Origin of the sequence: Bacteroides sp. AM44-19 (genome assembly GCF_003603395.1) — a bacterium.
Classification (GTDB): Bacteria; Bacteroidota; Bacteroidia; order Bacteroidales; family Bacteroidaceae; genus Bacteroides; species Bacteroides uniformis.
Genome location: NZ_QTNB01000014.1, coordinates 1 through 106,857, shown reverse-complemented (window position 1 = coordinate 106,857; position 106,857 = coordinate 1). Strand labels below are relative to the sequence as shown.

At 45.9% G+C, this 106,857-nt stretch carries 78 protein-coding genes and 1 tRNA gene; 49 read left to right on the top strand and 30 right to left on the bottom strand.

Annotation, left to right across the window (positions count from 1 at the left end; translation table 11 throughout):
- The first annotated feature begins 485 nt into the window (after positions 1-485).
- The 5 genes from DW947_RS17140 (at position 486) to DW947_RS17120 (ending at position 8,000) form a co-directional block, all read left to right on the top strand.
- Positions 486-1,265, top strand: coding sequence for a DnaJ domain-containing protein (locus DW947_RS17140; protein WP_009037189.1), 780 nt, complete (start codon positions 486-488; stop codon positions 1,263-1,265).
- 77 nt (positions 1,266-1,342) lie between these two features.
- The gene (locus tag DW947_RS17135) at positions 1,343-4,615 is read left to right on the top strand and encodes a S41 family peptidase (RefSeq protein ID WP_117963605.1); all 3,273 of its coding nucleotides are present in this window, start codon (positions 1,343-1,345) and stop codon (positions 4,613-4,615) included.
- Between the two features lie 180 nt (positions 4,616-4,795).
- Positions 4,796-6,394, top strand: coding sequence for an aspartate:alanine exchanger family transporter (locus DW947_RS17130; RefSeq protein ID WP_117963604.1), 1,599 nt, complete (start codon positions 4,796-4,798; stop codon positions 6,392-6,394).
- A gap of 3 nt (positions 6,395-6,397) precedes the next feature.
- Positions 6,398-7,405 (top strand): aminodeoxychorismate synthase component I, encoded by a 1,008-nt coding sequence (locus DW947_RS17125; protein ID WP_117963603.1) that lies wholly within the window; start codon positions 6,398-6,400, stop codon positions 7,403-7,405.
- Entirely contained in the window at positions 7,389-8,000 is a 612-nt protein-coding gene (locus DW947_RS17120; RefSeq protein WP_005824168.1) for an aminotransferase class IV family protein, read from the top strand. The genes DW947_RS17125 and DW947_RS17120 overlap by 17 nt, the downstream gene beginning before the upstream one ends.
- 5 nt (positions 8,001-8,005) lie before the next feature.
- Here the strand turns inward: DW947_RS17120 and DW947_RS17115 are convergent, their stop codons facing one another.
- Positions 8,006-8,395: a DUF2721 domain-containing protein gene (locus tag DW947_RS17115; protein WP_005824170.1), complete on the bottom strand. Its 390-nt coding sequence runs from the start codon at positions 8,393-8,395 to the stop codon at positions 8,006-8,008.
- 177 nt (positions 8,396-8,572) lie between these two features.
- Between DW947_RS17115 and DW947_RS17110 the strand changes: the two genes are divergently transcribed.
- The 5 genes from DW947_RS17110 (at position 8,573) to DW947_RS17090 (ending at position 12,146) form a co-directional block, all read left to right on the top strand.
- Positions 8,573-9,895 (top strand): 3-phosphoshikimate 1-carboxyvinyltransferase, encoded by a 1,323-nt coding sequence (locus DW947_RS17110; RefSeq protein WP_117963602.1) that lies wholly within the window; start codon positions 8,573-8,575, stop codon positions 9,893-9,895.
- Positions 9,896-10,149: 254 nt separating this feature from the next.
- Entirely contained in the window at positions 10,150-10,578 is a 429-nt protein-coding gene (locus DW947_RS17105) for a hypothetical protein (protein WP_008665724.1), read from the top strand.
- 50 nt (positions 10,579-10,628) lie between these two features.
- Positions 10,629-11,441 carry a metal ABC transporter permease gene (locus DW947_RS17100; RefSeq protein WP_005824182.1) on the top strand — a complete coding sequence of 271 codons (813 nt, stop codon included), beginning with the start codon at positions 10,629-10,631 and terminating at the stop codon, positions 11,439-11,441.
- A gap of 13 nt (positions 11,442-11,454) precedes the next feature.
- Positions 11,455-11,880 carry a tRNA (adenosine(37)-N6)-threonylcarbamoyltransferase complex ATPase subunit type 1 TsaE gene (gene tsaE / locus DW947_RS17095; protein ID WP_005824185.1) on the top strand — a complete coding sequence of 142 codons (426 nt, stop codon included), beginning with the start codon at positions 11,455-11,457 and terminating at the stop codon, positions 11,878-11,880.
- 47 nt (positions 11,881-11,927) lie between these two features.
- Complete coding sequence (locus DW947_RS17090) at positions 11,928-12,146, top strand: immunity 17 family protein (protein ID WP_008665728.1); 219 nt, start codon at positions 11,928-11,930, stop codon at positions 12,144-12,146.
- 61 nt (positions 12,147-12,207) lie between these two features.
- Here DW947_RS17090 and DW947_RS17085 read toward each other — a convergent pair whose 3' ends face one another.
- From DW947_RS17085 to dnaE, 3 genes are all read right to left on the bottom strand, one after another.
- A complete protein-coding gene (locus DW947_RS17085) occupies positions 12,208-12,540 on the bottom strand; it encodes a hypothetical protein (protein ID WP_005824189.1) in 333 nt (110 codons plus the stop codon).
- 118 nt (positions 12,541-12,658) lie between these two features.
- Positions 12,659-12,973 (bottom strand): thioredoxin, encoded by a 315-nt coding sequence (gene trxA / locus DW947_RS17080; RefSeq protein WP_005824191.1) that lies wholly within the window; start codon positions 12,971-12,973, stop codon positions 12,659-12,661.
- A gap of 166 nt (positions 12,974-13,139) precedes the next feature.
- Complete coding sequence (dnaE, locus tag DW947_RS17070; RefSeq protein ID WP_009037192.1) at positions 13,140-16,937, bottom strand: DNA polymerase III subunit alpha; 3,798 nt, start codon at positions 16,935-16,937, stop codon at positions 13,140-13,142.
- A gap of 170 nt (positions 16,938-17,107) precedes the next feature.
- Here dnaE and DW947_RS17065 point away from each other — a divergent pair, with 170 nt between their 5' ends.
- The 3 genes from DW947_RS17065 to DW947_RS17055 all read left to right on the top strand — a co-directional run bounded on the left by DW947_RS17065 (position 17,108) and on the right by DW947_RS17055 (position 18,882).
- Positions 17,108-17,794 carry a phosphatidylserine decarboxylase family protein gene (locus DW947_RS17065; RefSeq protein WP_005835112.1) on the top strand — a complete coding sequence of 229 codons (687 nt, stop codon included), beginning with the start codon at positions 17,108-17,110 and terminating at the stop codon, positions 17,792-17,794.
- A gap of 13 nt (positions 17,795-17,807) precedes the next feature.
- Positions 17,808-18,515 (top strand): CDP-diacylglycerol--serine O-phosphatidyltransferase, encoded by a 708-nt coding sequence (gene pssA / locus DW947_RS17060; RefSeq protein WP_005835110.1) that lies wholly within the window; start codon positions 17,808-17,810, stop codon positions 18,513-18,515.
- A 67-nt stretch (positions 18,516-18,582) separates the two neighbouring features.
- Positions 18,583-18,882, top strand: coding sequence for a DUF4834 family protein (locus DW947_RS17055; protein WP_005824202.1), 300 nt, complete (start codon positions 18,583-18,585; stop codon positions 18,880-18,882).
- 24 nt (positions 18,883-18,906) lie between these two features.
- On the opposite strand, the gene DW947_RS17050 is transcribed toward DW947_RS17055, so the two are convergent.
- Together DW947_RS17050 and DW947_RS17045 are read right to left on the bottom strand one after the other, a co-directional pair.
- Positions 18,907-19,341, bottom strand: a complete 435-nt coding sequence (locus DW947_RS17050; RefSeq protein ID WP_009037193.1) for a nucleoside deaminase — start codon at positions 19,339-19,341, stop codon at positions 18,907-18,909.
- 25 nt (positions 19,342-19,366) lie between these two features.
- Positions 19,367-19,600, bottom strand: coding sequence for a hypothetical protein (locus DW947_RS17045; protein ID WP_005824205.1), 234 nt, complete (start codon positions 19,598-19,600; stop codon positions 19,367-19,369).
- Positions 19,601-19,780: 180 nt separating this feature from the next.
- Here DW947_RS17045 and DW947_RS17040 point away from each other — a divergent pair, with 180 nt between their 5' ends.
- The 4 genes from DW947_RS17040 to DW947_RS17025 all read left to right on the top strand — a co-directional run bounded on the left by DW947_RS17040 (position 19,781) and on the right by DW947_RS17025 (position 23,131).
- A complete protein-coding gene (locus DW947_RS17040) occupies positions 19,781-21,583 on the top strand; it encodes a S41 family peptidase (protein ID WP_008665734.1) in 1,803 nt (600 codons plus the stop codon).
- Positions 21,583-21,948 carry a YraN family protein gene (locus tag DW947_RS17035; RefSeq protein WP_117681224.1) on the top strand — a complete coding sequence of 122 codons (366 nt, stop codon included), beginning with the start codon at positions 21,583-21,585 and terminating at the stop codon, positions 21,946-21,948. Before DW947_RS17040 ends, DW947_RS17035 begins: the two co-directional genes overlap by 1 nt.
- 69 nt (positions 21,949-22,017) lie before the next feature.
- Positions 22,018-22,374 carry an MmcQ/YjbR family DNA-binding protein gene (locus DW947_RS17030; RefSeq protein WP_005824210.1) on the top strand — a complete coding sequence of 119 codons (357 nt, stop codon included), beginning with the start codon at positions 22,018-22,020 and terminating at the stop codon, positions 22,372-22,374.
- Positions 22,358-23,131, top strand: a complete 774-nt coding sequence (locus DW947_RS17025; protein ID WP_005835105.1) for a biotin--[acetyl-CoA-carboxylase] ligase — start codon at positions 22,358-22,360, stop codon at positions 23,129-23,131. The genes DW947_RS17030 and DW947_RS17025 overlap by 17 nt, the downstream gene beginning before the upstream one ends.
- A 121-nt stretch (positions 23,132-23,252) precedes the next feature.
- Here the strand turns inward: DW947_RS17025 and DW947_RS17020 are convergent, their stop codons facing one another.
- From DW947_RS17020 to DW947_RS17000, 5 genes are all read right to left on the bottom strand, one after another.
- On the bottom strand, positions 23,253-25,694 hold the full coding sequence (locus tag DW947_RS17020; protein WP_117963601.1) for a sugar-binding domain-containing protein: 2,442 nt from the start codon (positions 25,692-25,694) through the stop codon (positions 23,253-23,255).
- A gap of 36 nt (positions 25,695-25,730) precedes the next feature.
- The gene (locus DW947_RS17015) at positions 25,731-27,338 is read right to left on the bottom strand and encodes a glycoside hydrolase (RefSeq protein WP_117963600.1); all 1,608 of its coding nucleotides are present in this window, start codon (positions 27,336-27,338) and stop codon (positions 25,731-25,733) included.
- Positions 27,339-27,456: 118 nt separating this feature from the next.
- Positions 27,457-29,118 carry a RagB/SusD family nutrient uptake outer membrane protein gene (locus DW947_RS17010; RefSeq protein ID WP_117887484.1) on the bottom strand — a complete coding sequence of 554 codons (1,662 nt, stop codon included), beginning with the start codon at positions 29,116-29,118 and terminating at the stop codon, positions 27,457-27,459.
- A 13-nt stretch (positions 29,119-29,131) separates the two neighbouring features.
- Positions 29,132-32,182 carry a SusC/RagA family TonB-linked outer membrane protein gene (locus DW947_RS17005; RefSeq protein WP_117963599.1) on the bottom strand — a complete coding sequence of 1,017 codons (3,051 nt, stop codon included), beginning with the start codon at positions 32,180-32,182 and terminating at the stop codon, positions 29,132-29,134.
- A gap of 22 nt (positions 32,183-32,204) precedes the next feature.
- A complete protein-coding gene (locus DW947_RS17000; RefSeq protein ID WP_117963598.1) occupies positions 32,205-33,725 on the bottom strand; it encodes a hypothetical protein in 1,521 nt (506 codons plus the stop codon).
- 203 nt (positions 33,726-33,928) lie between these two features.
- Here DW947_RS17000 and DW947_RS16995 point away from each other — a divergent pair, with 203 nt between their 5' ends.
- Positions 33,929-37,984: a hybrid sensor histidine kinase/response regulator transcription factor gene (locus DW947_RS16995; protein ID WP_117963597.1), complete on the top strand. Its 4,056-nt coding sequence runs from the start codon at positions 33,929-33,931 to the stop codon at positions 37,982-37,984.
- Between the two features lie 40 nt (positions 37,985-38,024).
- On the opposite strand, the gene DW947_RS16990 is transcribed toward DW947_RS16995, so the two are convergent.
- Positions 38,025-38,705 (bottom strand): tetratricopeptide repeat protein, encoded by a 681-nt coding sequence (locus tag DW947_RS16990; protein WP_034523335.1) that lies wholly within the window; start codon positions 38,703-38,705, stop codon positions 38,025-38,027.
- Positions 38,706-38,848: 143 nt separating this feature from the next.
- On the opposite strand from DW947_RS16990, the gene DW947_RS16985 reads away from it, so the two are divergent.
- From DW947_RS16985 to DW947_RS16935, 11 genes are all read left to right on the top strand, one after another.
- Complete coding sequence (locus tag DW947_RS16985) at positions 38,849-40,216, top strand: MATE family efflux transporter (protein ID WP_009037201.1); 1,368 nt, start codon at positions 38,849-38,851, stop codon at positions 40,214-40,216.
- A 269-nt stretch (positions 40,217-40,485) separates the two neighbouring features.
- On the top strand, positions 40,486-43,008 hold the full coding sequence (locus DW947_RS16980) for a heavy metal translocating P-type ATPase (protein WP_057087090.1): 2,523 nt from the start codon (positions 40,486-40,488) through the stop codon (positions 43,006-43,008).
- A gap of 88 nt (positions 43,009-43,096) precedes the next feature.
- Positions 43,097-44,035 carry a DMT family transporter gene (locus DW947_RS16975; RefSeq protein ID WP_005824237.1) on the top strand — a complete coding sequence of 313 codons (939 nt, stop codon included), beginning with the start codon at positions 43,097-43,099 and terminating at the stop codon, positions 44,033-44,035.
- A gap of 22 nt (positions 44,036-44,057) precedes the next feature.
- Entirely contained in the window at positions 44,058-44,573 is a 516-nt protein-coding gene (locus DW947_RS16970; RefSeq protein ID WP_005824239.1) for a nucleoside 2-deoxyribosyltransferase domain-containing protein, read from the top strand.
- Positions 44,574-44,656: 83 nt separating this feature from the next.
- Positions 44,657-45,367, top strand: coding sequence for a UMP kinase (gene pyrH, locus DW947_RS16965; protein ID WP_005835090.1), 711 nt, complete (start codon positions 44,657-44,659; stop codon positions 45,365-45,367).
- A gap of 113 nt (positions 45,368-45,480) precedes the next feature.
- Positions 45,481-46,041, top strand: a complete 561-nt coding sequence (frr, locus tag DW947_RS16960; protein ID WP_005824243.1) for a ribosome recycling factor — start codon at positions 45,481-45,483, stop codon at positions 46,039-46,041.
- Between the two features lie 106 nt (positions 46,042-46,147).
- Positions 46,148-47,080 carry a ribosome small subunit-dependent GTPase A gene (gene rsgA, locus DW947_RS16955; protein ID WP_005824247.1) on the top strand — a complete coding sequence of 311 codons (933 nt, stop codon included), beginning with the start codon at positions 46,148-46,150 and terminating at the stop codon, positions 47,078-47,080.
- A gap of 121 nt (positions 47,081-47,201) precedes the next feature.
- Positions 47,202-48,284: an efflux RND transporter periplasmic adaptor subunit gene (locus tag DW947_RS16950; protein ID WP_005824248.1), complete on the top strand. Its 1,083-nt coding sequence runs from the start codon at positions 47,202-47,204 to the stop codon at positions 48,282-48,284.
- Positions 48,285-48,324: 40 nt separating this feature from the next.
- Positions 48,325-51,357 carry an efflux RND transporter permease subunit gene (locus DW947_RS16945; RefSeq protein WP_016274175.1) on the top strand — a complete coding sequence of 1,011 codons (3,033 nt, stop codon included), beginning with the start codon at positions 48,325-48,327 and terminating at the stop codon, positions 51,355-51,357.
- Positions 51,354-52,679 (top strand): TolC family protein, encoded by a 1,326-nt coding sequence (locus tag DW947_RS16940; RefSeq protein WP_005824250.1) that lies wholly within the window; start codon positions 51,354-51,356, stop codon positions 52,677-52,679. Before DW947_RS16945 ends, DW947_RS16940 begins: the two co-directional genes overlap by 4 nt.
- A gap of 48 nt (positions 52,680-52,727) precedes the next feature.
- The gene (locus DW947_RS16935; protein WP_044467866.1) at positions 52,728-54,368 is read left to right on the top strand and encodes an amino acid permease; all 1,641 of its coding nucleotides are present in this window, start codon (positions 52,728-52,730) and stop codon (positions 54,366-54,368) included.
- 47 nt (positions 54,369-54,415) lie between these two features.
- Here DW947_RS16935 and DW947_RS16930 read toward each other — a convergent pair whose 3' ends face one another.
- From DW947_RS16930 to DW947_RS16895, 7 genes are all read right to left on the bottom strand, one after another.
- Positions 54,416-55,573 carry an acyltransferase gene (locus tag DW947_RS16930; protein WP_009037205.1) on the bottom strand — a complete coding sequence of 386 codons (1,158 nt, stop codon included), beginning with the start codon at positions 55,571-55,573 and terminating at the stop codon, positions 54,416-54,418.
- Between the two features lie 371 nt (positions 55,574-55,944).
- Complete coding sequence (locus DW947_RS16920; protein ID WP_005824254.1) at positions 55,945-57,585, bottom strand: fumarate hydratase; 1,641 nt, start codon at positions 57,583-57,585, stop codon at positions 55,945-55,947.
- 132 nt (positions 57,586-57,717) lie between these two features.
- The gene (locus tag DW947_RS16915) at positions 57,718-59,709 is read right to left on the bottom strand and encodes a DUF4954 family protein (RefSeq protein ID WP_005824256.1); all 1,992 of its coding nucleotides are present in this window, start codon (positions 59,707-59,709) and stop codon (positions 57,718-57,720) included.
- Between the two features lie 108 nt (positions 59,710-59,817).
- The gene (gene hflX / locus DW947_RS16910; RefSeq protein ID WP_009037207.1) at positions 59,818-61,074 is read right to left on the bottom strand and encodes a GTPase HflX; all 1,257 of its coding nucleotides are present in this window, start codon (positions 61,072-61,074) and stop codon (positions 59,818-59,820) included.
- A gap of 187 nt (positions 61,075-61,261) precedes the next feature.
- A complete protein-coding gene (locus DW947_RS16905; protein WP_009037208.1) occupies positions 61,262-62,038 on the bottom strand; it encodes a hypothetical protein in 777 nt (258 codons plus the stop codon).
- A gap of 31 nt (positions 62,039-62,069) precedes the next feature.
- Positions 62,070-63,698, bottom strand: coding sequence for a RagB/SusD family nutrient uptake outer membrane protein (locus tag DW947_RS16900; protein ID WP_225982625.1), 1,629 nt, complete (start codon positions 63,696-63,698; stop codon positions 62,070-62,072).
- 25 nt (positions 63,699-63,723) lie between these two features.
- Positions 63,724-66,936 carry a SusC/RagA family TonB-linked outer membrane protein gene (locus tag DW947_RS16895; RefSeq protein WP_016274178.1) on the bottom strand — a complete coding sequence of 1,071 codons (3,213 nt, stop codon included), beginning with the start codon at positions 66,934-66,936 and terminating at the stop codon, positions 63,724-63,726.
- Positions 66,937-67,389: 453 nt separating this feature from the next.
- Between DW947_RS16895 and DW947_RS16890 the strand changes: the two genes are divergently transcribed.
- The 7 genes from DW947_RS16890 to DW947_RS16860 all read left to right on the top strand — a co-directional run bounded on the left by DW947_RS16890 (position 67,390) and on the right by DW947_RS16860 (position 80,640).
- Positions 67,390-68,580: a site-specific integrase gene (locus DW947_RS16890; RefSeq protein ID WP_008665770.1), complete on the top strand. Its 1,191-nt coding sequence runs from the start codon at positions 67,390-67,392 to the stop codon at positions 68,578-68,580.
- Positions 68,581-69,439: 859 nt separating this feature from the next.
- Positions 69,440-72,427: a SusC/RagA family TonB-linked outer membrane protein gene (locus DW947_RS16885; RefSeq protein WP_259018163.1), complete on the top strand. Its 2,988-nt coding sequence runs from the start codon at positions 69,440-69,442 to the stop codon at positions 72,425-72,427.
- Positions 72,428-72,455: 28 nt separating this feature from the next.
- Positions 72,456-74,102, top strand: a complete 1,647-nt coding sequence (locus tag DW947_RS16880) for a RagB/SusD family nutrient uptake outer membrane protein (protein WP_005835044.1) — start codon at positions 72,456-72,458, stop codon at positions 74,100-74,102.
- 409 nt (positions 74,103-74,511) lie between these two features.
- Positions 74,512-75,096 (top strand): zeta toxin family protein, encoded by a 585-nt coding sequence (locus tag DW947_RS16875; protein ID WP_034523328.1) that lies wholly within the window; start codon positions 74,512-74,514, stop codon positions 75,094-75,096.
- Positions 75,083-75,274 carry a hypothetical protein gene (locus tag DW947_RS16870; RefSeq protein ID WP_005835040.1) on the top strand — a complete coding sequence of 64 codons (192 nt, stop codon included), beginning with the start codon at positions 75,083-75,085 and terminating at the stop codon, positions 75,272-75,274. Before DW947_RS16875 ends, DW947_RS16870 begins: the two co-directional genes overlap by 14 nt.
- 804 nt (positions 75,275-76,078) lie before the next feature.
- Positions 76,079-79,021 (top strand): SusC/RagA family TonB-linked outer membrane protein, encoded by a 2,943-nt coding sequence (locus DW947_RS16865; protein ID WP_119958571.1) that lies wholly within the window; start codon positions 76,079-76,081, stop codon positions 79,019-79,021.
- A 20-nt stretch (positions 79,022-79,041) separates the two neighbouring features.
- Positions 79,042-80,640 (top strand): RagB/SusD family nutrient uptake outer membrane protein, encoded by a 1,599-nt coding sequence (locus tag DW947_RS16860; RefSeq protein WP_034533057.1) that lies wholly within the window; start codon positions 79,042-79,044, stop codon positions 80,638-80,640.
- 324 nt (positions 80,641-80,964) lie between these two features.
- Here DW947_RS16860 and DW947_RS16855 read toward each other — a convergent pair whose 3' ends face one another.
- Positions 80,965-82,284, bottom strand: coding sequence for an ATP-binding protein (locus DW947_RS16855; RefSeq protein WP_005835055.1), 1,320 nt, complete (start codon positions 82,282-82,284; stop codon positions 80,965-80,967).
- Positions 82,285-82,911: 627 nt separating this feature from the next.
- Here DW947_RS16855 and DW947_RS16850 point away from each other — a divergent pair.
- Together DW947_RS16850 and DW947_RS16845 are read left to right on the top strand one after the other, a co-directional pair.
- Positions 82,912-85,983: a SusC/RagA family TonB-linked outer membrane protein gene (locus tag DW947_RS16850; protein WP_080650807.1), complete on the top strand. Its 3,072-nt coding sequence runs from the start codon at positions 82,912-82,914 to the stop codon at positions 85,981-85,983.
- A gap of 17 nt (positions 85,984-86,000) precedes the next feature.
- Positions 86,001-87,506, top strand: coding sequence for a RagB/SusD family nutrient uptake outer membrane protein (locus DW947_RS16845; protein WP_016274180.1), 1,506 nt, complete (start codon positions 86,001-86,003; stop codon positions 87,504-87,506).
- Between the two features lie 222 nt (positions 87,507-87,728).
- Here the strand turns inward: DW947_RS16845 and DW947_RS16840 are convergent, their stop codons facing one another.
- The gene (locus DW947_RS16840; protein ID WP_016274181.1) at positions 87,729-88,949 is read right to left on the bottom strand and encodes an ATP-binding protein; all 1,221 of its coding nucleotides are present in this window, start codon (positions 88,947-88,949) and stop codon (positions 87,729-87,731) included.
- Between the two features lie 417 nt (positions 88,950-89,366).
- On the opposite strand from DW947_RS16840, the gene DW947_RS16835 reads away from it, so the two are divergent.
- The gene (locus tag DW947_RS16835; protein WP_309295779.1) at positions 89,367-92,216 is read left to right on the top strand and encodes a SusC/RagA family TonB-linked outer membrane protein; all 2,850 of its coding nucleotides are present in this window, start codon (positions 89,367-89,369) and stop codon (positions 92,214-92,216) included.
- Positions 92,217-92,233: 17 nt separating this feature from the next.
- Entirely contained in the window at positions 92,234-93,751 is a 1,518-nt protein-coding gene (locus DW947_RS16830) for a RagB/SusD family nutrient uptake outer membrane protein (protein WP_117866703.1), read from the top strand.
- A gap of 59 nt (positions 93,752-93,810) precedes the next feature.
- Here DW947_RS16830 and DW947_RS16825 read toward each other — a convergent pair whose 3' ends face one another.
- The 5 genes from DW947_RS16825 to DW947_RS16805 all read right to left on the bottom strand — a co-directional run bounded on the left by DW947_RS16825 (position 93,811) and on the right by DW947_RS16805 (position 97,457).
- Positions 93,811-94,476 carry a MarC family protein gene (locus DW947_RS16825; protein WP_008665785.1) on the bottom strand — a complete coding sequence of 222 codons (666 nt, stop codon included), beginning with the start codon at positions 94,474-94,476 and terminating at the stop codon, positions 93,811-93,813.
- 52 nt (positions 94,477-94,528) lie between these two features.
- Positions 94,529-95,227, bottom strand: coding sequence for a YjjG family noncanonical pyrimidine nucleotidase (locus DW947_RS16820; protein ID WP_044467256.1), 699 nt, complete (start codon positions 95,225-95,227; stop codon positions 94,529-94,531).
- Positions 95,228-95,313: 86 nt separating this feature from the next.
- Entirely contained in the window at positions 95,314-96,192 is an 879-nt protein-coding gene (locus DW947_RS16815) for a hypothetical protein (RefSeq protein WP_005835026.1), read from the bottom strand.
- 34 nt (positions 96,193-96,226) lie between these two features.
- Complete coding sequence (gene rsmI / locus DW947_RS16810; RefSeq protein WP_008665787.1) at positions 96,227-96,901, bottom strand: 16S rRNA (cytidine(1402)-2'-O)-methyltransferase; 675 nt, start codon at positions 96,899-96,901, stop codon at positions 96,227-96,229.
- A 13-nt stretch (positions 96,902-96,914) separates the two neighbouring features.
- Positions 96,915-97,457, bottom strand: coding sequence for a hypothetical protein (locus DW947_RS16805; protein WP_009037212.1), 543 nt, complete (start codon positions 97,455-97,457; stop codon positions 96,915-96,917).
- Between the two features lie 110 nt (positions 97,458-97,567).
- Between DW947_RS16805 and DW947_RS16800 the strand changes: the two genes are divergently transcribed.
- From DW947_RS16800 to DW947_RS16785, 4 genes are all read left to right on the top strand, one after another.
- Complete coding sequence (locus DW947_RS16800; protein WP_005828444.1) at positions 97,568-98,173, top strand: thymidine kinase; 606 nt, start codon at positions 97,568-97,570, stop codon at positions 98,171-98,173.
- Between the two features lie 22 nt (positions 98,174-98,195).
- Positions 98,196-99,311 (top strand): AI-2E family transporter, encoded by a 1,116-nt coding sequence (locus tag DW947_RS16795; RefSeq protein WP_009037213.1) that lies wholly within the window; start codon positions 98,196-98,198, stop codon positions 99,309-99,311.
- A gap of 94 nt (positions 99,312-99,405) precedes the next feature.
- Positions 99,406-99,478 (top strand) — tRNA-Lys (locus tag DW947_RS16790).
- Between the two features lie 243 nt (positions 99,479-99,721).
- Positions 99,722-100,942 (top strand): site-specific integrase, encoded by a 1,221-nt coding sequence (locus DW947_RS16785; RefSeq protein ID WP_009037214.1) that lies wholly within the window; start codon positions 99,722-99,724, stop codon positions 100,940-100,942.
- A gap of 280 nt (positions 100,943-101,222) precedes the next feature.
- On the opposite strand, the gene DW947_RS16780 is transcribed toward DW947_RS16785, so the two are convergent.
- From DW947_RS16780 to DW947_RS16765, 4 genes are all read right to left on the bottom strand, one after another.
- The gene (locus tag DW947_RS16780; RefSeq protein ID WP_009037215.1) at positions 101,223-101,516 is read right to left on the bottom strand and encodes a helix-turn-helix domain-containing protein; all 294 of its coding nucleotides are present in this window, start codon (positions 101,514-101,516) and stop codon (positions 101,223-101,225) included.
- A 49-nt stretch (positions 101,517-101,565) separates the two neighbouring features.
- On the bottom strand, positions 101,566-101,859 hold the full coding sequence (locus tag DW947_RS16775; RefSeq protein ID WP_034528874.1) for a DUF3876 domain-containing protein: 294 nt from the start codon (positions 101,857-101,859) through the stop codon (positions 101,566-101,568).
- The gene (locus DW947_RS16770; RefSeq protein ID WP_009037217.1) at positions 101,846-102,160 is read right to left on the bottom strand and encodes a helix-turn-helix domain-containing protein; all 315 of its coding nucleotides are present in this window, start codon (positions 102,158-102,160) and stop codon (positions 101,846-101,848) included. Before DW947_RS16770 ends, DW947_RS16775 begins: the two co-directional genes overlap by 14 nt.
- A 316-nt stretch (positions 102,161-102,476) precedes the next feature.
- Positions 102,477-103,262: a LuxR C-terminal-related transcriptional regulator gene (locus tag DW947_RS16765; protein ID WP_009037218.1), complete on the bottom strand. Its 786-nt coding sequence runs from the start codon at positions 103,260-103,262 to the stop codon at positions 102,477-102,479.
- Between the two features lie 167 nt (positions 103,263-103,429).
- Between DW947_RS16765 and DW947_RS16760 the strand changes: the two genes are divergently transcribed.
- From DW947_RS16760 to DW947_RS16735, 5 genes are all read left to right on the top strand, one after another.
- Positions 103,430-103,921, top strand: coding sequence for a hypothetical protein (locus tag DW947_RS16760; RefSeq protein WP_009037219.1), 492 nt, complete (start codon positions 103,430-103,432; stop codon positions 103,919-103,921).
- Between the two features lie 30 nt (positions 103,922-103,951).
- The gene (locus tag DW947_RS16755) at positions 103,952-104,593 is read left to right on the top strand and encodes an RteC domain-containing protein (RefSeq protein ID WP_009037220.1); all 642 of its coding nucleotides are present in this window, start codon (positions 103,952-103,954) and stop codon (positions 104,591-104,593) included.
- A 146-nt stretch (positions 104,594-104,739) separates the two neighbouring features.
- Complete coding sequence (locus DW947_RS16750) at positions 104,740-105,072, top strand: helix-turn-helix domain-containing protein (RefSeq protein WP_004293690.1); 333 nt, start codon at positions 104,740-104,742, stop codon at positions 105,070-105,072.
- Between the two features lie 284 nt (positions 105,073-105,356).
- The gene (locus DW947_RS16740; RefSeq protein WP_009037221.1) at positions 105,357-105,941 is read left to right on the top strand and encodes a BfmA/BtgA family mobilization protein; all 585 of its coding nucleotides are present in this window, start codon (positions 105,357-105,359) and stop codon (positions 105,939-105,941) included.
- 4 nt (positions 105,942-105,945) lie between these two features.
- A complete protein-coding gene (locus DW947_RS16735) occupies positions 105,946-106,803 on the top strand; it encodes a DUF5712 family protein (RefSeq protein WP_220392994.1) in 858 nt (285 codons plus the stop codon).
- Positions 106,804-106,857 lie beyond the last annotated feature (54 nt).

Here is a 106,857-nt window from a genome sequence, read left to right as displayed (position 1 = left end):
GTGGGGCACTTTTTAAATGTTGTTCCGGGTCCCTTTTCAAGTGTTAGCTACATAATAAAAGTATTATTTTTGCAAATGAGAATTAGACATATAGGAATTAACTAATTAGCAATAATTCCAAATAAAGATTTAGTATTAACAAGCAGCATTATACTATAGGTAAACCATAGTGTAAACCGAAAGAGATGCAATAGAGTATATACAATTGATAATCAGCCGTTATCAGTTTATCTCTCGCGAAGTCTGGGGGGCGTGTGGTCGCAAGTTCGAATCTTGTCATCCCGACTGTTGAGCATTAAGGAGTTAAGTCTAAGACTTAACTCCTTAATTTTTATAGTATTTCTTAATGACAGACTTGCTGCCATAAATATGCTGAATATGTACAAAAAGAAGACGGTGCCTATTCGCTTCAGCGGGAATAGCTCATCAAATTACTGGAATTCTCGTAAGAAATCTCTATTTTTGCACTTTAAACAAGAAAAATTATGGGAGCAGCTAAATGGATAGGCGGCATCATCGGCTTCATGGCCGGAGGACCGCTGGGAGCCTTGGCAGGTTTTGTATTCGGTTCACTGTTCGACACCGATTCAAGTGACGCAGGCAGTTATTATGGAGAAGAACCAACGCACGGCACTACCTATACCGGGCAACGGAACAGTTTCCTCTTCTCCATGCTCGTGATGGCTTCGTACATTATCCGTGCAGACGGGCGCATCATGCATAGTGAAATGGAATTCGTCCGCCGCTTTCTGAGAAGCACATTCGGTGAGGCTGCCGTGGGCGAGGGAGAACGGATATTACTCAACCTCTTCGAACAGCGCAAGCAGATGGACAGACAAAACCCACTGGCATTTAAAAACACCATCCGTGACTGCGGAACGCAGATTGCCGCCAACCTGACATACGAGGAACGCTTGCAACTGCTGGTATTCTTGGTAGAAATTGCCAAAAGCGACGGACACGTCTGCAACGAAGAGATAGAAGCCTTGAAAGAAGTGGCCATGTACATGGGACTATCCGTCAAGGAAGTGGAATCCATGCTCAACCTGGGCGGTAGCTCACTGAACGAGGCCTACAAAGTACTTGAACTTGAACCCACTGCCACCAATGACGAAGTGCGTGCCGCTTACCGCCGCCTAGCCTTGAAACACCATCCCGACCGGGTGGCAACACTGGGCGAAGACATCAAGAAAGCCGCAGAAGAGAAGTTCCAAAGCATCAACAATGCCAAGGAGCAGATATACAAGGCACGAGGTATGAAATGACGTACCTCGCTCCTTGCCTTGTGGACAGCATCATGACGTTTATAAACATTCTATAATTAACATCAACCCACACACTTATGAAGAAAACCCTTGCAATCCTTGCACTAGGCCTTACTGCCATTGCCGGACATGCCGCCACGCCGCTCTGGATGCGCGATGTGCAAATCTCTCCCGACGGTACGGAAATCGCATTCTGCTACAAAGGAGACATCTACAAGGTGCCCGCCAAAGGTGGAACCGCCACACAGCTTACTACCCAAGAGAGCTACGAATGTACCCCCATATGGTCACCGGACGGCAAACAGATTGCCTTTGCCAGCGACAGATACGGCAACTTCGACGTATTCGTGATGCCGGCAGACGGCGGAACCGCCCAACGGCTCACTACCCACTCCACCGGTGAGATACCCTCCACATTCACTCCGGACGGAAAGTATATCTTGTTTTCCGCCTCCATCCAGGACCCGGCAAGCAGCGCTCTTTTCCCCACTTCGGCCATGACCGAGCTTTACAAAGTACCTGCAACGGGAGGGCGTACGGAGCAAGTGCTGGGCACCCCTGCCGAAGCGGTCTGCTTCGACAAGGCGGGCCAGCAGTTCCTCTACCAAGACCGCAAGGGATTTGAAGATGAATGGAGAAAGCACCACACCTCCTCCATCACCCGCGACATCTGGCTGTATGATGCAAAGACGGGTATCCATACCAACCTCACCGACCGCGCGGGCGAAGACCGCAACCCGGTGTTGTCACCCGATGGAAGAACGGTTTACTTTCTGAGTGAGAGAAACGGCGGCTCATTCAACGTGTATGCCTTCCCGCTGGCACAGCCCCGAGAGGTGAAGCCCATCACCAGCTTCAAGACACATCCCGTGCGCTTCCTCTCCATGAGTGACGGCGGGACGTTGTGCTACGGTTACGACGGCGAAATCTATACCCAGCAGCCGGATGCCACCCCGAAGAAAGTCGCTATAGAGATTGTGCGCGATGACCAGCCGCAATTCGCCAACCTGCAGTCTTCCGACGGAGCCACTTCTGCCGTTGTGTCCCCGGACGGAAAGCAGATTGCCTTCACGCTGCGCGGCGAAGTTTTTGTCACTTCGGCAGACTATGCCACTACCAAGCAGGTGACGCACACACCGGCACGCGAAGCGGGCCTCTCTTTTGCGCCGGACAACCGCACCCTGGCCTACGCCAGCGAGCGAGGTGGCAACTGGCAGCTCTACCTTGCCAAGATAGCCCGCAAGGAAGACCCTAACTTCCCGAACGCCACGCTGATTGAAGAAGAAGTGCTGCTGCCCTCCACCACCGTGGAACGTGCCTATCCGCAATTCTCGCCCGACGGCAAGGAACTCGCCTTTATCGAAGACCGCATCCGGCTGATGGTGCTCAATCTGGAGACGAAGAAGGTGCGCCAGATTACGGACGGCTCCACCTGGTACAGCACCGGCGGAGGATTTGACTACGCATGGTCACCGGACGGCAAGTGGTTTACACTTGAGTTCACCGGCAACAAGCACGACCCCTACTCCGACATCGGCCTGGTCAGCGCAGAGGGAGGCAAAGACATCATCAACCTCACCAATAGCGGCTACATGAGCGGCTATCCCCGCTTTGCGCTGGACGGCAACGCCATCCTCTTCACCACCGAACGCTACGGCATGCGTGCCCACGCCTCATGGGGCTCGCTGAACGACGCCATGCTCGTCTTCCTCAACCAAGACGCCTACGACAAATACTGCCTGAGCAAGGAAGACTACGAACTGCGCAAGGAGCTGGAGAAGGAACAGAAAAAGTCTGCCGGAAAAGACACCCCCCAAGACAAAAACAAGGATAAAAAGAAGAAAGACGACAAGAAAGACAGCAATACTGACGAAAAAGATGACCAGCCGAAAGACATCGTCGTCGAGCTGCGAGGCATCGAAGACCGTGTGGTGCGCCTCACCCCGAATTCTTCCGACATGGGCAGCACCATCATCTCCAAGGATGGCGAGACACTCTACTACCTGGCAGCCTTCGAAGGCGGCTACGACCTCTGGAAGATGAATCTGCGCAAGAAAGAGACCCGCCTGCTGCACAAGATGGATGCCGGATGGGCAGACATGCAGCTGGACAAGGACGGCAAGAGCCTCTTCCTGCTGGGTAGCCACAAGATGCAGAAAATGGACACTTCATCCGACGCGCTGACCCCCATCACCTTCCAGGTAGATGCCAAGATGGACCTGGCTGCGGAGCGCGAATACATGTTCGACCACGTGTACCGCCAACAGCAGAAGCGATTCTACAATACCAATATGCACGGAGTGGACTGGGACAAGATGACCGCCGCCTATCGCCGCTTCCTGCCCCATATCGACAACAATTATGACTTTGCCGAACTGCTGAGCGAATGGCTGGGCGAGCTGAACGTATCTCACACCGGCGGCCGTTTCTATCCCAAAGGGCAATCCGAACCTACTGCCAGCCTGGGACTGTTCTTCGACTGGAACTACACGGGCAAGGGCATGCTCATTGCCGAAGTAGTGGAGAAAGGCCCCTTCGACACAGCCAACACCCGGGTGAAAGCCGGCACAGTCATCGAAAAGATAGACGGCGTGGAAATCACCCCCGATGCGGACTATTACACGCTGCTCAACAACAAGGCACGGAAGAAAACACTTGTTTCTCTCTTCGACCCGCAGACCAAGGAGCACTGGGAAGAGGTCATTATCCCCATTACGAACGGTGCGTTCAGCGATTTACTCTACAGCCGCTGGGTGAAACAGCGTGCGGCAGACGTTGACCGATGGTCGGGTGGCCGATTGGGTTACGTGCACATCGAGTCTATGGGAGACGACAGTTTCCGTTCCGTCTACTCGGACATCCTGGGAAAATACAACAACCGCGAAGGTATCGTCATCGACACCCGTTTCAATGGCGGCGGACGCTTGCACGAGGATATAGAGATACTTTTCAGCGGACAGAAATACTTCACCCAGGTGGTGCGCGGCCGCGAGGCGTGCGACATGCCCAGCCGCCGTTGGAACAAGCCATCCATCATGGTGATGTGCGAGGCCAACTACTCCAATGCGCACGGCACACCGTGGGTATACAGCCACCGCGGCATCGGCAAGCTGGTAGGTATGCCCGTGCCGGGAACCATGACCAGCGTGTCGTGGGAGCGCCTGCAAGACCCGTCGCTCGTGTTCGGCATCCCCGTCGTCGGTTATCGCCTGCCGGACGGCAGCTATCTGGAGAACTCGCAACTGGAGCCGGACATCAAAGTAGCCAATTCGCCCGAGACCATCGTGAAGGGAGAAGACACACAGCTGAAAGCTGCCGTAGAGGAGCTGCTGAAGGAACTCAAAAAATAAGTACCGCCCTGCCCCACGCAGGAATACCGGTCATATAGGCCGATATATATATTAAGATGATGTGTCAAAACGGTTGATGGCACATCATCTTTTTTTATATGCCACAAGGAAGCAATACTTTTTCTATCTCACTTTTTTGCACTATCTTTGTGACATAAACTCCTAACTCTTTAACTGATTATGTTTGCTGACTTGTTAAACTCCTCCTATTTCGCGCTCTTTCTCATTGTGGCTTTAGGCTTCATGTTGGGAAGAATCAAGATTAAAGGGCTTTCGCTGGACGTCTCCGCCGTCATCTTCATTGCCCTACTGTTCGGACACTTCGGTGTCATCATCCCCAAAGAGTTAGGAAACTTCGGACTGGTGCTCTTCATCTTCACCATCGGCATCCAGGCCGGTCCCGGATTTTTCGACTCCTTCCGGAGCAAGGGCAAGACGCTTATCATCATCACCCTGCTCATCATCTGCTCCGCCGCCCTCACAGCCGTAGGATTGAAGTACGCCTTCGACATAGACACCCCCAGCGTGGTGGGCCTCATAGCCGGCGCCCTGACCAGTACACCGGGACTTGCCGTAGCCATTGACAGCACCCATTCCCCACTGGCATCCATCGCTTACGGTATTGCCTATCCTTTCGGCGTTATCGGCGTGATTCTCTTCGTCAAGCTGCTGCCCCGTATCATGCGCATCGACCTCGACAAGGAGGCGCGCCGGTTGGAGAAGGAACGCCGCAGCCAGTTCCCGGAACTGACAACCTGCCTGTTCCGCGTGACCAACCCCACCGTCTTCGGCCGCAGCCTGATGCAAATCAATGCGCGCGCCATGACCGGTGCCGTCATCTCGCGCCATAAGCACAATGAGCAGATAGCCATCCCCACCGCCCAGACCATCCTGCACGAGGGAGACTGCATACAAGCCGTGGGCAGCGAAGATGCCTTGAACCAGCTTGCCGTCCTCGTGGGCCAGCGCGAAGAAGGCGAACTGCCACTCGTAGACATGCAGGAGATTGAATCCCTGCTGCTCACCAAGAAGGATATGATAAACAAACAGCTGGGCGACCTCAACCTGATGAAGAACTTCGGCTGTACCGTCACCCGCGTCCGCCGAAGCGGTATCGACCTCTCCCCCTCGCCCGACCTGGCGCTGAAGTTCGGCGACAAGCTGATGGTGGTGGGCGAGAAAGACGGCATCAAAGGCGTGGCACGCCTGCTGGGCAATGACAACAAGCAGCTGTCCGACACCGACTTCTTTCCCATCGCCCTGGGCATCGTGCTGGGCGTGCTCTTCGGCAAGCTGAACATCTCCTTCTCGGACAGTCTGTCGTTCTCGCCGGGACTGACGGGAGGCATCCTCATGGTGGCCCTCCTGCTCAGCGCCATCGGAAAGACCGGCCCCATTCTGTGGTCCATGTCCGGCCCTGCCAACCAACTGCTGCGCCAGCTGGGATTGCTCCTCTTCCTGGCCGAAGTAGGCACCTCGGCAGGACGGAATCTGGTAGCTACCTTCCAGGAGAGCGGCTGGCTCTTGTTCGGCGTAGGTGCCGCCATCACACTGGTACCCATGCTGGTGGCCGTCATCGTCGGGCTATTCGTATTCAAGATAAACATTCTCGACCTGCTGGGCACCATCACCGGCGGTATGACCAGTACGCCCGGCCTTGCCGCCGCCGACTCCATGACAGACAGCAACATACCGAGCGTGGCCTATGCCACGGTATATCCCATTGCCATGGTATTCCTCATTCTGGTAATCCAGGTGATAGCCTCCGCAGTCTATTGACGCATGAAGACGTACAGCCGGACAGAAGCCATCGCCCGCATGAACGCACTGGCCGGAGCCAATGTGCCCTTCCTCTTCATCGTAGACTACGCGCAAGAGCAGTCGCACATTGAGCCCCTCGACCGGATAGACCCCGCCACCTGCCTTTTCCAATTCCCGAAGGCAGGCAACACGGAGACAGCTGCAACAGCCCTTGCCAGAAGCACAGCCGCCCGATGCGCCGGCCCTATCCAGTGGGACATCACTCCCCCTTCCCCCGCCGCATACAGACATTCGTTCGACCTCGTGAAGCAAAACCTGCTGGCAGGCAACAGCTACCTGACGAACCTCACTTGCCGGGTACCCGTCACCACCAATCTGACACTGGAAGAAATATTCCTCCACTCCGAAGCCTTGTACAAGCTGTGGCTGAAAGACCGGTTCGTCTGCTTCTCCCCCGAAATCTTTGTCCGTATAGAGAAGGGCAAGATAAAGTCCTTCCCCATGAAAGGCACCATCGACGCCACCCTGCCCGATGCGGAACAGCTCTTGATGCAGGACACCAAAGAGGCAGCCGAGCACGCCACCATCGTCGACCTGATACGCAACGACCTCAGCATGGTTTCGGAACACGTCGAAGTGACCTCCTACCGATATATAGACCGCCTGCAAACCAATAAGGGCCCCATCCTCCAGACCAGCTCCGAGATATGCGGCACCCTGCCCGAAGACTACACCGCACACCTGGGCGACATCATCTTCTGCCTGCTTCCTGCCGGCTCCATCACCGGCGCCCCCAAGCCCAAAACCGTAGAAATCATCGCCCAGGCCGAAGACTACCGCCGGGGCTTCTACACCGGCATCATGGGGCATTATGCCGACGGACAGCTGGACAGCGCTGTCATGATACGCTTCATCGAGCAGGAAAACGGCCAGCTCCACTTCAAGGCAGGAGGCGGCATCACCGCCAAAAGCCGGTGGGAAAGCGAATACAACGAAGTAATACAGAAAATATATGTGCCTATTTATTGAGACCATACGCATCGACCACGGAAGGGTCTGCAACCTTTCCCGCCACAACCGAAGGCTGAACGATACCCGCGCCCACTTCTGGCCGGAAAGCACACCGCTGCAACTGTCCGATTATCTGTCGTCTCCCGGCTGTGGAGCAGGCATCACCGGGGCGGGCATCGTCAAGGCACGCGTAGTGTATGGTGAAAAAGGTATTGAAGACCTCAGCTACTCCCCCTACGCCGTGCGGCACGTGCATTCGCTGGCACTGATGCAGGCCGATACCATCGACTACACCTACAAAAGCGCCGGACGCGAACCGCTGAACTGCCTCTTTGCCCTGCGCGGCGCATGCGACGACATTCTGATTGTGAAACAAGGCCTGCTGACAGACACCTCCATCGCCAACATCGCCCTTTCCGACGGTACCCACTGGTACACGCCGGCACATCCCCTGCTGAAAGGGACCAAACGGGCAGCCTTGCTGGAAGAAGGAATCTTGCAGGAAAAAGATATCAGACCGGAAGACTTGCCTTCATTCTCTACTGTCAGGCTGTTCAATGCCATGATTGACTGGGGAGAACTGGAACTCCCCGTACGGAACATCATCCCGTAGAGCCTCTACTCGTGCATATCGTTGAGATGTATCTCCAAAGACTTCACCGATATATATATTTCGTACACCGATATGGCCAGCGAAATAATCAGCAATATCAGCGCCAAACCGAAGATATAGGCCGAAAGCAGATGGAGACGGATATAGACAAAGAACATGCTGACCACGCACAGCAGCAGGCTGCCGATGCCCGCCACCTGCATGGCACGCGTCAGGTAGAGCCGCTTCCTCAGGTTGGCAATCTGCGCCGCCTTCACCGAAGACGGGTTCTCCATGTACTGTTCCTTCAAGGTGCGCACCAGTTGGGCATAGGACAAGAAACGGTTGGTATAGGCCAGCATAATCAGCGATATGGCCGAAAACAGCAAGGCGGGGGTGGTTAAATCTATTTCCATAAGAATGATGCTTAATTATATCTATCCGTCCCGATAGCAGGACTTACCTCCGCAAAGATAAACGAAAGATTGAAACCACAGAAACAAGTTTCCTTTTTTCCATTTCCCAAAGATTTATCCTACTTTTGCAGTGACAATAAAAAAACTCCTTACCACCGTAACTTAACAAATACGACCATGCGATATACCATTTCTGCCCCTATCGCCCTGCATGCCGCCATACAACTCCCGGCATCCAAAAGCATCAGCAACCGCGCCCTCATCCTCCACTCCCTTGCCCATGGCAATATCCTGCCCCGCAATCTGAGCGATTGTGACGACACCATGGTGATGACCCGCGCCCTCGACGGAAATCCCGGACATATAGATATCCTTGCCGCCGGCACCGCCATGCGTTTCCTCACCGCCTACCTCAGTGTAACTCCGGGCACCCGCATCATCACCGGTACACAACGCATGCAGCAACGCCCCATCCGCATACTGGTAGACGCCTTGCGCGAACTCGGTGCTCAGATTGAATACGTCGGGAACGAAGGTTTCCCCCCACTACGCATCACCGGCACAGCATTGAAAGGCGAAGAAATATCCCTTGCCGGAAATGTAAGTTCCCAATATATATCCGCCCTGCTGATGATTGGCGCCGTACTCCCCCAAGGATTACGCCTGCACCTAACGGGCGACATCATCTCCCGCCCTTACATCAACCTGACCCTGCAACTGATGCGCGACTTCGGTGCCCAAGCCGACTGGGCCTCCAAAGATTGTATCACCGTCAGCCCCGGCGGATACACAGATACTCCTTTCACCGTGGAAAGCGATTGGAGCGCCGCCTCTTACTGGTATCAGATGATGGCAATAGAAGGAATTAAAAATGAAAAAATAAAAATGAAAGGGGGAGACAGAAGTAGCGCGAAAGAAAGTGAAGACAGCACGAAGGAAGAAGCGCACACGGCAGAAATCGGACTGCTCGGTCTCTTCGCCCACAGCTATCAAGGCGACAGCCGCGGCGCGGAAGTCTTTGCCCGCCTCGGCGTCCATACCGAATATACAGACCGGGGAGTAAAACTGATCCGTAAGGGTACTCCCGCCACCCGTCTCGACGAAGACATGGTGGACATCCCGGACCTGGCGCAGACCTTTGTCGTCACCTGCTGCCTGATGGACATCCCTTTCCGCTTCACCGGACTGCAAAGCCTTAAAATAAAGGAGACCGACCGTATCACCGCCCTCATTACGGAACTGCGCAAACTGGGTTACGTCGTGCGCTCCGAGCAAGACAGCATCTTGTTGTGGGATGGCGAACGCTGCCCGGCAGACGCTGACCCCGTCATCGCCACCTACGAAGACCACCGTATGGCCATGGCATTTGCCCCCGCCTGCCTTGTACTGCCCCAAATACGGATAAATGAACCACAGGTCGTTACCAAATCTTACCCTGCTTACTGGGAAGACTTGCAAAAGGCGGGATTTAAAGTCTGCCAAGATGCAATGCAATCTTAGAATAAAGCTTTTATTCTTAGAAATACAGCCTTTATTCTTAAGAATATAACCTTTATTCTTAGGAATAAAGGATACATTCTAAGATTAGGATGCATCCAAAGTAGTTTTATACTGCGTTCCAGGCAAGTAATGCCTGCGTCGGGTGGAAGTAATCTGCCTACCTGCAATCTGACTCATTATTTTGTCGTGTACAAAACAATGTGTATCTTTGTCCGTTCTATTAATGGAACATGTTTTTCAAGAAAAGGAAGCCCATGTGGATATTGATTATTAGCCTGATTGTCCTTGCCCTCGTGGCAGCCACAGCCGGAATTATACGCAACCGGAAACTGCAGAAGAAGATAGACCGCGGCGAACTGGACGCCATGCCCGAAGTGCAGGAAGTGAATTCCGAATGCTGCGGACAGCATGAAATCTGCGAACGTGACAGCTTACTGGCAGCCGTCAGCAAACAAATTGAATATTACGATGACGAGGAACTGGACAAATACATCGGCACCGCTCCCGATGCCTATACTCCCGAGCAGGAAGACGAGTTCCGCGACGTGTTCTACACCATGCAAGACACGGACGTAGCCGGATGGGTACGCAGCCTGCAACTGCGTGGCATAGCCTTGCCGGACAACATCAAGGATGAAGTGTTCCTCATCATCGGCGAACGCCGTCTCACCCCCCATTCCTAACACTCCACATCCAACTTTTAATTTTTAATTCTTAATTTTTAATTGAATAAATGGAGCTACTGCAATACACTTTTTTCCAACATGCCCTCATCGGCAGTCTGCTGGCAAGCATTGCTTGCGGGCTGATAGGCACGTACATCGTTACCCGGAGACTAGTGTTCATCAGCGGCGGATTGACGCATGCATCTTTTGGCGGTATCGGTCTGGGATTGTATACCGGCATTTCCCCCATTCTGTCGGCAGCCTTGTTTGCAGTCTTGTCCGCTTTCGGTGTAGAGTGGCTCAGCAAACGGAAGGATATGCGGGAAGACTCTGCCATTGCCGTATTCTGGACATTGGGCATGGCACTGGGCATCATGTTCACTTTCCTCTCGCCGGGATTCGCCCCCGACTTGTCCGCCTATCTCTTCGGCAACATTCTCACGATTACCTGGAGCGACATCGCTCTATTGGGAGGGCTCGCCGTCCTGCTGATACTGTTTTTCGCGCTGTATCTCCATCCCATCATCTACGTGGCTTTCGACCGGGAGTTTGCTCGCTCGCAAGGTATTCCGGTGCAGGTATTCGAATATGTACTGATGATGTTCATTGCGCTGACCATCGTGGCATGCCTGCGCATGGTGGGCATCGTGCTGGTTATTTCACTGCTCACCGTTCCGCAGATGACCGCCAACTTGTTCTCGCACCGGTTCCACCGCATCATCTGGCTTTCCATCGGCATCGGTTACCTCAGTTGCCTGGGCGGGCTGATGATTTCTTTCTACTTGAATGTCCCCTCGGGTGCATCCATTATATTCTTTTCCATCATTATCTATGCCATTTGCAAGACGGGAAAAAGTTTTTGGCTATATTTGCAACGCTAAATCAAAAGACACAATGGAAATCAAAATTCAGTCATTAGACCAGATTCACGAAGCCGCCCGCCAGTTCATCGCTGAAATGGGTGACAATACCGTCTTCGCCCTCTATGGAAAAATGGGGGCGGGCAAGACGACTTTCATCAAAGCCGTTTGCGAGGAATTGGGCGTTTCCGACGTCATCACCTCCCCTACCTTCGCCATTGTTAACGAATACCGTTCCGACACTGCCGGCGAACTGATTTACCATTTTGACTTCTACCGCATCAAGAAGCTGGAAGAAGTGTATGACATGGGGTACGAAGATTACTTCTACAGCGGCGCCCTCTGCTTCATAGAATGGCCGGAGCTGGTAGAGGAGCTTCTGCCGGGTAATACCATCAAAGTGACCATTGAGGAAATAGAGAACGGAGAGCGGAAAGTCACCCTGGAAGACTTTGAATAACCCCTCCCCCCTCTTTTTAATTTTTAATTTATAATTTTTAGTTCTCCATGAGCCAATACATCGTTCAAGGGATTTTTGCCGTCGCAGGCATCATCGCCTTGCTGGCAGCCATATTGGACTGGAACTGGTTCTTTACTGCCCGAAACACCCAGTTTATCGTACAAAATGTAGGGCGGCGACAAGCCCGCCTGTTCTACGGCGTATTGGGTGTCATCCTCATCGGCACGTCCATCTTCTTTTTTCTGAATACGCCACCGGCTACATAAAAACAAAAAATCGCGGATGAAGCCATGCTCATCCGCGATTTTCCTATACTTTTGATACAGACTATTCTTCGTCCAAAGATTCCGTATATTCCATCTCACCTTGTACGATGAAAAGGATTTCTTCCGGATCATAGTCACCCATCTCATCCTTATGGGCTTCCTTGACAATATAGTCCACGATTTTCCCCAAATCAATCTCGATGTACCCATCCGCATCCGGCTGCGCATCAAGGATGCCGCTCTCGGAATAGTACTCGTCAATCAAATCGAGAAAATAATAGAACTCGTCGTCAGAGAACTTCTCTTTCAACTCCTGCGGCAAATAATTCTTGATGTACTCGATGGTCTTTTCATCATCGACATCATTCTGCAAAAAATCGTCTTCCATTCCCATACTTACTATTGCTTAAAGGGTTAATGTTATTGACTATTTGACGATTTACGATTTACTATTTGGCTGCGCTATGATGCCGAAAGGGTAAATCGTAAATAGTAAATCGTCAAATAGTACCTTATAATATCGCTTCTATCTTGGCCACGTAAGCAGATTTCGGAGCAGAACCTACTTGCTTGTCCACCAGCTCTCCATTCTTGAAGAACAAGACTGTAGGGATGTTGCGTATACCATATTCGGCAGCCACGTCGCCGTTCTCATCCACGTCACATTTGCCAATGATTACCTTTCCTTCATATTCAGTAGCCAATTCATCGATGATTGGTCCCACCATCTTACAAGGGCCGCACCAAGGTGCCCAGAAATCCATAACTACCGGTTTTCCCTCTGCCAGGATTTCTTGAAAATTGCTGTCTGTAATTTCTAAAGCCATTTCTTTTAATATTAAATGTCAACTATAATTATTAATTTACTGTCAATTGCGTTTTATCAACCTTCGCTTTCGAAGCAAAGATAGTGCAAACCGAATGCAAAACAAAATGAACTAGTTCATTTTTTATGCTGAGATGCAGCCTATCTTCGTTTTCCAACAAAGATAACTAATTAATCCTGAACTCAAGATCCGAACGCTCTTTTAAATAAGTAATCAGTTCACGCCCCACGGAAAGCTTCACGGGACGGGAAATCAAATCGACCGTCATCTTGCTATCCTCATCTCTGACTTTGAAATAAAGCTCCGTACTGCCCGGACGTTCCTTGGTCAGTTCCGCCAGTTCAGTTATCAAAGCCTTGTTCAGCACACTCAGCGGAATGAGAATGGTTATCTTCTCAATCAGTTTCTCCTTGACGTCAGGCAACAGTTCCATGGAGGTTATCTTCAGCTCCAACTCATCCTGCCGCCATTGCTTGGGCTGGCAACGGGCTTTGATGAACAAGAAGGTACGTTCACCCAGATACCCCTGATAGGTCACCCAATCATTTCCGAAGAAAGGAAGCTCTGCCGAACCGGAATAGTCTTCAATCTTGGCTATGCCGTAAGGATTTCCATTTTTGCTGATACCGCGACGCACGGCGGTCACGATGCCACCCATTGTTATTTCGCGTCCCACAAGTGCCGTCTTATCTTCCAGCTCTGCCATGTGAGTGTTGCAAACATGCTCCAGAACTACGGAATACTCATCCAACGGGTGTGCGGACAGATAGATACCTACCAAATCGCGCTCCCGGTTCAAACGGTCGAGGTCGCTCCAACGTTCCGCTACCGGTATTTCCGGAGTGGCGATATCCACCACATTCTCACCGCCGAACAAGGAGTTTGCAGCCGCAGCCTGGTCGGCCTGGTAACGGTTACCATACCGCACCAAGGTTTCGAGGAAGACCTCGTTCTTGGAATTTACGGCAAAATACTGCTCTCGCTTCAGCTCCGGGAAGCTGTCGAACCCGCCCGCCAAAGCAAGACATTCCAGATTCTTCTTGTTGCAGGCTGTCAGATTGACACGCTGCACAAAATCAAATATACCCTTGAAAGGACCATTCTTCTCGCGTTCCTCCATGATGCTCTGCACAGCACCCTCGCCTACCCCTTTCACCGCGCCAAGACCAAAACGGATATTGCCTTCCTTGTTCACGGTGAACTTCAGGTTACTTTCATTCACATCCGGCCCCAATGTATTGATGCCCATTGCCTTGCATTCGTCCATCAGTTTGGTTATATCGGTAATATTCGCCAAACTTCGGCTCATGACCGCCGCCATGTATTCGGCCGGATAGTTGGCCTTGAGGAAAGCCGTCTGATAGGCCACCCACGAATAGCAAGTGGCATGTGACTTGTTGAAGGCATAGGATGCAAACTTTTCCCAGTCGGCCCAGATTTTCTCAAGCACTTTCGGGTCGTGGCCGTTCTTTTGTCCGCCCGAAATGAATTTCGGCTTCATGTGGTCCAGCTTGTCACGCAGTTTCTTACCCATCGCCTTACGCAAGGCATCGGACTCACCACGGGTGAAGTCCGCCAGCAAACGCGACAGAAGCATGACCTGCTCCTGGTAGACCGTAATACCGTAGGTATCCTTCAGATACTTCTCCATGATGGGGATGTCATACTCGATGGGCTTGCGTCCCCACTTACGGTCGATGAAGTCGGGGATATAATCCATAGGTCCCGGACGGTAGAGGGCGTTCATGGCAATCAAGTCCTCGAAAGTGCTCGGTTGCAACTCACGCAGATATTTCTGCATACCGGCCGATTCAAACTGGAACGTACCGATGGTGCGGCCGTCGCAATAGAGTTTATAGGTAGCAGGGTCGGAAATGGATATCTTGTCGATGTCGAGTTCCAAGCCGCGGTGCAGACGTACATTGGCAACGGCTTCCTTAATGATGGACAAGGTTTTCAGTCCGAGGAAGTCCATCTTGATAAGTCCCGTATCTTCGATGACGGAACCTTCGTATTGGGTTACGAGCATCTTCTCGCCCGTCTCCTTATCATCCGCCGTGCTGACGGGTACCCAATCCGTGATGTCGTCACGGCAAATAATAGTACCGCAGGCATGCACACCCGTACCGCGTACATTACCTTCCAGCATCTTGGCATATTTCATCGTATCGCGCACCAGCGGATCGGGCGAAGCCTCCGCAGCCTGCAATTCGGGTACGTACGCGATAGCATTCGGCAGGTTGAGTTTTTTGTCGGGAATCTTATCCGGCACGAGCTTGCACAGACGATCCGATTCGCTCAAAGGCAGTTTCTGTACGCGCGCCACGTCCTTGATAGCCATCTTGGTCGCCATCGTGCCGTATGTAATGATGTGCGCCACCTTCTCTTGCCCGTACTTCTCCGTCACCCAGCGGAGCACTTCTCCACGCCCGTCATCATCGAAGTCCACATCGATATCAGGCAAAGAGATACGGTCGGGATTCAAGAAACGCTCGAACAGAAGGTCGTATTGAATCGGGTCTATTTTCGTGATGCCCAGGCAATAGGCCACCGCCGAGCCGGCAGCCGAACCACGTCCCGGTCCTACCGAAACGCCCAGCTGTGTGCGGGCGGCATTGATAAAGTCCTGCACAATCAAGAAGTATCCCGGGAAACCCATCGTCTTCATGATGTACAGCTCAAAGACCAGACGCTCCTTCACCTCGTCGGACAAGGGATCACCGTACAGCTTTTTAGCACCGTCGAATGCCAACTTTGCCAGATAGTCGGCTTCCAGCTTGATACGGTACAGTTTGTCGTAGCCCCCCAGACGCTTTATCTTGGCATTGGCGGCATCCTCATCCAGCACCACCTTGCCGTTTTCATCCTGGGTAAACTCATCAAATAAGTCCTTTTCGGTATATTTCTGCCGATAGCCCTCTTCCGTTCCGAAATCTTCCGGAATAGCAAACGTAGGCATAATAGGAGCGTGGTCGATGGAATAATATTCCACCTTGTCCAAAATCTCCAAGGTATTGGACAAGGCTTCGGGAACATCCTCAAACAAGGCGTTCATCTCAGCCTTTGTCTTCATCCATTCCTGCTTGGTATAAAGCATTCGGGTAGGGTCATCCAGATCTTTACCCGTGCTCAGACAAATCAGGCGGTCGTGCGCTTCCGCATTCTCTTCATCCACAAAGTGGACGTCATTAGAGCAGATAACCTTAATGTCATATTTCCGGGCAAGCTCCAGCAACTTGGCATTCGCCTTCTGCTGAAGCGGATAGGCTTCGTGGTTGGCACGGGGAACAGTGGCTTTATGGCGCTGAAGCTCCAGATAGTAATCATCGCCAAACAGATTCTTATACCAGCGTACAGCTTCTTCTGCCTCTTCCAGCTGGTCATTGATAATCTTCTTAGGAACCTCGCCACCGATACAAGCCGAGCAGACAATCAGCCCCTCATGGTACTTTTCCAGTTCACTGCGGTCTGTACGCGGACGCATATAGTATCCCCTTGTCCAGGCATGCGATACAAGTTTTATCAGATTGTGATACCCCTTCTCATTCTTTGCCAGCACAATCAGGTGATAGCCACTCTGGTCCGGCTTCCCCTCCTTCTTATCCATGGTTCGGCGGGCCACATACATTTCACAGCCTACAATCGGCTTGAACAGCTTGCTTTCCGCTTCTGCCATCTTGGCACGACAATCGGCAATCTCCGCTTCCTTGTCTTCACACTCTATCTCACCGCTTTCAATACCGGCAATCCTTTTCTTGAGGTCCTTTATCTCCCCCTTTGGCCCGCTGTTCTTCTTGTTGACATAGTTGGTGAACTCCTTGATACCGAACATATTTCCATGGTCGGTCACGGCAATGCCTTTCATACCATCCTTCATGGCCTTGTCAACCAGCCTGCTGACACTTGCCTGACCATCCAGAAGAGAGTATTGGGTATGGACATGTAAATGAACAAAATCTTGCATATATATCCTTTCTATTGAGAGCCTAAAATTACAACCTCTATCACAGCTAACAAAAATATTTCCCAAAAAGTTATCAACATGCACATTTCTCTCTCCAAATCCTTGTTAGATTTTCAAAATAAGCCTATTTTTGCAGATAATTTCTATCTAAATTAGCAAATACGATATACATGGGTCGATTAAAAAGATTAAAAAAGATACGCATACACCGTGAAGGAACACATACATTGGCAGGCAGCCTGGTTCTGATTCTGGCTGTCAACACTGCCCTTTACTTCGGATTGGAATGCAAAGTTCCTTTTTACGTAGTAGCGGTCATCAGCCTCATAGTATATGGCATACTCGTGAACTTCTTCCGCTGCCCCATCCGTTTGTTCGGACAAGAAACGGAGAAAGTCGTGGTAGCTCCTGCCGACGGTAAAATCGTAGTGGTGGAAGAAGTGGAGGAAAACGAATACTTCCACGACCGCCGTATCATGGTATCTATATTCATGAGTCTGGTCAATGTACACGCCAACTGGTATCCGGTAGACGGCACGGTAAAGAAGGTATGGCACCAAAACGGAAAGTTCATGAAAGCGTGGCTGCCCAAAGCCAGCACCGACAACGAGCGTTCCACCGTAGTAATAGAAACTCCGGAAGGCGTGGAGATTATGGCACGACAGATAGCCGGAGCCATGGCGCGCCGCATCGTGACCTATGCCGAACCGGGCGAGGAATGCTATATTGACGAACATATGGGTTTCATCAAATTCGGCTCCCGCGTGGATGTCTTTCTACCGTTGGGCACCGAAGTATTCGTTAAACTAGGACAACTGACTACCGGCAATCAGACTGTGATAGCCAAACTTAAATAATAAAAGAACAACAATGGCAAACTGCATTACCCGCCATATTCCAAATACTCTGACCTGCCTGAACCTATTCTCCGGGTGTATTGCTTGTGTCATGGCATTCGAAGCCAGATATGAATGGGCACTCGCTTTCATTATCTTCAGTGCCGTATTCGATTTCTTCGATGGCATGATGGCACGTGCACTGGACGCACACTCCATTATCGGCAAGGATTTGGATTCTCTGGCAGATGATGTCAGTTTCGGAGTGGCCCCTTCCCTGATTGTATTTTCCTTGTTCAAGGAAATGGACTATTCGGGCGCAATGGAAAGCTTGGCCGGCGTTTTCCCCTATCTCGCATTTCTTTTGTCCGTATTCTCTGCACTGCGGCTTGCCAAGTTCAACAACGATACCCGCCAGACGAGCTCTTTCGTAGGACTTCCCGTCCCGGCAAACGCCTTGTTCTGGGCTTCATTGGTGACGGGCGCTCACGACTGGCTGGTGAGCAGCAATTTCCATCCGGTTTATCTGTTGCTGCTGGTCTGCCTTTTCTCATGGCTGCTTGTATCGGAGATTCCAATGTTCTCACTCAAATTCAAGAATCTGTCATGGAAAGACAATAAAACAAGCTTCATTTTCCTGCTTGTCTGCATTCCGTTCCTCATCTTCTTGGGAATCTGCAGCTTTTCTGCAATCATCGTCTGGTATATACTGCTTTCGCTTATTACAAGGAAAAGTAAATAAACAAATCTTTGGCACGGTTGTTGTATTGAAGTTCGCAGAAAACGAACACATAAAAAGACATTAGCCCATGTTTCATATTTTAGGATTTTTATTCATCATCATAATTGCCATTCTGCTCATTGGCCTCAGCATTATCGGTACTGTCATCCGGAACATATTCGGATTGGGCGGACGCCGTACTTCCTCCAACTCCGGTCCCTACCAAAAAGGAAATGGTAATTACCAGCCGGGAGGGTATTCCTACAATGATAATAGACAATCGTCTGAGGAGGCACAAACTGAAGAAGGTGAAATACGCCCCCGCCACAAGAAACTGTTCTCCAAAGACGAGGGAGAGTATGTGGATTTTGAAGAAATCAAAGAGTAGAGATTAGGGATAAAGGATTAGAGATTATTTGCGCTTGGCGGCAAAGAACTCTTTCATCAGGGCGGCACATTCATCTGCCAGAATTCCTTTTACTACTTGTGTTTTGGGATGCAATGCCTGCGAGGCATAGCGCTGATACCCTCTTTTCTCATCTTCAGCACCAAACACCAGACGTCCCATCTGCGCCCAGGCAATGGCACCAGCACACATCACGCAGGGTTCCACTGTGACATAGAGAGTACATTCATTCAGATATTTGCCGCCAAGAGTTGCAGCGGCAGCGGTAATGGCTTGCATCTCGGCATGGGCGGTGACATCCGTCAAAGTCTCCGTCAAATTATGGGCACGAGCTATGATACGGTCCTTGCACACCACAACTGCACCTACGGGAACTTCTCCCCGTTCACCGGCCTTATGGGCTTCCAAAAGCGCCTGCTTCATATAATAGCTATCGTCCAACGCCACCCCCTTTAATTTTTAATTTTCACCTCCTCATGTCGTGCTCACCGAACAAAGTAGGATAATCCTCTTCCATATTCTTATGGATAAACATGAGAATAGTCTCCCGCAGCCAACGCGACTTGTTCGTTATCTTGTATTTCTCCAGATAACGGTCCACAATCCGCTGCTCTTCCTCGCTCATCAGGCATACCATGCGCTGCTCGCGTTTCGGTTCTTCGGGCGTTGCTTTCGCACACGTTTTATCTCTCTTTCTCATATTTCCTGCAAAATTACTTTTACTTCTGTAAAAACAAAACGAACCTACGTAATTTTTATATCGGAAACACTTAAATAGCACTGAAATATTTTTTTGACCGGTAAACTTAAAGTATTTCTTAAAAACATTTTAATTTAGTAATTAAAAACGTATTTTTGGAGAGTTCTAAATTTAAAAGGTATGAAACATGTAAATTATCTTAGTTTCTTTCTACTCACATTGTTCAGTATAAGTTTTATCTCATGTAGTGACGATGACGATAATAAACTTAATACCGGCATAACCAATCAGAGTTGGACAGAGGGAAAATCCCTGGAGATCAGCCAGGATAATGAGTTGTCTGTAAGCTTCAATGCTGCAGCCAAATGGGTAGCTTCCGTCACCTCAGGAGCGGATTGGTGCAAACTGAATACGACCTCGGGTACAAAAGGACAAAGCACCTTGAAATTATCTGTAAGTACAAGTTCCACCACCGACCGGACAGCCAGAATTTCCATTAATATAGACGGCTATTCTCCTGCAAGTTTTGAAGTTACACAAAAGGGGACCAGTGTTCCCCAAACCACTGAAGATATGGAGATTAACGCAAAAGTTGATGAATATCTGAGGGAAATGTATCTCTGGAACGATGAATACAAAACGTTGAATCTTGACCATAACAAAGGCTATGAAGACTTCTTCTATGATGCATTGGGAAGTATGACTACCAATACATTGGATAAAAAAACATATGTCGGTAGCGACGGCAAGACATATTATAATCTTTTCTCTTATATCCAGCTATTGCCCAATATTAGTTCAACCCGTACCACCAAAATTGTAAACAAGGAACTGGCATATAGTTTCGGTATCACCGGTATAACCCCCATAAGCATTGGCACACAAGCAGAAAATACCATTTATTTCTGCCTCCAAGGTGTATATCCCGATTCACCGGCCTCCGAAGCTGGACTCAAACGAGGAGCAATGATAAGCCTGATAAATGGAAAGAAGATAAATAATAACAATATTAATAACTTCTATTACGACATATTGTCACCAGATGCAACTATCAACTATACTTTGACAGAAGATGTCGTAGAAGGAGGCACCATTACCGGGCAAAAGGAATACACCATAACTTCCAAAGCCACATACAACAACCCCGTCATCTTCAGTAATGTCAAGGAAGATATAGAAGGACATAGAATCGGTTACCTCGTTTATTCTGGGTTCGAGGCAGGCTTTGACCAAGAATTATTCAATGTTTTCAAAGATTTTAAAAACAAGAACGTCACAGATTTGATTCTGGACTTGCGGTACAATGGTGGTGGGCATACCATGTCGGCTAATCTGATAGCAACTTGTATTGCCGGTACTGCCTCTCAAGGTAAAGTATTCAGCAGTTTACGATACAATGATGAAAGAATGGCAAAACTCAATAACAAACGGGAAGATGAATTATTTGCATACTCCAGTTATCCCAACTTGGGTACTTCCTTATCAGCCGGAAGCCTCAACCTTCCCCGCGTCTACTGCCTTGTCGGAAATGGAACGGCCTCTGCCAGTGAACTCGTCATTAATTCCTTAGAAGGAATAGATTTGGACGTAATACTTATAGGTGAAAAGACCACTGGTAAGAACGTAGGTATGGAATATGAGGAGTACACTGTCCGGAATAACACATATCGTGTTGTTCCTATCACCTTCCAAAGCTATAACGCCAAAGGATTCGGGGAGTATGAAAAAGGATTTGAACCCGATATATTGATGGATGAAACCAATCCTTATAACGAACAAGGTGTATTCTATATTCATAAAGATTATGGAAACAATGAAGAACCTCTGTATGCCAAGGCCATTGAACTGATTACCGGTACAAATCCAGCCCCCCAAACGCGCAGTGCAGTGGTCAATACATTGGATGGTAAAACTTATAAGTTGCCCGCTATCTTCCGTCCTGGACACGACGGTATGCTGATGCCTGCCAGACACGCAGAATAATGAGTGCACACAATATTCTTGGAAAAGCCGGTGAAGACGCCGCTGCCAAATACTTGGAACAGAACGGTTACACCATACGTGACCGTAACTGGCGAAAGAATCACCTTGAGCTGGATATTGTAGCCGACAAAGATAAGGAACTGATTATTGTGGAAGTGAAAACCCGTAGCAATACGGATTACATTGAGCCGCAGGATGCCGTGAACTGGCAGAAAATACGACGTATTGTCGTAGCGGCCGATGCCTATATCAAGCACTTCTGCTTGGATGCACCCGTCCGCTTCGACATCATAACGGCTGTAGGCGAACCGGGTGCATTCAAGATAGAGCATCTCAAAGAAGCCTTCTATCCGCCGATGTTCTGAGAGTTGAAAATTGACAAGCAAGAGTTATTTCAATCGTAAATTGTAAACCGTAAAACCGTAAATACCATCATGGACATCGAAACCGCCCGCGAATATTGCCTCAGCAAAAAAGCCGTCACGGAATGCTTTCCGTTTGACGAATACTCGCTCGTGATGAAAGTCATGAATAAAATGTTTGCACTTATCGACCTGGAAAGCGCCAACAAGATTTGTCTGAAATGCGACCCCGAATATGCACTCGAACTGCGGGAGCACTATGTTGCCATCGAAGGTGCCTATCACTTCAACAAAAAGTACTGGAACCAGGTGTTCCTTGACGGTGACGTCGACGACAAACTGTTGAAGCAACTGATAGACCACTCCGTGGAAGAAGTATTGAAGAAGTTCACCAAAAAAATGCGTACCGAATATGAAGCCCTGCCCTGACACATTCCCGTTCCCACTGGTGGCATTGGACGAGACGGCATCGACCAACCAATACCTCAGCCAGCTTTGCAACCAATTGCAAGAATCCGTTGCCGAACTAACAACCGTGACTGCCGAGTTCCAAACTGCCGGTAAAGGCCAGCGCGGCAATACCTGGGAAGCTGAAGAAGGCAAGAACCTGCTTTTCAGCTTTGTACTCTACCCTTCTTTTCTGGAAGCCCGCCGGCAGTTCATCCTTTCACAAATCGTTTCCCTCGCCATTAAGGAAGAGCTGAGCAGATGGTCTGATGAAATCACCATCAAATGGCCGAACGACATTTATTGGAAAGACAAGAAAATCTGCGGCATACTGATAGAGAACGACCTTTCCGGACATCATATCAGGCGCAGCATTGCCGGAATCGGTATCAACATCAACCAGGAAGTCTTCAACAGTGATGCTCCCAACCCCGTCTCACTGAAACAAATCACCGGAAAGGAGCACGACCGTTATGAAATCCTTGCCCATATCCTAAGACGTGTACAAATCTACTACAACAGCCTCCAAATGGAGGACTTCGCCGTCTACTCCGACGAGATATCCACACGGTATGCCCGCTCCCTTTTCCGTCGCCGGGGATTGCACCCTTATGAAGATGCCAACGGCAAGTTCCTTGCCCGGTTGCTGCGTGTAGAGCAAGACGGACGGTTCGTGCTGGAGGATGAAGGAGGAAGTGAACGGGAATATCTGTTCAAGGAAGTGCAATACATTCTGTAAGAAATGCACAACCCGTGCCATCGCATTGGCAAAGTTGTGCCACCATACTGGCACAGCCTTGCCATCGTACTGGCACGACTGTGCCAATACGATGGCACAAACATAAGTCCATAGTAGTGTACTACTGCCCTACTTCAAACTTTACTTCAGTTCCTTTCAGAAGGGGGGAAGCAAACTTTACTTTAACCGGTCCCTCTCCTCCGGTAGTCTGTATATAGGCCAGCAAACGCCCGTGGTATACGCGGTGACGGTTATCGGTATAATCACTCATGTCACTGTTGTCAGAGCCTTCGAGCCCAAGCAGACGCGCCGCTCCTTCAACTGTACACGTAATTTCATTGTCGCCAAGTTTCACAACAGTACCTTCTTCGTCAACCACCTCTACGGTTATGTGCGCAGTGGCGCGGTCGCCGAACAAAATAGTGCGATCCGCCGTGGCACGGATGGCATAAGGACGTCCAGATGTCCGGATGGAATAGCTCGACAAAGCATTTCCTTCCTTATCGCAGCCCTCAGCACGAAGCTCACCAGCCCGGAAAGGAATATCCCAGTAGATGATGCCGGTCTTTTCATCATAAGGTTTCATCTCGCCTACCACCCTGCCGTTGAGCAGCAAACGCGCCTGCGGAGCATTGGTATAACACACCACACGTATGTTCTGCCCCTCGTCATAGTTCCAGATGTCCCATGCATCAGGCGAAAGGAATACATGCTCGGGATGCTTGGGATTGACATATACCGGATATGTTCCTGCATACGTGACCGGATTCTCGCACCACAACGAAGCCCGGAAATGTCCGCGTGGCTTGGGGAAACTTCCGAAATCGAGCAAACCCGTGTACAAACCGCGGGACGGCCATCTGCCCGATTCACCCAGATAATCCGTACCGGTCCAGATGAACTGCCCGAAGATGAAATCCTTGTCGCGGACGGCATACCAGGCATCAAGCCCCGAACCCGTCTCGCTTCCATAGATAATGCGGTCCGGATAAGTGGCATGGTCTTGGTCGTAGCGGTTTTCCGTATAGTTATACCCCACCACATCCACAGCATCGGGATACTCCGTCTCGTTCGACATCACGACACCCGCCAAAGCTCCGGTCACGGGACGGGAAGTGTCCACGGCACGTACACAGGCAGCCAGACGCTTTGCTATGGTTCCGATGCGCATGGCATCGGGAGCATCCGGCTTATAGCCCCCGAACATAGGCTGATTGATTTTAGCTCCATCAAGAACGGGATGCGAATAAGGGTCGTTCGGATAATCCACTTCATTGCCGATACTCCACAAGAAAATACAGGTATGATTGCGGTCACGACGTACCATATCGGTTACGTCCCGTTCTATCCACTCCTCGAAGAAGTCGAAAGTACCGTCATAACTCGGAGTACCCACATTCCAGCCTTGTACCCATTTGCGTTTCGGAAACTCCCATTCGTCAGAGACTTCATCCATTACAAGAAATCCCAGGCGGTCACACAGTTCATAAAGAACGGGGGCTTGTGGGTTATGGCTCATGCGGATGGCATTTACGCCAATCCCTTTCAAGTTATTCAGGCGGCGTTCCCATACCTCCGGCGGCACTACTGCACCCAGCACTCCTGCATCATGATGCAGGCATACACCTTTTACCTTCATCCAGTTGCCGTTGAGGGCAAAACCTTTGTTGGCATCAAATTCCAGCGTACGCAGTCCCACTTTGGTCTCACTGCCGTCAATGCGTTTGCCATTGGCAAGCAATTCGGTTTTCAATGTATACAGATACGGATTATCCAGATTCCAACGATGGGGTTTGGACACTTTCAAGTCAAGACTTTGCTTGGCAATGCCCTCTTTTCCATCGGCAACACGCACACGGCGTTGTGCCACCTTCTTTCCGGCAGTATCGTACAGTGAAGCCTTCAGTTCCAGTTTGTCGGAAGTTGCCTTGTGCTTCTCCACCTCTACATCGACCGCAACGACGGCTTGCTTGTCTGTCAGCGAAGCGGCATGCCAGCCCACACCCCATTGCGCAATATGTGTATCGGGAGCAGCCACCAGCCATACATCGCGATAGATGCCCGACCCCGTATACCAACGTGAATCGGCATAACGGCTATGGTCTACACGGACAGCCAGCATATTGTCGCCTTCCTTCAGGTAAGGGGTCATGTCGTAAAGAAACGATACATAGCCGTTGGGGCGCCTGCCAAGCAGATGCCCGTTCAGGTAAACCTCGCTCCGGTTATATACCCCTTCGAAATAGATATAATGACGTGTTGCGTTGTCTTCAACCCTGAAGTGTTTGCGATACCAGCCTATCCCACCCGGCAGGTACCCGGTGCAACTGGCCTGTGTGGGCGACAATTGCCCCTCTATGGACCAATCGTGTGGCAAAGAAAGCTTCCGCCATTCGCTGTCGTCATAGTCAGTCCGGACAATAGCCGAGTCGTCCGTCAGCCGGAACAGCCATCCGTCATTGAATTTTGCGGCATCGCCAAATACCACCTGCGCCTTTATCGGAGCAACGACCAGCATTGCCAGCAAAAAGATAAGAGCAGTCCTGTTATTCTTAAAATACATTTTCATATAGATTTTCTTTGAAGTTAAACTAATTCCTTACTTCAGGCTATACACCACGGTTGTCACACTCTTGGCTTCCAGAATCACCTGCTTGCCTGCCGCCACCGTTCCTTCCACCAGATTCTTGCTACCGGTAGTTGTATAAGTAGCTATTGACTTCGCTTCATTGCTCCATCCCACATGCGTTTCACCTAAGCGAACCGCCTTATCAGACATGTTTGTATAGACGGCCACTACCTTATCCCCCTCGGGAGAAAGCCAGGCGGAACCGAAAAAAGTACGCGATTCGTTCAAGTCGAGGGCAATACGGCGGTATCCCGGACGGATAAAGCGGCTGTAATTGCCCAGTACCCAAAGAGTGGCAGTAGCCTGATAGCTTCCCTCCTGCTCTATATCACCATACTCGCCACCGGCAGGTACCAGCGAAATCAAGAGAAAACGGTTCTTATGCCCCCAACGGGAAACATCCATCGATGTCCAGTAACTCCAGGAAGACACTCCAGCCACAGTGAGGTCATTGTGGATGACCTTCGACATGTAGAAAGCGATATCCATCTCAGAAGCCTGCTCGTAGCCCACGAATTCGGAACTGCTGTAATTATCGCCCAGCATACTCCATTCACTCTGCCAAACATCCAGATTATACTGACCGGCAGCCTGGGCCACTTGCTTGCGCACGTTGCGCATACCGTCCCATGTGCCGTCAGTCCAATAGCTGTGTCCGCAAATGAGATTCTTCACGTGTGCCAAGTCACCCACGTAGGCGGAAGAGCCGGGTGTAAAGAAAGCTGAGAATACATTACTGCGGTTGGCATCGCCTTTCACTTTATACAGATACTCCCAATCACCGGATTCGCCCAAGAGAATGTCTGTGGAAAGCCCCCGGTCATCCAACGACATATCCAACTCGCGTGCCAGTGCAGCCACTTCGTCATTGGTCCAGCCACTGCCCTCCTGTCCGCTGTCCCAGTTGTACTGCGGCTCGTTGACGGGCGAGATATGGCTTATGTGATAGCCTTCAGCGGTATAACGGGCCGCTACATCGGCCATATATCCTGCAAAGTCACCATAATGTTCCGGTTTCAGATTAGAAAGTCCCCCTCTGGCGGAAAATCCTTTTCCATTATAGGTGTACTGCACAGGAGGTGTATTGCTGAAAAGAACGAAATTGTTACATCCCAGCTCCTTGGCACGGTCCATGAAGTAACGTTGTCCCTCGCAACGGGTCCAGTCGTACGTCAAGTCATCCGTAAGATAGGATTCCGCACGACGGGATTTATCCTCGATGCCGCTGGCTTCACCTTGCGCGGCACTGCCGCCACCAAGATTCACCCGCCATTGGGAAAGGCCGATTCCTTTCGGCTTGCCGCCCACAATCTCTGAAGAAAAAAGCAGTTCCGTAATCCCCGCACGGTGCGAAGTCCATGACTTGCCCACAAAGGCAGGCGACCAACAGTCCGAAGCGCCAAAGCCGGCTATTGTCTGGAAAGTCTGTCCGGCATCGATGCTCACCAGTTTCTCTACGCTGTTTGTAATGTCCGGACCCTCAGGAGTGTCTGGAGTATCCGGCGTAACGGGAGAATCGTCGCTGCAAGCCATTGCAGCAAGCAGTGCCGGAAGAATAAAAATGTGTCTCAAATTCATGATATTATTTTGGATTAAAAAACTGCCGCGGATAATCCATTGCAAACTATCCGCGACAGAATATAAAGACCTATTGAATAATCAGTTCCTGCAACAATCTGTTTTCATCAGAATGTGTTTAATTCCAACCCGGGTTCTGGGTAATGGAACCGTTGGACATCGTGATTTCGTACAAAGGAATGGGGAACACCATGTCGCGGTTTTCATTGAAAGTGATGCCTTTGTCACTTGCTTCACCTTGATTTTCCCACTCAAGAGCGTCACGGGTAGCCTCTTCAGTGTTCCACCTCACAAAGGAACCGTTCGGTCCCAGGATATTGCTAATCATCTTTTTACCATTTGTATCAGTCCAGCGGCGGATATCATACAGACGGTTCTGCTCGAAAGCCAATTCCAAACGGCGCTCCAGGCGAATGGCACTTTGCAATGCCTTTCCACTTGCCGTAACGTCATCCAACTTGGCCCGTCTGCGCACCTGATTGAGAGCATCGCGGGCAGAAGCGTCATCACCCAGTTCATTGCAAGCCTCAGCATACATTAAAAGGACATCGGCATAACGCAGAATGCGGTGATTCAAAGGACTCTTGTCCGTGGCGTAAGCCGTTGCATCGCCTTGAGCACGATATTTCATCGGCAGGAAATACTTGCGGATGATACGCGCAGACTTATGGTCAGCGGGATTGATAATATAGCAATTGGGGTCCCAACCATATTTATCAAGATATTCCTGATACTTATTCAACGCTTTGCTTGCGTCAATGAAATCCTCGAATTGGTCTTCGCCGGCAATTTCCGTACAGCCCGACTTGATTATTGTCCATTTCAAACGTTCCGTATCACCGGCCTCAATATAAGCTTGCTCCAAATTTGCCGTAGGCTGACACCAGCTCCAACCATCACCAGGACCATTACGGGCACCGGTTACCGTAGCAAGCGCCCCTCCTAAGCCCAAAGTGGGATGATATTCATACTGGATTTCCAGAAGGCTCTCCGCACTGTTGTCATAGTCGACATTCCATACCTGCCCGAAATCGGGAAGCAATTGGTATTCGCCTTCATCTATCACAGTCTTCAACACATCATGGGCAGCCTGCCATTTCTCCTGATAGAGGTACACTTTACCCAATAATCCTAAAGCGGCGCCACGGGTAGCATGCCCTACTTGCGCAGTACTGCGTTGCGGCAGTATTTCGGCAGCTGCCATCAGGTCATCCTCTATGAATTTGTACACGGCTTCTGCCGTAGCACGTTCTGTTCCCTCCACTTCTTCCGGCATTTGGAAACTGGTCATCAAGGGCACCCCGCCAAAATTTCTCACCAGTTCGAAGTAATAGTAGCCACGCAGGAAACGGGCTTCTGCCACCAGACGGTCTCTGGTTTCTGTCTCTTGGGTTTCGAGAGCCGCAATGCGATCTATGGCTATGTTACAACGTAAAATACCTTTGTAACGGTACTGCCAAAAATTGGAGATAGGGCCATTGCTGGCACCGTTTCCCTGATAATGCGCCAATGAGATATAATCACTCTGAGACTGAGAGGTATTCCCCATCCAGGCATCATCTCCACACATTTCGGAAAGTAACCACACGGTGTTGATTTGCCACCATCCTCCATATGTCATGGCCTGATAACAGCTCGTGACTGCGGATTCACACTCTTCTATGGACTTATAATAAGTGTCCACGTTCAATTGCCCGCGTACGTCTTCCGTCAGGAAGTCCTCGCAAGAGGTAAACACCAGCGAAGCAATCAGAACTACTATTGTAAATATTCGTTTCATGGATAATCAAGAATTAAAATTTGAAGTCAATGCCAAACAAGAATGTTCTCGGATTAGGATAAGCCACGTTGTCAATACCGGTATTGATGGCACTGCCAGAGCTGTCGGTAGTACCGTCAACCATCGGGCGTTCGGGGTCCATTCCCGAATAACCGGTAATGGTAAACGGATTCTGTGCAGAGAAGGAAAGACGCAAGTCAGCACCTCCAACCCATTTCTTAGGAAGCGTATAGCCTATCTGCAACAGCTTGCAACGCAAGTAGGAACCATCTTCCACATAGAAACTGGAAACGCGGCTATAGTTCAGGTTCAAGTCATTGCTCGACAAACGGGGAATATCATTGCCGGTACCCTCGCCATGCCATGCTTTCTCCAGTGTACCTGCCCAGACATTCTGTCCACCTGAACCGGAGTAGCGTCCTTTGGTGACATTGTAAATATCATTACCGAACGTACCATAGAAATTGGCTGCAAAATCAATGTTCTTATAACGCATACCAATATTCAGACCCATCATTAAATCAGGATAAGGATTACCGATATAATCTTTGTCATTGGCATCGAGCACTCCGTTATGGTCCCGGTCCTTGAAGCGGATGTCTCCCGGTTTTGCATTGGGCTGAATCAGTGTTCCGTGTTCGTCAGTGTGCGCATACACCTCTTCCCAATTCTGGAACAAGCCATCGGCCACGTAACCGTAGAAACGGGAGATAAAACCACCATCTTCGTTACGGATAATCTGGTCGCTATTGAATCCACCGACATTGATAGGACCGTCGCCCGAGAACTTGATGGCCTTGTTGCGCACGGCAGAAAGGTTCAGACCAAGATCGTAAGAGAAATCCTTGCCGATTTCATCGCGCCAGGTAAGTCCCACTTCCCAACCGCGGGCCTGCATACTACCGATGTTCATCCAAATCTGGCTGTTCCAGTTATCATATCCCAAAGAGAGGATGTTCTGTTTCTGGTAGAGCATGTCAATGGACTTTTTCTGGAAATATTCGAATGTTACACCCAAACGTGAATCAAGGAATGACATATCCACGCCTACGTTCCAATCTTCCACAGTCTCCCACTTCAACTGGTTGTTACCTACTGTAGACACGAAGTAACCATTTGCCAACGTATTGCCATAATAGTATTGGGTTTCGCTCAACAAAGTAAGGGTAGCATTATTGTTGATATTCTGATTACCTACACGGCCCCAGCCTCCACGAAGCTTCAGGTCACTGAAGATGTCCTGGTCCTGCATAAATGCCTCACTGATGACACGCCAGGAAGCGGAAACAGACGGGAAGAGGGCATACTTGCTGCCCTTCGGGAAACGGGAGGAACCGTCGGCACGGAGAGATGCCGAAATGTAGTAACGGTTATCGTAGTTGTACATGACACGGCCCAGGAAAGAAACCAGTGTATTGTAAGTGGTTTCACCGTTGGCCTCATCCGTACCCTGCTGTCCGGCATTCACTTCCTGCATCTGGTCCAGATTATTGGGAACATTATCACGCCGTGCCTGAGTATTGTACCATGCAAAACGTTCGGCAGTAAAGCCAGCCATTACATTCAAGTTGTGCTTTTCAGCGAAAGTGTCCATGTAAGTGGCTGTATTCGTCCAGTTCCAGTCAAACCACTCCTGATTGCGGCGGGTGATTTCGTTCAAGTCTTGTTTCTCCAACGGATCCATATTGAACTTCGGAACGAATGAATCAGAACGGCGATAGTGGGCATTGGCACCGAACTGGGTGCGCAACATCAGCTTTTCTATCGGGTTTACCTGCAGATAGGTATTCAGAATGGCACCCAACTCGCGAGAATGAGCATTGCTACGGGCAATTGAGCCGGCGGGATTCCACTCCTGGTTGTTGTAAGAGCGTTGGTAGTTGTTGTACTCATTATCCTCCCATTGGTCCTGTGGACGGAATACCGGAGTGGTCGGGTCCATAGCCATGGCTGCCGAGAACTGGTTTGGGGTATCATCCCATGATTCGACACGTGGAGCAATATCAACTCCCAATTTTACATACTTATTAAATGTATATTCAGTATTAAGACGGATATTTATCTTGTCCCAATAACCTACATCAAACTGTGAGTTGTTACGATAATACCCCACGCTGAAGTTGTAGACAAACTGTTCTGATCCACCGGCAACACTAAGTGAATGGTTCTGTACCAAAGCCGTTTTATTGACTACAGTATCCCACCAGTCTGTACCACCGGGATTGGTCGTAGCACCCGTATCGTTCCAGATAGAAGAAAGGCCATCATTCGTATAACGGGTATTGAACACTTCTTTATATTCAGCCGCACCGGCAATATCAGGTTTGGCCACGGTCTGGAAACCAACAGAAGAATTCCAATTGATGCGGACTTTACCAGTCTTGCCTTTCTTTGTAGTAATCAGGATGACACCGTTTGATGCACGTGTACCATAGATAGCAGCAGCCGAAGCATCTTTCAATACTTCCATGGAAGCAATATCGTTACTGTTCAGGAAGTTGATATTGTCGCCCACCGGCATACCATCCACTACATACAGCGGATTCGTACCGTTTACGGTCGTTACACCACGAATCAGCACCTTCGGAGTAGCTCCAGGACCACCACCACTGGTGATTTGTACCCCATTTACCTTACCCTGCAAAGCATCCATAGCATTACCGGTCACGGTTTCAGTGATTTCATCGCCTTTTACTGTAGCAATAGAACTGGTCAAATCGCTCTTTTTCACAGCACCATAACCGATAACAACTACTTCATCCAGCAATTCTGCCGCCTCCTTCAGTACCACGTTAATCGTAGTACGTCCACCTACAGCTATTTCCTGAGACTCAAAACCAATGGAAGAGAATACCAACACTGCATTCTTGTCCACATTGGGTAATGTATAATCACCGTCGATACCGGTAATTGTACCCGTACCGGCACCTTTCACTTGAACTGTAGTTCCAATCAACGGCTGCTGGTCGGCGGCCGAAGTCACCACACCCTTAACCGTTATCTGCTGCGCATAACCGCAAAGGCTTATCAGCGCAAGACATAATAATAGAATTTGCTTTTTCATATCTTAAATCTAATGTTACTTTTTAATTAGCAGGAACAATCTTGCCACGGCCCAAATGCGCGTCAAACTCAAAGCGGTAATTGCCGGTCACTGTAACCGTAGGCTTCATCCAGTTGTCACCTACCATCGAGCCGTCTTCCCAACGCTGATTGGTGCCTTCCCAATCAGGATTCACATCCCCTTTCTTGCTGAAGTAACCAAACTTCTCTACATTCTGAGAGTCGTCACACCGCCATTCTACATGATCCCACCATCCGTCGGGATGATAATTGGATATGATGAAGTTCATTTCTTTACCGGCTTCCAGCGTCCAAGTTCCATTCTCCGGATAATAGAAAAGATGAGGATTGTTTTTATCCTGGGCAAACAACTGATTTCCCGCATCCTGAGGAGAACCTCCCCAACCTATATAGAAATCAATGAACGATTCCCCATTCTCCCAACGGTCAAAACAAGGCTTTCCATATTCATATTTCATCGGATTTGTAGCCTCTGTCACCGAGTACGTACGCATGGTGTAAGTAGCCTCTTTCACGTTGATGTCTATTTCATAGTAGACGCCCGCTTCAGTCAGCACGATGGGCTTCGCTGTTTCCGGATCGTCTGTCAGTTTTGTATCATCTTCCGGATCAAGACCAAAACAGATAGGAGTAAAGTCTGTCTTTTGCGGTAAGAAGAAAATTTCCGTACCGGCAGCTTTATTATAATAACGTGCACGATATTGGTACTCGCCCGTATGGTTAATCACCATCGGTACACCAAATATATCACTATTCAGTTCCTCTACTGTTTCTACATCGGCCAGATACATTTTGGGGAAGTCAGGCATTTCAGATACACTGATGGTACTATTGGTCACTGTCTGATTGCCCCTGGCATCCACGGCCGTCAAAGTCACATCGTAACTTTTCACCTCATTGGGCAGAATAATCTTCTCCGTAAAGCTCAAAGCAGATTGCCCGCCAGCCTCTATACGGCGGCTTTCAAAACCTTCTACCCCAGGAATCTCAATGAGTACATAATCCAGTATCCGGTCATCTTTCACCGTGAAATTCAGGTTGAACTTTGTTTCATCCTTTATCAGCACGGTAACCTCTTTGCCAGGGGCAATTGTAAATGTAGGATTCTCAAAGTCCCCGTCCATCGTTATCAACACATCCTGCGACATTTCACGCCCGCCCGTATCTGTTACGGTCACTTTCACGGTGAAGCGTTCACCGATCTCATCACGCTTGAGGTCATAAGAATAGCTCAACTCATACTCCGTCTGGGGAGCTCCATAGATTTCAACCAAATCAATGGTCTTGTTCAGATAAAGGTCGGCACATTGCAGATTGACGGATACAATTCCATCCTTGTCAGCCAATGAACCTTCAATGGTAAAACGATGGCCGGCACCGGATTCAATATGATCCGTCACCAATGTCATTGTCGGACTCTGCCCGTCCACATCAGAGTATCCGTCATCGTCACTACATCCAGTAGTCCATAAAGCCAGCGATAACAACGCCCAGAAAGTGGCGTTAAAGAAATGCTTCTTCATAAATATTATTATTAAAGTTAAACAAAAAAGTACATTTTGCTCCGATTTATAATAATCGGCAATGCAAACATATGCCAATTTTCGATTCAACAGCTGTATAAATCTTGCAGAGAAAGCATATAAATCTGTCAATGCACGATTTATGCACATCATCTAAAGATTTTATTTGTACTTTTGACTCATACAATGAAAAACGACTCATTATGAAGAAGATTCTGCTTTCCATTTTCCTATGCCTGCCACTCCTGCTATCCGCGCAGCCATATACCATAAAACATCTGAGCATCCGTGAAGGGCTGTCCAACAACCATGTGGTAAGCATAGCCCAAGACAAACGGGGCTCTCTATGGTTTGCCACAGAAGAAGGATTAAACAAATTTGACGGGATACACTTCCTTACCTATTATAAAGAAGAAACAACCGGCAAGCAAAGCATCACCGGCAACGAACTGAACTGTCTGCTGGATGATCCCGTCGACTCCATCTTATGGATAGGAACCCAACGTGCCGGAATCAATGCATACAATTATGCCAACGATTCATTCATCACTTACAGACACGACGAAAACAACCCTGAAAGCCTGGTTACGGACGACATTACCAAAATCATTACCGCTTCCAACGGTAACCTATGGATTTGCACCTATTGGAAAGGCGTGGACTATTTTGACAAGCAAACCGGCCAATTCACCCATTACAACACCGAAACCGTGCCGGGTTTTGCAAGCAACCATATCTGGTCTGCCATAGACGGCGGTAACGGACTACTCTATATCGGGCATGTGGACCGGGGATTCAGTATACTTTCCATAAAAGACAAGACAGTCAAGAACTTCACACACGAGCCGCAAACCCCCAACAGCCTGCCTGGCAACGAAGTGACATGTGTCTACAAAGACAAAAGCGGAAACATATGGATAGGAACCGATAGAGGAATGGTACTGTTTAACCCGGAAGCGGAAAGTTTCATCCCCTTCGACGACAGAACCAACAGCATCTCACACCGTGTATATGATATACGTCAACTGGATGACAACAGACTTTGGATAGCCATGGAATTCGGTGGCATTGCCGTAGTGGATTTGTCGCAACAGCTCTTCCGTTCGTCGGACCAGATTCATGCGCTTTCTATCCGGGAGGGAGACGATGAATACGGATTGTCCAACTCCAGCATCCGTTGCCTGCTCCAAGATTCCTTCGGCAATGTATGGGCAGGTTCCTGGGGAGGCGGCATCAACTTCATAAAGCGTGAGCCGTCACTCTTCAGCACTTATAAATATTCTCCTTTTCCATCCACCAACAACAGCCTGAACAGTAAAATAGCCTCCGGTGTCTGTATGGACAAGGCCGGTAACCTCTGGATAGGAACCGATGGAGGAGGAATCAACGTATTCAACAAGGGAAGACGAATAGCCATATACAATGCTGACAACCAAAAATTCAGAAGTAATACGGTGCAGGCAGCCTTGTGCGACTCGGAGGGAGGATTATGGTTCGGGCTTTTTTATGGAGGAATAGCCTACTACAACCCCAAGAGCCAAAGCTTCCGGCAGATTTTCTCCGAAGACAAGTCACGCACTGACGTACGTTCCTTTCATGAAGACAAGCAGGGAAACATTTGGGTCGGAACCAGCGAAGGTGTCTATCTTATAGATTGTGACAGCAAGACAATCAAGGCACACTACAATCTGGAGAACAATCTGGCCCGCTGTGTGCTGAAGGATTCCGAAGACCAAGTATGGGTAGGATTCTTCGGAGGAGGCCTGGGCCTCTATGACTCCCAACTCCAAAGTATCCAGCTCTTCAACGTCCTGGCCAAATTCCCTTCAAACACCATCAATGCTCTCTACGAAGACAGCAGAAAGCGGTTGTGGGTAGCCACGGGTGAAGGTTTGGTATGCTTTCCCTCCCTGACAGACAGAAACTACAAAGTATACCAGCGTGAGAGCGGACTGGCCAATACCCACATACAAGCCATCGGTGAGGACAAGGCAGGAAATATTTGGGTGAGCACCAACAAAGGTATCAGCTGTCTTGTGGACAGTAAAGACATTTTCTATAATTACGACCACCACGACAACCTCCCCATGGGAAGCTTCAGCCGGGGCAGTGTAGCCTACGGACAAGACGGCAACTTTTACTTCGGCTCCATAAACGGTCTGTGCTACTTCAACCCGGAAGCTGTATTGCAGGAACGCAAATCACCGCCCGCATTCATCACCAACATTGAAATTACCGACCCGCTGAACAAACCGGAAAACGGACAGAACACCATTGCCTTAAACGGACAGAAGAACGTGCAACTGAAATATACGCAGAATAGTTTCAGTATCCGGTTCAACATCCAGAACTATGCCCTGGTCAACCAAGTGGAATATGCCTATATGCTGAAAGGACTCGAGAACTCCTGGTATACGCTTACAGACCCCAACAATGTCACCTTCCGTAATCTTCCTCCCGGGAAATACCAGTTCCAGGTGAAAACGCGGATGCGCAACCAGGCATGGTCGGACGTAACCACCTCTCTGGACATCCGCATTGCCCCGCCCCTTTGGCTTACTTGGTGGGCAAAGTCATTCTATATCCTGCTGTCCCTTATCATCCTTTTCTCCATACTCTATGCCTACAAGAAAAGACTGGATGCAGAGGCACTGTACCAACTGGAGAAGCAAAGCCACGAACACGAGCAGGAACTGAACAACGAGCGCCTGCGCTTCTACACCAACATCACCCATGAACTGCGCACCCCGCTTACGCTGATACTGGGGCCGCTGGAAGACATACAGAAAAGTGACACACTATCCACCAAGGACGCACAGAAGATATCCGTCATTCACCAAAGCGCCATCCGGCTGCTGAACCTCATCAACCAGATACTGGAGTTCAGAAAGACCGAGACCCAGAACAAGAGACTCTGCGTGAGCCGGGACAACCTCGTACCCCTTATCCGCGAGATAAGCCTGAAGTACAAGGAACTGAACCGGAAGCCGGACGTCGACATCCGGCTGGTGGTGGAGAAAGAGCATATGCCTATATACTTCGACAAGGAGATTATCCAGACCATCCTGGACAATCTGATATCCAATGCCCTAAAGTACACGGAAAAGGGCAGCATCAGCATCGGTATCCGGCAGGTGGAACGTGCCGAAGTGAACTATACGGAAATCCGGGTCAGCGACACGGGATACGGTATCAAGCCGGAGGCTCTGCCCCACATATTCGACCGCTATTATCAGGAAGGCGGCAAACACCAGGCTTCGGGTACCGGTATCGGACTGTCGCTGGTGAAGAATCTCGTAGCCCTGCACGAAGGGGAAATCCGCGTAGAGAGTGTTCCCAATCAAGGTAGTACCTTCTACGTCAGCCTGCTTACCGACAACAGTTACCCACAGGCACTGCATGCCGATTCGCAGGAAAAGGAAAGCAACGCCCAGCATATAGAAGAAACACAAGAAAATGAAGTTTCATCCAGCGACAAACCCATATTGCTGGTAGTGGAAGACAATCCGGACATCTGCGACTATATAGCCGAATCCTTTTCCGACCACTTTGAAGTAAAGACCGCCGCCAACGGAAAACTGGGCAAGGAAAGCGCCCTGAAAGAAATACCCGACATCATCGTCAGCGACATCATGATGCCGGTAATGGACGGAAACGAAATGTGCCGCGAACTCAAGAAAGACGTGCGTACCAGCCACATACCCATCATACTGCTGACAGCCAAAGACTCGCTGAGCGACAAGGAGGAAGGTTACCAGATGGGGGCCGACTCCTACCTCACCAAACCGTTCAGCGCCAGCTTGCTGCACAGCCGTATAGAAAACCTGCTCCAGTCACGGCGCAACCTGGCAAAGCATTTCAGCACCAATGCCGCCATAAGCAACAAAGCAGCTGTCATTACGGAATCGCTCAACAAGCTGGACAACGAGTTTATCCACAAGATAAACCAACTGATAGAGGAACGGCTTTCTTCGGACAAAATAGACATCAGCTACCTCTCGGACAAGATGTGCATGAGCAACTCCACGCTCTACCGCAAGATGAAAGCGCTTACCGGACTTTCCACCAACGAATACGTCCGTAAAATAAGGATGAAGTACGCCGAGCAATACCTGCTGGAAGGCAAATACAACATTTCGGAAATAGCTTTCAAGGTAGGCATCAACAATCTGTTCTACTTCCGGCAATGCTTCAAGGAAGAATTCGGCTGCATACCTTCGGAATATCTGAAGAGATTAAAAGAGACCGGAGAGAAATAAGAGACAAACAGCCCCTTCCTATTAGTCGGAATGCGGACAGCTATTTCAGCTCCAGCTCCATCTTCTTTATCTTTTCCAGCGTATTGCCTGCTTCCATGGAGGGGAATACCTGAAGCACGCGTTGCAGGTATGCCTTAGCCTTGCCGTAGCTATTGGTGAACACGTCTGACAATCCGTTGCGATAGCGTGCATACTGCATCCTTGTGGGGGAAGTTATCTTTTTATAGTCTTCTTCGAGCTTCTTCTTATCCTTCTCGGCTTGGAGATAATAATAATTCCCCAAGAAGATATTGGCTTGGAGATTGTCGGCATCCAGCATCAATACCTTTTCATAGGTTTTTAAGGCATCTTTCTCCTTTCCCCGCATCATCTCCATTTCGGCACAAGAGACAAGTGCAGGTACGTCTTCGGGATGACGCTGCAAGAACTCCTTATAGAAGAGGTAGGCTTTATCGTAATTCCGCATTTCCTTGTAGTGCACAGCCAGCACATCCGCAAGACGAGGAGCCACCTCACTGCTCTTGTCCACATTGGTCCAGTAGAACATTTCCGTCCTATCCTCACCGGCATTTGCCGCCTGGCGAAACAAACTCACCGCATAGTCATCTTTACCCTCGGAAAGTGCATCGGACACTTTCGAAAGCAACTCATCTGCCGACTGTCCCCAGACAGACAGCGGACACATCAAGAACAAGGAGAAAAGCAACGTTAAGGTTTTCATTTTTAGTGTATATATATAGTTTAACAGCCCAATCAGTCTCATAGAAATCTACCTACAAAACTACGCATTTTTACGGCAACCATCAATAGTTGAAAGTAGAAAAATAGTTAACTTTGCCGACCTTAATGAATTAAATAATATAAATGAAGCCCAGAGACAGACAAATACTGCAAATAGCCTTACCTTCCATCGTATCGAACATCACCGTGCCGCTGCTCGGCCTGATTGATGTAGCCATCGTCGGCCATCTGGGTTCGCCCGCCTACATAGGCGCCATTGCCGTGGGTGGCATGCTGTTCAATATCATCTACTGGATATTCGGCTTTCTGAGGATGGGTACCAGCGGAATGACCTCGCAAGCATTCGGTAAGCGGGATTTGCCGGAGGTGGTCCGCCTACTGTTGCGTTCCGTGGGCATAGGCCTGGCAGTCGCATTCTGTCTCATCCTGCTGCAAACGCCTATCAGGCAGGGAGCCTTCCTTCTCATCCATCCCACGGATGAAGTCAGAGAAATGGCAACGCTCTATTTCCATATCTGCATCTGGGGTGCACCTGCCATGCTGGGGCTATACGGACTGACGGGATGGTTCATCGGCATGCAGAATTCGCGTATCCCCATGTATATAGCCATCACACAGAATGTGGTCAATATCATTGCCAGCCTCGGACTGGTTTATCTGTGTGGGATGAAAGTAGAAGGAGTAGCTTTGGGGACGTTGATTGCCCAGTATGCTGGCTTCCTGATGGGCATTGTCCTTTGGATGCACAACTACGGCAGGCTGAAAAGATTCTGGGAAATTAAAAATTATAAATTAAAGATTAAAGGGAGAGAAGGGGCAGGTATCTGGGAGAAAGAGGCGATGTTCCGGTTTTTCCAAGTGAATAGGGATATTTTTCTGCGTACCCTTTGCCTGGTGGCAGTCACGTTGTTCTTCACTTCGGCGGGAGCTTCGCAGGGAGAGATTATTCTGGCGGTCAACACGCTGCTGATGCAGCTCTTCACCTTATTCTCGTATGTAATGGACGGCTTTGCCTACGCTGGCGAAGCCTTAAGCGGCAGATACATAGGCGCACGCAACCGGGAAGCCTTTACAGACACCGTCCGGCACCTCTTCGGATGGGGAGCGGTGATGGCGGTTCTCTTTACATTGGTTTATGCGCTGGGAGGCAATGCCTTCCTCGGACTATTGACGGATGACAAAGAAGTGATAGCTGTTGCCGACACCTATTTTTATTGGGCGCTTGCCGTGCCCGCCGTCGGGATAGCCGCCTTCATCTGGGACGGCATCTTCATCGGTGCCACCGCCACGCGAGGAATGCTCCTCTCCATGGCAGCGGCAGCTGTCAGCTTTTTTATCTTATATTATGGGCTGCATCCCGTCCTGGCAAACCATGCTCTATGGCTTGCCTTCCTCACTTACCTGCTGATGCGGGGAGTGGTGCAGACAGGCTTGAGCCGGGAAGTCATCCGACGGGCATTTCCCAGCAAGAAGGAACCTGCTTGGCGTTAGGGGTAGGCTATGAACAATTTCAAGGGAAAAAGCATTATCTTTGTATCGCTATGACTGATATAAAATATGGATTCCACCCTCCAGAACAAGGCGTCAGGTAGCCAGTATACGGTGCCAAACAAGTTTCAACTTTTGGCACCATCGGTTTCAATGCGAGAAACCGACGGTTTCAAGTAGTGAAACCAACGGTATCTCGGAATAAGACTGACGGTATTTGCATTTGGAACCAAGTCACTCATAGCAAGAGTAATGACTTATACAAAATTGTTATGGCAGAAAAGAATATAGTTCAAGAGACATTTCCCGTATTGGGAATGAGTTGCGCCTCATGCTCCGCACGGGTAGAAAAGACGCTGAACCATCAGTCAGGTGTCAAGAAAGCGGTCGTAAACTACGCTTCGGCAACGGCAACCGTGGAATATGACCCTACGAGCTGTTCTTCCGAGGCTTTGCAGCAGGCTGTGCAGGCGGCCGGATATGACTTGTTGATAAACCAGGACGGCAACACGCTCGAAGAGGCGGAAGAGGCCCACAACAAGAAATTCAGCGTATTGAAATTCCGCACAACCTGGGCCATCATCTTGTCTATGCCCGTTGTCATCATAGGCATGTTCTTCATGGATATGCCCCATGCCAATCCCATCATGTGGGCGTTGTCCACTCCCGTCGTATTCTGGCTGGGGCGGGGATTCTTCACCAGCGCCTGGAAACAATTGCAGCATGGCAGCGCCAATATGGACACACTGGTAGCCATCAGTACGGGGACCGCCTATCTGTTCAGCCTGTTCAACATGCTATTTCCGGACTTCTGGCTATCCAGAGGCATCCATCCGCATGTATATTTTGAGGCGGCAAGTGTCATCATAGCCTTTATCCTGCTGGGCCGCCTGCTGGAAGAAAAAGCGAAAGGAAACACCTCAACCGCCATCAAGAAACTGATGGGGCTCCAACCCAAGACTGTGACCATCATTGTGGATGAAGGACACGCTGTCCCTCACTCTTCCTTTGAGCGCGTTATCCCTATCGAGCAGATTCGCCCCGGAGACATCGTCCTGGTGAAGCCCGGAGAACGGATTGCCGTGGATGGCATCGTGACGGAAGGTAGCTCCTACGTAGACGAAAGTATGCTGAGCGGCGAACCGGTAGCAGTATCCAAGCACAAAGACGCCAAGGTCTTTGCAGGTACCATCAACCAGAAGGGAAGTTTCCGCTTCCGGGCAGAGAAAATCGGCACGGATACACTGCTGGCGAAGATTATACACATGGTGCAGGACGCGCAAGGAAGCAAGGCACCGGTGCAGCAGCTGGTGGACAAGATAGCCGGGATATTCGTGCCTACCATTATAGGCATCGCAGTGCTTGCCTTCATCGCATGGATGCTACTGGACGGAACCGGCGGATTCACCCACGGATTGCTGGCATTTGTCACGGTGGTCATCATCGCCTGCCCGTGTGCACTGGGACTGGCTACTCCTACCGCCATCATGGTAGGCATCGGCAAGGGCGCCGAAAGGGGCATTCTGATAAAAGATGCCGAAAGCCTGGAGATTGCCAAGAAGATAGACACCGTGGTACTCGACAAGACCGGAACGGTGACCGAAGGAAAACCGGTAGTCAGCAAACTGATATGGAATACGCAGGCAATGACGCCCGGTACTGGCGCCACTGCAGGCAATGCGCTGTCGGACATTTTCTATAGTCTGGAGAAGCTCTCGGAACATCCGTTGGCAGAAGCCGTGGTGAACCACCTCAAGGAGTCGGCCCCCATAGACATTCAATACTTTGAAAGCATCACCGGAAAAGGCGTGAAAGGACGGGCACAAGGCCGGACCTACCTCGCCGGGAACCGGAAACTGCTGGAAGAAAACCATATCGCCATCCCCCCCTCCCTGCAGGAAGAGGCAACCCGACTGACATCGGAAGCACAGACCGTCATCTGGTTTGCCGATGAAGAAAACGTGCTGGCAATAGCCGGAATTACAGACCGGATAAAGGAAACTTCCATCCGCGCTGTCAGCGAGCTGCGCGCCGCCGGCATCGAAGTCCACATGCTGACCGGAGACAATGAGGCCACCGCCCGTGAGATTGCCCGCAAAGCAGGCATCGCCCACTACCAGGCCAGTGTATTGCCGCAGGACAAGGCTGCCTTCGTCAGCCGGTTGCAGGCAGAAGGCCGGAAGGTTGCCATGGTGGGCGACGGCATCAACGACAGCGCCGCCCTTGCCCAAGCCGACTTAAGCATCGCCATGGGTGGAGGCAGCGACATCGCCATGGATGTAGCCAAAATGACCATCATCTCTTCCGACCTGGCTAAGATACCGGAAGCTCTCTGTCTGTCGCGTCTCACCGTCCGGACCATCCGGCAGAATCTCTTCTGGGCATTTATATATAATATAATAGGTGTACCCATTGCGGCCGGAATACTCTATCCCATCAACGGCTTCCTGCTGAACCCGATGATAGCCGGTGCGGCCATGGCATTCAGCAGTGTCAGTGTGGTGAGCAACAGCCTGCTGCTGAAACGGAAAAGAATACATGAAGGAGAAGAAAACAAAGAAGTTGAACCGCCAACAGAAACAATCATGAAGAAAGAATTCAAAGTAGAAGGCATGATGTGCAACCATTGCCGCATGCATGTAGAGAAAGCATTGAACAGTATGGAAGGCATACACGCCACCGTAACCCTGAACCCTCCGGTAGCCACCGTAGAGTTTTCGGACGGTGAAAAGACGCTCGAAGAACTGCAGAAAGTAGTGACGAAAGAAGCCGGCGACTACACACTGAAGGCATAAGTGTAGAATTCATACGGTTTTCATACAGAAAAGAAGGAGGAAATCAAAGTAAATATCTACCTTTGCGCGCTAATTTACAGATAAAGATATGAACGCAAAAGCCAAAGGATATATTTTAGGTTCCATCGCCGCAGCCTCCTACGGCATGAATCCACTGTTTGCCCTCCCGTTGTACAAGGCCGGCATGGACCCGGACTCGGTACTTTTTTTCAGATACCTCTTCGCCATCCCGTTGCTGGGCATTATGATAAAGGCGAGAGGGCGGTCATTCAAGATACAGCGGAAAGAAACATTTCCGCTCATCATCATGGGATTGCTCGTGGCCCTCTCCTCACTGACGCTTTTTCTGAGCTATAACTACATGGCCGCCGGCATAGCGTCTACACTGCTGTTCGTCTATCCCATCATGGTGGCGCTTATTATGGCCATGGTTTTCAAAGAGAAGCTGGCACTGCAAACCATCGTCTGCATGCTGCTTGCACTGGGAGGTATCGGACTGCTCTACAAGAGCGAGGACGGCAGCACACTGAGCCTGATAGGGACACTGCTGGTTTTCGCGTCTTCCCTTTCCTATGCCATATACATCGTGGGCATCAACCAGACATCGTTGAAAAATGTGGCTACGCTTAAAGTCACCTTCTATGTCCTTCTCTTCGGCCTATCGCTTTTTGTGGCACGCCTGCTCTATTCCGGCGTACTGAACACACCGGACCAGTGGTATCTGTGGGCCAATCTGCTTGCATTGGCTGTCTTCCCCACCGCCATATCCTTCCTCTGCACTACCGGTGCCATCCAATATATCGGCTCCACCCCGACCGCCATTCTCGGCGCATTGGAGCCCGTGACAGCCATCTTCTTCGGAATAGCCGTCTTTGGAGAAAGCCTGACAGTCAGAGAAAGCTTCGGACTGGTGATGATTATCGTAGCCGTAACGTTCGTCATCGCAGGAGGCAATATTACAAGCCAACTGGTCCGTTTCAGGAAACTGTTCCCAAGACTCCCGATAAGAAGCAAGAAAAGAAACTAATCCTATAAAACCATCACCAACCATGAAGAAAAGTCTCTACCTGCTTTTACTGCTGTTGTTTCCTATCGGGCTGCAGGCTCAGTCCGAGGTTATAGTACTCCACCCGGATGAAGGCAAAGCCGAAGTGAACGAAGCCGAATACACCAGAATTTTCCTGGCAGGCACCATCGACATGGGCAAAAGCATAGACTGGCAAAAGGCAACCTGCGACTGGTTCCGCGCACGCCCCCAAGGTAAATACATCCTATACAATCCCCGAAGGGACAAGGGACTCAGCGGCGAAATGTCCGACTTTGAACATCAAGTGAACTGGGAACTGGAACATCTGGAAAAAGCCGACCTAATAATCATGAATATCCTGGCAAGCAGCAAGTCCCCCATCACCCTGCTGGAGATGGGACTGCACATGCGTTCGGGCAAACTGCACGTTATCTGTGAACCCGGTTTCTACCGCTACGACAATGTGCGGATTACTTGCAACCGCTATGGCGTTCCGTTATATCACAGCATGGACGAGTTCCTAAAGACTGTGCGTTAGGCAACTATCCTACCACATTCTGCTGCACTTTTCAGTTTAATTCTTTATCTTTGCTGCAAAGCAATGTAACAAAACTATATATTATGGCAACCTATAAAAGAATCTTATTGAAACTCAGCGGCGAGAGCCTGATGGGTGAAAAGCAATACGGCATCGACGAGAAACGCCTTGCCGAGTACGCAGCTCAAATCAAAGAAATCCACGAATTGGGAGTACAAATAGGCATCGTGATAGGCGGTGGAAACATTTTCCGCGGATTGAGCGGTGCCAACAAAGGGTTCGACCGTGTGAAAGGCGACCAGATGGGAATGCTGGCAACCGTCATCAACAGCCTTGCACTCAGTTCGGCTCTGGTAGCTGCCGGCGTGAAGGCCCGCGTGCTGACTGCCGTACGTATGGAACCCATCGGTGAATTCTACAATAAATGGCGTGCCATCGAATGTATGGAAGCAGGCGAAGTAGTCATCATGTCCGCCGGTACAGGCAATCCGTTCTTCACTACCGATACCGGTTCCAGTCTGCGCGGCATCGAGATTGAGGCGGATGTCATGCTGAAAGGTACCCGTGTGGACGGCATCTACACCGCCGACCCGGAGAAGGACCCGACAGCCACGAAGTTCCACGACATCACCTACGACGAAGTGCTGAAGCGCGGTCTGAAAGTGATGGACCTCACTGCCACCTGCATGTGCAAAGAGAATAACCTGCCCATCATCGTTTTTGACATGGACACAGTGGGTAATCTGAAAAAAGTGATGCAAGGAGAAGAAATCGGTACACTGGTGCACAATTGAATGGAAAATGGAGAATAAAAAATGAATGTTATTTAATTCTTAATTCTCAATTTTCAATTTAATAATTATATTTGCAAAGTTTCAAATCAAAGCTATTTCAAAACGAAAATAATATGAGAGACGTAAAAGACATCTTAGACGAAGCGCAAGAAAGTATGGACATGGCCATCATGTATCTGGACGAGGCACTGGCTCATATCCGCGCCGGAAAAGCCGATATCCGTTTGCTGGACGGTATCCGTGTGGATTCTTATGGAAGTATGGTTCCTATCAACAATGTGGCAGCCGTAACCACTCCGGACGCACGCAGCATTGCCATCAAGCCATGGGATAAGAGCATGTTCCGCGTCATTGAAAAGGCCATCATTGACTCCAGTCTCGGCATCATGCCCGAAAACAATGGTGAGATTATCCGTATCGGCATCCCGCCACTGACGGAAGAACGCCGTAAACAACTTGCCAAACAGTGTAAGGGAGAAGGAGAAACTGCCAAGGTAAGTGTACGTAATGCACGCCGTGATGCCATCGACGCCTTGAAGAAATCCGTAAAGGACGGACTGGCCGAAGACGCCCAGAAAGGCGGTGAAGAAAAGCTGCAGAAGATTCACGACAAGTTCATCAAGCAGATTGATGACATGCTGGCTGCAAAGGATAAAGAAATCATGACCGTTTAATTAAGTTGAAAACGGAAAATGGAAAGTTGAAAATAAACCGATATACCAAGTATAGAAGCCTTTCAACCTTCCATTTTCAACTTTCAACTTTCAACTTTCAATTATTTTGAGGGGACTCGTTATAAAAAACACCGGAAGTTGGTACTTGGTACGGACTGACGACGGAAGGGAGATTGAATGTAAAATCAAAGGGAACTTCCGGCTGAAAGGCATACGAAGCACTAATCCCGTGGCTGTAGGCGATTATGTGAACATCATACTGAACCAAGAAGGTACGGCCTTTATCAGCGAGATAGAGGACCGGAAGAATTACATCATCCGCCGCGCCTCCAACCTTTCCAAGCAATCGCACATTCTTGCTGCCAACCTCGACCAGTGCATGCTCATAGTGACGGTGAACTATCCCGAGACCTCCACTACCTTTATAGACCGTTTTCTCGCCTCTGCCGAGGCATACCGTGTTCCCGTCAAGATTATATTCAACAAAGTGGATGCCTACAATGAAGAGGAACTGCACTATCTGGACAGTCTCATCAACCTTTACACCACCATCGGCTATCCTTGTTTCAAGGTTTCTGCCAGAAAAGGGGAAGGCATCGACACTATCGAGAAAGAACTCAAAGGACGCATAACCCTCTTTTCCGGACATTCCGGAGTAGGGAAATCGACACTCATCAAGGCAATACTGCCCGATATAGAGATTAAAACCGGAGAGATATCCACCTATCATAATAAAGGTATGCACACCACTACCTTCTCAGAAATGTTCCCGGTTCCGGGCAACGGATATATCATTGACACTCCGGGCATCAAAGGTTTCGGAACATTCGATATGGAAGAAGAAGAGATAGGCCACTACTTCCCGGAAATATTCAAGGTATCTGCCGACTGCCGTTACGGCAACTGTACCCACCGCCACGAACCCGGATGCGCTGTACGCGAGGCTGTCGAGAAGCACTATATCAGCGAATCCCGTTACGCTTCTTATCTGAACATGCTGGAGGACAAGGAGGAGGGAAAATACCGGGCTGCTTACTGATTTGTCATTTTATCACCTTTCCAATCCATATTCTTACACTTTTTAACTCTTTATCTTTTAAACTATTCTCTTTTCCCGTAGTCTAATCTAAGGCTGATTTTATTACTACTAATACTACAACATGAATAAGAGAGTTAAATGGGGCATCATTATCGTGATTGGTGCCGGACTGATTGGAGGAGGAATCTACTCCCAATTACCTAAAGAGAATGAAGAATTAGCCGCTGCAGACAAGGTGATGACCGGTCAACGTAGCGGTAAGAAAATTCTAAACGTAAACGCAAAAATAATCAAACCGCAACTGCTGAAGGATGAAATACAAATCAGCGGCAGCCTGCTGCCGGATGAGGAAGTGGACCTTTCTTTCGAGACATCCGGCAAAATCATAGAGATAAATTTTGAAGAAGGCAGCTTCGTCAAGAAAGGACAATTACTTGCCAAAGTTAATGACCGGCCGCTGCAAGCACAATTGCAACGCCTCGTCTCCCAATTAAAGTTGGCAGAAGACCGCGTGTTTCGCCAGAACGCCCTGCTGGAAAGGGATGCGGTCAGTAAAGAAGCCTACGAACAAGTAAAGACCGAGCTGGCCACCCTGAATGCCGACATTGACCTGATAGAATCGAACATCGCACAAACTGAGCTGCGTGCTCCTTTCGACGGTGTCATCGGTCTGCGCCAAGTCAGTGTGGGTACTTACGCTTCCCCTACAACCATTGTAGCCAAACTCACCAAGATTTCGCCGTTGAAGGTGGAATTTGCCGTACCCGAGCGGTATGCCAATGACGTAAAGACCGGCGCCGGACTGGACTTCACTCTCGAAGGAAAGCTAAATACCTTCCACGCCACGGTTTATGCACGCGAATCAAAGATAGACCCTACTACCCATACCCTGACAATCCGTGCACTTTATCCCAATGCCAACGGAGCTGTGCTTCCGGGCCGCTATGCCAGCATCAAGCTGAACAAGGATGAAATTCAGGACGCCCTTGCCGTACCGTCCGAAGCCATTGTACCGGAAATGGGAAAAGACAAGATATTCCTCTATAAGTCGGGAAAAGCCCAGCCGGTAGAGATTACTACGGGAATCCGTACGGAAGCGGAAGTACAAGTATTGCAAGGCTTGCAGGCAGGAGATACCATCATCACCTCGGGAACCCTGCAACTCCGTACCGGACTACCGGTAACACTGGACAATATCAATTGACAACTGTCAATTATCAACCGTTAATTATCAATTGTAAAGAATGAATATATCCGAATTAAGTATACGGCGACCGGTACTCTCGACAGTACTTACCCTGATAATCCTGCTGTTTGGCTTCATCGGCTACAATTATCTGGGTGTACGCGAGTACCCGTCTGTAGACAATCCTATCATATCAGTATCCTGCTCCTATCCGGGTGCCAACGCCGATGTCATCGAGAACCAGATAACGGAGCCTCTGGAGCAGAACATCAACGGTATTCCCGGCATACGCTCCCTCTCCAGTGTCAGCCAGCAAGGCTCATCACGCATTACAGTAGAGTTTGAGCTTTCCGTTGACCTGGAAACCGCCGCCAACGACGTACGTGATAAAGTGTCGCGTGCACAACGCTATCTGCCTCGTGACTGTGACCCGCCTACCGTATCAAAAGCCGATGCGGACGCCACCCCTATCCTGATGGTTGCCCTCCAAAGCGACAAACGTTCCCTACTGGAGCTCAGTGAAATAGCCGACCTGACTGTCAAGGAGCAGCTTCAGACTATTTCAGATGTAAGTAGTGTAAGCATCTGGGGAGAAAAGCGCTATTCCATGCGGCTTTGGCTGGACCCCATCAAGATGTCCGGCTATGGAATCACTCCTCTGGATGTAAAGAATGCGGTGGACAACGAAAACGTAGAGCTCCCTTCCGGAAGTATCGAAGGAAACACTACCGAGCTCACCATCCGTACGTTGGGTCTGATGCATACAGCCGAAGAGTTCAACAATCTTATCCTGAAGGAAGACGGTAACCGTATTGTCCGCTTCAGCGACATTGGACGTGCCGAACTGGGACCAGCCGACATCAAAAGTTATATGAAGATGAACGGTGTGCCCATGGTAGGTGTCGTAGTAATTCCGCAGCCGGGTGCCAACCACATTGAAATAGCCAACGCCGTATATGACCGCATGGAGAAGATGAAGAAAGACCTTCCCGAAGATGTTCATTACAACTACGGTTTTGACAATACCAAGTTTATCCGCGCTTCTATCGACGAGGTGAAGCAGACGGTGTATGAGGCCTTTGTACTGGTTATCATCATCATTTTCCTCTTCTTGCGCGATTGGCGTGTGACGCTTGTGCCATGTATTGTAATCCCCGTTTCGCTGATTGGAGCTTTCTTCGTCATGTATCTGGCCGGTTTCTCCATCAATGTGCTCTCCATGCTTGCCGTGGTGCTTGCCGTGGGCTTGGTGGTGGACGACGCCATCGTGATGACGGAGAACATTTATGTCCGCATCGAGAAAGGGATGCCACCGAAAGAAGCCGGCATAGAAGGAGCCAAGGAGATTTTCTTTGCCGTCATCTCCACTACCATTACGCTGGTGGCGGTATTCTTCCCTATTGTATTCATGGACGGTACGACAGGACGACTGTTCCGCGAATTCAGTATCGTGGTCTCCGGTTCGGTGATTATCTCCTCCTTCGCCGCATTGACTTTTACGCCGATGCTTGCCACCAAACTTTTAATCAAAAGGGAACAGCAGAGCTGGTTCTATCGCAAGACCGAACCTTTCTTCGAAGGGATGAACCGGGTATACAGCCAGTCACTGGCCGCCTTCCTGAAACGGCGCTGGATTGCCCTGCCCTTCACCATCGTCACCATCCTGCTTATCGGAGTCCTTTGGAATACTATCCCGGCTGAAATGGCGCCATTGGAGGACCGTTCGCAAATCAGTATCAATACAATGGGTGCCGAAGGAGTGACTTACGAATATATCCGCGACTATACCGAAGACATCAATCATCTGGTGGACTCCATTATCCCGGATGCAGAAGCGGTAACAGCGCGTGTATCCAGTGGTAGCGGTAACGTACGTATCACACTGAAAGACATGAAAGACCGTGACTATACCCAGATGGAGGTTGCCGAAAAGTTGTCGAAGGCAGTGCAGAAAAAGACCATGGCACGCTCTTTCGTACAGCAGTCCTCCTCATTCGGAGGACGGCGCGGCGGTATGCCCGTGCAGTATGTATTGCAGGCAACCAATATCGAGAAATTGCAGGAGGTGCTCCCCAAGTTCATGACGAAGGTCTACGAAAATCCGGTATTCCAGATGGCAGACGTAAACCTGAAGTTCAGCAAGCCTGAAGCGCGCATCAACATCAACCGTGACAAGGCGAGTATCATGGGCGTAAGCACCAAGAACATTGCCCAAACTCTGCAATACGGCTTGAGCGGACAGCGTATGGGCTACTTCTACATGAACGGAAAGCAATACGAGATATTGGGCGAAATCAACCGCCAGCAACGCAACAAGCCCGCCGACCTGAAAGGTATCTATATCCGAAGCGACAACGGGAACATGGTACAGCTGGACAACCTGATTGAGCTTACCGGCGGCATCGCACCTCCGAAACTGTACCGTTACAACCGTTTCGTTTCTGCCACCATCTCCGCAGGACTGGCGGACGGCAAGACCATCGGACAAGGTCTGGATGAAATGGACAAGATTGCCAAGGAGACGCTGGACGAGACCTTCCGTACCGCACTGACCGGAGACTCCAAGGAGTATCGCGAAAGCTCCTCCAGTCTGATGTTCGCCTTCATCCTTGCCATCGTGCTGATTTACCTGATTCTGGCCGCCCAGTTCGAGAGCTTCAAAGACCCGCTGATTATCATGCTGACGGTGCCTCTCGCCATTGCCGGCGCGCTGGTATTCATGTATTTCGGAGACATCACGATGAATATATTCAGCCAGATTGGCATCATCATGCTGATTGGTCTGGTGGCAAAGAACGGTATCCTGATTGTGGAATTTGCCAATCAGAAGCAGGAAGCGGGTGAAGACAAGATGCGAGCCATCAAGGACGCCTCCCTGCAACGTCTGCGCCCCATCCTGATGACGAGTGCCTCCACCATCCTGGGATTGATACCGCTTGCCTACGCCACCGGCGAAGGCTGCAACCAGCGCATCGCCATGGGTACTGCCGTTGTAGGCGGCATGCTCATCTCCACACTGCTGACGATGTACATCGTGCCTGCCATATATAGTTATGTATCAACGAACCGAAGTAAACTGAAGACCGAATGAAACGCATTGTTTTAATTTTCATAGCCACTGCCTGCACAGCGCTGGGCCTTTATGCACAGCCTGCGCCTACCTACACCTTGAAGTCCTGCCTGGAGCAGGGATTGCTGAACAACTACTCCCTGCGCATTGTCCGCAATGAAGAGCAGGTCAGCAAGAACAACGCCACACTGGGCAATGCGGGCTACCTGCCCACACTGGACCTCTCCGCCGGCTACAAGGGAACCATAGACAATACCGAGACCAAAGCCCGAGCCACCGGAGAGACAACCAAGGACAACGGAGTGTTTGACCAAACTCTCGATGCAGGCATCAACCTGAACTGGACCATCTTCGACGGTTTCAACATTACCGCCAACTACCAACGGCTCAAGGAGCTGGAACGCCAAGGCGAGACCAATACGCGCATCGCCATCGAGGACCTGATAGCCAACATAGCCGCCGAATACTATAACTATGTGCAGCAGAAAATCCGCTTGAAGAACTTCCGTTATGCCGTATCGCTATCCAAAGAGCGCCTGCGCATTGTGGAAGAGCGTTACCACATCGGTAACTTCTCGCGCCTGGACTACCAGCAGGCCAAAGTGGACTTCAATGCCGACAGTGCCCAATACATGAAACAGCAGGAACTGCTGCACACCTCACGTATCCAGCTGAACGAACTCATGGCAAACAAAGATGTAGACCAGCCGTTTATCATACAAGACAGCCTCATCAACGTGACCGCCTCCCTGAACTTCGAGGAGCTGTGGAACGCCACCCTCACCATCAACGCCTCACTGCTACGTGCCGAACAGAACAATACCCTGGCCCGTCTGGACTACAAGAAAGTCTGCTCGCGCGACTACCCATACGTGAAGATGAACGGCGGATATGGCTACACCCTCAACAAGTATGACATCTCTGCCAACAGCCGCCGCAGCAACCTCGGTCTGAACTTCGGCGTCACGGTCGGCTTCAATCTGTTCGACGGCAACCGGCGCCGCGAACGCAAGAATGCCCGCATTGCCGTGCAGAACGCTCGCCTGGAACGGGAGCAACTGGAGCAGGCCCTGCGCGCCGACCTCAGCAACCTATGGCAGGCCTACCAAAACAACCTGCAAATGCTGAACCTGGAACGCCAGAACCTTGTGGCTGCCAAGGAGAACCACGAGATTGCCATGGAACGATATATGCTGGGCAACCTCTCGGGAATCGAGATGCGCGAAGCCCAAAAGAGTCTGCTGGATGCAGAAGAACGTATTCTCTCCGCGGAATATGATACCAAATTATGTGAAATCTCCCTACTGCAAATCAGTGGAAAAGTAGCGCGCTATATGGAATAAGCAATATAATCCGTACCTTTACGCCCGATTTATCAGAATTAAAGCACAATGGGATTATTCATCAGAAAGCCATTCGAGGCACTGCAAGCGGAGGCTAATGCCTCCGGAAAGAAAACATTGAAACGTGTACTTGGTCCGTGGAGCCTTGTTGCCCTGGGCGTGGGAGTCATCATCGGAGCGGGTCTATTCTCCATCACCGGAACGGTGGCGGCAGGCTATACGGGACCGGCCATCACACTGTCCTTTGCCATTGCCGCACTGGGATGCTGCTTCGCCGGACTATGTTATGCGGAATTTGCATCCATGATACCCGTAGCCGGCAGCGCATACACCTACTCGTATGCCACGATGGGCGAACTCATCGCCTGGATTATCGGGTGGGACCTGGTATTGGAATACACCGTAGCCGCAACCACGGTAAGCATCAGTTGGAGCCGCTATCTGGTCGTCTTTCTCGAGGGACTGGACATACATCTACCGCAAGTCCTCACCGCCTGTCCCTGGGATGGTGGAGTCGTAAATATCCCCGCCTTCCTTATCGTCGTGCTGATGAGCCTCTTCCTGATACGGGGTACGGAAGGCAGCTCCATCTTCAACGGCTTCATTGTATTCCTGAAGGTTTCCGTCATACTGATTTTTGTCATACTCGGCTGGAAATACATCAATACCGACAACTATACACCTTACATCCCTGCCAATACGGGCGTGCTGGGCGAATATGGCTTCTCCGGCATCCTGCGAGGGGCGGCCATCGTATTCTTCGCCTTCCTCGGGTTCGACGCTGTGAGCACAGCCGCCCAAGAGACGAAGAACCCGAAGCGGAACATGCCTATCGGCATTCTGGTCTCCTTGCTGGTATGCACCGTGCTCTATATGGTTTTTGCCCACGTCATGACGGGAGTGGCACACTACACCGCCTTCAGCGGACAGCAAGGCATTGCTCCCGTTGCCATAGCCATAGAGCACATGGGGCAGGCTGATGCTGCAGGTATCATCCAGCCGGACTATCCCTGGCTGAACCGTGCCATCGTGCTGTCCATTCTGTTCGGATATTGCTCCGTCATCATGGTGACGCTGCTGGGACAGAGCCGCGTATTCCTGAGCATGAGCCACGACGGGCTGCTGCCTCCTTTCTTCTCGCATATCAACGAAAAGTTCCGTACTCCGGCACGCAGCAACCTGCTCTTCATGGTACTTGTGGGCCTGCTGGCAGCTTTTGTACCCGCACGGCTGGCCGGAGAGATGACAAGCATCGGCACGCTGATGGCCTTCACGCTGGTCTGTGCCGCTGTACTGGTAGTACGCAGAACCATGCCTGACGTGCCCCGTTCCTTTAAAACCCCACTTGTTCCACTTATCCCCATACTGGGTATTCTTACTTGCCTTTGCATGATGTTGTTCCTTCCTGCCGATACATGGATACGCCTGGTGCTGTGGATGCTCATCGGTCTGGACATCTACGTGGGCTACGGCATGAAGCACAGTAAGCTGGAGCATGGAGGCGACACCCGCCACGGGCAGGTGACCTTGAACATGATTGGACTTATCCTTGCCGTTCTTTGTGTCATCACCGGACTGTGGCACCAACAGACTGTGGGATGGGGAGAAAGCAAAGTGCTGCTGATTATCTCGTTTGTTTTCGCATTCACGCACTGCGCTTACTATATGTGGAGAATCTGGAGGAGATAATAAGCCCTAAATCTCCTCCTTTAAAGATAAACAATCTTTCATCCAAACTACCCCAGCACCCACTTGGTCCGCTTCCCGAAACAACGGTATGCCATTGCCACCAGAAACCAGGAAGTACAGAAAGCGACGACTGCGGCACAAGGTATCTGAAGATAGATAGGAACATGGATAGCACGCATCAGGACTACGCTCGGTCCGGTAAAGAAATAGTGTATCATATAGACTCCAAAACCACAGAGCGTCAAGTTTGCCAATGCTTTCTTGATGCGCTCCGAACGGAAATTGGCCCGCTTGCAAAGCATAAACACGGGGATGGTCATCATTACTACATTCAGCGAACAGTAGGTGAAGAAGAGTTCGAGCATCTCATCCGTAAAATCCGGCAAGGAGGTCATACGACGGAAACCAAGGAATGTTACGGCATAGCCAATGGCAAACATGGGAATGCCGATGCCACAGAGTTGCCGGCCCGTCCAGTTATGGTTCCTCAGATAATGGCCCAACAATAGGTAGCCGTTAAAACCGGCAAAGTAATACAGCATACCGAACGAGTTCCACGAGCAAGTCCCCCAAAGGTACGGAGCGGCAAACTCGGTATAATAAGGCAGCAGCAGTGTCACTCCCCATGCTGCAAGAAACCATAGTTTGGCACGTTCCGAGGCCTTCTCCACCCATGCCGAGAATATCGGAAGATAGAGATAAAGCCCTATCAGCAGATAGATATACCACATGTGTACATCCAATAGAGAGAAATTAAAAGGCATTTCTGCAATATATCCCAGGCTCACTGCCAGAGACTGGCGCATCACTTCCTCACCCGAATAAGGGAAGAAATCCAGAATCACTTTCGGCTCCACTCCCAGCAGTCCCGTTATCCAGGGGAACAGATTGTAAATCACAGACCAGATGAGGAAAGGAAAGAATACGCGGGGGATACGTTTCTTGTAGAATGCCGAGGCGTCACCCCGTACCGGCAACAGCAATGCACCGGTAATCATTACAAAAAGCGGTACGCAAGGACGGAGCGCCGCACCGTAGACAGCTCCCCAGAACTTGATGTCAACAATGTCGGGCGATGTGCCCGGATAGAAGTTAAAAGGGTCTGTGCAATGGCAGCAAACTACTGTAAACATTGCAACAAGGCGTACCACATCCAGCCATACGATGTGTTGTGCCGGAGTTTGTCGTGTAAGAGTTGGTTCCATGTTTTATTAAATAGGTTGTTTGGAGGGCTAAAGATAAAGAAGTTAACCGAGAAATGAAAAGGAGAATGTAACAAAAATACGACAACAAACGAGTTTCAGTTTTATTCTCCTATAGAGAACAATCTGTTTTATCAAGGCAGAACAGAGTGTTCCAATAGGGAAGAACACTTTGTTCCAACATGAAAGAACAGTTTGTTTCTTCCTATTGAAACAATTTGTTTCAACATAAAGGAACAGTTTGTTTTGCTTGATGAAACAGAGTGTTCTATGCCGCGAAACACTTTGTTTTCCTCTACAAAACAAAAAAGCCGTAACAAGATTTTCTCCGTTACGGCTTTCCTTATATTATGCCTTTCTAAAAGGCTTCTGTTTTACTTGCTGCAATTCCAGGGCTTCAGTTGCTTGAAGAAGTCGTTGCCCTTATCGTCCACCAAGATGAATGCAGGGAAGTTCTCCACCTCAATCTTCCAGATAGCTTCCATACCGAGTTCGGGATATTCCACGCACTCAATGCTCTTGATGTTGTTCTGTGCCAAGATAGCGGCAGGACCACCGATAGAGCCCAAGTAGAAACCGCCATACTTTTGGCAGGCATCTGTCACTTGCTGGCTGCGGTTACCTTTGGCAAGCATAATCATGCTGCCGCCGTGGCTTTGGAAGAGGTCTACATACGGGTCCATACGTCCGGCAGTAGTCGGGCCCATGGAGCCGCAAGCCATGCCTTGAGGAGTCTTGGCAGGACCGGCGTAGTAGATGGGATGGTCTTTGATGTACTGCGGCAGGTCTTCGCCACGGTCCAGACGTTCTTTCAGCTTGGCGTGTGCGATGTCACGGCCTACGATAATGGTTCCATTCAGAGACAAACGGGTGGAAACCGGATACTTGGTCAGTTCCTTCAGAATATCGGCCATCGGCTGGTTCAAGTCAATCTTCACCACGTCGCCTTCACCGGCCTTACGGAGTTCTTCGGGAATCAGTTCACCCGGATTGCTGTCGAGCTTTTCAATCCAGATACCTTCTTTATTGATTTTACACTTGATGTTACGGTCGGCAGAGCAGGAAACACCCAGACCCACGGGACAGGACGCACCGTGACGCGGCAGGCGGATGATGCGGATGTCGTGAGCCAGATACTTGCCGCCGAACTGGGCACCGAGGCCAATCTTATGAGCTTCTTCCAGTACCAGCTTCTCCAGTTCCACATCGCGGAAAGCGCGGCCGAACTCATTGCCGGTAGTGGGTAGGTTATCGTAGAAGTGGGTGGAAGCCAGTTTCACAGTCAGCAAGTTCTTTTCGGCAGAGGTACCGCCGATAACGAATGCGATGTGATAGGGAGGACAAGCTGCCGTACCCAAAGTCTTGATTTTTGAGATAAGGAAGGGAACCAATGTTTCGGGGTTGAGGATAGCCTTTGTCTCCTGGTAGAGATAAGTCTTGTTGGCAGAGCCACCACCCTTGGTTACGCAGAGGAACTCGTACTCCATACCTTCCGTAGCTTCGATGTCAATCTGTGCGGGAAGGTTGCACTTCGTATTCACCTCATCGTACATGGTGAGGGGAGCATTCTGCGAATAGCGCAGGTTCTCTTCGGTATAAGTCTTGTAAACACCCAGTGAGAGAGCTTCTTCATCACAGTAGCCGGTCCATACTTGTTGTCCCTTTTCGCCGTGGATGATTGCCGTACCCGTATCCTGGCAGAAAGGAAGTACCCCCTTGGATGCTACCTCTGCATTGCGCAGGAAGGTGAGTGCCACGTATTTATCGTTATCGCTTGCTTCGGGGTCACTCAGAATCTTAGCAACCTGCTCGTTGTGCGAACGACGCAACATGAACGATACATCACGGAAAGCCGCATTGGCCATTGCCGTCAAACCTTCTTTTTCAATCTTCAGGATAGGTTTTCCTTCAAACTCGCTTACTGACACGTAATCTTTTGTAAGCAGATAATACTCAGTAGTATCTTTCCCCTTCTCGAACATGGGCTGATACTTGAACGGAGGTGTTGTTGCCATAATTACTCGTATATTTAATGTTTAAAAGTGATTCGGGTAGCAAAGGCAGCACAAAACCGCCTTTACCGAGCAAAGGTAAAAACTATTATTGAAATAATTCTTTAATTAGAGTAAAAACGCAACAAATCATAATTAATTTTCTGACACCCGCTGCATCCGCCCTATCAGTTCATCGCCCAGCGCCGTCTTCACCTCAATGTGTTTCAGCACAGCCATTACAAACGGATTGCTTTCAAAGTCGCCGCGTACCTGCTCAAAATCGAGTTCCTTTTCCAAGCGTGAGCCGTCAGCTCCAAAGCCCGTCATGGAAGCCAGTGAAAATTCTTTCTTAGCATCCTCATACACCATGCGGTCGAGGCCAACTACTGCTTCTTTCCATTTTTCGACAATATGTATGACGTCTTCTGCCGTCATACCTTCCGGCTTGATACCATAGAACTCTTCCAACTTCTCATATGCCCAGGTCCATTCGTAGGTATAGTAGTTGCTGTGCATCTTCTCAAACTCGGCATTGATAGACTTCAAGCGATTGACTTTGCCGGACTCAATACCGTCTATCAGCGCATCTATCTCACTCTTTGGGGCTATCAATCCGGAAATATCCACCCATTCGCCGCTGCCAATGGCAGTATCGGGCTTCAAACGGGCACGTATTTCTTCATTGCTCCGGAAGTCAATGCCTTCCAAGCGCTTGATGACAGAGTTTCCGAGGAACTTATGAATGGCTATTTCATAGAAGCGGATACCTTTCACCAAAGCCGAGTTACGTATCTTCGCACTATGGAAAGAATAGATATCCGAAAGCTCGCCACTGGCATGACGCAGATTCTGCAACGTTTCCCGTCCCTTGAACATTTTCTGCACCGTGTAGGGGCTGAGAAGATTATAGTTGATGTAATCCAGTTTGTTCGGGTCGGTACGCCCGTCACGTTTCGGCCACTTCTGGGCATCACGGATGGTACCCACACTACGCAGGTTGACACCGGGTACAAGGTAGGTGGTATTATTCTGCTCTATCAAGTAAGAGAACGGCAGGTTCGAAGTATCAGAATGGTTGACATGGCGCCCCATTACCAAGGAAAACGCTCCCACCCTTGCAGGCCACAAGATGTACGAATCGGAAGTCGTCTTGGCACCACGCTCCAAAGTGCCTTGATGGATAGGCCCTAACTTATACATATGGTTGCTCTGATTGGACCCCGAACCGGCATTCATAAAGGAAAACATACCGGCAATCAGCAACGTAGATTTATGGTGTGTCACCGTATAAGGTCCGGCAAAAATAGCGCACGCCTCCCCGTTCTCTCCCTGGCAGTTGCTGAAAAACAAAGAATCCGAGGCAGAGTAGTTGTGTCCCAACTTGCATGCCTGCCCCACGAAGCAGCGGCTCAGCATAGCTCCGTCATCTACATGAGACCCGGTAGAGATGATGAAATCATCACAAATCACCCCATGCCCGATGTGTACCGGCGCCACCTCGTTGCTGTTGATGCTTCCGTTATACAGACGGCATGTACCACAGATGCGGCAATAATCACCGATGCGCACATTCTTTATGGAACCGGTGTTCAATATCATTACATGATTCCCGATGCTTCCTACAGCAGAAGCATGTTTGTTGGAATAAAAATCCGTGATTTCCTTCATCCGTGCAATCAGCTCCGGACGATGGCGGTAAAGCGCCAGAATATAGGCTTGGTGTGCGGAGAGTTTATCATTAATCAGCACCTCACGGCCTCCCGTCTCATTCAGGACAGACACTTCTACCCCGTTACCGAACTTCGACACACCGTCTACCAGAATAATATCCACATTCTCAATGAAGGTGTCATGCCCTATTTCATAATTGGCAATGTAGTTCTGGATATTCTCAATGCAACAGTTATCTCCCACCGTTACATTATGCAGCGTCACATGCCGCAAACCGGAATGCTTCCTGATTCCTCCCGGCAACATAAATTCTGAATGGAACACTCCCAAACACACCTCACCCGAAAAACGGGTATGATGCACAAATTCCGTTGAGAACTCTTCTGCAACGGTTACTTTCCCCCAATCATCAGCCAGACATGACTGGCTCTTCAACCGGAGAATTTCATCTTCGGTCAGTCTTCTGTAATTCATCCTTATAACGAGTTATGAGTTATGAGTTATAAGTTATTGCCTTTGCCGGCACTACCGATTCAAACCGCTGCCAGCAAATAACTCATAACTTATAACTCATAACTAAAATTAAACTTCTTCTTCGTAGGTCTGATAAAGAAAGTCATTATAGGGGTACTTCTGCACGTGCAATTCCTTCACACGCTGATAAACTACACTCTTCAGTTCCTCCATATTGATTTTTTCGCGGGCAGAAATAAAGAGGCAGTTATCCTCCATCTTAGCCATCCACGTCTTCATCAGTTCTTCGAGTGTCAAGTTTTCCTTGGTTCTGGGGGTAAGGTCGTCAGCCGCTTTCTCTATATAAGTATAAGCGTCTATCTTATTGAATACAAGAATCATGGGCTTACCGGCGGCACCGATATCTGCCAACGTCTTGTTCACAACTTCTATCTGTTCTTCAAAATCCGGATGAGAGATGTCTACGATATGCAACAGCAAGTCCGCCTCGCGTACCTCATCCAGAGTAGACTTGAAGGAGTCTACCAAATCCGTCGGCAATTTACGGATAAAGCCCACCGTATCGGATAGCAGGAACGGCAGGTTCTCAATAATCACCTTACGCACCGTAGTATCCAACGTGGCAAACAGCTTATTCTCGGCAAAGACTTCACTTTTCGAAAGCAAAGTCATCAATGTGGATTTTCCTACATTGGTATATCCCACCAATGCCACACGAATCAAGCGTCCGCGGTTCTTCCGCTGGGTAGACTTCTGCTTGTCAATCTCAGCCAAGCGCTCCTTCAACAATGACATACGGTTCAAGATGATACGGCGGTCCATTTCCAGCTGCGTTTCACCCGGACCGCGAAGTCCCACGGAACCTTTACCTCCACCGGCACCGGAGCCACCACCCTGGCGTTCCAAGTGGGTCCACAAACGTTGCAGACGGGGGAGCATGTACTTATACTGCGCCAGCTCCACCTGCGTTTTTGCATTGGCAGTCTGGGCACGCATGGCAAAGATATCGAGAATCAGGGACGTACGGTCCAGTATCTTGATTTTGAGTTCAGCTTCTATATTGCGTATCTGCTTGGCGGAGAGTTCATCATCAAAAATCACCATGCCGATTTCGCGTTCGGCTTCTTCTTCATTCCGGATATACTCTTTAATTTCTTCCAGCTTGCCCTTGCCGACATAAGTCACGGAATGCGCTGCATCCAGCTTTTGGGTAAACCGCTTCACTACTTCCGCCCCGGCTGTCTCAGCCAAGAATGCCAGCTCGTCCAGGTATTCGTTCGTCTTTCGCTCATCCTGCGTTTTAGTGATGAGACCTACCAATACCGCTGTTTCTGCCTGCACTTCGGAAATTACAAATTCTTTCATAGTTTCTATACCTTATTATATATATGTATTGTTGGTTCGGGCAGCAAATATAAATAATTTTGGCGGAAGCGCCTTAAAAAGCGGAATAAAATAAAAACAGACACAATAGAAAAATGGCATGTAAAATGAAGTCGAACTTCATCTTACATGCCATTTCAAATTACATATTATCTAATTGCCAGGATAATCAAAACCCTTCCGGCATCTCCAGCGTTTCCGTGAATCCCTGATACAGTACTCCCCATTTACCACCGTCAAGTACTACTAAGCCCTGCATCGGGAAAGACAACACGTTTCCTTTACGCTCCATACCTGCTGCTGCAAAGTATAGCATACCATAATCCGTCTTGTCATAACCAGTAGGTTGAGGATCCCAACCTATCAGTTCTTGATTGTCATCGCTTAGCGTAAACATGATGGGATATCCTTTCGTAATGCAATCTTCCAGCTTATAGATGTTAGCCTCTTTAGCCTTCAGCACAGGTTGATCCCAACCCTCGCCAAATAATTGAGATGCATAGTAGCCTGTACCTATATTGAGCCAAGTATAGTCACGCTTTATATTGACCGTCACCTTAGGTGAACCATAAACGTAGGAATCTTCTTCAGGAATGGTAATAGTATAAGATGCAGTAGTACCCACAGCTATGTCAAACGCAATCTTTACTTCTTTGAGTGCTTCACCGGCAGCAAAATCAACCGTCGTCGGCACTGTTACGTTCTCCGCATCTGTAGTCAAGCGAATAGATGCAGCCGCATCTGTTTTCTGACGGCCGATTTTGACCACAAAAACCTGTTCATCATTCGGATAATAAGTCAAATCAGTGTTATCAGTATAAATATAAGCTTGTACACCCTCGGTAGGAACCGGAGAAGGCTCCCACTCCACACCGTCTGAACAAGCCGTCATAGCCAAACCGCATACGGCCAAGCCCAAAAACAATTTATTGAATATCTTATTCATATACAAATTCTATTAAAAGTTAGTTCATTGGTTAATTGTTACCCGGTGCAAACTCCCCTATCGGAGTAGGACGTTTAGCAATAGCACCGGACGGGTCCGGATTGTTCATTCCCTGAAGGGCAGTATTTGAATCGACCTCGGTCTTAGGAATCATCAATGTCCAGTTGGGCTTCACACCTTTACAGTTTATCTTGAAGATATCTTCTATAAAGTTGGTACCCTCATAATTCTGAATGACATCCGGTTTCAGACGTTTAGCCGTGGGGAATGCGATTCCCTCACCCCAGAACTCGATACGCATCTGTTTCAACACCTCAAGTTGGAAATTACGCAAATCACCCGTACTGAAATTGTAATTGCTCTGGCGGTACTGCTTCATAAAGTTATTCAACAACTGTACGCCTGCTGCCACATTCTGGCTGGCACCTACTGCTTCAGCCTCTATGAGATACATCTCTTCCACACGCATCACGGGAATATCTGCAGCCGCACCCACAGAATAAGTGTTATAGTCACCACCCACGGGGCGGAACTTCAATGACATATAATCCGGTTGTTCATCCAGCCATGCATTGCCTCTCACTGACTGGTAAGCGTAAGTACTTCTGTCCGGGTCAAGGTAAGAATATTTGCGGAAATCGGTAGCAGGAATCGCGTCATAAAGTGAACGTGCCATCTGGAGCTTAGACAAAGAAGCATATCCCCAATCCGCTTCATTGGAAATGTGACCAATGAAATTAGCAAGATTACCCATATTGGAAGCCGTGGGGTGAAGGTACCACATCCATGCAGAAGTAGCCGTATTGAAACCGGTAGTGGGATTATGCCACTGTGATTCGCTCATAGGTGTTGCTCCCGACTTATCAATAGCCTTGCGGGCATACTCGGCAGCTTTAGCAAACTGACCATCCCACATATATACTTTGGCCTTCAGACCATATACGACCGCCAAGTCAGGGAAGTTCTTACTGACAGGTGTATAAGACTCCAGACCGATCTCTGCCTTGTCAAGGTCGGCAAGAATGAAATTCACCAATTCTTCGTGGGTTGCACGCGGATTGCTCTTCGCAATGTCGTTAGTTGTTGCCTCAGTCACGATGGGCACCGTCAGCCCCAGTACCTTGCTACAATCGGTATAGATGTTTTCTACCGGTTCGAAAAGTACCATCAGCGTATAATAGTCCAATGCACGGAAAGCATGGGCTATACTTCCAAGCCCACGCATTTCATCGGTAATTGTGGGATCAGTCACATCAACGGCCGCAATCACGTCATTGGCCGATTTAACGAACTTATATAGGGTGAAGTAAGGCAAATATGAATAATAGCCGGTGTCGTTCATACCATTATTGGCATTGAAGCGCCACCACCAGTCATATCCGTAATCCGTAGCCACGACATCACCCAGCAGTTCTGTCTGGGCCAACATCAATGAGGGATAAGCAAGGTCGGTCTCATGTGTTTGCTTACCGTACACTAGATAGCCTTGTACCATTTGCGATGGCAAGCCATTAAGCGAAGCCTCAATCGCTGTTGCCGATGCACCAATCTGATCGGAGGTCGCTGTAGAATCTTCGGGAAAAACCTCTTCTATACAGCCGGTCAATACCGTGGCCGATACGACCATAACCGAAAATAGTTTGAATATATTCTTCTTCATAATCATTGTAATCTATATATTAGGTTTAGAACTCAAATGACACACCACCGGAGATGGTACGCATCGGTGAATAGAAAGTAGCATTGGTTGTCTCGTCGTATGACTGACGTGGGTCGAACCCTTTACGTTTAGACCAATAGAAAACATTTTCTGCCGACATATACACGCGCAATGAGTTGATGGCCAACTTTCTTGTCCACTTGGAAGGTAACGTGTAGCCCACATTAATATTCTGGATATTCAAGAAGCTTGCATTTGTCAAGAAGCGCGTAGACATTGCCCCTGAATATTGGTCGTTCATCTGGAAACGAGGGATATTAGTATTTGTGTTCTCAGGAGTCCATGAGTTCAGCAAATCCTTATGGTAGTTGTAACCAGCCGTACCATAAGGTGACGACATAAAGTAAGCATACGTACCATCATATTGCTTACCACCAATCTGGTAAGTGAAGTTTATGCCGAAGTCCACGCCATATACTTTCAGTTTGGTACCGAAACCACCATACACCTTAGGTATTGAGCTTTCCTCTGTGATGTAATAGTCAGCCTGAGCATGATTCGTAGTCGTTTCACGTCCGGTGATATTGCCGGCCTCGTCCTTGACATTCTTATAGAACAAAGACTCACCCTTTTCATTCACTCCGGCATACTCCTTCAAGCGCCATGTAAACATAGACAAATCCTCACCAATGAAGAAGCTTCCGTTAGAATAGCCCTTATATCCTTTTCCATCAGCTGTATACTCAGTAGTAATCAACTTATCAGGATCAAGCATCGTAATACGGTTCTTCAAGGTTGAAATGTTCACATTCACATCCCACGTAAAGTTACGTGTATCGAAGATATTCACATTGAAGTCCATTTCCACACCACTATTGACCATGTTACCAACGTTGTCCATATAGGAAGCATAACCCAATGATGGAGCCACGGTAAATGAGAACAACATATCCGAAGTCTTACGTCTGTAGTACTCGATGCTACCGGTTACACGGTTCCACAACTGGAACTCTGCACCGATATTGAAGTTAGTGTTGGTTTCCCAAGTGATGTCTTTAGTGCCCTTAGATTTAAATGAAGTACCAAGGCTGTTGTTAGAGTTGATAATGTTAAATCTATCCGTATAGAGGAAGTCACCGATATTGTCATTACCTTGTGAACCAATAGAAGCCTTCAGCTTCAGTTCCTGCACCCATGAAGCATCAAACCAGCTTTCTTTGTTGATAAGCCACGCACCGCCTACCGACCAGAATGTACCCCAGCGATGGTCCGGATGGAAACGGCTGGAAGCATCACGACGCAAAGAAGCCGAGCCGAAGATGCGTTCGTCATAATTGTATTGCAAACGGCCGAAGAAACCTTCATTGTTACGACGCTCTTTATAGGAAGAAGCACCTTGTCCGTCGATAATGGCACCATCCAATTCCTTATTGCCTTGAGAGAACATCTGCGACTTGCTGGCCCCAAGTTCATAGTAGCGATAATCATAATATTCGTGACCTAAAAGAATATCGAAGTTATTGTCGCCAAACGAACGGGCATAAGAAACAAGTTGTTGCAGGTTGTAATCGTAAGTACGTGTATGATACTTACTCACTGTACCGCCAGTGGAGTCGAACTGCCCGTAGTAAGGATTGTAAACGTAACTATGACGTGTCTCATCCAAGTTGAAAGCACCATTGAATGTCACCTTCAAGCCTTCTATAGGAGTTATATCTACAAAGGCGTTGCCGTTAATGGCATTTCCTTCAGAGTTTCTGGTATTTAGTTTATTGTCTAGAATAGGGTTGGCATCAGCAATGAAAGGACGCTGCATACCTGCATTAATACCACTACCGTAGTCCATCATTCCAATACCATTATTATCCACCATGATGCTGCCGTCAGCATTGCGCACGTAGGCGGGATAGATGGGAGCCATTTGGGTAACAAACGCCCATATATTACCGGTAGACGAACTGGTACCATTGTTACTCAACGAGTTGGAATCAAAACGTGCATATCCCATATTACCACCAATCTTCAACCACTTCTTTGCCTGATAGTCGGCTTTCAAACGGCCTGTCAAACGTTTCAGGTCAGAGCCTTCAGTGATACCCTCATTTCCAAGATAACCTAAAGAAACATAGAAAGAAGACTTTTCATTGGCTGCGCTCACCGAGAAGTTGTATTCCTGACGCAGACCGGTACGCATTCCCACATCTTCCCAATCATCCGGAGTCAGCAGATAGTCACGTCCTTTATAATTCACAACTCTACCCAATGTGGCGTTGGGATTAAGTTTACCGTTCTGACCAATGAGGAATTGCCCATCGGGAACTGTATATACATTGTATCCCAATCCACCGTTGGAGCCAAACAGATTCTTGTTTGCCTCAAGCCATGCAGCTTGGTCATTCATTCCCGTTGACTTATAATAATTGTTCATGGCACGATAATGCATCTCGTAGTACATGCCAGGATTGTCAATCACTTCATATTTCTGCAACGCTCGAGTGTTAGCACCCCACTTAGCATCAAAAGTCACCTTAGCCTCTCCCGACATATTGGCCCTTTTGGTAGTGATGATAATTACACCATTAGCACCACGAGCACCGTAAAGAGCATTGGAAGCCGCATCCTTCAATACTGTCATTGACTCAACGTCGTTAGGATTGATATTATTAATATCACCGCTATAAGGAGCGCCGTCCACAATAATCAAAGGGTCATTCTTTGCATTGATTGAGCTAAAACCACGAATCTTGATGGATGACTTTGAACCCGGAGCACCGTCATTGGAAGTCAGTGTCACACCCGGCACAGCACCTGCCAAGGCATCAGTAACATTCGTCACTTGCGACTGCTCCAGCTTTTCGGTACCAACCACCTTAGCCGAACCCGTAAATGCAGACTTCTTTGCTGTACCGAAAGCAACCACCATTACCTCATCAAGCATCTCAGTATCAGACTTCATCACCACTTTTAAGCTGGGTTTTATTGCCACTTCTTGGGTCTGCATACCAATATAAGAAATTACCAGAGTTTTCGCGGAACTTGGTACGTTTGGTAATGTAAAATCACCATCTACACCGGTAATAGCACCAATTTGTGTACCTTTTACCAATACAGAGGCTCCAATAACTGGCTGCCCGTCTTCTTCAGAAATTACAACACCTGTAACCTTCTGGGTTTGGGCAGTTACTAGGCCTATTCCGACAAAAAGACAGGCCAATAACAGCATTAATTTTCTTTTCATAAATTCTCTCTTAAAGTTTAACTTTACATTAATTGTTTCTTTACTCTAACAAAGTGCAAATATATTAATAAAACTGAAACGAACAACTATTTTATTGAAAAAACCTTGTAAATCTATCAATTTGTTAATTAAACATGTCACTTTATGCTTAATAACAGATTTTTCACACTTAAAAAACCTAAACTGGCTTATGTTTACTATCACTATGATTCTCTCTTTTAGGATGATTTTTCCAAGAAATACACATATTTTAAAACAAAATGGTTAATAAATAAGCCGCTAAAACAGAGAACGGACCTGATTTTGAAACAAATTGAGAGTTCCCGGAGGCTAAATACCGATTAATAGCTAAACACAAAAAGACACTTTTTAGAGATATTAATTCTTATTCTAATCCCATCGAGCACAGAATATCGTCTTATTTGTTATTGGTATTAATTAAAATCAAGTAAAATGAGTAAGATTATTTACAATCTAGTGTACAACAGAAAAAGAAGCCTGAATAAAAAAGGAATGGCATTGGTACAAGTAGAAGCCTATTTGGACAGAAAGAAAAAGTATTTTTCAACCAAAGTTTATTTAAAGCCAGAACAGTGGGACAATAAAAAGCTTATTGTGAAGAATCATCCTAATGCAGATGCGCTGAATAGATTGATATATGAGTTCATGGCTATGATAGAAAAAAAAGAGTTGGAATTGTGGCAGCAAGGAAGGCGTATTTCATTAGAGTTACTAAAGGATGTTTTGAGCACAAGCGAAAACAAAACCGCTTTTATTCCTTTTTTTAGGCAAGAGATAGCAAACTCTACTCTAAAAGAAAGCACAAAACGAAATCATCTCTCCACTCTTTCATTATTACAACAGTTCAAAAAGGATGTAACCTTTTCTGATTTAACATTCGAATTCATATCCTCCTTTGAATATTTCTTGCAATCAAGAGGTTATCACACAAATACGATAGCCAAACATATGAAGCATCTGAAGCGACATATAAATGTCGCCATCAACAAGGATTATATGGAGATACAAAAATACGCTTTTCGAAAGTACAAGATTAAAACTATAGAAAACAAGCATACGCACTTATCTCCTGAAGAGTTGGAGAAGTTGGAGAAATTAAGCTTGGCTGGCAGATATACTAAATTGCAAAAGACTTTAGATGCATTCTTGTTTTGTTGCTATGCAGGAATGAGATATTCTGATTTTATCAGTTTATCACCCGATAACATCGTGGAGATTCGTCAAGAAACCTGGCTAATTTATAAATCCATAAAAACGAGTACAGAAGTCAGATTACCTCTTTATCTCTTATTCGAAGGAAAAGGGCTTGTTATTCTGGACAAATATCGGGATGACTTACAAAGCTTCTTTCATTTAAGGGATAACTCTAATGTGAACAAGGATTTAATTGTGATTTCCCGCCTAGCTGGTTTATCAAAAAAAATTTCATTTCACACTGCTCGCCATACTAATGCAACACTATTGATTTATAATGGAGTAAACATCACAACGGTGCAAAAATTATTGGGGCATAAAAGTGTTAAAACCACACAAGTGTATACAAATGTAATGGATATGACTATAGTGCATGATTTAGAAAAGAACCATGCACTCATGCCTTTGCCTAAAAAAACACGAACTTAGCATAGCCAATACTACACTTTCATATCGTTAGTCATATACTTCTCCTTTAAAGTCTGTTCATTCACTATTCAGTTTCAGTTTGCTCGCTGCAAACTTACTGCATACGTTTTGCAGTACCACTGCATATTGTTTGCAGTATCACTGCATATTGCTTGCAGCCGCGCTGCATATTAGTTTGCAGTACCACTGCAACAGCTTTGCAGTATCGCTGCAATAGGTTTGCAAAATTTTGCAGTAAGAAACTACTGAGAATCAATCAGGTATAGTGTAGTGCTAATAGAAGATTGACATTGGTGTGTTATCAATATTTAAGGCTGGTTGGAGGTGTGGAAGCAAATTTTGCTTCCACACTTTTGAGTTGCTTCCACAGCACTTGTAATACCGATGAATAAAGGAATACAAGGAGTGGGTGGAAGTGTGGAAGCAGAAATGATGAAAACTCTTATGAAGAAACAACAGTTGTCTTGATTATTTGGCTAATCACAAAGTTTTGAGTTTACTGTTTTTTGAAGCTATTGAAATATTCTTTTACATAGACTTTAGTACTTTCGCTAATAAAATGACAATGTAGAGTAAATGCTTCATCGAAAGCAGTTAGGATGATAGATGTTGACAAAAGATATTCTTCATATAAGAGAAATAATCATTTAAAATCTTTAAGCAACGTATTAACTTTATGATATACATATGATAACCAAGTCATTAATTCAACAAATAGTATCACAGCAGTAAGGTTTTATGCATTGTACCCCTATACACATACCTTGTGAGAAAGGAAATTTCGCTATAGTGATTTCTATTACATGGTATAATTGCTTGATTATTAATAAAATAAAAGAGTTGTAGTTCCGCGAAAACTCTGGTGATTTCGTACATTGGTATGCAGACGCAGGAAGTGGCGATTAAGCCGAGTGTAAAGGTGACAATGAGAAGCAATGCAGAAGCTTTGGATGAGGTTGTGGTAGTGGCATACGGTACTGCTAAAAAAGAATCGTTGACCGGTTCTATCTCGGTGGTTGACAATAAGAAAATAGAGAAGCGCATCACAACCAGCGTAACCGGTGCACTTGAAGGTGCCGCACCGGGTGTACAAGTGAACAATACATATGGTGAACCCGGTTCTGCCCCCAGCATCCGTATCCGTGGTTTTGGTACATTGGTTTCAGGTGCTTCAGATCCTCTGTATGTAGTGGACGGAGTCCCTTTCGATGGAAACATGGCCGAACTAAACTCTAATGATATTGAAAGCATGTCCATCTTGAAAGATGCTGCTTCGGCTGCATTATACGGTAACCGTGCTGCCAACGGTGTTGTCATCATTACAACCAAGAGCGGACGAAACACTCATAAACCGAGTATTACGCTGCAAATGAATCAAGGTATGTATAACAGAGGTATTCCCGAGTACGACCGTCTGGATGCAGACCGCTGGATGGAAGCTACCTGGATGGCCAAGAAGAATGCCATGATGAGCAATGCCGGCATGTCGGCAAGCGATGCTGCCGCATATGCCACGGGACACGTGGTTAGTGAATCTATCGGTCGTAATATCTACAATGCCGCTGGTGATAAGTTGTTTGACAATAACGGAAAACTGATTGCCACTCGCCTGGCTGGCTATGACGACTTGGACTGGCAGAATGCCATCGAACGCACGGGACACCGTCAGGAATACAATCTTTCCGCCGCCACTTCGGGAGAGAAATACAACGTGTATTCTTCCATAGGCTACTTGAATGAGAAAGGATATGTAAAAGCCACAGGTTACGAACGTTTCTCCGGGCGTATCAACACTACTTATACACCTAACAAGTGGTTCAAGGGTGGCGTGAACTTGACTGGCTCGTGGACCAAGCGTGACTATAACAGTAATGCCAGTGGCAACTATTACGCCAATCCGTTCTACATTACTCGTTATATGGCTCCGGTCTATCCGTTGTTTATGCACAATGCCGACGGTACATACCAACTGGATGCTGATGGTAACAAAATTTATGACACCACTTCATCTTATCTGAGTAACCGCAACATCGCTTACGAAATGTTGTATAATAAGCAGGAAAGTGTGCGCAACGTATTGGGCGGACAAGCTTTTGCCACCATCTCGTTGCCGTATGGACTTTCATTAACTGTAAAAGGTGACCTGAACAACAGCACTTCGAACAATAAGAAATATGACAATCCCGAAATTGGAGACGGTGCTACGAATGGCGGTCGTTTGACAAGTTATGCCTACCAATACAAGACTGTAACCTTGCAGGAAATTCTGAGCTGGAACTATCAATTTAATCAGGTACACAACGTGGAAGCTATGGTGGCTCACGAGAACTATAGTTGGGAGCGCAAGTACACTTCCGGAATGAACACCGGTATGGCTGTAGACGGAAACCTTACTATGGGCAATTTCCTTAACAACTCTTATTTTTCCGGAAGTGATGATGAGGACAAGACGGAGTCTTATCTGGCACGCGTAAAGTATAATTATGACAACCGTTATTTCGTAGAAGGTTCGTTCCGTCGTGACGGTTCCTCACGCTTCCACAAGGACAATCGCTGGGGTAACTTCTATTCTGTTGGTGCCAGCTGGAACATGAAACAAGAAGCTTTCTTGCAAGATGTAGATTGGGTGGATGCCTTGAAGTTGCGCGCGTCCTATGGTGAAGTCGGTAACAATATGGGCGTAAGCCTTTATGGTCACATGGCTCTTTATACCATTGACAAGAACGGTGGTGAAGCCGCTTTGGTAAAACAATCACTTTCAGCACCGGACATCAAGTGGGAAACTACACAGACGGTGGATGTTGCCGTAGAGGGGCGTCTGTTCAACCGTCTGAACTTCCAAATAGGCTATTTCGACAAACGTTCCAAAGACCTGCTGTTTGAGGTACGCCTACCGCTTTCTGCCGGTTCTTATCCTTGGGTTGCCGATACTGCCCCGATGAACCTGACGCAATACAAGAATATCGGTACCGTATCCAACCGTGGCTGGGAAATCTCTTTGAATGCCGATGTCATCAACAACAATGACTGGAAATGGAACATCGGCGCAGACGCTACTTTCCTGAAGAATAAAATCGTGAAACTGCCCGATGGAAAGGACATCTTGCATGGTATGCAAAACTACTCCGAAGGACACTCCATCTACGAATGGTACACTTACCACTTCGAAGGTGTGGACCAGATGACCGGTACTTCTCTCTATACACTGGATCCGGACAAGAAAGCCGCCGCCCAAGAAGCCGGTGCATTGACTACCATCAACGGTACGGACTATGCTACCGCGACTTCATACGCCAAACGTGACTGGGCCGGCAGCGCACTTCCTACGGTTTACGGTTCTATCAGCTCAGCTCTTTCTTGGAAAAACTGGGATTTGAACATGCTGTTTACTTATTCTTTAGGCGGTAAAACATACGATGGTAGCTATGCCAGCTTGATGGGTGTGTCTGAATCCGGTGCTGCCGGCAGCGCTTACCACAAGGACATCCTGAATTCTTGGAAAGAAGTTCCTGCGGGAATGACAGAAACTTCTGCCAATCGCATTGATCCGAATGGAACTCCGCGCGCCGACTTTTACAAATCGTCCGACCTGAATGCCACCAGTGACCGTTGGCTGACAAGCTCTTCTTACTTCGTATTCAAGAACCTGAATCTCTCCTACAGCTTGCCCAAGCGTTGGCTAAAAAGTGTAGGTATAGAAGGCCTTTCGCTGACTGCCGGTGTAGAGAACCTTTTTACATTGACTTCACGCAAAGGATTGAATCCGCAGTATTCCTTCAACGGAGGTTCGGACGATACGTATGTGACAGCCCGTGTTTATAACTTCGGACTGACTGTGAAATTCTAAAGGTATAACCATATAATTTGTATTAGAAATGAAAAAGATTATCAATAAATTGTTCGCAGGAAGCCTATTGGCAGGTATGATGCTGGTGTCTTCTTGCGCCGGTGACTATCTGGATACAGCACCTACTGACTCAACCGGAGCAACCGATGCCGTAGGTACCACGGCCAATGCCATGAAGGCATTGAACGGTATCGCCAAAATCATGACAACACAACACTCCTATTTTGGAGGTGGATTTGCTGGTGAGAACAACATAATGATTCAGTACGAAAGCTACCCGAGTGAAAATTACAATTACAATTATTACGCATCCGGATGGTCTCCTATCTTCAATCAAGAGTTCCACACACGTACTAACTCCATTTACGATGCTTACGCATGGTATTACTATTATACCATAGCAGGTAATGCCAACACCATTCTTGCCAATATAGACAATGCCGAAGGTACGGAAGCGGAAAGGAATTTTGTCAAGGCATCTGCACTGACTTTTCGTGCATACGCTTTCGAAAAACTGGTACACTATTATTGCTGGCGCTGGCAAGATTCCAACAATGGCGCTTCGCAGGGGATAGTACTTCGTTTGGACGAATCTACCGGTGGACAAGGTTATGCCACATTAGCTGAAACGTATGCACAGATTTATAAAGATTTGGACGAAGCCATCATGCTGTTTGAGCAAAGCGGTATGGACCGTAATGCCTCACAAGTATGGATGCCGAACATCAATGTGGCACATGCCATCTACGCCCGTGCCGCTCTTACCAAGCAAGATTATACCAAAGCATTGACTGAAGCTAAGCTGGCTCGCCAGAACTACCCACTCATGAGCAATGCAGAATATCATGCAGGGTTCTGTAATCCAACCAGTGAATGGATTTTCGGAAGCTTTGGTAGTGCACAAGAGAATAACTGGTATTGGAGTTATGGTACTCAGTATGCATGCAACGGATATTATGCCAATGCGGCAGGGGCGGCAAACGGTGCAGGCTCTATCGGTCGTGAACTGATTAATCGCATTCCCAACAACGATGCTCGTAAGGCACTGTTCCTAACCGAAGACAAATTCCCCGGCTATAACTTCAATGACGGTTCAGCCATGGATTTAGGCTACGGCATTCTTGGAATGGGAGATGATGAGAAAAAAGCAGATGCTCTTTGGGAAGAAGCAGCTGCCTATTGCCAGAAAATGGCGGTCAGTGGCCTGGAAGCTCCTTATCAGGCTGGTTATATGTATCTGGGGGGACAACTGAAGTTTTATGTATTCGACACTCCGGGCGTCAGCTACCTGCCTTTCATCCGTTCATCGGAAATGGTATTGGTAGAGGCAGAGGCTAATTATTTCTTGAATGACGAGACTGCTGCTCGTGCCGCACTGGTAGAACTGAATGCCACTTCCGGACGTAATCCTGAATACACTTGCGACAAGAGTGGCGAAGCTCTTTGGAATGAAATTATGGACTATCGCGAATTGGAACTCTGGGGTGAAGGTTTTGCATGGAGCGACTACAAGAGATGGAACCGCGACATAGTCCGTCACAGTTTTGCCGAAGGTGGTAATGCTCACATTTCCGTTGCAAAAACCATTCCTGCCTCCGGTGTCAACAAATGGACATGGGATGTACCTTTGAATGAAACTGATTACAACGATGAGTTGAATCTTGGAGGAAAATAATTCTACCGGAATTATTCTATAAATAAAGTGTTTTTTGAGAGAGGGGATGCTATAAAGCATTCCCTCTGTTATTAGAGGAGAACAATAAAAGCGTTTCCACACTATTCTCAGGATATTTGCCTGCCATTTGGTATTCATCAATGATCACTAGAGGGGAGGGCTATCTATATAGCGCAAGTGGGAAAGGCAAGTACTTTGCTCCACCTCAATTCGTAAAACGTACTTTGGTAAACAGATATTTCATCAAGAAGAAAATAAGGATAGATGATATGTGAGAAATGTGGAGTTCTCAAAAGAGTCCTGTACTTCTCATACCTGCGGAACAATCAACTTTTAAAAAACAATAACTATCAATTATCCATAATCTTATAAAAATGTCGTATGTTTGCAATTAGATAAATGCATGAATATGGATTCTAAAAAACAGCTCTACATCATTAGTGGTTGTAATGGTGCTGGTAAGACTACGGCATCTTACACTGTGCTACCGGATGTTCTGGAATGCAAGGAGTTTGTTAATGCAGATGAAATAGCTCGTGGATTATCTCCTTTCAATCCCGAAAGTATGGCTATTGAAGCCGGACGGTTGATGTTACAAAGGATTAATGAATTGCTGAGAAATCAACAAAACTTTTCTATAGAAACCACACTTGCCACAAGAACTTACACCCGCCTTGTCCATCGTGCGCAAGAGCAAGGATATAAAGTCAATTTAATATATTTCTGGTTGAGTTCGCCCGACTTGGCTATTCAGCGTGTAGCCCAACGTGTACGTAATGGTGGGCACGACATTCCCAAAGAGGTTGTGATTCGGCGTTATCAAGCAGGTATCAATAACTTTTTCAATATTTATATGCCCTGTGTGGACTATTGGCTATTGGCAGATAATAGCGAGACACCCCGTATTATTGTTGCTGAAGGCGGACGGGGGATGGAGATGCATATACATCATATTGAACGATTTAATAAAATACAAAGTTATGTCAGAGAATGAAAGAAAAGAACTGAGCGAAAAGTTACATTTCGGTTTGGCATTAGCCGAACGCCGTATGCTTGAAGAAAAAGCATTGCGCAATGAATGCATTATACAAGGCTTGCCCAATGGAGAAATTAAAAGTGTACCTGCACGTATCATGCTGCGTAAACTTTATGGAGAAGAACTGAAACAATAGGAGTATCCTTTCTTCAATAAGCAGCAAACCTGGATTGCCCGCACGATATGAGAGCTAGAGTGGGTCACAAAAGCATATTCTGCATTTCCTGATTATGATAAAAATATCTCCACCCAAGCGACGTAATTTCATGTAGACTATATTTTCTCATAATAGGTATTCCTCATCAGAAAAATATAATCCCAAACAAGAAACCAAAAACATTGTTTACTACATAAATCTTTGGGGAATTAAAGAACTAAACCTTGACTGAACAATCGTTTTTCCATCCGAAAAGGGCAGGTTTACATTTTTGACATACTTCCAATAGTAGTTTTTCGCAGTTACAGAGTTCTTTACTTCAATTACTTTTGTATTTGGAATAAACAAACGGATATCTCCATTTAAAATAAGGACAATTGCATAGTGTTCTATGCATAAAATGGATAAATGGGTAAGATGGTATCTATGTAACCTTTATAATTTCAATAATATTTTATATAATGCTTTACGTTTTCATGGATGTAACAAACAATACAAGTAAATAATTGACAAAAAACAACTAAACGATAGATGTTGACATAAGCATTCATTCTTAAAAAAAAAGAAATCCTAACGTTATGATTATAACATATTAGTACAGAATCAGACTATTATAAATCAGCACATTACTATTACAAATAGTATCATATAAGTAGATTGTCATGTATAGTGAACATGTATAGAGTATCTCCCAAAGGGGAACACTTCCTTTTGAAACTTTCTTGAATTATTGTACCTCCTTTATTACCAACAAGATACACATATTGTAGTTCCGCGAAAACTCTGGTGATTTCGTACATCGGTATGAAGACTCAAGAAGTGGTAATCAAACCGAGCGTAAAAGTGGTTATGATGCCTGATACAGAGATACTTGATGAAGTAACAGTAGTGGCTTATGGCACTAAACGTAAACAAGATTTGGTGGGTTCTATCAGCAGTGTAAAGAATGAGATTATCAGTAATTCACAAGCTACATCCGTGTCCAATGCATTAGAAGGAGCTGTGGCTGGTTTGCAAGTTGTAAGTTCTTCCGGCCAGCCGGGACAAGATGCCAATATCGTATTACGCGGTATCGGTTCTATTTCGGCCAGCAACAATGCACTGATTGTAGTAGATGGTGTGCCCTTCAACGGCAAGTTGTCGGACATCAACCCTACAGACATTGCTTCAGTGAACGTGTCGAAAGATGCTGTATCCAACTCTTTGTATGGTTCCCGTGCAGCAGGTGGTGTGGTCATGATTACTACCAAGACCGGACGCAAAGACAAGGTGGCCATCAACTTTAACGGCTCCTGGGGTGTGGCACAGCGTGCGTACAAGGACTATGATATGGCTACTGATCCGGGAGAGTTCTACCGTTTGTCTTGGTATGGTCTTCGTAACACCTATTGGGCGGCTGGAAAATCCATTGAAGACTCTAATTTAGCAGCCAGTCAGGATTTGCTGGGCGAACTGGGTAATTACAATGCTTATATCATCCCGCAAGGAGAGTATCTGGTAACACCAGATGGAAAACTTAACCCCAATGCACGTCTGCGTTATAATGATTCGTTTGCCGATGCCTTGTTCGACAATGCCTTCCGTCAAGAGTATAATGTATCTGCATCGGGTGGTAATGACCGCACAGATTACTATGTATCTATGGGCTTTCTGGACAATGACTCTTATGTGCTAGGTTCTTCTTATGAGCGCTTTACGGCTCGTGCCAACGTTAACTCTCTGTTGAAATCCTGGTTGAAGGTAGGTACCAATGTAGGCTATTCCAAAGCAACTCAGAATGGTGTACAAGAGAATGCCGGAGCTGCCTCCAATCCTTTTGAGGTGGCACGTTCTTGGGCTCCCATCTTCCCGGTTCATGCCTATGATGCAGAAGGTAATATGAAATATTATGAGGACGGAAGTCCTATGTATGATGCCGGAAACGGTGAGACAGACGGTACATCTAAACGTCCTACGGCTACTAACCAGAATGTGATAGCCAATATGAAAGAGGATATTCGTGAAACTGTGTACAATAATCTGACTTCACGCTCGTATCTGGAAATCTCGTTCTTGAAGAATTTCAAGTTTACAGCAAACTACAGTTATGATTTCACGAACAGTAGCCAGACAGTATTCTACACTCCGCTCATCGGTGACGGACAGTCTTTCGGTGGTCGTGGTACAAAAGGAAGCTACAACACTACGACTACCAACTTCAACCAGATTCTGGCCTACAGCAATGTTTTTGGCGATAACCACCACTTGTCGGCCAAGATAGGTCACGAGTACTATAAGTATGAATATCAGTATTTAGCAGGACAGAAGACCAATTTCTTTAATCCGAACAATCCGGAACTGGACAACGGTGGACAAATGCAATACATTAACAGCTACACGGCAAACCATAACATCGAGGGGTATTTCGGTATGGCAGACTACGACTATAGCAACAAATATTATCTTTCTGCAGCCTTCCGTCGCGACGGTACTTCCCGCTTCTTGGACCGCTGGGGTAATTTCTGGTCGGTAGGTGCCGCTTGGCGTATTTCCAACGAAGCATTCATGGAGGGTACAAACTCTTGGTTGAACGACTTGAAACTGCGTGCGTCTTATGGTACCCAAGGTAATGAAAGCATCCTTTCGGAGTATGACTATGCCTATGTGTACACGCCTTATCAAGACCAATACACAGTTACTTGGAATGGTTCAGAGTTGGGTTATTCACCGGAATTCTACGGTAATCCGGACTTGACTTGGGAAAAGCAGAAGACTTTTGACGTGGGAGTAGATTTCCGTCTATTCGACAGAGTATACGGTTCATTCGAATATTTTTATCGTCGTACAGACGATATGCTCTTCAAGCGCCCTGTAGCTTACTCTACAGCCGGACGTCCGTATAATTGGGAAAACCTGGGTGCGATGAAAAACACTGGTATAGAGTTTGAAGTGAATGTGGATATTTTCAATCAGCCCGACCTAAAGTGGACGGTATCGCTCGTGGGATCTCACTACAAGAACCGCATCGTGACACTGCCCGAAGAAAACCGTGAAAATGGTATCACTTCCGGTCCGTTCAACCTGCGCGAAGGTAAGAGCCGCTTTGAATACTATACTTATATGTATGCCGGCATGGACGAAAAAGGAAATGCCATGTGGTACATGGATGAGACAAACGAGAAAGGGGAAGTGACAGGCCGTACTACCACCACCACTTATGCAGACGCAACCCGCTACTTCATTGGAAAATCTGCACTGCCCGATTTCAACGGTGGTTTGAGCACTACTTTCTCTTACAAGGGAATTGACCTTTCTATAGCAACGGCTTTCCAAATTGGTGGCTATGCTTATGACTATTCTTATCTGTCCGGCATGAGCTCCTCATTCTACGTAGGTCATAATAAGGATATGTGGAAAACATTCAACCCTGAGACCGGTCAAGGTTCACTTCCTATTTGGAATGCTGACAATGCTTCCAACTCTTTCACTCAGCAATCAGACCTCAATCTGATAAAGGCCAGCTACTTCAGCATCCGTAACATCACTTTGGGCTACACATTGCCGAAGAACCTGACGCAGAAATTGGGTGTTGAGAAACTGCGTATCTATGCTACGGCAGATAATCTCGGCTTGTGGTCCAAACGTCAGGGATTTGACCCTCGTGTGGCAATGGCTGGTTCTGATGATGAATATGGAGGCTATTCTCCGATGCGTGTGATTTCCGGAGGTATCAACCTTACATTCTAAACTAAAAAATAAAATTGTATATGAAGATAATGAAATATATGATGCAGGTGCTTCTTGCTGGGGGCCTGCTTACATCTTGCATTGAAGATGCTGATGTTACCGCTTATTTGACTGAAGACCAACTGGGCAATGTGGCTCAGGAAGATCCTGATAAGGCTTTTTCAGCTGCTGTGGCAGGTATGTATACTGATATGCAACAGTATGTTGACGTCAATATGAGTCACAACTATTTCGGTCAAAAGAGTTTTGATTACTTAACATCGCTGATGGGCAACGATATGATTATGACCGGACGTTTCGCCATGAGTATGTATCATTATTTGCTGGATTACTGGCAACAGAACTATACTCCGACCAACAACCGTTGGAAAGAGTACTATCGCGTCATAGCCAATGCCAACAATATCCTCAAGCTGATTGACCCCAGCAGTGAAGATCCCGCCAATTTGAAATATCGTGCCATTGCCCTTGGTTTCCGTGGCTATGCCTACTTACAACTGACTTACTTATATCAGCATTCCTACTATACCGGTGCGGATGGAACGAAATGGGGCCGTGGAGAGAAATATGACTTCTCCCAGTCTCCGTGTGTACCGCTTATTACAGAGGATACGGAAGGTGACCAGCCACGTGCTACTGTAGCCCAAATCTATGAACAAATCAAGAGTGACCTTACTACTGCTTTCGATTTGTTCAAGAATTTGGATATGACGCGTACTTCCTCACCCACTGATATGGATGGCTGCGTGGTAGCTATGCATTTGGCTCGTGCAAATATGGTTATCCATGAATGGGATGAGGCGATAAAGTATGCGCAAGTGGTGATTGATAATTTCCCCATATTGCAGAGTGAAGACCAGATACTCCAGGGATTCAGTAATATCAGCTTACCGGATGTAGTATTCGGATGTGATATTACAGCAGACAATAGTACGACTTATATGTCTTTCTTCTCGCAGATGGATACTTATGGTGATGGGTATGCCGGCATCGGTGTATGGCGCGCTGCCTTTAAGCCATTAGTAGACCGTATCGCGGATACTGATATCCGTCTGCAATGGTTCTGCTGCGACCGTTCTACAGGTGTAACAGATGCTTCCGGTAATCGTATAACATTGATTCGTGACACTCAGTCTCCAGTTGCCGTGGAATACCAAGCTGTAAAATTTATCGGTACAGGTCGTGATAACATCAAGGCCGGTGTGTTCAGCGGATGGGAACTGGGAGATTATATTTACCTGCGTTCAGAAGAAGCTTACATGATAAAAATGGAAGCTTTGGCTCACAAGGGTTCTGCAGAAGCAGTGACTGAACTGAATAGCTTTATGAAGACTCGCCAGCCCGATTATAATTACACTTTCACGAATAAGGCTGACCTGATAGAGGAAATCATTTATCAGAAACGTGTAGAGTTCTGGGGTGAAGGTTTGGAATATATTGATAATCGTCGTTTGAATATTCCTGTAGATCGTACAGATGAAACTTGGGGCGCAGAAAATAATAATCACTTCTCTGCCGGTAAGTTCCGTTATAACCAAGAAGACAGGCCGTTCCTTTACCAATTACCTCTCTCTGAAATAGAGAATAATTCTCAGCTTTCTCCGAGCGACCAGAATTAATACCTCAAAGGACATGTTATAAAAAATCGGTAAAAGTAGTTTGCCTTTACCGATTTTTCTATATGAATCAACAAAAGAATGATACGGAAGTACTCTCTCTTTCATTTAAGTGCTCCTTCATTTTTCTGTCAAAAGAATTATCTGCGCAGACTAACTAGTTGCATTACCCAAACAATAATAATGTGACAACTATGATGATGATTCATCCGGTTGAATAGACCGGAATTTCATAATAAAGTGTTTTTAAGAAGCCACTCATTGTGAAATGAGCGGCTTCTCTTTCTTTAATCCTGCAAAAGACTTTAAGGGAAGTATTATTTAAGGTTACATATCTTCCAAAGAAAGTCCTTTATAGGAAACAGAGCAGTTTTTCCATTCTTTATTGATAGTGAGAAAATATTCTCCTTTCTTCTTCAACATCCCCCAATCTATCCGTTCCGGATTACGTTTAATCTCTACGAATTCTATGGTTCGCTCAAATTCATTAACAGCAATTAAATCTATCTCATTCTCTCCCTTTCTATCCCAAAATCCTCCGATGTCTGTATATCTTCCGGCCTCTATGTACATCTCTTTGAAATAACGCTCCAACATCAATCCTGAAAATGTAGGGAAATCCCGTTCTATAATATTACGCAGATAGGCTAAGTTTCCGGCCTCTATCAAATTCTGATACTTGTAAATAAATCGAAACCAAAAAGATAGAAAATTGTCTTCAATAATGTATCTGACTTGTTTGGAGGATGGACGAGCAAAAATAGGTTTACGCTGACTGATTACAGAGAAATCTTTCTCCATACGTGAGAGATAACCGCCTATTTCTACTCCGTTCAATGCTGTTTCTATATCTCCACGAGATGTCAGTCCGCGAGAAATACATTCTAATATAGAAAAATAAACGGTATATTCTTTACCAAACTCTTCTATCAAAAGATTCTTTCCTTCAGTCAAAAACAAAGAGTTCTCTTCCGTCATGAAATGAATCATTTTTGTACGGGTAAAAGCCTTATTTTTCATGAACAAATCAATATACCAAGCTACCCCCCCTGTAAAGGTATATAGCGCCAAAAGGTCATCGGGAGTGTAACCTGGGTGAAAATCTGCCAATATTTGCTTTATGACAGAGACCCTGAATGGTTGTAAACGTATAATTTTTCCCGCACGGCTGAAAAGTGGCTCTTTATTATTCTCAAAAATTTTATGCATCAATGAGTAAATAGAGCCGCTTATAAGTAAATTCATTCGGCTACTGTCTTTATGCAAATCCCATACTTTCTGAATCTCTCCAAACACAGAAGGATTTATTCTATCCAATTCTTGAAATTCATCAATAATAAGATTGAAGGGCCGTTCTTTTGAAAGTAACATTAAATGTTGGAATAGCTTTCCTATGGAAGAATATTCTCCTATAGGAAAATTCAACTTCATTTCTGCCTCTTCTATAAAGTCACGGCATAGAAGATTCTCTGCCTTGCGTAAGATGAAAAAATACAATGTCGGCTTTCCATCCGTTGACTTCAATAAGAGTGAGGTCTTACCGATACGCCTTCTTCCTACCAAAACCGTCATTTGCGATTCTTCTTGAGACTGTTCTGCTATATTCTTTAAAATAGCCAATTCTTTTTCTCTATTATAGAATTTCATAATACACCTTTTATTTTATATCAACTCTTTCGTTATCGTAATGTACATTACCGTAATGCACATTACGATAACGCAAATATAATGATAATGGTATTATAATACAAATAAGAGACAATATTTGTATAGCATGAATTTCCCTTTGAACTTTTACACAAGAAACTATGGTTCCTTTAGAAACGATCTCATAAGTTCATTAGTTTTATACAAGGAATACAGAATATTTCTATGTGAAATAGGAATAAACTAATGTTTATCTCTATTCGAAATGAGAATGGTATTTTATAATTTTAAATAGTATTTACATGAAATACAACATTCTTATGGATGTGATAGACAATATAAGTAAATATTCAACGAAAAATGTTCAAATGATAGATATTGACATAATCATTCATTCTTTTAAAAAAAAGAAATCCTAATTTTATAGCCACAATATATTAATGCAGGGACAAACAGCTATTAATCAAAACATTACAGCTATTAATGGTATCACATAAGTAGAGCATTATTTATTGTGGACGTATATAGAATAACTGTGGAAAGAGTATTCCCTGTTTTAGCGTTTTGGAGCTTATTATATATTACTTATTATCAACAAAATACAGTTATTGTAGTTCCGCGAAAACTTTGGTGATTTCGTATATTGGTATGCAGACTCAAGAAGTCGTCATTAGACCTCATGTAAAAGTCACAATGAAGTCTGACAGCAAGCTGCTTGATGAAGTTATGGTAGTTGCTTATGGCGGGGCTACTAAGCGTTCATTTACTGGATCTGCAACCGAAATTAAAGGCGATAAAATATCATTAAAAAATCCGACAGAGCTTTCTAAAGCTCTAAATGGTGAGGTTGCTGGTGTTCAAGTTATGTCTACTTCTGGCCAACCCGGTACTAATGCAAGTATCCGAATTCGTGGTTTAGGTTCTGCTTATTCAAGCCGTGCACCATTATATGTAGTGGACGGTATTCCATTTGAGGCAGACTTAAGTGGTATTGACCCTAGTGATATTGCTTCTATGACGGTTTTAAAGGATGCAACGGCTACAGCACTCTACGGCTCACGTGCAGCAAATGGTGTGGTTCTGATTACCACTAAAAAGGGAGAGGTAGGTAAAACTCGCGTTGAAGCCGAAGTTAAATATGGAGCCAACATGCGTTTGATACCACAATACGATGTGATAAATAATCCGGAACGGTTTACAGAACTTACGTGGGAGAGCCTGAAGAATTATGCAGCCAACGCTGGAGGAATGGATGCCTCACAATCTGCTGCATGGGCATCAACAAACCTATTCCAGTCAAGATATGGTATCGCTCCTATCTATAATATGTGGAATACTGACGGTGCTCAATTGATAGATCCGACTACTGGGCATTTCAATAGTGGAATTACACGCAAATATACTCCTGAAAAGTGGGAAGATTATATATTCCGTACTGGGCAGAAATTGGATGCGAGTGTGAAGATTTCCGGTGGTAATGAAAAGATGACTCATTATACTGCTTTCAGTTATTTGAAAGATGAAGGTTATTATATCTCTTCTGATTATCAGCGTTTTAATGTTCGTAATAACATGAGCAATCAGATTACTCCATGGCTGAAAGCCACGACGTCTCTATCATATGCATATATGGAAACAAATAAACCGGGACAATCAGATAGTAACATGAATAACGGTTTTCAGTTTATTAATGGTATGCCCTCATTGTTTCCGGTCTTTGAACACGACGCAGATGGAAATATTGTTAAAGATACAAACATAGGTGGAAACAAATATGACTATGGTATGAATGCAGGTTACCAGCGTCCTTTTGGCTCCGGAATTAATCCTGCCGGTGCGTTGCTGCTAGATAAAGATGAAATTGTTTCTCACCAGTTCAACGGAAATGGTTCTTTTGAAGCCAGATTTCTGAAATACTTCAAATTGACTGCAAATGTCGGTCTTCAATACTTGGGTTCAACGGAGAATGAACTTACAAACCCCTATTATGGTGATAGTGCCGGCAAGGGACAGATCGTGAAATATCAAACAAATTTCCTTAATTTCACGGCTAACCAGATTCTTTCCTGGAGTCAAAGTTTTGATAAACATAACTTCGATGCTTTTGTTGCTCATGAATCAACATCCAGTAAGACATCCGTATTCTATGGAGGAAAGTCAAAAATCGTAAGACCGGACAATACAGAATGGAGTAATGGAGTTATTATGGATTATCTGGAATCATATACTTATGGATATTCCATTGAAAGTTATTTTGGCCAACTTCGTTATGATTATGATAACAAATATTTCCTCCATGGAACGATTCGTACTGATGGTAGCTCCCGTTTTGCTAAAGGGAATAAATGGGGAGTATTCGGTTCTTTAGGTGCTGCCTGGGCTATCAGCAATGAAGATTTCATGAAAGATATTAGCTGGTTGAAGAATCTGAAATATAAATTGAGCTGGGGTGTATTGGGTAATCAGGACTTCATTACAAATCCGGTCGTTGCCGGTTATTATCCTTATGAAGATCTTTATACAATTGATAATTTGAATGATGAATTCACCTTCAGTTTCAAATTTAAAGGTAATCCGGACTTGACTTGGGAAAGAAGCACTACAATCAACACTGGTCTTGAATTCAATATAGCAGATGTATTGGAAGGTGAAGTGGAATATTTCCATAAAAAAACAACAGACATGTTATTTATGAAGCAAGTTGCTCCCTCTTTGGGATACGCTTCATATCCAGTAAATGATGGTGCGCTAGTGAATAAGGGGGTGGAATTCTCGCTGACAGCTCATTTACTGGATAAGCAAGACTATAAATTCGATTTTCGTGTAAATGGAGGTTATTATAAAAATAGAATGACCAAAATGCCTATTGATGAGACTACAGGCAATGAGAAACCCATCGAAATTAGCACTTACTACGGTTGGGCAAAAGGACATTCATTGTATGACTTTTATCTTCGTGAATATGCAGGAGTTGATCCACAGACCGGTTATGCATTATACAACCAATACTACAATGTAAAGGCTAATGGAGAGAGAGAATTAATTACGGATATGGAAACATATAAATCAAAAAATGCCATCAATAAACTTGAAGTAGAGCAGACTAGTGATTGGAGTGCAGCTACCAAGAAATTTGTCGGAAAATCCGGTATTCCAGCACTGCAAGGTGGCTTCGGCTTCGATTTGTATGCGAAAGGTATAACTTTTAATGCAACTTTCTCGTATGGTATTGGTGGTTATGGCTATGATTATAACTATGCGGCAATGATGCATAGTGGTACATCCGGTTCATATAACTGGCATAAGGATATTGAGAATCGTTGGCAGAAACCAGGAGATGTCACCAATATTCCAAGCTTATCCAATGATTTCGGCGGTGGTGCTGACGATACTAATTATGCCAATGCAAGCTCTACACGCTTTTTGACAAGCCGTTCATTCCTGAATCTTGCAAATATAAGAATTGGTTATACATTACCTAAGAACATTGTTTCGAAGCTACATCTTTCCGGTTTAAGCTTCTATATTTCCGGTGACAACTTGTTGTATTGGTCAGCACGCAAGGGTTACGTTTCCATGGCATCTTCTGGTAATAGTGACAATGTCAATGACGATAATAAAAATGATTCCGGTGAATCTGGAAGAAGCCAATATGCTCCATTAAGTACAATTATGGGAGGTATTAAAATTCAATTCTAACAATAAAAATAAGAATTATGAAATTCAACATGAAAAAATATTTTCCGGTAACGGCTTTAGGATTATCACTCTTGCTGAGTGGTTGTGCCGATTCTTTCTTAGAAAAGAGTCCTTCAGACTACATTACATCTGGAGATTTGCAGGAAGTGGCAAAATGGAACTCCAACATCTTAATGGGACAAGCCTTAGGTACATATTCCACCACCTTTGCTATGAATTCCGGCGGGACGGGAGGTCATGATGACTTCGGACAGAAAGCCGTTGACATTGCTACGGACTTGATGAGTGGAGATATGGTTATCATGCAGCAAGGTTACGGCTGGTTTGAAAGCGCAGGCTCGTTGACTTGTACTACTACGACTGCCACATCCTACTCCTACCAGTTCTGGCGGTATTACTATAAACTGATCAAGGCAACTAATGAAATCCTTGACGCAGCAGGAGGGGACGATGTTACTCCCGAAGGTGATGAAAATAAAGTATATTACGGACAAGCCAAGGCTCTGAGAGCTCATTCATACTTCAATTTGGTGAATTTGTATGCAAGACCTTATACTGAGGATAAGGCAGCCTTGGCCATTCCTATTTATCGTACACAATTGACTTCAGAAGCGGCAAAGAAATCATCAGTAGAAGAAGTTTATGAGTTGATTGTAAAAGACTTGACGGATGCAATACCTTTATTGGATGGTTTCCAACGTCCTTCTGGTGCAAAAGATCAAATTGACCAGTCTGTAGCAAAAGGTATGTTGGCATACGTTTACCTGACAATGGGAGATTATAAGAATGCAGCTAAAATATCCCAAGAGGTTATTGATTCAAAACAATATACTCTGATGAACAGTTCTGAAATTATCAATTCAGGATTTGCTTCCGTTGGAATTTCTGGATGGATGTGGGGAATTGACCTAACCACAAGTAATTCTCCTGCACTTCCGACTTTTTGGGGACATATGGATTTGTTTACTTATAGTTATGCCTTTGCTGGTGGAGAAAAATTGGTCGATACTGCACTGTATGAGTCAATACCTGCTTCGGATACCCGAAAAAAATGGTTTACCGAGTATGATTCGAAAACTGGTGAACAATACGAATTGACAAACTGGTGGAAGTTCTATAATGCAAAACGTAGTATGGGCAATCGTGAGTGGTATGACGATGAGGTTTACATGCGGGTTGCTGAGATGTATTTGATCAACGCAGAAGCCAATGTACGGGATAATAATTTGCAGGCAGCCAAGACATCTTTAAAAACATTGTTGGACGAACGTGACGTTGTTGCAGCGGAAAAGATTGCTGCGATGAATCAAGATGAATTGTTAGAAGCGGTATATTATAACTGGCGCCTTGAAATGTGGGGTGAAGGGCGTGGTCTGATGACTATGAAACGTTTCAAGAAGTCAATAACCCGTTGTGCAGAAGATGCAATGCTTCCGGAAAGGACTTATAGTTATGATGATAAACGATTGACATTCAATATACCGGAACGTGAAATTACTAATAATCCCAATTTGGCGGATTAAAAATCGCAATGGCATATATGTCAACAAATGAAACTTTGGGTGATTGTCCAAAGTGTTTTTATAAATAAAGTGTTTTAAGCCGCCCATTGTGAAATGAGCGGCTTTTTAATATCTGCCTTATTGTCATTCAGTTCGTTTCAGTAGTCATATTTCAAAGAACTTGTCTAAAAATTGAAAAGCCTATTGATTTACTCTTCTCATGTTGGAAATTAAATTATAGATTTACAATCTTTCTTTATCCTCTGCCAACAAAAAGTTTCGCAGTGAAATCTGTTTAATTCCCTTGTAATTTCCCCCGCTCTGCATTTCATCCATTGTAACTACATATTTGGGGTAATTGTCTGCTATTTCCAAAAGATTGCCGAATTCTCGCTGAACGGTTGCATCATCGGGAAGCATATACGCTACTTGGATATAGACTTTATGGTCGTCTTTGGAAGCAATGAAATCAATTTCCTTATTTCCACTCTTTCCGACATATACTTCATATCCATATCTCAACAAATCAATGCATACAACATTTTCCATTAACTTGTTGATGTCTTTTCGGAAATCAAAATGCTGTATGGAATTATGTAATCCCAAATCTTCAAAATAATATTTCTCACCAATTTCAAAGATCTTCATTCCTTGGATTTCTGCTCGTTGAATTTTGTAAATGAAGAAACTATTACACAGTGCCTTTAGATAGTTCAGAATTGTCTGCGTGGGAATGTTGACGTGTTGCGACTTTAAATATTTACTAATATTCTGGGCAGAAAAAAGAGAGCCGGTATTATCTATCAGATAAGCTACGAGATTCTCCAAAAAAGATACATTCCGGATTGATTCACGGGCAACCACATCTTTTAGTAGGATAGTAGAATAAACATTTCTCAAATACTCGAATATGACATTCTTGTCCATTGTTAGATTATGAATGTATGGCATACCTCCGAATGTAAGATAGAGTTTTAAACTTTCGGTGGAATCTTGACATTGATTGAAAGTTAAGAATTCCCCGTAGCTAAGTGAATGAATGGGAAATTCTATATATCTTCCTGCCAATTGAGTAGCAAGTTCACTGGACAGCATTTTAGCATTGCTTCCGGTGCAATAGATATCGCATTTATTTTCGTTCAATAAACTCCGCAGACACAATTGGAATTCTTCAATCTCTTGGATTTCATCTACAAAAAGATAGTTATGATTATGCCCAGTAACCTTCTTTAAAACATATTGATAAAGATCCATGTAGTTCCTAATTTCCGTGAAGGCAAGTTGCTCTTTATCTACAAAAATGATATTGGCTTCCGGTATGTTTTTCTTTATGATATCTGATATCTGCAAAAGAATGTAGCTTTTACCTATCCTACGTTGGCCAGTTATTACTTTTATTATACTTTTATCAATAAACGGTTCAATTCTCCTTATGTATAAAGGGCGGGAGATATAATTTTTCATATTCAAACACGATTTAGTTTATGCGCAAAGATATAAAATCCTTCAATTATAATTGAATCTTTCCATATGTATTATATATTCATCGATTATAAATAACATATGTAAACCAAATATTTCTCAACAAAAAATATTTTGGAACTTTCATGGATAAAATCTATCTTTCAAGATATATTCCTCTATATAATCTATCGTTATTCTTGAATAAAAAACATTTATTGGGTTAATTAGTACACCACCAATTAAAAGAGTAGAATGAAATGTTACAATAACGCGCTCATTATCAGCTTTTAATTATTCAAAACGGTATGAAATGGGTACTTCGAGATACTTACCTCCCTTTGCCATATACCTTTATAGATAATATACAATAGAATAAACTCTGTTCTACAAAAAAACGTAAACAGTTGTTTTTCAATAATATATACTTATTCTAGTTCCGCGAAAACTTTGGTGATTTCGTTTGTTGGTATGCAAACCCAAGAAGTAACGATTAAACCTCATGTAAAGGTAATTTTGAAATCCGATTCTGAGCTGCTTGAAGAGGTTGTGGTTACCGGTTACGGTACATTTAAAAAAGCATCATTTACTGGAGCTGCTTCTACTGTAAACACTTCCACCTTGGAAGATGTACCTGTTCTTTCTGTTGCCGACAAACTTTCTGGTAATGTCGCTGGTGTTACTTTTGGCTCAAGTTCAAGTAATCCGGGTTCTGTAAGCAGTATCCGTGTACGTGGTATGGGTTCCATCAATGCCGGAAACAATCCGCTTTATGTTATTGACGGAACACCGGTCACAAGTGGAGACTTATCCGAGTTCACTTATAGTGATGCAGGAACTGATATTTTGTCTTCACTCAATACCAATGACATCGAGTCTATCACAGTTATCAAAGATGCGGCGGCTGCCTCTCTTTACGGCTCGCGTGCTGCTAACGGTGTTGTGGTCATTACGACGAAAAGCGGAAAACAAGGCAAAACAAATGTAAGTTTCCGTTCCGACTGGGGTTTCTCAAACATGGCAATAGATTATCGTCCTATGCTCGACGGTGACTCGCGCCGCGAACTCTTATGGACCGGTCTCAAGAATTACGGGTTATACACCGGAAACATGTCTGATGCAGATGCCGCAACTTTTGCAGACCAGAACATCGAGGACTTTGCTTCAAAACCCTCAACCGGATGGACGGATTGGAAAGACCTGCTTTTCCGTAACGGTTCTCATCAGAACTACCAGTTGAGCGTATCTGGCGGTAACGATCGTACCAAGTTCTACACCTCAGCTGCTTATACCAATCAGGAAGGTATCATTTATAAACAAGGTCTGGAACGTTTCACTGGTAATGCAAACCTCACTCATAAGTTTGGAGACTTTGAAGTTCAGGTTACAAGCCAATTCTCAAAAGTAAGACAAAACAAAACTAATGAAGCTACCTCCTATGATGGACCTGTGGCCAATTACGCATTCTTCCAAAGCCCCTCATCAACCCCTTATAATGAAGACGGCACATTAAACAATGGTTGCGGCGTATTTGGAGTCAATCCTTTGTATGAAAGAGAACACAGCTCTGACGTTTATACCCTGATGAAGGCATTCAATACAATCAAGTTGACCTATAATATTTGGGACAAGTTGAATTTAAGTGAAAAGATTGCTTATGATTACGCACAAGGAACCAATGACGTTCTTTGGGACAGACACTCAAACAATGGTGCCCCCGGTGGTGTCATGCAGCGTATCGTCAATCGTAATGACCAGCTGAATACACAAACCCAGCTCTCTTACATCAACTCTTTCGGTCTGCACAATATTGATGCCCTGCTTGGTTTTGAAACACAAGATACGGAATATGCTTTCAACTACATGGCAGGCCAAGACTATCCGGGTGATTTGTACGAATTGACAAATGCCGGTTCAACAAGTGCCGAAACCAACAGACAGAGCTATCGCATGACTTCGTTCCTCGGACGTGCCAATTATAACTACGCAGACAGATATTATCTCGGTCTCAGCTATCGTACCGACGGAAGTTCACGTCTGGCAAGAGAAAACCGTTGGGGAAGTTTCTGGTCGGTTTCCGGAGCATGGAGATTCATAGACGAAAGTTTCCTGAATCCTGTCAAGAGTGTATTGACAGATGGAAAGCTCCGTGTGTCATACGGTGTAAACGGAACGCAACCATCAGACTATTACGCTTATATGAATCTTTATAAATACGGAATCATATACAATGGACAGTCAGGAATGTCAATCGTCGGAATTGCAAACCCGGACCTGAAATGGGAAAAGAACAAAACATGGAATATCGGTCTCGACCTTTCATTCATCGACCGTATCTCTGTAACATTCGACTACTATCAGCGTAAAACCAGCGACCTTATATATGACCTCCCCGTATCACAAGTCGGCGGATATTATGATGGCAATTATGGGTATACCACCCCGCAAAACATCGGTTCACTGAAGAACTCCGGTTTTGAGTTGACCATTACATCAACCAATTTCAGAAACAAGGATTTCACGTGGACCACTTCTCTGAACATGGCACACAACAGCAACAAACTGACTAAATTGGATGGCCAGCAGAATGAAATCGTATCAGGACCGCTGATTCACCGTGTAGGCGAACCTTACTATTCATACTATGTTTATGAATACGCCGGAGTTGACGCCGAGACCGGTAAAGAAATGTTCTATCTGAATGACGGAACAGAGAATGCCCGCAAGACAACTACAAATATCTCTGAAGCCAACAAAACTATTGTAGGCAAGCATCAGGCTAGTATAGAAGGCGGTCTTACCAACAACCTCAAATGGAAGTTTATCGACTTGGGCTTCACTTTCACTTATTCATTGGGTGGTGATGCTTTTGACTACTCCACTTGGCAGCACTCCAATGGCGGTTCATATCTATACGGTGGTGCCGTACCGACATACTATGACATCTCAAAGATGTGGACAGGCCCGGGCGACACGAATGCCACATTGCCTAAATTTGAATATGGAAGCGCAGCTTCACTGTCTTCACGCTGGCTGATGCCTACTGATTATCTACGTCTGAAGAACCTCACATTAGGTGTAAGCATTCCGCAAAACTATATCAGCAAGCTTGGGCTCAGCAAAGCCAGAATCTACTTCTCTGGTTCCAACCTGCTTACATGGAAGTCTAAAGACTTATTTGTAGATCCGGAAATGCGTGTAGACGGACTATGCACATTTGAGACTCCGGCATTGAGAACATATACATTCGGAATAGAATTGAATTTCTAACTAATAAAGATACGAAAATGAAAATATTAAAGACATTATACACAGCAACGCTTTGCGCAGCTATGGCAGTCAGCACTTCATCATGCCTCAACAGTTGGCTGGATCAGTCACCCGCAGACGGAATAGATGCTGAAACCGCAATCAAGAACAGCGATGATTTGGCCAATGTGCGGACGGGACTTTATGCTGCCGTTAAAGGTAATAGTAGCCTGATTAATTATTATGGACGCCTCATGTTCGTATACGGTGACATGAGAGGGGAAGATATCCAATATGAATATAACGGTGGAAGTGGAAGAGCAAACTTCTACTACTATATGGAATATACAACTGCCGACAATTTCACCACCTCAACAGCCGTATGGCAGATGCCTTATGTAGTCATAGCACGCGCCAACCGTCTGATTCAGGCAGCAGAAAGTGGCAACCTGACCGACGCGGCAGAGGCAAAAGCCACTATTGACCAATATGATGCAGAAGCAAAAGTTCTGCGCGCCATGGCACTGTTTGACCTTACACGTATCTACGGTAAACCTTATACGGTAGATCAAGGCAGCTCACTCGGTGTGCCCATCGCTACCTCCCCGCTGGAATCGACAGAAAAGCCAAGCCGCAGCACGGTAGCCCAATGTTATGAGGCAATTGAAAAGGATTTGACAGATGCAATCAACTCAAATGCACTGCCCAAAACTAATGAAGTGGGTTATGTCAACCTTTGGGCTGCCAAAGCCTTGCAGGTACGTGTATATATGACAAAAGGCGAATGGAGCAAGGCTTTATCCGTAGCTGAAGACATCATATCAAACTCGTCTTACAAACTTTGGGAACCGTCAGAATATGTTGCTGCATGGAGCAAAAGTGATGCCAATCATTCAAAAGAAATCATGTTCGAGATTTCCATCAACAACAATACTGACTGGACAGACCGTGAAGGTATTGCCTATTTATATGCCGACAAGGCTGGCGCTTCTCCCGGATATGGAGATGTAATTGTCACAAAAGACTTCTCTGACATGCTTACATCCGACCCGGCAGACATCCGTAACGACATATTATTGGCAGCGGCAGCAGGAGGATTTGACAAACGTAAAGTTTACATCAACAAAATGCCTGCTGTAAACGGAGATGTACGTTACTCCAATGTCCCATTGCTGCGCTTGTCAGAAGTTTACTTGTCAGCAGCAGAAGCAGCTTTCCAAGCCGGAGACAAGAACAAGGCTGCCAACTTGCTGAACGATATCATCTCCAACCGCACAACGAATGAAAGCAAACAAGTAACCAGCGGAAACATCACATTAGACCGCATCTACATCGAACGCCGCAAGGAACTTGTAGGTGAAGGACAGCGCTACTTCGATGTTATGCGCCGAGGTGAAACCGTTACACGCTACACGGACGTTAATGACAGAGGATGGCACGACGTATTGAGCGAAGAAGCGCGTACATTCAACCGCGACTCCAAGAAAGCGCTCCCGTTGATTCCCGTCGGTGAAATCAATGCCAATCCGAACATAGAACAAAATCCAGGCTATTAATCAATAGTAGCCTAAAGAAACTTGGGAATTTTCCCAATGTGTTTTTATAAATAAAGTGTTTAGAGGAGGTGTGCCAGTGATGGTATGCCTCCTTCTTTCAATATATCCACCAATATAGGTTTCACTCCGCTGACAAAACACTCAACGGCAATAACCATCAGGATAAGTCCCATCAGGCGCATCATCACATTGTTTCCCGTCTCACCCAAGATTTTGACCAGTCGTGTGGAAGCACGCAATATGAAAAAGGTAATCAGATAAATAAAGGCAATCATTCCTATAAGAACTCCTTTCATCTGAATGGTATGGGCATCCTGCATCAGCACAATGGCATTGGCTATGGCACCTGGACCACAAAGCATCGGAATTCCAAGAGGAGTAATGGAAATATCATCGGCATAAGTCTTGATTTCCTCGTCTTTCAGCTTCATTGGGGTATAACGGGCTTGCAGCATATCGAAGCCAATCTTAAAGATAATAACTCCACCGGCAATACGGAAGCCATTGGTAGAGATACCGAAGAATTTAAAGAGGAACTGTCCCGCAAACGTAAAAACCATAATCGTAATAAAGGCAACCAGAGTGGCGCGCGATACTACCGACTGCCGTTCACGGTCCGTCATTCCATGCGTCATGGTCAAAAACACCGGCATGGTGCCAAGAGGGTTTGTCAACGTAAAGAAGGAGGTAAAACAAAGTAAAGCGAAAGGTAAGATTGTGTCCATAGCTGTATAATATACGTTTCTGTAGACAAAAGTACAACTAAAAATTTCAATGTCACAGAATCTGCATCAATTCTTTCAGATTACTGATATGATAAGTCGGTTGGAAAGGCAGTTCTTCCTTCCCCGTTACATTATAAAACACTTGGTGCATACCCACTCCTTTGGCTCCTGCCACATCATTCTCCCAACTATCGCCTATCATCAAAGAATCACACACCTCGGATTGTGTGGCAGAAAGGGCAAAATGAAAAATTTCGGGCCAGGGCTTCAAGATACCGATGTCATCAGAGAGAACAATCTTCTTAAAAAAGTGGTCAATGCCTGCCGAACGCATCTTATGACATTGCAGCTCCTGGAAGCCGTTGGAAAGGATATAGAGGTTATATTTCCCCGCCAAATATTCCAGTACCTCATACGCATGCGGCATCAGCCGACTTTTTGTGGGAATGACCGAAAAGAAATCATCAGAAAAAGCCTCGGCCAAAGCAGCATCCCCCGCCCCTACTGCCTCCAGAGGATATAGAAAACGCTGGCGGTTCAACTCTTCCTTACTGACCTGCCCTCTGCCGTATTCTTCCCACAGCTCTACATTACGATGCTGATAAAGCGTATAGAAATGCTGGAAAGAACGAAAGAAACGGTCATAGTCATACTTGTGATACATTTCTTCGAATGTATCACGTGCATTAAGGGAAAATGCCCAAAGCGTATCGTCCAGGTCAAAAAACAGGTTCTTATATTGGGATGCCATAATTTAAAGAAAAGGGATATATAAAAATAGACGCAGATTATCAATTCCAATAACCTGCGTCCGTTCTGTATCAATCTATAACAGTGTTATTTTACCTGGATTACCAAATACTTGGACACACTCCAGAAGTCTTTCGGATTTGTAATCTTCAAAGTCAACTGTCCTTTATCATCCTTCTCCAACGCATAAGAGCCAGCAGGATGAGTAGTCAAGATATCAGCATCTTTAGAGTATAGTTTAATCTCTTTTGTCGTACGGATATCCACTTGTGTAAAGTAGTCCTTGTTGATATCAGAATCTTTCAGCACCTGGCCTTTTTTGAAAAGCCCGGTATTTGTCAATATCTTCTGGTCTTTCAGCTCCTTCTTCGTACCAAATACAAACCAAGCCGTATTGAGTGCCTTATCTTGTTCGGCAACGGTTTGAGCCTTCGCCTCATTTTCGGCAGTCAATTCTTCTTTCTCAGTAGACAAACCGGTTACGGCAGCATCCAGTTCCTGGATACGGATATTCTTGGAAGCCAGCTCAGCCTGCAATTCCTCGATACGCTGGGTCTTTGCCACCAACTCCTGAGTCAGGGACTCCACAGCCCTCTTCAACTGGGCAGAGTTATTTTTACTGTTCTTCAGCATGGACTGTAATTTGGCAATCTGTTCCTTGTTCTCTTCCATCTGCTTACGGATAAATTCAATATCCGACGCAATCTGCTGCTTGGCATTCAAAGAGCCTTCTGCCACAGCACCACGCTGCAAATCCACACGGCTCTCTGCTGCATTAATCTGGCGGAATCCCTCTGAAATATCATTGAAAGTGCCCATCATCTCGTCCAATTCAGCATTACGCTGAGTCAGTTCCATCAATAAAGAATCATTTTCAGCTTTCAGCTGGTTCTTACTGCCACCAGAGAAGCTGTCACACGAAGCCATTACAGCCGCGCATACAATTAAAACTGCTAACTTTTTCATACGCTTTCGTTTTACGTTTGGTTAATGAAGTTATTTAATCGTCTATTCCTGTTACTACAATCACAATTTCACCGCGCGGTTCGTTCGCCGTGAAATGTTCAATCAATTCTGTAAGCGTTCCACGCACCGTTTCTTCGTGCATCTTTGAGATTTCCCGCGAAACAGAAGCCTGACGTTCGGCACCGAAATGTTCGGCAAACTGCGTCAAAGCTTTTACCAATCTGTGGGGAGACTCATAGAACACCATGGTACGACACTCCTCGGCCAATGCCTTCAGGCGGGTCATCCTTCCTTTCTTCTGTGGAAGGAAACCTTCAAAACAGAACTTCTCATTCGGCAGTCCGGAAGCCACCAATGCCGGTACAAAAGCTGTCGCTCCCGGCAAGCATTGCACTTCGATGCCGTTACGCACACACTCTCTGACTACCAGAAAGCCCGGGTCGGATATACCTGGCGTACCTGCATCCGAAATCAAAGCTACAGTTTCTCCCCCCTTTATTCTATTAACAACACTTTCAACCGTTTTATGTTCATTAAATTTATGGTGAGATTGCATCGCATTCTTTATTTCGAAGTGTTTCAGCAATATGCCGGAGGTACGTGTATCCTCAGCAAGAATCAAATCCACTTCTTTCAGAATCCGGATAGCACGGAATGTCATATCTTCCAAATTTCCTACCGGGGTAGGCACTACATAAAGTTTTCCCATACTTATCGGTCGTTTAGCTGAAATATTTTTTGAGGAGTTCCATAAAATCGACGGCGGCTTCATTTTCTTCATCCGGGTGCACTTCCGAAGCAAAAATATCCATAGCCTTGTCCAAAGAAGGAGCCTCACCCAAACGTCGTACCACTTCATTCATCCGTGCAGCATCGCCTGCGAACAGTTCGCGGACAAAACGGAATGAATCGTTCAGACTGATGGCATGTTTCAAATCCTTGGCAGGCTTGATGCGTTCTGCCAAAATAGGAACTGTTTCCGGTTCCTCACATACCATCTTCACTGTATCAGGAATAACCGATTCGACCGGAGAAACCGGTTCGGTCAAAGGAGTAGTAACAGCAGGGGGTTCCTCCAGGGGCGACACAACAGCCGTTGGCGCCTCCTCAAGCAGTTCTTGCAACGCCTCCAAGCGTGCCTTCATCTGCTGGATATTCCGTTTTGCCACAATCTTCAATGTCGGATTGGCATCACTTGAAATGGCCTGCATCAAACATTTCAATTCCTGAATATCTAATTCTATGTCGTTTAATAGGGTTTGCATATCCTTTACACAGTCCGTGTTAACGCTACAAATGTAGAAATAAATAATGAAAAAATATCGGAAAGCAAACAAAAGTGTTACTTTTGCGCTTAAATATAACACTTGAAAACATGGTATTATTTTCAGAAGATCATATACAGGAAACCAAACGCAGGGGAAGAATTGAGGTCATTTGCGGTTCCATGTTCTCCGGCAAAACCGAAGAGCTGATAAGGAGACTGAAACGGGCAAAATTTGCCAAACAACGCGTAGAGATATTCAAGCCTGCCATAGACACCCGTTATTCCGAAGCCGATGTCGTATCGCATGACAGTCATTCCATAGCCTCCACTCCCATCGACTCGTCTGCCAGCATTCTGCTCTTCACTTCAGAGATAGATGTAGTGGGCATTGACGAAGCCCAGTTCTTTGACAGTGGCCTGATTGATGTATGCAACCAGCTTGCCAACAATGGTATACGCGTCATTGTTGCCGGACTGGACATGGACTTCCGGGGTATTCCATTCGGTCCTATGCCGGGACTGTGTGCCATTGCAGACGAAGTTTCCAAAGTACATGCCATCTGTGTGAAATGCGGCCAACTCGCCTCGTTCTCCCACCGTACCGTCAAGAACGACAAACAAGTACTGCTGGGGGAAACCGAAGAGTATGAACCGCTATGCCGAGAGTGCTATCAGCAAGCCATCCAAGCCGACCAAAAGGAAAGCGGTCATTAACAAATACAAAAAACAGAGCATTATGGAACGCAAAAAGATTACATTCGACAGTTTTATCCGCGGTGTCATACTCGGTGTCATCATTATCGGCATCCTTATGCTCTTCAAGCGTTTGAGCGGCGTATTGCTGCCATTCTTCATCGCATGGCTCATAGCCTATCTGATTTACCCCCTGGTCACCTTCTTCCAGTACAGATTAAGGCTCAAGAACCGGGTCATATCCATTTTCTGCGCCTTGTTCAGTATTCTGATTGTAGGAGGAACCGCCTTCTATCTGCTTGTGCCTCCCATGATGGACGAATTCGTCAGGGTAAAAGATTTGGTAATAGACTACTTTTCCAACGGAACCCACGACGGCAATGTGCCCAAAACACTCTCTGAATTCCTCCGTGAGAACATAGACACCCAGTTCGTCACCCAATTGTTCAAGGAAGAGAATATGCTGAACGCCATCAAGGAAACCGTTCCCCGGCTCTGGTCCTTGTTGTCAGAATCCGTCAATCTGCTGTTCAGCTTCTTCACTTTCTTCCTCATTCTTCTCTATATAGTTTTCATATTGCTGGATTACGAAAGCATTGCCGAAGGATGGACCCACCTGGTACCGCAAAAATACCGGCCTTTCGTAGTCAGTGTGATGAACGATGTAAAAGACGGCATGAACAGATACTTCCGCGGACAAGCATTCGTGGCATTGTGTGTAGGTATTCTGTTCAGTATAGGTTTTCTGATTATTGATTTCCCACTGGCCATTGGGCTCGGCTTGTTCATCGGTGCTTTAAACCTAGTGCCCTATTTACAGATTATCGGCTTTATACCTACCATCGTGCTGGCCATACTGAAAGCAGCGGATACGGGAGGAAACTTCTGGATTATCATTGCATCGGCCCTTGCGGTATTCATCATAGTACAAGCCATTCAAGACGGATTCATCGTACCGCGTGTCATGGGGAAAATTACGGGCCTGAACCCTGCCATCATCCTACTGTCTTTATCGATTTGGGGGTCATTGATGGGGATGCTGGGTATGATTATAGCACTTCCGCTTACCACCCTTATGCTCTCCTACTATCAACGTTTCATCATAAACAGAGAAAAAATTCACAAGTTTGAACAGACTGATAATCAACAAGAAGAGTAAAAGCAGAAGTCGTTCTCAAAACTTTTTCCCTTAATCCATTTGTTTTTTAAACAAAAGTAGCTATCTTTGCACCCGCTTAACAGCAATAAGGTCTGATTCGCTAGCTCAGCAGGTAGAGCACAACACTTTTAATGTTGGGGTCTTGGGTTCGAGCCCCAAGCGGATCACTGAAAACAAAAGAAAAATCAAGCAAATCCCTGATAATCAGACATTATCAGGGACTTCTTTTTTTCTAGCAGGTAGCAGAAAATAGCCGTTTCAAGCATATTATCGGTGGATAAATCGTGGGACTAAAATTTAGTTCAAAAAAGTCCCACGAATTTGGATCTTTCTCACTGATTCATAGCTTTTTGCATAGACTTACTTTGGAAGAGAATACATAGTTTTGTAACTCTAAAAACGATGTAAAAATGGCTCGTAAATCATTTTCTGTTTTGTTCTTCATCAAGAAAGGCAAATTATTAAAGAACGGAGAAGCACCCGTGTGCATGAGAATCACTGTAAACGGCTGTATGGTAGATATTTCTATCAAAAGAAGCTGTCCCGTAAACCTATGGAATCAGGCTAAAGAGAATTCAAAAGGCAAAGACCGTATGTCGGTGGAACTGAATCACTACTTAGAAATCACACGCTCCCACGTACACCAAATTTATAGAGAACTGGAAACTTCCGGCAAGGTTATCACTGTTGATCTTGTGAGAAAGTTGTTTTATGGTGTGGACGAAGATAACAAAACACTATTGCAGGTATTCAGAGAGCATAACGAACAAAGCCGTAAGCTAATCGGTAAGGACTTCGTAAGTAAGACCGTTCAACGGTATGAAACCACTACCCGATATTTGGAAGAATTCATTAAGAAAGAATATCAGTTATCGGATATTGCCCTAAATAACTTGGAAGTCAACTTCATTTCTAAGTTCGATGCTTTTTTGAAGATTGAAAAAGGTTGTGCGCAGAATTCAGCTATCACCCGATTGAAGAATTTGAAGAAGATTATCCGTATTGCTTTGGAAAACGACTGGATAAAGAAAGATCCGTTTGCTTACTACCGCTTCAAACTGGAAGAAACCGATCCTGAATTTCTGACAATGGACGAGATTAAAATCATTCTCGCTAAAGAGTTCACAATTAAACGAGTAGAACAGGTACGGGATGTTTTTGTCTTTTGCATTTTTACAGGTTTGGCGTTCAGCGATGTGAAAGATTTATCACCTGAACACTTGGTAAAAGACAACAAAGGGGAACTTTGGATAAGGAAGAACCGCCAAAAGACAAAAATTATGTGTAATATTCCTGTGTTACCTGTGGCAGCTTCTATACTTGAAAAGTATAAAAATGTGGCAGAATGTACCGGGAAACTTTTGCCTGTATTAAGCAATCAGCGCATGAACAGTTATTTGAAAGAGATTGCCGATGTATGCGGGTTGCAGAAAAATCTGTGTACACATTCAGCCCGTCACAGCTATGCCACAAGCATTTGCCTTGCAAATGGCGTGAGTATGGAGAATGTTGCCAAGATGTTAGGTCATGCAGATACCAGTGTAACAAAACACTATGCACGGGTACTGGATCAGAATATCCTAAAGGATATGCAGAAAGTGAATAGCTGTTTGTCGGAATTGGCTATATAATAAAGACAATAGTTAATATAGAAAAAGGATTGGGAAGAATGAATTTCATTTTCTCAATCCTTTTTTAAGGTAAGTTTTCCAGAACTCAATATGAAGCATTGACAAAGGTAAGTTCCGTATTTAGCCTGTTCAAGTCCAAGCCTTCGGTTTAGATAAAAATCTTCCTCTCATTACATTCGAGCGTATTTTTATCTAAAGACTTGCACAGACTAAATACTTCACTGGAAAAGTCAATGATTCAAATTAAATTCCGAAAAACAATGTTTTCGAGGGTGGCAGGTTATTCTTTCCAACTGTCAAAGTAGTGTTTTTGAAGCAACTTATCAATATCACTTTGTCGATAGATAATTTTGCCTTTTATCTGAATAAAAGGGATTAGCCCTGTATCTCTCCATTCTTGCAAGGTTCGCAAACTGACATTCAGCTTCTTAGAAACCTCATGGTTGGAAAGAAAACGTTCCCCGTTCAGGTGGGGTTTGTAATGCTTGACAATGGATTCAATACCGTTTAGCATTGAATCAAGAGAAGAAATAAATTCCTTGACTTGCGGTGTATCTCTATTTATTAGTTCCATAATTGAAAGATTGTTTTATTAAAATATTGATTTCAAGATTGCTAGATAGCTAATTACGCAGATAGTCACCCAGTGATGAAATGCTAAGTACATCTTTTGCCAGATCATAATCTATATAAAGCCGTTTGGATGCAGTGGCAATAAAATACTGGCTACCATCTTGCTGTATCTCATAAGTAGTGGGTGAAGCCTGTTTGGTAGTTTCCGATACATATATAATAGAAAGGAGATACTCTTTGTCGCTCCGATAGATGATAACCGTAGGATTCAGATTAATGCTTTCCCATGTGCCAACAATGGAAAACAGGTTAAAAGACGGATAATCTTTTCTAATTCTTTTCATAAGACGTGATTTGTTTAGGTGATTGATTCTGTATTTCACAGTCTGAAATAATCTTTTCAATATCAGCAGATTTGTAATAAATCTTGCTGCCGATTTGAGAATAAGCCAGCCGCCCGCTACTTCTATAATATTGCAGCGTTCGTTTACTAAAGCCTAACAACAGGCACACTTCCTGACTATCCAGCCAGTTTTCTACTTTCTGGTTGTGAGTGCTGCACAAACTTTCTATTCGTTTGGCAAACTCGGTGAACCGTTCGCAGACATACGAAAAGGTTCTCTTTTCAATGGTTACTACTTCCATACTTTTAATTTAAAATGTTTCATAAAACGTATTGATTCTATTTTCATCGGCAAATGAAAGAAGAATTAAGAACCGTTTTCAAAACTGTCTGGAAGTGGTAGAATGTGACTATATATGGCTTCTTCCAAAAATTTAAAAGCCAGATATATAATTGAAATATGCTTTGTTATTAGGAAATACTAGATTAATATCAAAAGTAGATTTTAAGTCTCCACACCTGCGCTATGCTTCGGGTTATATTCTAGTTTAAAACTTGCACAAACTGGATAATACACTGATAGAGTTAATGTTATTAATCCGTCTCAGAAAAAATATTTTATTGAATCGAGCTGTTTAATAAGCCCAACCTTTGAGCAATATTAACAGCTTCAATAGAATTGTTTGCTTTTAATTTTAATAGTATGTTTTGCCTATGAGTGTTTATTGTATTGATACTAACATTTAAAGAGTTTGCAATTTCTTTGCTTAATAAGCCTTGTTTCATTAATTGCAAGACGCTCAACTCCCTATTGGTCAATGGTTCTTCTAAGGTATCTGACAAATCAATAAATATCTGTTCTCCTGTTTCAAAATTATATAGGTGGCTTTTGGTTATTTCTGATTCATGACTTGCATCAACATCAATAACCGAAAGCATAAGCCAAATATTACCAGATTTATCCAATTCTATTGCTTGCTCCTGTTCAATAATACGGATATATTCACCACGTACATTTTTTACTCTCATCTCATGTACCATCTTGTGCTTCATTTTTTCTTCTGCGGAAAGACTACTTAATAAAGAGTAGATTTTCTTTCTAACAAGCAAGCCGTAATATATATCACCCGGATGAATAATTTCTAAGACTGGTTCATGTCCATTGATAAATAACCTTTCAGAGTCAATTCCGTATGATTGAGGGATATTATTTGATACAAAAACGAATTTTTTAGTACAGCAATCAAAGACCAGCACAATACTATGAGTTAATTCCGACAATTTGAGCCAATCTGCTTTTTTCCGTTCTATAACAGAGTAATCCAACTCGTTGATAAAAGCACTTGATGTTGGCAGAATATTTTCGACTGCTTTTTCTATTTTATCTATTGATTCATTTTTCATACCTCACATTTTCAGTCCATTAAGTCTTTCCTCATTATAAATGACTATTGTAACAGTTAAGGCTTGCCTGTAACTTTGCACAAAGTTAATAAATTAATAATGAATAACATGTGTAGGGTTACATATAGTTATTCATGCCAATAATAAACAATTAAAAACTATCAATTATGATTCAGAAAGTTAAGTTAATAACACGTGAAGGTAAAAAAGTTATGGGCTACCGAGTTACTGTTACTTCGGATTTTCATTCTAACATAGAGAATATATGGGATAAAATTCAAGATATTGATACTTTGAGAGAAATTTGTAAACCTAAAGCTAGTTTTATTGCTTGTGATGATTCTCCTATACAGTGGAAAGAAGGCAAAACTTTTGTTTTCAAAATGTACTTGCATGGCTTTTTGCCAGTAGGTAGGCATACAATTAATGTTGTCAAGATGGATAAAACGTCACGAGAAATAGATACAAAAGAATATGATAATACTGTAGTCATTTGGAATCACTATATTAAGATGGAAGAAATAAGCCAACAAGTAACCCGATATACTGACACTGTGGATTTATATGCAGGTTGTTTAACGTCTATTACTGCATGGTGGACTTTAAAATTCTATAAGCATAGACAACGTAAATGGCAAAAGATAGCTAAGAGTTTATAAATTCATATAGAGCGATAAAAACAGAAAGCCATGTCAGATTGGGATTTAACTGAAAAACGTATATATAAATTGCTAAGACATCCATACCAATTAGATAAGTCTGTTGTTGAAGATATGGCTTCTGCTTATTTGGAATTTGTGGAGGAACTCTTTGATTACCTGAATAGAATAGGTGACAATAAAATACGTATTAGACAGCTTAATATGAGCTATATTGACTTTGGAACACTTAAAGCGTTGGAAGAATCATGTCCTACAGAAAACAGTAAGTTGAAATTAGTTTTTCTAGATAAGTTGTTATCGTTGATAAATATGGAACAGGAATTAATTTATCGACAGATGGAATACCCCAAATTCTTTATTAATATTGAATCTGAATGGAAATCACCATTTTATCTAAATAATGAAGTAATAAAACTCGTAGATATGATGGAGCTAGTTTGTGGCATTTTCTATATATCGGATGGTGTTATTCGCATAGATCATAAGGAAATCTTTCTTAGTGATGTAGCTCGTATCTTTGAAAAGATGTTTAATATAAATTTTGGTGATATTTATAAGAAAGAAAGTGCAGTAATCAAACGAAAGCCAATGAAAACAACTGAATTTCTCGATAGGTTGAAAGCCGCCATTATCCAGAAGAGTAAAGAAGAAGGTTACTATCATTCATAAAGTAATTTGATCTGAAAATCAATTATATACATGCAATTTATGGGGGAGTACCACTGGTATTCCTCTAACTTATTTGCAATCATTTGCCGAACTTTGCTTCATCAATCGATTGAAAACAAGAATGTTGAACTTAAAAATTAAGCAAAATGTATATAGATAACGAAAACTTCGAGAGGTGGATGGAAAAACTATCCAAGAAACTCACCGAAATCGGACAAGACTTGAAATCACTCATCAATACTGATACGGTACTAGATGATAATGAGAAGATTCTCGATAATCAAGATTTAGCTTTTCTCCTGAAAGTATCTTTCCGAACTCTTCAACGCTACAGAGTAAATAAACAACTTCCCTATTTCACTATCGGAAGGAAAACCTATTATCGGGCTGTAGATATTCGAGCTTTTGTTCGTGAACGTGCCGATTCTCAAACCTACAAGCAGTTTGAAAAAGCCAATCAGTTGGATAATCAACCTTGATAGCAAAAAGTAGCAGAGGAAAGAAGCCTGTGTTCAGGCTATTCCTTTGTGCCATCACCCCGATTTAGCACAAACTGCCTCACCTATCGGTTCAGCCCGTTTCGCTAAATTGAGCAAGAGGGAACTGGACAAGTCCTGTTCTTCCCTCTCGCCCTGCGGGGCAAAGCCTTCGGCTTTAGCGTGTTACAAGAACACGCTGTAATGACACCTGTAATAAGCATTTTCTTTGCAATGCTTATTATCAGGTATTTATCTATTCATATTTCCATAAAAAAGTAATTACCATGCCAAACAGCAGTCGAAAAACGATATTCACTACCATTTCCATAGACAAGGAAACGGCAGCTTTGGTAGAGAAGATATGCAAACGCTATTCACTGAAAAAGAGTGAAGTTGTAAAACTGGCGTTCGGGTATATAGATAAGGCGCATATCAACCCATCCGAAACACCTGAATCCGTAAAATCAGAACTGGCGAAAATAAATAAGAGACAGGATGATATTATCCGGTTCATCCGTCACTACGAGGAAGAACAACTGAATCCCATGATACGGGTTACAAATTCTATTGCTTTGCGTTTCGATGCTATTGGCAAAACTTTGGAAACTCTAATTCTCTCCCAATTGGAAGCCAGTCAGGAGAGACAAACAGCCGTGCTTAAAAAGCTAAGTGAGCAGTTCGGCAATCATGCTGATGTAATAAACAACCAATCCAAAAAGATTAACGCACTCTACCAGATACATCAACGAGATTATAAAAGGTTACTTCAACTGATACAACTCCATTCAGAACTATCTGCTTGCGGTGTGATGGATAGTAAGAAGAAAGAGAACCTAAAGTCTGAAATCAGCAATCTGATAAACACATAGAGCCATGCATATAGATTTTGCCCCGCCATCGGGTGGAACATATAACAATGCAGGAAGTAGCCGACAATTAGTCTCTTACATGGAGCATGAGGATTTGGAGCGGATGGAGAAAGGAATCTATACCGATGGCTTTTTCAACCTGATGGATGATAATATCTATAAATCAAAGGTTATTAAGGATATAGACGGCAATATCGGGCAACTCCTAAAAACGGATGCTAAGTTTTACGCTATCCATATCAGCCCATCGGAAAGTGAACTTCGGGCAATGGGGAACACCGAGCAAGAGAAAGCCGAAGCGATGAAGCGGTATATCAGGGAAGTATTCATTCCTGAATATGCCAATAATTTCAACAAAGGGCTATCCGAAGCAGATATAAAGTTTTACGGCAAGATTCATTTCGACCGTAGTCGTTCCGACAACAAGCTGAATATCCACTGTCATTTGATTGTGAGCCGGAAAGACCAAGCTAACAAAAAGAAGCTATCACCGCTCACCAATCATAAGAATACCAAGAAAGGAACAGTAACAGGAGGTTTTGACCGTGTGAACCTATTCCAACAGGCGGAACAGGGCTTTGATAAACTGTTTGATTATAAACGTCAACTAGTAGAATCATTCGACTATTGCAACACTATGAAGAACGGCACTATATTTGAAAGGCTCAATTTGCAAGGACAAGAACTTCAATCCAATGATAAAAAAACAGCAATCGATCAAGATAGCAATCAAGAAAACTTATTTTCTATCAAGCTTGAAAGCAAGGAAATAGACCATACATCTTGCAATACAGGCAATAATATTGATAAAGAAAAAGATAATCGAATTCCCACCCACCGATCTAATAATCAAGAAAGGTAGTGTAAAATAAACACATAGCGAAAAAGTAAATTAGAGCAAAGCGTAGCGAATTAG

What these genes read in the sequence shown, in the direction of transcription:
- DW947_RS17140 (WP_009037189.1), top strand. Translation starts at nt 486, where the DNA reads ATGGGAGCAGCTAAATGGATAGGCGGCATCATCGGCTTCATGGCCGGA.
- DW947_RS17135 (WP_117963605.1), top strand. Translation starts at nt 1,343, where the DNA reads ATGAAGAAAACCCTTGCAATCCTTGCACTAGGCCTTACTGCCATTGCC.
- DW947_RS17130 (WP_117963604.1), top strand. Translation starts at nt 4,796, where the DNA reads ATGTTTGCTGACTTGTTAAACTCCTCCTATTTCGCGCTCTTTCTCATT.
- DW947_RS17125 (WP_117963603.1), top strand. Translation starts at nt 6,398, where the DNA reads ATGAAGACGTACAGCCGGACAGAAGCCATCGCCCGCATGAACGCACTG.
- DW947_RS17120 (WP_005824168.1), top strand. Translation starts at nt 7,389, where the DNA reads ATGTGCCTATTTATTGAGACCATACGCATCGACCACGGAAGGGTCTGC.
- DW947_RS17115 (WP_005824170.1), bottom strand. Translation starts at nt 8,395, where the DNA reads ATGGAAATAGATTTAACCACCCCCGCCTTGCTGTTTTCGGCCATATCG.
- DW947_RS17110 (WP_117963602.1), top strand. Translation starts at nt 8,573, where the DNA reads ATGCGATATACCATTTCTGCCCCTATCGCCCTGCATGCCGCCATACAA.
- DW947_RS17105 (WP_008665724.1), top strand. Translation starts at nt 10,150, where the DNA reads ATGTGGATATTGATTATTAGCCTGATTGTCCTTGCCCTCGTGGCAGCC.
- DW947_RS17100 (WP_005824182.1), top strand. Translation starts at nt 10,629, where the DNA reads ATGGAGCTACTGCAATACACTTTTTTCCAACATGCCCTCATCGGCAGT.
- tsaE (WP_005824185.1), top strand. Translation starts at nt 11,455, where the DNA reads ATGGAAATCAAAATTCAGTCATTAGACCAGATTCACGAAGCCGCCCGC.
- DW947_RS17090 (WP_008665728.1), top strand. Translation starts at nt 11,928, where the DNA reads ATGAGCCAATACATCGTTCAAGGGATTTTTGCCGTCGCAGGCATCATC.
- DW947_RS17085 (WP_005824189.1), bottom strand. Translation starts at nt 12,540, where the DNA reads ATGGGAATGGAAGACGATTTTTTGCAGAATGATGTCGATGATGAAAAG.
- trxA (WP_005824191.1), bottom strand. Translation starts at nt 12,973, where the DNA reads ATGGCTTTAGAAATTACAGACAGCAATTTTCAAGAAATCCTGGCAGAG.
- dnaE (WP_009037192.1), bottom strand. Translation starts at nt 16,937, where the DNA reads ATGCAAGATTTTGTTCATTTACATGTCCATACCCAATACTCTCTTCTG.
- DW947_RS17065 (WP_005835112.1), top strand. Translation starts at nt 17,108, where the DNA reads ATGGGTCGATTAAAAAGATTAAAAAAGATACGCATACACCGTGAAGGA.
- pssA (WP_005835110.1), top strand. Translation starts at nt 17,808, where the DNA reads ATGGCAAACTGCATTACCCGCCATATTCCAAATACTCTGACCTGCCTG.
- DW947_RS17055 (WP_005824202.1), top strand. Translation starts at nt 18,583, where the DNA reads ATGTTTCATATTTTAGGATTTTTATTCATCATCATAATTGCCATTCTG.
- DW947_RS17045 (WP_005824205.1), bottom strand. Translation starts at nt 19,600, where the DNA reads ATGAGAAAGAGAGATAAAACGTGTGCGAAAGCAACGCCCGAAGAACCG.
- DW947_RS17040 (WP_008665734.1), top strand. Translation starts at nt 19,781, where the DNA reads ATGAAACATGTAAATTATCTTAGTTTCTTTCTACTCACATTGTTCAGT.
- DW947_RS17035 (WP_117681224.1), top strand. Translation starts at nt 21,583, where the DNA reads ATGAGTGCACACAATATTCTTGGAAAAGCCGGTGAAGACGCCGCTGCC.
- DW947_RS17030 (WP_005824210.1), top strand. Translation starts at nt 22,018, where the DNA reads ATGGACATCGAAACCGCCCGCGAATATTGCCTCAGCAAAAAAGCCGTC.
- DW947_RS17025 (WP_005835105.1), top strand. Translation starts at nt 22,358, where the DNA reads ATGAAGCCCTGCCCTGACACATTCCCGTTCCCACTGGTGGCATTGGAC.
- DW947_RS17020 (WP_117963601.1), bottom strand. Translation starts at nt 25,694, where the DNA reads ATGTATTTTAAGAATAACAGGACTGCTCTTATCTTTTTGCTGGCAATG.
- DW947_RS17015 (WP_117963600.1), bottom strand. Translation starts at nt 27,338, where the DNA reads ATGAATTTGAGACACATTTTTATTCTTCCGGCACTGCTTGCTGCAATG.
- DW947_RS17010 (WP_117887484.1), bottom strand. Translation starts at nt 29,118, where the DNA reads ATGAAACGAATATTTACAATAGTAGTTCTGATTGCTTCGCTGGTGTTT.
- DW947_RS17005 (WP_117963599.1), bottom strand. Translation starts at nt 32,182, where the DNA reads ATGAAAAAGCAAATTCTATTATTATGTCTTGCGCTGATAAGCCTTTGC.
- DW947_RS17000 (WP_117963598.1), bottom strand. Translation starts at nt 33,725, where the DNA reads ATGAAGAAGCATTTCTTTAACGCCACTTTCTGGGCGTTGTTATCGCTG.
- DW947_RS16995 (WP_117963597.1), top strand. Translation starts at nt 33,929, where the DNA reads ATGAAGAAGATTCTGCTTTCCATTTTCCTATGCCTGCCACTCCTGCTA.
- DW947_RS16990 (WP_034523335.1), bottom strand. Translation starts at nt 38,705, where the DNA reads ATGAAAACCTTAACGTTGCTTTTCTCCTTGTTCTTGATGTGTCCGCTG.
- DW947_RS16985 (WP_009037201.1), top strand. Translation starts at nt 38,849, where the DNA reads ATGAAGCCCAGAGACAGACAAATACTGCAAATAGCCTTACCTTCCATC.
- DW947_RS16980 (WP_057087090.1), top strand. Translation starts at nt 40,486, where the DNA reads ATGGCAGAAAAGAATATAGTTCAAGAGACATTTCCCGTATTGGGAATG.
- DW947_RS16975 (WP_005824237.1), top strand. Translation starts at nt 43,097, where the DNA reads ATGAACGCAAAAGCCAAAGGATATATTTTAGGTTCCATCGCCGCAGCC.
- DW947_RS16970 (WP_005824239.1), top strand. Translation starts at nt 44,058, where the DNA reads ATGAAGAAAAGTCTCTACCTGCTTTTACTGCTGTTGTTTCCTATCGGG.
- pyrH (WP_005835090.1), top strand. Translation starts at nt 44,657, where the DNA reads ATGGCAACCTATAAAAGAATCTTATTGAAACTCAGCGGCGAGAGCCTG.
- frr (WP_005824243.1), top strand. Translation starts at nt 45,481, where the DNA reads ATGAGAGACGTAAAAGACATCTTAGACGAAGCGCAAGAAAGTATGGAC.
- DW947_RS16950 (WP_005824248.1), top strand. Translation starts at nt 47,202, where the DNA reads ATGAATAAGAGAGTTAAATGGGGCATCATTATCGTGATTGGTGCCGGA.
- DW947_RS16945 (WP_016274175.1), top strand. Translation starts at nt 48,325, where the DNA reads ATGAATATATCCGAATTAAGTATACGGCGACCGGTACTCTCGACAGTA.
- DW947_RS16940 (WP_005824250.1), top strand. Translation starts at nt 51,354, where the DNA reads ATGAAACGCATTGTTTTAATTTTCATAGCCACTGCCTGCACAGCGCTG.
- DW947_RS16935 (WP_044467866.1), top strand. Translation starts at nt 52,728, where the DNA reads ATGGGATTATTCATCAGAAAGCCATTCGAGGCACTGCAAGCGGAGGCT.
- DW947_RS16930 (WP_009037205.1), bottom strand. Translation starts at nt 55,573, where the DNA reads ATGGAACCAACTCTTACACGACAAACTCCGGCACAACACATCGTATGG.
- DW947_RS16920 (WP_005824254.1), bottom strand. Translation starts at nt 57,585, where the DNA reads ATGGCAACAACACCTCCGTTCAAGTATCAGCCCATGTTCGAGAAGGGG.
- DW947_RS16915 (WP_005824256.1), bottom strand. Translation starts at nt 59,709, where the DNA reads ATGAATTACAGAAGACTGACCGAAGATGAAATTCTCCGGTTGAAGAGC.
- hflX (WP_009037207.1), bottom strand. Translation starts at nt 61,074, where the DNA reads ATGAAAGAATTTGTAATTTCCGAAGTGCAGGCAGAAACAGCGGTATTG.
- DW947_RS16905 (WP_009037208.1), bottom strand. Translation starts at nt 62,038, where the DNA reads ATGAATAAGATATTCAATAAATTGTTTTTGGGCTTGGCCGTATGCGGT.
- DW947_RS16900 (WP_225982625.1), bottom strand. Translation starts at nt 63,698, where the DNA reads ATGAAGAAGAATATATTCAAACTATTTTCGGTTATGGTCGTATCGGCC.
- DW947_RS16895 (WP_016274178.1), bottom strand. Translation starts at nt 66,936, where the DNA reads ATGAAAAGAAAATTAATGCTGTTATTGGCCTGTCTTTTTGTCGGAATA.
- DW947_RS16890 (WP_008665770.1), top strand. Translation starts at nt 67,390, where the DNA reads ATGAGTAAGATTATTTACAATCTAGTGTACAACAGAAAAAGAAGCCTG.
- DW947_RS16880 (WP_005835044.1), top strand. Translation starts at nt 72,456, where the DNA reads ATGAAAAAGATTATCAATAAATTGTTCGCAGGAAGCCTATTGGCAGGT.
- DW947_RS16875 (WP_034523328.1), top strand. Translation starts at nt 74,512, where the DNA reads ATGGATTCTAAAAAACAGCTCTACATCATTAGTGGTTGTAATGGTGCT.
- DW947_RS16870 (WP_005835040.1), top strand. Translation starts at nt 75,083, where the DNA reads ATGTCAGAGAATGAAAGAAAAGAACTGAGCGAAAAGTTACATTTCGGT.
- DW947_RS16860 (WP_034533057.1), top strand. Translation starts at nt 79,042, where the DNA reads ATGAAGATAATGAAATATATGATGCAGGTGCTTCTTGCTGGGGGCCTG.
- DW947_RS16855 (WP_005835055.1), bottom strand. Translation starts at nt 82,284, where the DNA reads ATGAAATTCTATAATAGAGAAAAAGAATTGGCTATTTTAAAGAATATA.
- DW947_RS16845 (WP_016274180.1), top strand. Translation starts at nt 86,001, where the DNA reads ATGAAATTCAACATGAAAAAATATTTTCCGGTAACGGCTTTAGGATTA.
- DW947_RS16840 (WP_016274181.1), bottom strand. Translation starts at nt 88,949, where the DNA reads ATGAAAAATTATATCTCCCGCCCTTTATACATAAGGAGAATTGAACCG.
- DW947_RS16830 (WP_117866703.1), top strand. Translation starts at nt 92,234, where the DNA reads ATGAAAATATTAAAGACATTATACACAGCAACGCTTTGCGCAGCTATG.
- DW947_RS16825 (WP_008665785.1), bottom strand. Translation starts at nt 94,476, where the DNA reads ATGGACACAATCTTACCTTTCGCTTTACTTTGTTTTACCTCCTTCTTT.
- DW947_RS16820 (WP_044467256.1), bottom strand. Translation starts at nt 95,227, where the DNA reads ATGGCATCCCAATATAAGAACCTGTTTTTTGACCTGGACGATACGCTT.
- DW947_RS16815 (WP_005835026.1), bottom strand. Translation starts at nt 96,192, where the DNA reads ATGAAAAAGTTAGCAGTTTTAATTGTATGCGCGGCTGTAATGGCTTCG.
- rsmI (WP_008665787.1), bottom strand. Translation starts at nt 96,901, where the DNA reads ATGGGAAAACTTTATGTAGTGCCTACCCCGGTAGGAAATTTGGAAGAT.
- DW947_RS16805 (WP_009037212.1), bottom strand. Translation starts at nt 97,457, where the DNA reads ATGCAAACCCTATTAAACGACATAGAATTAGATATTCAGGAATTGAAA.
- DW947_RS16800 (WP_005828444.1), top strand. Translation starts at nt 97,568, where the DNA reads ATGGTATTATTTTCAGAAGATCATATACAGGAAACCAAACGCAGGGGA.
- DW947_RS16795 (WP_009037213.1), top strand. Translation starts at nt 98,196, where the DNA reads ATGGAACGCAAAAAGATTACATTCGACAGTTTTATCCGCGGTGTCATA.
- DW947_RS16785 (WP_009037214.1), top strand. Translation starts at nt 99,722, where the DNA reads ATGGCTCGTAAATCATTTTCTGTTTTGTTCTTCATCAAGAAAGGCAAA.
- DW947_RS16780 (WP_009037215.1), bottom strand. Translation starts at nt 101,516, where the DNA reads ATGGAACTAATAAATAGAGATACACCGCAAGTCAAGGAATTTATTTCT.
- DW947_RS16775 (WP_034528874.1), bottom strand. Translation starts at nt 101,859, where the DNA reads ATGAAAAGAATTAGAAAAGATTATCCGTCTTTTAACCTGTTTTCCATT.
- DW947_RS16770 (WP_009037217.1), bottom strand. Translation starts at nt 102,160, where the DNA reads ATGGAAGTAGTAACCATTGAAAAGAGAACCTTTTCGTATGTCTGCGAA.
- DW947_RS16765 (WP_009037218.1), bottom strand. Translation starts at nt 103,262, where the DNA reads ATGAAAAATGAATCAATAGATAAAATAGAAAAAGCAGTCGAAAATATT.
- DW947_RS16760 (WP_009037219.1), top strand. Translation starts at nt 103,430, where the DNA reads ATGATTCAGAAAGTTAAGTTAATAACACGTGAAGGTAAAAAAGTTATG.
- DW947_RS16755 (WP_009037220.1), top strand. Translation starts at nt 103,952, where the DNA reads ATGTCAGATTGGGATTTAACTGAAAAACGTATATATAAATTGCTAAGA.
- DW947_RS16750 (WP_004293690.1), top strand. Translation starts at nt 104,740, where the DNA reads ATGTATATAGATAACGAAAACTTCGAGAGGTGGATGGAAAAACTATCC.
- DW947_RS16740 (WP_009037221.1), top strand. Translation starts at nt 105,357, where the DNA reads ATGCCAAACAGCAGTCGAAAAACGATATTCACTACCATTTCCATAGAC.
- DW947_RS16735 (WP_220392994.1), top strand. Translation starts at nt 105,946, where the DNA reads ATGCATATAGATTTTGCCCCGCCATCGGGTGGAACATATAACAATGCA.